Origin of the sequence: Larkinella humicola, assembly GCF_008727875.1 — a bacterium.
In the GTDB taxonomy this organism is placed as follows: Bacteria; Bacteroidota; Bacteroidia; order Cytophagales; family Spirosomataceae; genus Larkinella; species Larkinella humicola.
Window position 1 is genome coordinate 1 of the sequence record NZ_VTWS01000011.1, and the last position, 115,343, is coordinate 115,343.

General features: G+C 50.9%; 107 protein-coding genes and 1 tRNA gene (1 of these 108 running past the window's edge). 69 read left to right on the plus strand and 39 right to left on the minus strand.

What is annotated here, in order from left to right; genetic code table 11:
- Positions 1 to 175: 175 nt before the first annotated feature.
- The 5 genes from F0P93_RS28535 to F0P93_RS28560 form a co-directional block, all read right to left on the minus strand.
- On the minus strand, positions 176 to 1,831 hold the full coding sequence (locus tag F0P93_RS28535) for a sodium/sugar symporter (protein ID WP_150881223.1): 1,656 nt from the start codon (positions 1,829 to 1,831) through the stop codon (positions 176 to 178).
- A gap of 107 nt (positions 1,832 to 1,938) precedes the next feature.
- Complete coding sequence (locus tag F0P93_RS28540) at positions 1,939 to 2,637, minus strand: L-ribulose-5-phosphate 4-epimerase (protein WP_150881224.1); 699 nt, start codon at positions 2,635 to 2,637, stop codon at positions 1,939 to 1,941.
- Between the two features lie 63 nt (positions 2,638 to 2,700).
- Positions 2,701 to 4,356: a ribulokinase gene (locus tag F0P93_RS28545; RefSeq protein WP_150881225.1), complete on the minus strand. Its 1,656-nt coding sequence runs from the start codon at positions 4,354 to 4,356 to the stop codon at positions 2,701 to 2,703.
- 114 nt (positions 4,357 to 4,470) lie between these two features.
- Positions 4,471 to 5,970 (minus strand): L-arabinose isomerase, encoded by a 1,500-nt coding sequence (araA, locus tag F0P93_RS28555; RefSeq protein ID WP_150881227.1) that lies wholly within the window; start codon positions 5,968 to 5,970, stop codon positions 4,471 to 4,473.
- Between the two features lie 329 nt (positions 5,971 to 6,299).
- A complete protein-coding gene (locus F0P93_RS28560; protein WP_150881228.1) occupies positions 6,300 to 7,553 on the minus strand; it encodes a DEAD/DEAH box helicase in 1,254 nt (417 codons plus the stop codon).
- A gap of 198 nt (positions 7,554 to 7,751) precedes the next feature.
- Here F0P93_RS28560 and F0P93_RS28565 point away from each other — a divergent pair, with 198 nt between their 5' ends.
- From F0P93_RS28565 to F0P93_RS28580, 4 genes are all read left to right on the plus strand, one after another.
- Positions 7,752 to 8,909 carry a serine hydrolase domain-containing protein gene (locus tag F0P93_RS28565; RefSeq protein ID WP_225309689.1) on the plus strand — a complete coding sequence of 386 codons (1,158 nt, stop codon included), beginning with the start codon at positions 7,752 to 7,754 and terminating at the stop codon, positions 8,907 to 8,909.
- Between the two features lie 31 nt (positions 8,910 to 8,940).
- A complete protein-coding gene (locus F0P93_RS28570; RefSeq protein ID WP_150881229.1) occupies positions 8,941 to 9,468 on the plus strand; it encodes a DinB family protein in 528 nt (175 codons plus the stop codon).
- A 162-nt stretch (positions 9,469 to 9,630) separates the two neighbouring features.
- Positions 9,631 to 11,529, plus strand: a complete 1,899-nt coding sequence (locus tag F0P93_RS28575; protein WP_150881364.1) for a KUP/HAK/KT family potassium transporter — start codon at positions 9,631 to 9,633, stop codon at positions 11,527 to 11,529.
- A gap of 42 nt (positions 11,530 to 11,571) precedes the next feature.
- Positions 11,572 to 12,057 carry a VOC family protein gene (locus tag F0P93_RS28580; RefSeq protein ID WP_150881230.1) on the plus strand — a complete coding sequence of 162 codons (486 nt, stop codon included), beginning with the start codon at positions 11,572 to 11,574 and terminating at the stop codon, positions 12,055 to 12,057.
- 54 nt (positions 12,058 to 12,111) lie between these two features.
- Here F0P93_RS28580 and F0P93_RS28585 read toward each other — a convergent pair whose 3' ends face one another.
- The 3 genes from F0P93_RS28585 to F0P93_RS28595 all read right to left on the minus strand — a co-directional run bounded on the left by F0P93_RS28585 (position 12,112) and on the right by F0P93_RS28595 (position 15,568).
- Positions 12,112 to 13,176, minus strand: a complete 1,065-nt coding sequence (locus F0P93_RS28585) for an NADH:flavin oxidoreductase/NADH oxidase (protein WP_150881231.1) — start codon at positions 13,174 to 13,176, stop codon at positions 12,112 to 12,114.
- Positions 13,177 to 13,353: 177 nt separating this feature from the next.
- A complete protein-coding gene (locus F0P93_RS28590) occupies positions 13,354 to 13,689 on the minus strand; it encodes a hypothetical protein (protein WP_191908948.1) in 336 nt (111 codons plus the stop codon).
- Positions 13,690 to 14,098: 409 nt separating this feature from the next.
- Entirely contained in the window at positions 14,099 to 15,568 is a 1,470-nt protein-coding gene (locus F0P93_RS28595; protein WP_150881232.1) for a M48 family metalloprotease, read from the minus strand.
- Positions 15,569 to 15,813: 245 nt separating this feature from the next.
- Between F0P93_RS28595 and F0P93_RS28600 the strand changes: the two genes are divergently transcribed.
- The gene (locus F0P93_RS28600; protein WP_150881233.1) at positions 15,814 to 16,959 is read left to right on the plus strand and encodes a TlpA disulfide reductase family protein; all 1,146 of its coding nucleotides are present in this window, start codon (positions 15,814 to 15,816) and stop codon (positions 16,957 to 16,959) included.
- A gap of 98 nt (positions 16,960 to 17,057) precedes the next feature.
- Here F0P93_RS28600 and F0P93_RS28605 read toward each other — a convergent pair whose 3' ends face one another.
- Positions 17,058 to 19,478 (minus strand): PAS domain-containing protein, encoded by a 2,421-nt coding sequence (locus F0P93_RS28605; RefSeq protein ID WP_150881234.1) that lies wholly within the window; start codon positions 19,476 to 19,478, stop codon positions 17,058 to 17,060.
- A gap of 11 nt (positions 19,479 to 19,489) precedes the next feature.
- Positions 19,490 to 19,891, minus strand: coding sequence for a response regulator (locus F0P93_RS28610; RefSeq protein ID WP_138991565.1), 402 nt, complete (start codon positions 19,889 to 19,891; stop codon positions 19,490 to 19,492).
- A 169-nt stretch (positions 19,892 to 20,060) separates the two neighbouring features.
- Here F0P93_RS28610 and F0P93_RS28615 point away from each other — a divergent pair, with 169 nt between their 5' ends.
- Positions 20,061 to 21,767, plus strand: a complete 1,707-nt coding sequence (locus tag F0P93_RS28615; RefSeq protein WP_150881235.1) for an IlvD/Edd family dehydratase — start codon at positions 20,061 to 20,063, stop codon at positions 21,765 to 21,767.
- A 115-nt stretch (positions 21,768 to 21,882) separates the two neighbouring features.
- Here F0P93_RS28615 and F0P93_RS28620 read toward each other — a convergent pair whose 3' ends face one another.
- Positions 21,883 to 22,818, minus strand: coding sequence for a sugar phosphate isomerase/epimerase family protein (locus F0P93_RS28620; protein WP_150881236.1), 936 nt, complete (start codon positions 22,816 to 22,818; stop codon positions 21,883 to 21,885).
- A 201-nt stretch (positions 22,819 to 23,019) separates the two neighbouring features.
- Between F0P93_RS28620 and F0P93_RS28625 the strand changes: the two genes are divergently transcribed.
- Positions 23,020 to 23,589, plus strand: a complete 570-nt coding sequence (locus F0P93_RS28625) for a DUF4126 domain-containing protein (protein ID WP_150881237.1) — start codon at positions 23,020 to 23,022, stop codon at positions 23,587 to 23,589.
- Between the two features lie 10 nt (positions 23,590 to 23,599).
- Here F0P93_RS28625 and F0P93_RS28630 read toward each other — a convergent pair whose 3' ends face one another.
- Entirely contained in the window at positions 23,600 to 24,679 is a 1,080-nt protein-coding gene (locus tag F0P93_RS28630; RefSeq protein ID WP_150881238.1) for a dipeptidase, read from the minus strand.
- 57 nt (positions 24,680 to 24,736) lie between these two features.
- On the minus strand, positions 24,737 to 25,453 hold the full coding sequence (locus F0P93_RS28635; RefSeq protein WP_150881239.1) for a membrane or secreted protein: 717 nt from the start codon (positions 25,451 to 25,453) through the stop codon (positions 24,737 to 24,739).
- A 284-nt stretch (positions 25,454 to 25,737) separates the two neighbouring features.
- On the opposite strand from F0P93_RS28635, the gene F0P93_RS28640 reads away from it, so the two are divergent.
- Positions 25,738 to 26,046 carry a GNAT family N-acetyltransferase gene (locus tag F0P93_RS28640; RefSeq protein WP_150881240.1) on the plus strand — a complete coding sequence of 103 codons (309 nt, stop codon included), beginning with the start codon at positions 25,738 to 25,740 and terminating at the stop codon, positions 26,044 to 26,046.
- A 49-nt stretch (positions 26,047 to 26,095) separates the two neighbouring features.
- On the opposite strand, the gene F0P93_RS28645 is transcribed toward F0P93_RS28640, so the two are convergent.
- Positions 26,096 to 26,977 (minus strand): sterol desaturase family protein, encoded by an 882-nt coding sequence (locus F0P93_RS28645; protein ID WP_150881241.1) that lies wholly within the window; start codon positions 26,975 to 26,977, stop codon positions 26,096 to 26,098.
- Between the two features lie 235 nt (positions 26,978 to 27,212).
- Here F0P93_RS28645 and F0P93_RS28650 point away from each other — a divergent pair, with 235 nt between their 5' ends.
- The 3 genes from F0P93_RS28650 (at position 27,213) to F0P93_RS28660 (ending at position 30,619) form a co-directional block, all read left to right on the plus strand.
- Positions 27,213 to 27,770: an outer membrane beta-barrel protein gene (locus F0P93_RS28650; RefSeq protein ID WP_150881242.1), complete on the plus strand. Its 558-nt coding sequence runs from the start codon at positions 27,213 to 27,215 to the stop codon at positions 27,768 to 27,770.
- 123 nt (positions 27,771 to 27,893) lie between these two features.
- Positions 27,894 to 28,925 (plus strand): threonine aldolase family protein, encoded by a 1,032-nt coding sequence (locus F0P93_RS28655; RefSeq protein WP_150881243.1) that lies wholly within the window; start codon positions 27,894 to 27,896, stop codon positions 28,923 to 28,925.
- A gap of 98 nt (positions 28,926 to 29,023) precedes the next feature.
- On the plus strand, positions 29,024 to 30,619 hold the full coding sequence (locus F0P93_RS28660; RefSeq protein WP_150881244.1) for a bifunctional GNAT family N-acetyltransferase/carbon-nitrogen hydrolase family protein: 1,596 nt from the start codon (positions 29,024 to 29,026) through the stop codon (positions 30,617 to 30,619).
- 52 nt (positions 30,620 to 30,671) lie between these two features.
- On the opposite strand, the gene F0P93_RS28665 is transcribed toward F0P93_RS28660, so the two are convergent.
- Positions 30,672 to 31,538: a glycerophosphodiester phosphodiesterase family protein gene (locus tag F0P93_RS28665; RefSeq protein ID WP_150881245.1), complete on the minus strand. Its 867-nt coding sequence runs from the start codon at positions 31,536 to 31,538 to the stop codon at positions 30,672 to 30,674.
- Between the two features lie 109 nt (positions 31,539 to 31,647).
- Complete coding sequence (gene fumC, locus F0P93_RS28670) at positions 31,648 to 33,051, minus strand: class II fumarate hydratase (RefSeq protein ID WP_150881246.1); 1,404 nt, start codon at positions 33,049 to 33,051, stop codon at positions 31,648 to 31,650.
- A gap of 155 nt (positions 33,052 to 33,206) precedes the next feature.
- On the opposite strand from fumC, the gene F0P93_RS28675 reads away from it, so the two are divergent.
- Both F0P93_RS28675 and F0P93_RS28680 read left to right on the plus strand, forming a co-directional pair.
- Positions 33,207 to 33,407, plus strand: coding sequence for an MbcA/ParS/Xre antitoxin family protein (locus F0P93_RS28675; RefSeq protein ID WP_150881247.1), 201 nt, complete (start codon positions 33,207 to 33,209; stop codon positions 33,405 to 33,407).
- A 27-nt stretch (positions 33,408 to 33,434) separates the two neighbouring features.
- Positions 33,435 to 34,052, plus strand: a complete 618-nt coding sequence (locus tag F0P93_RS28680) for a 3'-5' exonuclease (protein ID WP_150881248.1) — start codon at positions 33,435 to 33,437, stop codon at positions 34,050 to 34,052.
- Here the strand turns inward: F0P93_RS28680 and F0P93_RS28685 are convergent.
- The 6 genes from F0P93_RS28685 to F0P93_RS28710 all read right to left on the minus strand — a co-directional run bounded on the left by F0P93_RS28685 (position 34,041) and on the right by F0P93_RS28710 (position 42,248).
- Complete coding sequence (locus F0P93_RS28685; RefSeq protein ID WP_150881249.1) at positions 34,041 to 35,006, minus strand: AAA family ATPase; 966 nt, start codon at positions 35,004 to 35,006, stop codon at positions 34,041 to 34,043. The genes F0P93_RS28680 and F0P93_RS28685 overlap by 12 nt on opposite strands.
- Positions 35,003 to 35,671 carry a nicotinamide riboside transporter PnuC gene (gene pnuC / locus F0P93_RS28690; RefSeq protein WP_150881250.1) on the minus strand — a complete coding sequence of 223 codons (669 nt, stop codon included), beginning with the start codon at positions 35,669 to 35,671 and terminating at the stop codon, positions 35,003 to 35,005. The genes F0P93_RS28685 and pnuC overlap by 4 nt, the downstream gene beginning before the upstream one ends.
- Positions 35,668 to 36,471, minus strand: a complete 804-nt coding sequence (locus F0P93_RS28695; protein ID WP_150881251.1) for an exodeoxyribonuclease III — start codon at positions 36,469 to 36,471, stop codon at positions 35,668 to 35,670. The genes pnuC and F0P93_RS28695 overlap by 4 nt, the downstream gene beginning before the upstream one ends.
- Positions 36,472 to 36,618: 147 nt before the next feature.
- A complete protein-coding gene (gene leuS, locus F0P93_RS28700) occupies positions 36,619 to 39,480 on the minus strand; it encodes a leucine--tRNA ligase (protein ID WP_150881252.1) in 2,862 nt (953 codons plus the stop codon).
- A 141-nt stretch (positions 39,481 to 39,621) separates the two neighbouring features.
- Positions 39,622 to 41,142, minus strand: coding sequence for a PQQ-dependent sugar dehydrogenase (locus F0P93_RS28705; RefSeq protein WP_225309690.1), 1,521 nt, complete (start codon positions 41,140 to 41,142; stop codon positions 39,622 to 39,624).
- A gap of 32 nt (positions 41,143 to 41,174) precedes the next feature.
- Complete coding sequence (locus F0P93_RS28710; protein ID WP_150881253.1) at positions 41,175 to 42,248, minus strand: plastocyanin/azurin family copper-binding protein; 1,074 nt, start codon at positions 42,246 to 42,248, stop codon at positions 41,175 to 41,177.
- A gap of 207 nt (positions 42,249 to 42,455) precedes the next feature.
- Here F0P93_RS28710 and F0P93_RS28715 point away from each other — a divergent pair, with 207 nt between their 5' ends.
- From F0P93_RS28715 to F0P93_RS28775, 13 genes are all read left to right on the plus strand, one after another.
- On the plus strand, positions 42,456 to 43,631 hold the full coding sequence (locus tag F0P93_RS28715) for a S8 family serine peptidase (RefSeq protein ID WP_150881254.1): 1,176 nt from the start codon (positions 42,456 to 42,458) through the stop codon (positions 43,629 to 43,631).
- Positions 43,632 to 43,762: 131 nt separating this feature from the next.
- A complete protein-coding gene (locus F0P93_RS28720; RefSeq protein ID WP_150881255.1) occupies positions 43,763 to 44,821 on the plus strand; it encodes a sulfite exporter TauE/SafE family protein in 1,059 nt (352 codons plus the stop codon).
- A gap of 93 nt (positions 44,822 to 44,914) precedes the next feature.
- The gene (locus F0P93_RS28725; protein WP_150881256.1) at positions 44,915 to 46,105 is read left to right on the plus strand and encodes a trans-sulfuration enzyme family protein; all 1,191 of its coding nucleotides are present in this window, start codon (positions 44,915 to 44,917) and stop codon (positions 46,103 to 46,105) included.
- 69 nt (positions 46,106 to 46,174) lie between these two features.
- Positions 46,175 to 46,390: a UPF0175 family protein gene (locus F0P93_RS28730; RefSeq protein WP_510186276.1), complete on the plus strand. Its 216-nt coding sequence runs from the start codon at positions 46,175 to 46,177 to the stop codon at positions 46,388 to 46,390.
- A gap of 204 nt (positions 46,391 to 46,594) precedes the next feature.
- On the plus strand, positions 46,595 to 47,659 hold the full coding sequence (locus F0P93_RS28735; protein ID WP_225309692.1) for a Gfo/Idh/MocA family protein: 1,065 nt from the start codon (positions 46,595 to 46,597) through the stop codon (positions 47,657 to 47,659).
- Positions 47,660 to 47,726: 67 nt separating this feature from the next.
- Positions 47,727 to 48,440, plus strand: a complete 714-nt coding sequence (locus tag F0P93_RS28740) for a phosphoadenylyl-sulfate reductase (RefSeq protein ID WP_150881258.1) — start codon at positions 47,727 to 47,729, stop codon at positions 48,438 to 48,440.
- A gap of 72 nt (positions 48,441 to 48,512) precedes the next feature.
- Complete coding sequence (gene cysD, locus F0P93_RS28745; protein WP_150881259.1) at positions 48,513 to 49,415, plus strand: sulfate adenylyltransferase subunit CysD; 903 nt, start codon at positions 48,513 to 48,515, stop codon at positions 49,413 to 49,415.
- A gap of 18 nt (positions 49,416 to 49,433) precedes the next feature.
- Entirely contained in the window at positions 49,434 to 49,721 is a 288-nt protein-coding gene (locus F0P93_RS28750) for a nucleotidyltransferase family protein (protein WP_150881260.1), read from the plus strand.
- Positions 49,708 to 50,151 carry a HepT-like ribonuclease domain-containing protein gene (locus F0P93_RS28755; protein ID WP_150881261.1) on the plus strand — a complete coding sequence of 148 codons (444 nt, stop codon included), beginning with the start codon at positions 49,708 to 49,710 and terminating at the stop codon, positions 50,149 to 50,151. The genes F0P93_RS28750 and F0P93_RS28755 overlap by 14 nt, the downstream gene beginning before the upstream one ends.
- Positions 50,152 to 50,153: 2 nt before the next feature.
- Positions 50,154 to 51,407 carry a sulfate adenylyltransferase subunit 1 gene (locus F0P93_RS28760; RefSeq protein WP_150881262.1) on the plus strand — a complete coding sequence of 418 codons (1,254 nt, stop codon included), beginning with the start codon at positions 50,154 to 50,156 and terminating at the stop codon, positions 51,405 to 51,407.
- A 214-nt stretch (positions 51,408 to 51,621) separates the two neighbouring features.
- A complete protein-coding gene (locus F0P93_RS28765; RefSeq protein WP_150881263.1) occupies positions 51,622 to 53,766 on the plus strand; it encodes a ferredoxin-like domain-containing protein in 2,145 nt (714 codons plus the stop codon).
- 94 nt (positions 53,767 to 53,860) lie between these two features.
- Positions 53,861 to 54,610 (plus strand): uroporphyrinogen-III C-methyltransferase, encoded by a 750-nt coding sequence (cobA, locus tag F0P93_RS28770; RefSeq protein ID WP_150881264.1) that lies wholly within the window; start codon positions 53,861 to 53,863, stop codon positions 54,608 to 54,610.
- A 129-nt stretch (positions 54,611 to 54,739) separates the two neighbouring features.
- Positions 54,740 to 55,309, plus strand: coding sequence for a precorrin-2 dehydrogenase/sirohydrochlorin ferrochelatase family protein (locus F0P93_RS28775; RefSeq protein WP_150881265.1), 570 nt, complete (start codon positions 54,740 to 54,742; stop codon positions 55,307 to 55,309).
- Here the strand turns inward: F0P93_RS28775 and F0P93_RS28780 are convergent.
- On the minus strand, positions 55,306 to 55,641 hold the full coding sequence (locus F0P93_RS28780) for a hypothetical protein (RefSeq protein WP_150881266.1): 336 nt from the start codon (positions 55,639 to 55,641) through the stop codon (positions 55,306 to 55,308). The two genes, F0P93_RS28775 and F0P93_RS28780, sit on opposite strands and share 4 nt — an antisense overlap.
- Before the next feature lie 90 nt (positions 55,642 to 55,731).
- Here F0P93_RS28780 and F0P93_RS28785 point away from each other — a divergent pair, with 90 nt between their 5' ends.
- Together F0P93_RS28785 and F0P93_RS28790 are read left to right on the plus strand one after the other, a co-directional pair.
- A complete protein-coding gene (locus F0P93_RS28785) occupies positions 55,732 to 56,193 on the plus strand; it encodes an OsmC family protein (protein WP_374756793.1) in 462 nt (153 codons plus the stop codon).
- Positions 56,194 to 56,354: 161 nt separating this feature from the next.
- On the plus strand, positions 56,355 to 57,149 hold the full coding sequence (locus F0P93_RS28790; protein ID WP_150881267.1) for a thymidylate synthase: 795 nt from the start codon (positions 56,355 to 56,357) through the stop codon (positions 57,147 to 57,149).
- A 4-nt stretch (positions 57,150 to 57,153) separates the two neighbouring features.
- Here F0P93_RS28790 and F0P93_RS28795 read toward each other — a convergent pair whose 3' ends face one another.
- Entirely contained in the window at positions 57,154 to 57,438 is a 285-nt protein-coding gene (locus tag F0P93_RS28795) for a 2TM domain-containing protein (RefSeq protein WP_114409509.1), read from the minus strand.
- 142 nt (positions 57,439 to 57,580) lie between these two features.
- Here F0P93_RS28795 and F0P93_RS28800 point away from each other — a divergent pair, with 142 nt between their 5' ends.
- The 19 genes from F0P93_RS28800 to F0P93_RS28890 all read left to right on the plus strand — a co-directional run bounded on the left by F0P93_RS28800 (position 57,581) and on the right by F0P93_RS28890 (position 81,777).
- Positions 57,581 to 59,275, plus strand: a complete 1,695-nt coding sequence (locus tag F0P93_RS28800; RefSeq protein WP_150881268.1) for a helix-hairpin-helix domain-containing protein — start codon at positions 57,581 to 57,583, stop codon at positions 59,273 to 59,275.
- A 114-nt stretch (positions 59,276 to 59,389) separates the two neighbouring features.
- Positions 59,390 to 61,792: a TonB-dependent receptor gene (locus F0P93_RS28805; RefSeq protein ID WP_150881269.1), complete on the plus strand. Its 2,403-nt coding sequence runs from the start codon at positions 59,390 to 59,392 to the stop codon at positions 61,790 to 61,792.
- Positions 61,793 to 61,798: 6 nt separating this feature from the next.
- Positions 61,799 to 62,893, plus strand: a complete 1,095-nt coding sequence (locus tag F0P93_RS28810) for a DUF4249 domain-containing protein (RefSeq protein WP_150881270.1) — start codon at positions 61,799 to 61,801, stop codon at positions 62,891 to 62,893.
- Positions 62,894 to 63,274: 381 nt separating this feature from the next.
- On the plus strand, positions 63,275 to 63,739 hold the full coding sequence (locus F0P93_RS28815; protein WP_191908949.1) for a transposase: 465 nt from the start codon (positions 63,275 to 63,277) through the stop codon (positions 63,737 to 63,739).
- A 162-nt stretch (positions 63,740 to 63,901) separates the two neighbouring features.
- Positions 63,902 to 64,924 (plus strand): glycosyltransferase family 9 protein, encoded by a 1,023-nt coding sequence (locus F0P93_RS28820; RefSeq protein WP_150881271.1) that lies wholly within the window; start codon positions 63,902 to 63,904, stop codon positions 64,922 to 64,924.
- Between the two features lie 17 nt (positions 64,925 to 64,941).
- A complete protein-coding gene (locus F0P93_RS28825; RefSeq protein ID WP_150881272.1) occupies positions 64,942 to 65,814 on the plus strand; it encodes a carbon-nitrogen hydrolase in 873 nt (290 codons plus the stop codon).
- Positions 65,815 to 65,822: 8 nt separating this feature from the next.
- A complete protein-coding gene (locus tag F0P93_RS28830) occupies positions 65,823 to 67,493 on the plus strand; it encodes a hypothetical protein (protein WP_225309693.1) in 1,671 nt (556 codons plus the stop codon).
- Between the two features lie 183 nt (positions 67,494 to 67,676).
- Positions 67,677 to 68,408, plus strand: coding sequence for a hypothetical protein (locus tag F0P93_RS28835; protein ID WP_150881273.1), 732 nt, complete (start codon positions 67,677 to 67,679; stop codon positions 68,406 to 68,408).
- Positions 68,409 to 68,438: 30 nt separating this feature from the next.
- A complete protein-coding gene (locus F0P93_RS28840; protein WP_150881274.1) occupies positions 68,439 to 69,464 on the plus strand; it encodes a hypothetical protein in 1,026 nt (341 codons plus the stop codon).
- 130 nt (positions 69,465 to 69,594) lie between these two features.
- Positions 69,595 to 70,629 carry an acetate and sugar kinases/Hsc70/actin family protein gene (locus tag F0P93_RS28845; RefSeq protein ID WP_150881275.1) on the plus strand — a complete coding sequence of 345 codons (1,035 nt, stop codon included), beginning with the start codon at positions 69,595 to 69,597 and terminating at the stop codon, positions 70,627 to 70,629.
- 114 nt (positions 70,630 to 70,743) lie between these two features.
- Positions 70,744 to 71,247, plus strand: coding sequence for a hypothetical protein (locus F0P93_RS28850; RefSeq protein WP_150881276.1), 504 nt, complete (start codon positions 70,744 to 70,746; stop codon positions 71,245 to 71,247).
- An 82-nt stretch (positions 71,248 to 71,329) separates the two neighbouring features.
- Positions 71,330 to 72,409, plus strand: coding sequence for an agmatine deiminase family protein (locus tag F0P93_RS28855; protein WP_150881277.1), 1,080 nt, complete (start codon positions 71,330 to 71,332; stop codon positions 72,407 to 72,409).
- On the plus strand, positions 72,409 to 72,747 hold the full coding sequence (locus tag F0P93_RS28860; RefSeq protein WP_150881278.1) for an avidin-fold protein: 339 nt from the start codon (positions 72,409 to 72,411) through the stop codon (positions 72,745 to 72,747). The genes F0P93_RS28855 and F0P93_RS28860 overlap by 1 nt, the downstream gene beginning before the upstream one ends.
- Before the next feature lie 10 nt (positions 72,748 to 72,757).
- The gene (locus tag F0P93_RS28865) at positions 72,758 to 73,438 is read left to right on the plus strand and encodes a hypothetical protein (protein ID WP_150881279.1); all 681 of its coding nucleotides are present in this window, start codon (positions 72,758 to 72,760) and stop codon (positions 73,436 to 73,438) included.
- 33 nt (positions 73,439 to 73,471) lie between these two features.
- Complete coding sequence (locus F0P93_RS28870; RefSeq protein ID WP_225309694.1) at positions 73,472 to 75,805, plus strand: peptidylprolyl isomerase; 2,334 nt, start codon at positions 73,472 to 73,474, stop codon at positions 75,803 to 75,805.
- Positions 75,806 to 75,905: 100 nt separating this feature from the next.
- Complete coding sequence (locus tag F0P93_RS28875) at positions 75,906 to 77,267, plus strand: peptidylprolyl isomerase (RefSeq protein WP_114409523.1); 1,362 nt, start codon at positions 75,906 to 75,908, stop codon at positions 77,265 to 77,267.
- Between the two features lie 75 nt (positions 77,268 to 77,342).
- Positions 77,343 to 78,308, plus strand: coding sequence for an AAA family ATPase (locus F0P93_RS28880; protein WP_114409524.1), 966 nt, complete (start codon positions 77,343 to 77,345; stop codon positions 78,306 to 78,308).
- Between the two features lie 200 nt (positions 78,309 to 78,508).
- Positions 78,509 to 79,288: a hypothetical protein gene (locus F0P93_RS28885; RefSeq protein WP_150881280.1), complete on the plus strand. Its 780-nt coding sequence runs from the start codon at positions 78,509 to 78,511 to the stop codon at positions 79,286 to 79,288.
- A gap of 38 nt (positions 79,289 to 79,326) precedes the next feature.
- Positions 79,327 to 81,777: a TonB-dependent receptor gene (locus tag F0P93_RS28890; RefSeq protein ID WP_150881281.1), complete on the plus strand. Its 2,451-nt coding sequence runs from the start codon at positions 79,327 to 79,329 to the stop codon at positions 81,775 to 81,777.
- Positions 81,778 to 81,814: 37 nt separating this feature from the next.
- Here F0P93_RS28890 and F0P93_RS28895 read toward each other — a convergent pair whose 3' ends face one another.
- From F0P93_RS28895 to purL, 6 genes are all read right to left on the minus strand, one after another.
- Entirely contained in the window at positions 81,815 to 82,387 is a 573-nt protein-coding gene (locus tag F0P93_RS28895) for a dihydrofolate reductase family protein (RefSeq protein WP_150881282.1), read from the minus strand.
- A gap of 112 nt (positions 82,388 to 82,499) precedes the next feature.
- The gene (locus F0P93_RS28900; RefSeq protein WP_150881283.1) at positions 82,500 to 83,090 is read right to left on the minus strand and encodes a nucleotidyltransferase family protein; all 591 of its coding nucleotides are present in this window, start codon (positions 83,088 to 83,090) and stop codon (positions 82,500 to 82,502) included.
- A 69-nt stretch (positions 83,091 to 83,159) separates the two neighbouring features.
- Positions 83,160 to 84,143 carry an XdhC family protein gene (locus F0P93_RS28905; protein WP_225309695.1) on the minus strand — a complete coding sequence of 328 codons (984 nt, stop codon included), beginning with the start codon at positions 84,141 to 84,143 and terminating at the stop codon, positions 83,160 to 83,162.
- 84 nt (positions 84,144 to 84,227) lie between these two features.
- On the minus strand, positions 84,228 to 84,998 hold the full coding sequence (gene truA, locus F0P93_RS28910; RefSeq protein WP_150881285.1) for a tRNA pseudouridine(38-40) synthase TruA: 771 nt from the start codon (positions 84,996 to 84,998) through the stop codon (positions 84,228 to 84,230).
- A 39-nt stretch (positions 84,999 to 85,037) separates the two neighbouring features.
- Positions 85,038 to 85,640 (minus strand): Uma2 family endonuclease, encoded by a 603-nt coding sequence (locus F0P93_RS28915; protein ID WP_150881286.1) that lies wholly within the window; start codon positions 85,638 to 85,640, stop codon positions 85,038 to 85,040.
- Between the two features lie 15 nt (positions 85,641 to 85,655).
- Positions 85,656 to 87,905 (minus strand): phosphoribosylformylglycinamidine synthase subunit PurL, encoded by a 2,250-nt coding sequence (gene purL, locus F0P93_RS28920; protein WP_150881287.1) that lies wholly within the window; start codon positions 87,903 to 87,905, stop codon positions 85,656 to 85,658.
- Between the two features lie 187 nt (positions 87,906 to 88,092).
- Here purL and F0P93_RS28925 point away from each other — a divergent pair, with 187 nt between their 5' ends.
- Both F0P93_RS28925 and F0P93_RS28930 read left to right on the plus strand, forming a co-directional pair.
- Positions 88,093 to 88,887, plus strand: a complete 795-nt coding sequence (locus tag F0P93_RS28925) for a HipA family kinase (RefSeq protein WP_150881288.1) — start codon at positions 88,093 to 88,095, stop codon at positions 88,885 to 88,887.
- On the plus strand, positions 88,868 to 89,251 hold the full coding sequence (locus F0P93_RS28930; RefSeq protein WP_150881289.1) for a DUF3037 domain-containing protein: 384 nt from the start codon (positions 88,868 to 88,870) through the stop codon (positions 89,249 to 89,251). Before F0P93_RS28925 ends, F0P93_RS28930 begins: the two co-directional genes overlap by 20 nt.
- 298 nt (positions 89,252 to 89,549) lie before the next feature.
- On the opposite strand, the gene F0P93_RS28935 is transcribed toward F0P93_RS28930, so the two are convergent.
- The 3 genes from F0P93_RS28935 to F0P93_RS28945 form a co-directional block, all read right to left on the minus strand.
- Positions 89,550 to 89,789: a hypothetical protein gene (locus F0P93_RS28935; protein ID WP_150881290.1), complete on the minus strand. Its 240-nt coding sequence runs from the start codon at positions 89,787 to 89,789 to the stop codon at positions 89,550 to 89,552.
- A gap of 122 nt (positions 89,790 to 89,911) precedes the next feature.
- Positions 89,912 to 89,985: transfer RNA gene (locus F0P93_RS28940), tRNA-Arg, on the minus strand.
- Between the two features lie 66 nt (positions 89,986 to 90,051).
- Positions 90,052 to 90,528, minus strand: coding sequence for a VOC family protein (locus tag F0P93_RS28945; protein ID WP_150881291.1), 477 nt, complete (start codon positions 90,526 to 90,528; stop codon positions 90,052 to 90,054).
- Between the two features lie 194 nt (positions 90,529 to 90,722).
- On the opposite strand from F0P93_RS28945, the gene F0P93_RS28950 reads away from it, so the two are divergent.
- The 3 genes from F0P93_RS28950 to F0P93_RS28960 all read left to right on the plus strand — a co-directional run bounded on the left by F0P93_RS28950 (position 90,723) and on the right by F0P93_RS28960 (position 96,480).
- Positions 90,723 to 90,962, plus strand: a complete 240-nt coding sequence (locus tag F0P93_RS28950; RefSeq protein ID WP_150881292.1) for a hypothetical protein — start codon at positions 90,723 to 90,725, stop codon at positions 90,960 to 90,962.
- A gap of 387 nt (positions 90,963 to 91,349) precedes the next feature.
- Positions 91,350 to 93,677 (plus strand): T9SS type A sorting domain-containing protein, encoded by a 2,328-nt coding sequence (locus tag F0P93_RS28955; RefSeq protein WP_150881293.1) that lies wholly within the window; start codon positions 91,350 to 91,352, stop codon positions 93,675 to 93,677.
- A gap of 361 nt (positions 93,678 to 94,038) precedes the next feature.
- Entirely contained in the window at positions 94,039 to 96,480 is a 2,442-nt protein-coding gene (locus F0P93_RS28960; protein ID WP_150881294.1) for an ABC transporter permease, read from the plus strand.
- 145 nt (positions 96,481 to 96,625) lie between these two features.
- Here the strand turns inward: F0P93_RS28960 and F0P93_RS28965 are convergent, their stop codons facing one another.
- A complete protein-coding gene (locus F0P93_RS28965) occupies positions 96,626 to 97,054 on the minus strand; it encodes an EthD family reductase (RefSeq protein ID WP_150881295.1) in 429 nt (142 codons plus the stop codon).
- Between the two features lie 124 nt (positions 97,055 to 97,178).
- Between F0P93_RS28965 and F0P93_RS28970 the strand changes: the two genes are divergently transcribed.
- Complete coding sequence (locus F0P93_RS28970; RefSeq protein ID WP_150881296.1) at positions 97,179 to 98,042, plus strand: LysR substrate-binding domain-containing protein; 864 nt, start codon at positions 97,179 to 97,181, stop codon at positions 98,040 to 98,042.
- Positions 98,043 to 98,077: 35 nt separating this feature from the next.
- Positions 98,078 to 98,221, plus strand: coding sequence for a hypothetical protein (locus F0P93_RS31625; RefSeq protein ID WP_191908950.1), 144 nt, complete (start codon positions 98,078 to 98,080; stop codon positions 98,219 to 98,221).
- A gap of 521 nt (positions 98,222 to 98,742) precedes the next feature.
- On the opposite strand, the gene F0P93_RS28975 is transcribed toward F0P93_RS31625, so the two are convergent.
- Positions 98,743 to 99,591 carry a DUF1206 domain-containing protein gene (locus F0P93_RS28975; protein ID WP_225309696.1) on the minus strand — a complete coding sequence of 283 codons (849 nt, stop codon included), beginning with the start codon at positions 99,589 to 99,591 and terminating at the stop codon, positions 98,743 to 98,745.
- Positions 99,592 to 100,075: 484 nt separating this feature from the next.
- Positions 100,076 to 100,552 carry a YybH family protein gene (locus F0P93_RS28980; RefSeq protein WP_150881297.1) on the minus strand — a complete coding sequence of 159 codons (477 nt, stop codon included), beginning with the start codon at positions 100,550 to 100,552 and terminating at the stop codon, positions 100,076 to 100,078.
- Between the two features lie 349 nt (positions 100,553 to 100,901).
- On the opposite strand from F0P93_RS28980, the gene F0P93_RS31630 reads away from it, so the two are divergent.
- From F0P93_RS31630 to F0P93_RS29005, 6 genes are all read left to right on the plus strand, one after another.
- Positions 100,902 to 101,075: a hypothetical protein gene (locus tag F0P93_RS31630; protein WP_191908951.1), complete on the plus strand. Its 174-nt coding sequence runs from the start codon at positions 100,902 to 100,904 to the stop codon at positions 101,073 to 101,075.
- 345 nt (positions 101,076 to 101,420) lie between these two features.
- The gene (locus F0P93_RS28985; RefSeq protein ID WP_150881298.1) at positions 101,421 to 101,999 is read left to right on the plus strand and encodes a Crp/Fnr family transcriptional regulator; all 579 of its coding nucleotides are present in this window, start codon (positions 101,421 to 101,423) and stop codon (positions 101,997 to 101,999) included.
- An 83-nt stretch (positions 102,000 to 102,082) separates the two neighbouring features.
- Entirely contained in the window at positions 102,083 to 102,703 is a 621-nt protein-coding gene (locus tag F0P93_RS28990; protein WP_150881299.1) for a hypothetical protein, read from the plus strand.
- A 248-nt stretch (positions 102,704 to 102,951) separates the two neighbouring features.
- A complete protein-coding gene (locus tag F0P93_RS28995; protein ID WP_150881300.1) occupies positions 102,952 to 103,323 on the plus strand; it encodes a DUF6567 family protein in 372 nt (123 codons plus the stop codon).
- Between the two features lie 139 nt (positions 103,324 to 103,462).
- Entirely contained in the window at positions 103,463 to 104,089 is a 627-nt protein-coding gene (locus F0P93_RS29000; RefSeq protein ID WP_150881301.1) for a hypothetical protein, read from the plus strand.
- Positions 104,090 to 104,359: 270 nt separating this feature from the next.
- Complete coding sequence (locus tag F0P93_RS29005; protein WP_150881302.1) at positions 104,360 to 106,876, plus strand: BT4734/BF3469 family protein; 2,517 nt, start codon at positions 104,360 to 104,362, stop codon at positions 106,874 to 106,876.
- Here F0P93_RS29005 and F0P93_RS29010 read toward each other — a convergent pair.
- Positions 106,873 to 107,055, minus strand: a complete 183-nt coding sequence (locus F0P93_RS29010) for a hypothetical protein (RefSeq protein ID WP_150881303.1) — start codon at positions 107,053 to 107,055, stop codon at positions 106,873 to 106,875. The two genes, F0P93_RS29005 and F0P93_RS29010, sit on opposite strands and share 4 nt — an antisense overlap.
- Before the next feature lie 320 nt (positions 107,056 to 107,375).
- On the opposite strand from F0P93_RS29010, the gene F0P93_RS29015 reads away from it, so the two are divergent.
- The 5 genes from F0P93_RS29015 to F0P93_RS29035 all read left to right on the plus strand — a co-directional run bounded on the left by F0P93_RS29015 (position 107,376) and on the right by F0P93_RS29035 (position 111,139).
- Positions 107,376 to 107,642, plus strand: a complete 267-nt coding sequence (locus F0P93_RS29015; RefSeq protein ID WP_150881304.1) for a hypothetical protein — start codon at positions 107,376 to 107,378, stop codon at positions 107,640 to 107,642.
- A 35-nt stretch (positions 107,643 to 107,677) separates the two neighbouring features.
- Positions 107,678 to 108,103, plus strand: coding sequence for a DUF3127 domain-containing protein (locus tag F0P93_RS29020; protein WP_150881305.1), 426 nt, complete (start codon positions 107,678 to 107,680; stop codon positions 108,101 to 108,103).
- A complete protein-coding gene (locus F0P93_RS29025; protein ID WP_150881306.1) occupies positions 108,103 to 108,534 on the plus strand; it encodes a hypothetical protein in 432 nt (143 codons plus the stop codon). The genes F0P93_RS29020 and F0P93_RS29025 overlap by 1 nt, the downstream gene beginning before the upstream one ends.
- Before the next feature lie 481 nt (positions 108,535 to 109,015).
- The gene (locus F0P93_RS29030; protein WP_150881307.1) at positions 109,016 to 109,906 is read left to right on the plus strand and encodes a hypothetical protein; all 891 of its coding nucleotides are present in this window, start codon (positions 109,016 to 109,018) and stop codon (positions 109,904 to 109,906) included.
- A 384-nt stretch (positions 109,907 to 110,290) separates the two neighbouring features.
- Positions 110,291 to 111,139, plus strand: a complete 849-nt coding sequence (locus F0P93_RS29035) for a hypothetical protein (protein WP_150881308.1) — start codon at positions 110,291 to 110,293, stop codon at positions 111,137 to 111,139.
- A 267-nt stretch (positions 111,140 to 111,406) separates the two neighbouring features.
- Here the strand turns inward: F0P93_RS29035 and F0P93_RS29040 are convergent, their stop codons facing one another.
- Positions 111,407 to 111,667: a hypothetical protein gene (locus F0P93_RS29040; RefSeq protein ID WP_150881309.1), complete on the minus strand. Its 261-nt coding sequence runs from the start codon at positions 111,665 to 111,667 to the stop codon at positions 111,407 to 111,409.
- A 95-nt stretch (positions 111,668 to 111,762) separates the two neighbouring features.
- Positions 111,763 to 111,972: a hypothetical protein gene (locus tag F0P93_RS29045; RefSeq protein ID WP_150881310.1), complete on the minus strand. Its 210-nt coding sequence runs from the start codon at positions 111,970 to 111,972 to the stop codon at positions 111,763 to 111,765.
- A gap of 277 nt (positions 111,973 to 112,249) precedes the next feature.
- Here F0P93_RS29045 and F0P93_RS29050 point away from each other — a divergent pair, with 277 nt between their 5' ends.
- The 4 genes from F0P93_RS29050 to F0P93_RS29065 all read left to right on the plus strand — a co-directional run.
- Positions 112,250 to 112,564, plus strand: a complete 315-nt coding sequence (locus F0P93_RS29050; protein WP_150881311.1) for a hypothetical protein — start codon at positions 112,250 to 112,252, stop codon at positions 112,562 to 112,564.
- 49 nt (positions 112,565 to 112,613) lie between these two features.
- Entirely contained in the window at positions 112,614 to 112,862 is a 249-nt protein-coding gene (locus tag F0P93_RS29055; RefSeq protein WP_150881312.1) for a hypothetical protein, read from the plus strand.
- Positions 112,859 to 113,719: a hypothetical protein gene (locus tag F0P93_RS29060; RefSeq protein WP_150881313.1), complete on the plus strand. Its 861-nt coding sequence runs from the start codon at positions 112,859 to 112,861 to the stop codon at positions 113,717 to 113,719. The genes F0P93_RS29055 and F0P93_RS29060 overlap by 4 nt, the downstream gene beginning before the upstream one ends.
- 442 nt (positions 113,720 to 114,161) lie before the next feature.
- A protein-coding gene (locus F0P93_RS29065; RefSeq protein WP_150881314.1) for a hypothetical protein crosses the window boundary here: on the plus strand, positions 114,162 to 115,343 show its 5' portion. 915 nt of this gene lie beyond the right edge of the window; only the first 1,182 of its 2,097 coding nucleotides appear in the window; its start codon is at positions 114,162 to 114,164; the stop codon falls past the right edge of the window.

Genomic DNA, 115,343 nt, shown 5'->3' on the forward strand with positions numbered 1-115,343 from the left:
TAGGGGAACGGGGCAGAAAGCGAAAGAGTGATAGAATTATCAGACGTAAGTCCTAACTATTTTATTATGAGTCAATTACGTACCATAGGTACGACATGTTTCCGGGTCGCCGGTGCGATAGTCTCATAGTTCGCATTACTATTAAGGATTTCACTGACTAAAGTCCGTGAGTACGTTAATAAAATACCGAGAATACAACAATCACCAGTCCGGTAATGACCGCAGCACCAATCAAAAACGATCTTGATACCCGGAACCAACTGGCTTCCACGGCAAAGGCTTTCGGCGAATCGTGGCCTTTCGATTCGGCCAGGCTGATCACGACCTGTAAGGCGACACACGCCCAGAAAACCAGCCCCATCCGGTTCAGGAATGGAATGTCGGTTGCATTGAATTTCAGGTAAGCCGACAGCGGAATGCTTAGCAACGCAGCCGCCAGCGCCCCGTTGGAGGTGGCTTTTCTCCAGAAAAAACCGAGCAGAAAAATCGCCAGAATCCCCGGCGAAATAAAACCGGTGTACTCCTGAATGTATTCGAAACCCTGCCCGAAGTTCTTCAAAAACGGACTGATTACCAAGGCAATGAGGAATGAAACCACGATGGCTATCCGCCCCCGCCACACGGTTTGTTTTTCGGTCAGGTTGGTGTTGAAAAACTTACGGTGAATATCGAGCATGTAAATCGTCGCGATGCTGTTGGCTTTCCCGGCCAATGACGCCACAATGGCTGCCGTCAAAGCTGCAAACGCCAGCCCTTTCAGACCCACCGGCAGCAGGTTGAGTAAAACCGGGTAGGAATTATCCGGTTTCACAATACCGCCTTCGGTAATGCCCCGAACAATCGCCGGTTCGGCGTTTTCCTGAAACAATACATAAGCGGCCAAACCGGGCAGAACCACAATCAGGGGCATCAGGATTTTGAGAAACGAAGCAAACAACAGACCGTTGCGGGCCGTGTTGAGGTCGGCCCCCAAAGCGCGTTGCGTAATGTATTGATTACAACCAAAATAGTTGAAATTGACGATCCATTGCCCGCCAATCACAAACATCATCAGACCGGGCAGTTGAGTGTAGGCATCCGTAAAACCGCCTTTTCCGTCGTGAACCTGATACTGCCCCTTGCTGAAAATCATGTGCAGATGGTGGTCTGCTTTTTCGCGAATCAGGCCTAATCCTTCAAAAATACCCGCGCCCGTTCCGACCCGGTCAGACAGCAGATCAAGAGCCAGATAGGTGGTGGCCAGTCCGCCCACGACCAGACAAACAACCTGAATGACGTCCGTATAGCCAATCACTTTCATGCCGCCCAGCGTGATGAAAACCGCAAAAACCGTCAGAAAAACGGCGCAGGCCATGAACCCGAAGCCGGTCATTTTTTCCAGACTCAAAGCTCCCAGGTAAATGATGGACGTCAGGTTGACGAGGATGTACAGCAGCAGCCAGAAAACCGCCATGATCGTTGCCAGCCGACCATCGTAGCGTTTTTGCAGAAACTGCGGCATGGTGTAAATCTTGTTTTTGATGTACATCGGCAGAAAATACACCGCAATGATGATGAGCGAAAAACCGCCCACCAGTTCATACACCGAAATTGCCAGACCAAGTTGAAAGGCCTGCCCGCTCATGCCGATGAATTGTTCTGCCGAGATGTTGGAAGCAATGATCGACGCGCCGATGGCCCACCACGTCAGGGAACCTTCGGCCAGAAAAAAGTCTTTCGAATCGGCGGTTTGCTTGCCTTTGTGGGTGTATACCCAGTATCCGTACACCGCGACGATGACGAAGTAAATGAGGAAGATGAAATAGTCAACCGATTCGAGTCCGAGGGTCATGATTGCAGGAAGGTTTAGGGGTAAACCCAGACAGCGGCCAACGGCCCTGTCTGCGGTTGAACTGGAGCTATCAAAACCGCAGACAGGGCTGTTGGCCGCTGTCTGGGTTACTGTCCGTAATAGGCATCTTTACCGTGTTTCCGGAAATAGTGTTTGTCAATCAGGCTTTGCTTGATGCGGGGCGTGTCGGGGTTGATGGTCAGCGTGAGGTAAGCCATTTTGGCTAGTTCTTCCAGAACCGTCGCATTGTAAACGGCTTTCGCCGGATTTTTCCCCCAGGCAAAGGGCCCATGACAGGCCACCAGCACCATCTCGACTTCGCTGACCGAAAGGTTATTTTCCCGGAACACATTCAGGATTTGGTTGCCGGTTTCGTGTTCGTAATCGCCCTGAATCATCGCGTCGGACATCACCTCCGTCACCGGAATGGAAGCCACCAGATGGTCGGCGTGGGTGGTGCCCAGGTTCGGAATTTCGCGCATGGCCTGCGCCCAGGCGACCGCATACGCCGAATGTGTGTGGCAAATACCGCCGATGGTTTCGAAATGGCGATACAGTAAGGTATGTGTTTTGGTATCGGACGATGGCCGCATTTTTCCTTCCACCAACTGGTTGTCCAGATCCACAATGACGATGTCGTCGGGCGTCAGTTCGTCGTACGGAATACCGCTCGGTTTGATGCCCACTACACCCGCTTGCCGGTCGATTCCGCTGACATTGCCGAAGGTGTAGATCGCCAGCTTCTGCCGGGGAATTTCCATATTGGCTTCGTAAACCGCTTCTTTCAGGGATTGATATAAACTCATAGTAAATCGTTTTTTGCCCCAACCCCCTGAAGGAGACTTAGGACAATTCTTTTTAAGCCCCCTTCAGGGGGTTGGGGGCATTTTTTTCTCAATAAATCCGCCCAAACTCAAATACCGCTCGTAAAGCACATCATACTCGGAGGCCCGTTCGGGACGGGGCGTATACACCGCATCGAAAGCGGAAGCCATGGCTTTTTGGGCCTCAGCGAAGGTTGGGTAAATTCCGGCAGCGACAGCGGCACACACGGCGGCTCCCCGGGCACAGCACTGGTCGGATTCGGCCACTTTGATGGGTACGTTCATGACGTCCGCCAGCGTTTGCATGACAAAAGCCGACTTCCGGGCCACCCCACCAATGGCAATGACCTGCTGAATTGGAACGCCTTCTTCCACAAACCGTTCAGCAATCCGGCGTGCGCCATAGGCTGTGGCCTCGACCAGCGATTTGAAAACGTGCGCGGCACTGCTGCCCAGATTTAACCCGGAAATAGCGCCTTTCAGCGTGTGATTGGCATCGGGCGTCCGACGGCCATTCAGCCAGTCGAGGGAGACGATGTCGGTTTCGCTGACGGGCAATTGGCTGGCCTGTTCGGCTAAATAGGGAAGCAAAGCGGTTTGAAGCGACGGAATCAAACTCGCCTGTCCTTGTTGCGTCAATACACCGGCGACCGGTTCCAGAATGAGCCTCGTAAACCAGGCGTAGAGGTCGCCAAACGCCGACTGCCCCGCTTCCATGCCGAGCATACCTGGCACAATGGAGCCGTCGACCTGTCCGCAAATGCCACGAATCAGCAAATGGCCGACGTCTTCGGAAGGCGCCATGAGCATGTCACAGGTGGAAGTTCCAATTACTTTCACCAGCGCGTAGGACTCAATATTGGCCCCAACCGCTCCCATGTGCGCATCAAAACCGCCGACACCAATGACCACCGTAGTCGGAACGCCCAGCTTTTCCGCCCATTCCGCCGAAATCGTACCCATCGGCTCGTCGGACGTGTAGGTGTGGCGAAAGAGACGGTCGCGCAGTCCCGCCAGCAGCGGATCGAGCGTGGTGAGAAATTCTTCGGACGGCAATCCGTCGAACTCGGCATGCCAGAGGGCTTTGTGACCAGCCGCCGTCCGGCTTCGTTTGAGTGTCAGTGGGTTGGTGTTGCCGGTCAAAACCGCCGAGATCCAGTCGCAGTGTTCGATCCAGGAAAAAGCCGCCGGTCGGATGGATTCATCGACCCGCAGGGTGCGCAGGATTTTCGACCAGAACCACTCGGACGAATAGATTCCGCCCACGTATTTCGTAAAATCCGTATTCCAGCGGTGCGCCAACTGGTTGATTTCCTCCGCTTCCTGGTTGGCCGTGTGGTCTTTCCAGAGAATGAACATGCCGTTCGGATTGTCGGCAAACGGGGGAAGCAACGCCAAAGGGGTTCCGTTTTCATCGACCGGGCCGGGGGTCGACCCCGTCGTATCGACCGAAATTCCCCGGATGTCGGCAATCACGTCCGGCGAAACCGCACGTAGCGCGCTCCGAACCGATTGCTCCAGCCCTTCCAGGTAATCGAGCGGGTGTTGCCGGAACTGCGAACGGGCGGGGTCACAATAGGCGCCGGTTTTCCACCGAACGTATTCATGAACACCGGAAGCCAATTCGTCACCGGTTTCGGCATTCACCAAAACCGCCCGCACCGAGTCCGTTCCAAAATCGACCCCAATTACGTATGGCATAATGAGTTATGAGTTATGAATGATGAGTTATGAATGATGAACGATGAATTGGCTGACGCACGCGAAACAAACGCGTCAGCCAATTCATCGTTCATCATTCATAACTCATCATTCTTAATGCTTTAAGTGATAATATGCTTCGTTCCAACGCAGTTCCTGTTTGAGGGCATGGATGCGGGTTTCTTCGTTGATCAGGACGTATTCGACGCCCGCGATTTCGGCAAAATCTTCCATGTATTCGGAGGAAATCGCTTTGCTGAAAACCGTGTGGTGTGCGCCCCCGGCCAGAATCCAGGCGGCTGCGGCTGTTTTCAAATTGGGTTTGGCATCCCACAACACGCGGGCAACCGGGAGTTTCGGCAATGGTTTTTCCGTCGGAACAACGTCCACTTCATTGACAATCAATCGAAACCGGTTTCCCATATCGACCACCGACGCATTGATGGCGGCTCCGGGGGCCACATTGAACACCAGCCGAACCGGATCAGCTTTCCCGCCAATCGACAGGGGATGAATTTCGCAGGACGGTTTTCCGTCGGCAATCGATTCATCGATTTCAAGCATGTGCGCCCCCAACACCCGCTGGCCGTTGGGCGACAGGTGGTAGGTGTAATCTTCCATGAACGAACTGCCGCCCGGAAGCCCCGCTCCCATCACTTTGATGGCCCGGCCCAGTGCCGCCGTTTTCCAGTCACCTTCGCCCCCGAAACTGTAGCCATCGGCCATGAGCCGTTGTACGGCTATTCCGGGCAGTTGATTCAGGCCGTGCAGGTCTTCGAAAGTATCCGTGAATCCTTTGATCTGGTGATCGTCCAGAAAACCGCGTAAACCAATTTCGATTTTGGCAGCATCGCGCAACGAATTGTGGCGTAACCCGGCTTTTTGTAGTTCGGCAACAATTTGGTACCGTTGTTCATATTCACTTACTAATGTATTGATTTCCTGGTCGGTTACCTGGTTGACGTACGCGACCAAATCCCCAATCCCGTAGCCGTAGACCGAATACCCAAACTTGATTTGAGCCTCTACTTTATCCCCTTCCGTGACGGCCACTTCACGCATGTTGTCACCAAACCGGGCAAACCGGGCACCCTGCAAATCGTGCCAACCGGCGGCTACCCGTGCCCACACATTCAGTCGTTCGTGTACTTCAGGGTCTTCCCAGTGTCCGACAACGACCTTCCGTTCCAGGCGCAAACGGGCGTTAATGAATCCGAACTCCCGGTCGCCATGCGCCGACTGGTTGAGGTTCATGAAATCCATGTCGATGGTTTCCCAGGGAATGTCACGGTTGAACTGGGTGTGCAGATGCAGCAGCGGCTTGCGCAGAATCTTCAAGCCGTTGATCCACATTTTGGCGGGCGAAAACGTGTGCATCCACGTCATCAAGCCAATGCAGTTGGCAGCGCTGTTGGCTTCCAGACACAGTTTATAGATTTCATCCGGGCCCGTCAGAACGGTTTTGAAAACAATTCTGACTGGAATGGCCGACGACTGGTTGAAGGCATCTACGATGGTCCGGGAATGTTCAGCAACCTGTTTGAGGGTGTCTTCACCGTATAAATGCTGGCTACCGGTAACAAACCAGGCTTCTAAATGGTCAAAAGAAATCATTGGTGAGTGGGGTGTTGAGGTGGCCTGTCAACGATCGATCAGGCTCTGGGGGCAAATATAAATAATAAATGTATTTTTTACGTTTATGAAAAGAGAAAATTTATACTGGAAATAATCCTGTTAGGACTTTCGCTTTTTGCCCCGTTCCCCTAAAGGACGGTCGGCCGCTGCCGGACTTGGACGCAGCTTAATCCAGATCCTATAAGTCCCCTTTAGGGGAACGGGGTAAAAAGCGACCGTGCAAAGAATTATCAGACGAAGTCCTAAATTCGGAAAGGCACAAAAAAAACAGGAATGCGATTCCTGTTCAGTAGTTTTTGTCTAATCCGTTAGGCGGGTCGTTCCGAGCGGCCCCCGCCCCCTTTCGGGCGGTTGGAAGGTCCTTTTCGGGGACCCGTTCGTTTTTTACGCTGTGGAAAAGCGGCACTTTTCGCCGGATTGTATTCCAGGGTTTCACCCAAATGCGCCGGCATCGATACCTTGGTCACGGGCATCCCGAGCAAGCGTTCAATGGCCGCGAATTTCCGCTGTTCGGTTTCGCTGATAAACGTGTAGGCAATCCCGGTGGTTTCGGCGCGGGCCGTGCGGCCAATCCGGTGTACATAATCTTCGCCGTCGTGGGGAACGTCATAGTTGATGACGAGGTCAATGTTGTCGATGTCGATTCCGCGCGACAGAATATCCGTTGCCACCAGAATTTTCAGTTTCCGGCTTCGGTAGGCCAGCAAAACCTGCTCCCGTTCATTCTGTTCGAGGTCGGAATGAATCGCTTCGGCGGCAAAACCGGCCTGTTTCAGTTCGCGGGCCAGTTGCTTGACGTTTTCTTTCCGGGAACAGAAAATGAGCACCGACGGAAAATTATGTTCTTTCAGCAAGTATTTGACCAGCGCAATTTTCTGTTTCTGGTACACCACAAAAGCCTCCTGCACAATCTTGGCCGGCGGTTTCGAGAGGGCCAGCGTAATTTCTTCGGGGTTGTGCAGGATTTTCCGCGCCAGTTCCCGAATCTTGGGAGGCATGGTGGCCGACAATAGCAAGCTCTGCCGTTTGGCGGGCAAAAACGAAATGATTTTCACAATATCGCCGTGGAAACCCATGTCCAACATGCGGTCGGCTTCATCCAGAATCAGGTATTGCAACTGATCGATTTTGGCATACCCCATGTTCAGGTGACTGATCATCCGCCCCGGCGTGCAAATCACAATGTCGGCACCACCCGCCAGGGCCTGCCGCTCCGTGCTGTAAGATGCTCCGTCGCCCCCGCCATAGACGGCGATCGAGCTGACCGAAGTAAAATAGGAAAACCCTTCGAGGTTCTGGGCAATCTGAATTGCCAGTTCGCGGGTAGGTACAATGACAAGGGCCTTGATCTGGTCATCGGGACCAGCCGACGTAATTTTGTGAAGAATGGGAAGCAGGTACGATGCGGTTTTGCCCGTGCCGGTTTGGGCCGAGACAATCAGATCTTTACCAGCCAATATAAGAGGGATAACTTGTTCCTGTACAAGCGTAGGCGTATCGTAATTCATGGCGTCGATACCTTCCATCAACCGATCATCGAAGCCAAAGTCTGAGAATTTCAAGCTAAAAAACTAGAGGTTAAGTGTAGATTTTGGTCAATATAACACTATTTCAGACACTAAAGCAAATTCCATGTGGATGTTATGGCCGATTTCGCTCCGCCCGGCCCTTCTTCTTTTCCTCTGATTCGCTTACATTGCCAAATAAACCGTTCATTCAGCTTCTCAAACTCATCGGGCCATTCGGTTGGCCCAAATCATATGATGCGTCTCAAACTTTCCGCTTTTGCCGTCCTGCTGGCATTTTCCACCTGCCAACGCCCTGCGCAACGAGCGGATGCCCAGGCATCTGCGTATTACCCGGCTCCCGGTGATGCGTGGGAACGGCGAAAACCGGAACAGGTGGGTCTGGATGCCGCTTTGTTGCAGCAGGCCGTAGCCTTTGCCCAACAGCAGGAAACGAAGCAAATGCCGCGCGATTTTTCGACTCAGGAAGAAATATTCGGCACCCTGCTGGGGCCCATTCCCTCGGATCGCGCCCAAACCAACGGTTTGATTCTCAAACACGGTTATATTGTAGCGGAATGGGGCGAAACCGGACGGCCTGATCCGACCTATAGTGTAGCCAAAAGTGTACTTTCCATCATTCTGGGCTTGACCATCGATCGGGGCCTGATCAAGGATGTTCATGATCCGGTGGCGAATTCCATTCAGGATGGCGGGTATGACTCCGAACAAAACCGCAAAGTGACCTGGGAACACCACCTCCGGCAAACCAGCGAGTGGGAAGGCGAGTTGTGGGGGAAGAAACACGATTTTGTCGGGACGGCTGCTTACGGGCGTGGGGAACGCAAACCGCGAACCTTGCAGGAACCCGGCGCGTTCTACGAATACAACGACGTCCGCGTGAACCGGCTGGCGCTTTCGCTGCTGCAATTATGGAAAAAACCGTTGCCCAACGTGCTGAAAGAGGAGATCATGGACCCGATTGGCGCGTCAAACACCTGGCAGTATGTGGGCTATCCGAACGCGCGGGTGAAAGTAGACGGAAAAATGATGTCGTCGGTCAGTGGCGGAACGCGCTGGGGCGGTGGTCTCTGGATCAACACCCGCGACGAAGCCCGGCTGGGGTATCTGGTATTGCGAAACGGTCGCTGGCGTGATCAGCAACTGGTTTCGGCCAACTGGTTGAAAGAATCGGTTAAAAAGGGGCCGACGGGTCAGGATTACGGTTATCTATGGTGGCTCAACACCGAAAAGAAAGCATGGCCTAACGCCCCGGCAACGAGTTTTGCCGCCATCGGCGCCGGATCCAACATCATCTGGATCGACCCGGAACACGATCTGGTGATCGTCTGGCGGTGGCATGACGGCAATCCCGACGAGTTATTCAAACGGGTTCTGGCAGCAGTAAAGTAAACTTCATCCACACACACTCAACAACGCAAGTATGTCAAATCCAAAGCCTGAAGTCTGGCAACGCGGCCCCGTCGCCGGAATTCCTGCCCTGCTGCAACCCGTCGCCCACGCCCTGTTGCAGGCGCGTGAAGAAGTCGATGCGCTGATGAAAAATTTCCCAAGCCGGTACCTCTGGCAAAAACCGGCCGGTGTGGCTTCGGTTGGTTTTCATTTACAGCACCTGACGGGTGTGCTGGACCGGCTCTTTACCTACGCCCGAAACGAGAGCTTATCTACCGCCCAACGCGAGTGGCTGGCCTCGGAGGGCAAGTCGTTTGAGTCCGAAAATCCGGTACAGGAGTTGATCAGCCGGTTTAACAGCCAAGTCGATCAGGCTCTTCAGCAGTTGGCCAATACCGATGAACAAACCCTGACTGATTTTCGGGGCATCGGCCGGGCGCAACTCCCCTCCACGGTTCTGGGCTTGTTGTTTCATTCCGCCGAACACACGCAGCGGCACGTCGGGCAACTTTTTGTGACCGTTCGGGTCTTGCTCACCTATCCAAACCCGGATCATTAATCAAGGGGATAAAATCGGAGTGATTTGTATGATCAAATTGGGCACTGGCATTGTAGGAAACCGCCCGGTTGCCTATCTTGGCCTGTTTTCCAACCATTTCTCCAAAATTTCTTTTTTGTGACCAACCATTCTTCGGCCATCGACCGGGTCAATTACGCCGGTATGCTGATTGCCATTGGCATTGTTTTTGGTGACATCGGCACCAGTCCGCTCTATACCTTCCGGGCCATCATCGAGGACCGGGCCGTTGATGAAATTCTGGCCCTGGGAGGAGTCTCGTGCATTTTCTGGACCCTGACGTTTCAGACCACCTTAAAATACGTTCTGATCACCTTAAAGGCTGACAACAAGGGAGAAGGGGGTATTTTTTCGCTCTATACCCTGATCCGACGGTATGCGCACTGGCTGCTGATCCCGGCGATTGCGGGCGGTAGTTTTCTCATTGCCGATAGCATCATTACCCCGCCCATTTCGGTTTCGTCGGCCATCGAAGGGTTAAAACCGTTATACCCGGATTTGCCGGTTATTCCGGTGGTATTGAGTATTCTATTTCTCCTTTTCGTGGTTCAGCAAGCCGGTACCAACCGCATCGGAGCCGCTTTCGGGCCAGTCATGATCGTCTGGTTTAGCATGATCGGTATTTTGGGGGCATCGCAACTGATGACCAACTGGTCAGTTCTGCGCGCGCTGAATCCCTACTATGCTTACCGCATGATCGCCGACTATCCCGAGGGTTTCTGGCTCCTGGGTGGCGTTTTTCTGTGTTCCACTGGGGCCGAAGCCCTTTATTCCGACATGGGGCATTGTGGCCGGCGCAACATTCAAGTCTCCTGGCTGTTTGTCAAAATCTGTCTGGTGCTGTGTTACTTGGGCCAGGCGGCCTGGCTGCTCAATCACGTCGGCCGACCTCTGGGCGACCAAAGTCCGTTTTTTGGACTGGTTCCCACCTGGTTTCTTTTACCCAGCATCGGTATTGCTACCCTGGCCACCATCATCGCCAGTCAGGCTCTGATCAGCGGCACCTTCACCCTGATTTCCGAAGCGTTCCGGCTGTCGCTTTTTCCGAAACTACGCATCGTTTTTCCTTCGAATTTGCGGGGGCAGGTCTACATCCCGGCGTTTAACTGGCTGCTGATGTTCGGCTGTTTTGCCGTCGTTCTCTATTTCAGGGAGTCCAAAAACATGGAAGCCGCTTTTGGTTTGTCAGTGGGCCTGACCATGTTGATGACCACCATCCTGCTGTCATTTTACCTGTATACGCGCCATGTCAATATCGTTCTGGTGGTCGGTTTGCTGCTGGTCTACCTAACGATCGAGAGTGCTTTTCTGGTCGCTAATCTGCGAAAATTTGCCCACGGCGGCTGGGTGACGCTGCTACTCGGCTTCATCCTGATGGGGATCATGCTGGTCTGGTACAACGGAAGCCGATTGAAACGACGACTTACTACGTATCTGGATTTGAAGGCGCATTTACCGATTTTGAAGGAACTCAGCAGCGATGTCGACGTTCCCAAATACGCGACCAACCTGGTTTTCCTGACGTCTTCCGATCACCCCGGCCTGGTTGAAGACCACATCATCAATTCGATTCTGGAGCGGCAACCCAAGCGGGCCGATGTCTATTGGCTGATTCACGTCGATCTGGTAGATGACCCCTATACGACCTCCTACCGCATTGATATTCTGGAACCGGAGGATGTCATCCGGATTACCTTTCAACTGGGCTTTCGGGTTCAGCCCCGTATGAATTTATTGTTCCGGAAAGTCGTGGAAGACATGGTCAAATTTCAGGAGGTGACGCTTGTGAGCCGCTACCATTCCCTCCGCCAGCATGATGTGGTGGGCGACTTTAAATTCATTGTCATCAACCGGTTTTTGTCTTACGAACACGAACTTGATACGCTGGACACCTTCCTGATGAACGGCTACTTCTTCCTGAAACGCCTGAGCTTGGCGGATGAAAAAGCGTATGGACTGGATTACCAGAATGTTGCAACTGAACAGGTCCCCCTGATTGTAGACCGATCGAAACCGATTGATCTGAAACGTCTTACCAAATAAATCCGTAAAAACCGGGCAGAAGCCCGTTACTCTGCAAACACGATGGCCTATACCATTCCCGACCATACCCGCATCGGACACGTTCATCTGAAGGTGGCGAACCTGGAGCGCGCTCTGAGTTTTTACTGCGATCTGCTGGGCTTTACGCTCGTAACGACGTATGGAAAAGATGCGGCATTTGTTTCGGCCGGCGGCTACCATCACCACATCGGGCTGAATACCTGGTACAGCAAAGATGCCCCACCTGCCCCGGTTCGCAGCACGGGCCTGTTCCACACGGCCATACTGTACCCAACCCGACGGGATTTATCGGTCGCCCTTCGGCGTCTGGTCGAAGCGAACTACGCCATTACCGGTGCTTCTGATCACGGCGTATCGGAAGCCATTTACCTGAATGACCCCGACCAGAATGGCGTTGAATTGTATTGGGATCGTCCGCACGACGCGTGGCCACGAAAACCCGACGGTTCGCTGGAAATGTATACCCGGCCATTGGATCTGGAAGCGCTGCTACGGGAGTCGTTGTGACCCCCTCAGCCCCGAAGCGTTGGACCGACGCTTCGGGGCTGAGGGGATCTTTCTTTACTTCGCCCGAACGTACTGCGATGGCCAGGGCGTTTCGGCCCCCAGCTTCTGGGCTGCATGGAGCGGAAAATACGGATCGCGCAGGAATTCGCGGGCCAGCAACACGAGGTCGGCCTGACCGCTTTCCACGATCTCATTGGCCTGTTCGGGCGTTGTGATTAACCCGACGGCCCCCGTCAGAATTCCACTTTCTTTTTTAACTTTCTCAGCAAACGGAACCTGGTAGCCGGGACTCAGCGGAATTTTGGCACCCGCCACATTGCCTCCCGTCGAGCAGTCGATCAGGTCGACACCTTTGTCTTTCAAAACCGTCGACAGAGCCACCGAATCGTCGGCGGTCCAGCCGCCCTCGGTCCAGTCGGTAGCCGAAATTCGGACGAACAAAGGGTAGTCTTCTGGCCAAACCGTCTGCACCCGTTCGATTAGTTCGAGCAAAAACCGGATGCGGTTTTCAAACGAACCGCCGTAGTGATCCGTCCGGTGGTTGCTGAGGGGCGACAGAAATTCGTGCACCAGATAACCATGGGCAGCGTGCAGTTCGATCACTTTAAAACCGGCTTCCAGTGCCCGGCGGCTTGCCGCCACAAAATCAGCAAATATTTTCTCAATGGCTTCGGCCGTTAGTTCCAGCGGAACCGGCTCGGCCGGAATAAATGGAATCGGGCTGGGCGCAACGGTTTCCCAGCCCCGTTCGGAATCAGGGGCGATGAACTTGCCGCCGTCCCAGGGTCGGTTGTGGCTCGCTTTTCGCCCGGCATGCGCCAGTTGCATGGCCGGTACCGCACCGTGGGCTTCAATAAAAGCCGCTATGCGTTTCAAATTGACCAGATGCTCGTCTTTCCAAATGCCCAGATCGTCGGGCGAAATCCGGCCTTCCGGCGAAACCGCCGTGGCTTCCGTCATCACCAAACCTGCCCCGCCCACGGCCCGGCTGCCCAGGTGAACGAGGTGCCAGTCGTTGGCGAAACCGTCTTCACTGGAATATTGACACATGGGCGAAACCGCAATCCGGTTTTTCAATTCAACACTTCGGATGGTTAACGGACTGAATAAGTTTGGCATGATGCTTTACGATTGTATGCTTTTTTAACCAACAGCCCCCTTCAGGAGTTCGAAAAACTACCGATTTTTCATGCGCCCTGTCACCTCGCTTTACCTGCCAGGTTTTCAAAACCGGGCAGGTGCTCTCGTCCAATTGCCCGGCTACGACCTTCTCCAACACCTGTCAGGTCTGGTCCATCAATCATGAATCAGAAAAAGGGGGCGCTGGAGGATGTCGGTCGGAAGCTGGGTTTCGCTGGGCACCCAGTGGTCGTCCCGGCTTCGCAGGTTCTGGGCAATGGCAATCATCTCATTTCCCACCTTGCCCTGCTCCTGTACGGTCAGTCGATCGAATCTTTGCTGCCGCACGGGCTCCCAGTAAAAAAGCTCGGTTTTATCGTCGTAAATGCCAAGGGGAATCTTCTTCTTCTTCGTGAACAGTTTCCGCAGTTCGGTGTCGGCTTCAGAATGGGTTTCACAGAGAATGTGGTGGTACTGTTTTTTAAAAAGATATAAAACTGAAAATCGTTTCATGCTGATGAAAGTTAGTGAAAAGTTATTCGGCTGATGGTCGAACCCAAAACCAATTGGGGATCATCAATAGCTTCCGGTTACTTGCTTTGTATGCTTTTGGGAAGTGGGTCAGCCGGTCATTTTCAGAAAATGCTGACAGGAGGCAAAATTTTGGATAAACAGAATATGGCAGCCTCGGTGCCGATGTAGAATGTAGTGTAAACGTAAAAACTAATTAGCAGACTAACAAGCAGTTCTTTGAAAGATTATAGTAAAAACATAAAAAATTTCAACAAACGATATATAACTATTTCAGGATACTATTTTTAATATACAGGGATTCTGAATTCATTGATAGCAACAGTAGAACTTCCGTCTGATGCCCCCGGTTTCCTATCGGAAAAAGGGTCATCAGACGGAAGCGGCAGGATTAGCGTCCGATAATTTTGACGAGGGTGCCCTGAGCCACTTTGTCGTCGGGACGCAGACTGTTGAGCACGCCCAGTTCCTCAACGCGGCTGGCCGGCATTCCCAGCGACCCCATCACCTCGCGGAACGACCCCTCGCGGGAAACTGTCCGAACCTGCACCCGTTCGGGCTTGCGGTTGATCTTCTCCTGATCGGTCAAAGCCCGAAAGTTTTCGGCCACCGGACGGAAAGAACGGTAGGCCTTTTCAAAATCTCCGGCCGCCGACAGGCCGTGCAGCGCATAAACGGCATTGTTGTACTGAATCAACCAGGTTCCAATTTGCAGGACGGTTTTCGGGTCCTGCTGTTGCTGAGGCTGTCCCTGTTGCTGCTGCGGTTGTTGCTGCGAAATGAGTACATAAGCCGGGTTGCCGTTGATGGTGGTGCGATTGCTTTCGAGCACTTTCAGACCGAGGTCGTTCACCAGCGTCTGGGAGGCTTCTTCCAGCGAATTCCCTTTGGCCAGCATCAGAATCATGGCTGATTTACCGTCTTTGGGAGCCATCTGAAATTGAGCCGGCGAATTCTGGTGCTGCCAACCGCGGGGTACCGGAAACTGAAACCGCAACTCCGGGTGGTAGAAGATGTCGTTTTCCACAAACCCCTGTTTGGGATCTTCCCCATACAGAATGCCGTCGATCATTTGCAAATACCGGTTGCGTTCTACCTGATAATTCGCTTTGTTCTGGGCCTGATAAGCCGTTGCCATTTCCTTCACTTTCCGGTTGCGATCCGCCGGATCAGGGTGCGTCGATAGAAACGTGGGTACCTGCTGGCCCGAGTTGTCGGAGATGCGCTTGATAGTACTGAAGAAATTAGCCATCTGCTTGGCATCGTACCCGATTTTACTCGAATATTCCACGCCAATTTTATCCGATTCCGACTCGTGATCCCGGCTGTATTTCATCAAAAACATGCCCAATCCCTGTTGCAGGGCTTCCAGGTTCTGGCCCAGTTGCGGCACCAGAATGGCTCCGCCAATCATGCCGATGGTTCCCAGCAACTGCGTAGTTTGCTGCCGGGCCGAATGACGGGCTGTAATGTGCCCGATTTCGTGTCCCAACACCCCGGCAAACTCCGCTTCATTGTTGAAGTGGGCCATGATACCGCGTGTAAAGTACACGTAACCGCCCGGTACGGCGAAGGCGTTGACGACCGGCGAATCGACGATGTAGAATTGGTAAGGCAAGTCAGGCCGGTGCGAAATTTTGGCCATCTCTTTCCCTTTCAGGTTGATGAAATCGGTCAATTTTTTATCGTCGTAGAGCCCCATCGTGGAAACCACCGAGGGGTGCGATTCCTTGCCAATGGCGATTTCCTGTTCGGTCGACATCAACGACAATTCACGTTTTCCGGTGACCGGGTTCCGGGAGCAGGCAAAAAATCCAAACAGTGTACTGAGGAGTACGAGATGGGAAAATGTCTTGTTCATACCGCTTGAGATGGTTTCTTTTCTTATTTTTGACTTTTTAGGGCTTAATTGATTCGTTAATCACCCTGAATCAGAGGGTATTTCAACATGAACTAGCAACGCCCCCCCTTTTGTTTTAGGATAGAGCCAATCTATTTTGAAAGTTAAATTTTCCGCATAATTAACATATTAACATAAATTTTGCGGACACGACGTATACGGATGCCTGCTTCTGCCTGCGTCGTTCGCTTAAAAACACCTGAATCATGAAAGTCCTGTTCGCTAATCTGATTTTATGTCTTCTTTTTGTTGACAGTATTGCGCAACCGAAATCCGGCAAAAAACCGGCTCAGCAAGCTGTATCGGACGGTTATACGATTACCGGCAGCTTAAAAAATGCCGCCAATCGGAAAATCATTCTGACCGAAAACTCCTTTTACAAGACCAGGCAGCAGTCCGACACCACCACGGCGAACGCGAAAGGGCAATTCTCCTTCAGGGGCAAACTCGATGAGGCCACGTTTTTCAGCCTCAGTGTTGCGGGCAAAACCAGCCCTCAATACTTTTTTTTAGAGAACTCTCCCATCACCATCACCGGCAATGCCGATTCACTCTGGGCGGTCAAAATAAGCGGATCGAATGAAGAGAACATCCGGCAGAAAATCCAGCCAATGATGATGGACACCGCCATTGGTAACCGCTACAAACGTGCCGAACTCAAATACACCAACGCCCGGGCGGTGAATGATGTATCGGCAATGAAAGCCGCCATCAAGGATCGGGAGCAAGCCGTTGCACAGGAACTGGTGCGGGTTAAAAACATCATTTCTACCTATTCGTCGTCCGCCGTTGGCGTCAATGTTCTTAGCGTGCTGATGAGTTTGGGCGATCTGTCCGGAGCCGATAGTCTATTGACCCTCATGGAGTCGAAGGAAATCGGTAAGACCGCCCAGGCAAAGTATTTCCGGCAGCAGATCGACGTCATGAGCCGGCTGAACATCGGCAAAGTGGCCCCGGAATTCGCCCAAACCGATACGCTGGGCCATGTCATCAAACTCTCTTCTTTCAAAGGCAAATACGTGCTGGTCGACTTTTGGGCAAGCTGGTGCGGCCCCTGTCGGGAAGAGAACCCCAACCTGGTGGCCACTTACCAAGCGTTCAAGGACAAAAACTTCACGATCTTTTCCGTTTCCCTCGACAACAACCGCCAGAACTGGCTGAATGCCATTCGGAAAGACAACTTGACCTGGTCGCACGTGAGTGATCTGAAGGGCTGGAAAAATGAAGTGGCGCAGCAGTACGGCATCAACAGCGTCCCGGCCAACCTTTTGGTCGACCCTACCGGAAAAATCGTGGCCCGAAATCTACGGGGTGAAGACCTGAATAAAAAAATTAAGGAGTTGATTCAGTGACGGTTTTCAGTTCACGGTTCACGGTTTTCAGTTTACGGTGGCTGACGCATTCTTGTCGAATGCACGCGTCAGCCACCGAAAACCGAAAACCGTATAAATCACCGCTTCACCGGCAGGTAGACGTGAAATGTTGTGCCTCTCTCCAGCTCGCTTTCGGCCCGGATGAGTCCGCCGTGGTTCTCCACGATTTTGCGGCACAGCGCCAAGCCGATGCCGGTGCCGCTGTAAGCCTTGCGGTGGTTCAGCCGTTGAAAAATTGTAAAAACCCGCTCGGAATATTCCTGCTCGAAGCCAATTCCATTGTCCGTAAACTGAATATGGACGTAGTTAAAACCCGGATCTAACCCGCTTAGCTGGGCCAGATCGGTTGGTCGAAGGGTTTTTGAAGCGATGGCGATGTGGGGGTCATTCACGGAGAATTTAAGGGAGTTGCCCATCAAATTTGAAAAAAGCTGGTTCAACTGCATCGGTATTCCTTCAATCACCGGTAGCCTGTCGCGCTGAATCGTAGCCCGTTTCTGTTGAATCAGCAACTCGAAATCGGTTTCGACATTTTCCAGAATCTGGTTGAGGTCGGTTTCGACAAAGGAGTCGGCGGTGGTCGACAAGCGGGAATAATTGAGGACGGATTTGATCAATTCGGCCATGCGCTTCGCCGACGTATTGATTTTATTCAGGTATTGGCCCGCGGCTTCTTCGTTGTTCAGATTAGCCTGGAGTAGTTCCGAAAAGGATTGAATTTTGCGCAATGGCTCCTGCAAATCATGGCTGGCAATGTAGGCAAACTGTTCCAGTTCATGATTGGTTTTGATCAATTCCTGATTACTCCGGTTCAGTTCCTCCGTACGCTGCTGCACCATTTGCTCTAGCTTGTCCGCCATCTTTTTCTGGTCGTCGATGTCGGTGCTGGTGCCAATCCACCACTGAATCCGGCCTTCTTCGTCCCGCATGGGCACGGCGCGGCTGAGTTGCCAGCGGTACTCCCCATCGTATCGTTGAAACCGGTGCTGAAAGTCGAAATCCTCGCCCGTCTCCATCGATTTTAACCAACGGTCCAGGTTGGCCTGCCGATCGTCGGGATGCACAATGCGAACCCAGCCATGATCGGCCACCTCCGCGCTGGTCAGGCCGGAATAATCATACACCGCCTGATTGAAATAGTTCAGCATTCCGGACGAATCGGAAGCCCAAACAAACTGTGGCATGAAATCCGCCAGCAAGCGGAACCGCTCCCTGCTTTCTTCCAGGGCCTTTTGCACCGCCAGTTCAGGACGCAGATCCCGCATAACCGCCCCGATCGCCAGGGGCAGGCCCGTGTTCCGGTCGTCGACCCGCAGGCAATTGTTATACAGCGGAATGGTCTCCCCGGTTTTCACATTCCGGGCGGCAAACCGACCCGACCAGCGGCCCGTTCCCATCACGGATGGGATAATTTCGGCGGCAACAAATTCAAATTGTTCCGGCGTATGCAGATCCGAGATCGGAATCAGCGAAACATCCTGATCGCAGTCGATGCCCAGCAGTTCTTTCCCGGCTTTGTTGATGTATGAATTGGTACCATCCAGTTCCAGAATCGACATCAGATCGACACTATTTTCAACCAGCGTCAACAATTTATGCTGTTCTGCCCGGCCCCGAACCTCCTCCGTGATGTCCTGTAAGGTTCCGTTAAACCGATAGGCTTTTCCTGTCTCATCAAAAAATGCCTTGCCTTTCGCCTTGACAAACCGTTCCCGTTTATCAAGAAGGTTCACAATGGTATACTCGAGGTCATATTGTCCTGGCGAACCCGGTTTCAGAGCTGCCTGAATGGCTTCGGCGACTTTCTGCCGGTCTTTGTCAGCGATGATATCCAGAGCCATCGACAAATCGATTTCGACATCGGGAGCCAGCCCAAACCACGATTTTAGCCGGTCATTTCCGGTAAAGCGGTTTGTGGACGGGTTCAGGTCCCAGGTTCCTAATTCAGCCGCATCGATGGCAAACTGCAACTGATCCTTACTTTCTTCAATTTTTTTAAGAGTCAGAATTTTCTCCGTCGTTTCCGTACAGGTGACGAACACCCCGCCCACGGCACCCGATTCCACATTGACCGGGCTGTAGCTGAAAGTCCAGTATACCTCCTCGATGTTGCCATTCCGGTAAATCGGAAGCAGTTGATCTTCGCTCCAGATGGCTTCACCACCCCGCACCACCTGATCAATCAGCGGTTGGATCGTCGACCAGATTTCCGGCCAGATTTCGGCGCCTTGTTGTCCCAAAGCCGAAGGATGTTTGCCGTTAACACCCAGACTGGGCCGAAAGGCGTCGTTGTAAAAACCGATCAGATCAGTTCCCCAAAACAGAAACATCGGGAATTTGGAATGCAGAACAATGCTCAGCGTGGTCCGCAGGCTTTGCGGCCAGCTTTCGATGGCGCCTAATGGGCTTTCCGACCAGTCGAACGCATCGATCAACTGGCCCATTTCGCCCCCGCGGGCGAGGAATTGAGCAGAATTGGTCCGGGTTTGGTGTTCCATGAAAAGCTCCTTCAAGCCATCGGCTGATTGAATAACAGCTTAGCCAATCGGGTGGTCAGGGTTGAAATGAGGGGCGGCTTGGTCAAAAAATCGGTTGCTCCCAAGGCTTTGGTTTCGTGAATATCTTTGGGTTCCGACGATGTAGTATAAATGATGATGGGTATGTGTTCGATGCGGGCAATTTTCTTCAACTCCATCAAACACTGCTTTCCATGCATCCGGGGCATATTCAAATCCAGAAAAATAAACTGGGGCATGAACGCATCTTCCTCACGGAGCTTCTGGATGGCCTCTCCACAATCGTCAGCCACCACACACGTCAGCGTCGGGTCCACTTTTTTTAAAGCCAGCGTAAACAATTCCTGATCGTCTTCGTCATCGTCGATCAGAAAGCAAGTGACGGGTGAGTTCATTCAATGAAACGATTGAGTAATCTTGCGAAGATATTAAACTTATTGATGAAAAGTGCAAAGGCTTTCATTTACCAAAAACTTTCTAACTTACCGCCCAAAATCATTCGACGACTCAAATTTCAGTTCCTAAAGTCAGTAAATCCTTCACTCACTAACCTCCAATTCAACAATGCACCTTCGTTCCCAAGAATGGTTTGGCCGCACCGGCAAAGACGGTTTCATTTACCGGGCCTGGATGAAAAATCAGGGTTTCCCACACCATTTGTTTGAAAACAAGCCCGTTATCGGCATCTGCAATACGTTTTCAGAATTAACGCCCTGCAACGCCCACTTCCGCGACCTGGCCGAAGCCGTCAAACGGGGCGTGTGGGAAGCGGGCGGTTTTCCGCTCGAATTCCCCGTCATGTCGCTCGGTGAGTGCCAGATGAAACCGACCACCATGCTGTTCCGAAACCTCGCCAGCATGGATGTGGAAGAGTCGATTCGCGGCAACTCGATGGACGCCGTGGTACTGCTGTGCGGTTGTGACAAAACCACACCCTCGCTGGTGATGGGCGCTTGCAGCGTCGACATTCCCACCCTCGTGGTGTCTGGTGGGCCGATGCTGGCGGGCAAATACAAAGGCCGCAACATTGGTACATCCGACCTCTGGCGGTTTGCCGAAGCCAACAAAAAAGGCGAAATGTCGCAGGAAGAATTTGTGGCCGCCGAAGCCTGTATGGCGCGAAGCCAGGGGCACTGCGCTGTGATGGGAACAGCCTCCACAATGGCCGCGATGGTCGAGTCGCTGGGGCTGGCCTTGCCCGACAATGCCACCATTCCGGCGGCTGATTCGCGCCGGAAAGTGCTGGCCCACATGGCCGGGATGCGGGCCGTCGAATTGGTGAAACAAAACGTTCGTCCGTCCGATATTCTCACCCGCCAGGCCTTCGAAAACGCCATTATGGTCAATGCCGCTCTGGGCGGATCCACCAATTTCATCATCCACCTGACGGCCATCGCCGGGCGAATGGGCGTGCCCCTATCGATCGATGATTTTGACAAACTATCGGCAAAAATCCCGTTGTTAGCCAATTTGCAGCCTTCCGGTGAGCATTTTGTGGAGGATTTGTTTTACGCCGGTGGCCTGCCCGCCATCATCAAGGAGTTGCGGCAGTTTCTACACAACGACGCCATGACCATTAATGGCCGGACGCTGGGTGAGAACAGCCTTGCGGCCGAATGTTACAACCGGGAGGTGATCGCGTCGGTGGCCGAACCGTTCAAACCGGAATCGGGCGTGGCCATTCTGAAAGGCAATCTGTGTCCGAATGGGGCGGTTTTGAAACCCTCGGCGGCTTCGCCCGAACTGATGCAACACACGGGCCGGGCGGTGGTTTTCGAGAACATCGACGACTACAAAAAGCGCATCGACGACCCGGAACTGGACGTCGATCCGTCGTGCGTTTTGGTACTGAAAAACGTGGGTCCGAAAGGCTATCCCGGTATGCCCGAAGTGGGCAATATGCAGCTACCCGCCAAAATTCTGGCACTGGGTGTTCACGACATGGTGCGGATTTCGGATGGGCGAATGAGCGGCACCGGTTTTGGCACGGTGGTTCTGCACGTTTCGCCGGAAGCAGCCATCGGCGGCAATCTGGCACTGGTTCAGGATGGCGACCTGATTACGCTCGACGTCGAAAACCGCCTGCTGAATCTCCACGTCGATAACGAAGAGCTGGCCCGGCGGCTGACTCATTTCAAACCCATCGACCTGGGTTACGAACGCGGCTATACCCGAATGTACATCCACCACGTTTTACAGGCCCACGAAGGCGCCGACTTCGACTTCCTGCAAGGCGGTTCCGGCCCGGTGGTGAAGCGAGACTCGCACTAAGAGAATTATTTCGCGGAGTTGAGCGGAGGAAAAAGGGAGTTAAGCGGAGATTTTTTTTAAAACTCTGCTTAACTCCCTTTTTCCTCCGCTCAACTCCGCGATACAACTCAATTTTTTAAATCCCCTCCGCCACTTTTTTCATTTTCTCCAGCCCGGTTTTTGCCACCAGCAGCGCGTCCTGCGCGTAGTAGGTTTTGTTGAACAGTTCGAGTGACAACACGATTGTTTTGCCGGGTGTTTTCAGTTGTTTCAGCGTGTCACGAACCGGTCCGATGCCGTCGCCCGGATACACGCGGTCGGCATCGACGATGGTTTCGCGGGGTGGATTCGCGGGGTAATCGTTCAGGTGGAAAACCTCAATGCCGGGTTTGCCCACCAACGGCAGGCTGGCAGGACTCGAACCGCCTTTATACAAATGGTAAATGTCCAGTAGCACCCGCGCCGACGGGTGCCCGCTCTCGACGGCAATGAACATCACCTCGCTCAGTTTATTCAGGTTTTTAGAACCGCCCCACAGTTCCAGTTGCGGGACCACGCCCGTTTTATCTCCCAGTTCCAGAATTGTCCGGTAGCGTTCGGCGGCTTTTCGCAGATCCAGACCGGGCTGCTGGGTTGCTCCCATCGGCGGTGCTGCGGTGCGTTTGCAGCCAATCTGCGCCAGCAGTTCCATTTCCTGCTTTAGTTGTTCCACGCCCTTGGTTCGGGTGGTTTCATCATCCACAATCCACTGCGCAAACCCGATGGCGTTTTCAACTTTGATTCCCAGATCACCCAGCAGTTTGCGAACATCGGCAACGGTGTGGGTTTTCAGGTATTCCTGAAAGGAGTTCATCCAGATTTCGACCGAGCGAAAACCGGCTTTTGAAGCGACTTCCAGTTCTTTCACAAAACCGAGATTTTGCCCCCGGATGGTGCTCATATTCAGAGCAAACGTAAACGGCGGAGGGTCTTTTACCACTTCGGGTGCGGAATGGGCTAATAACGTTGAGGGCGACATAACGGCTCCACCAGTCGTGGCGGCTAAGGCAGCAAGGGTCTGACGACGGTTCATGAAAGGTTTGGGAATAAGAACGTTTTGGAGCGAAAAATACGGAATTCCTGAGACTATACGACCCTCGACGTCAAGATTTCGGGCTTGATTTGTACTTTTCTGATTTTGGAGGGGAAGCAATCGCCCGGGATTTTCGGTTTTCCGGCTTGTCTATTGCCTTCCATCGCCTATCTTTCATCCCGGATTACAACCCACGCTTATATGGAATGGATACTCAGTTTTTGCCTCGGGATTGCGCTAAGTGCCTGCTGCGGTTTTCGGATTTTTGTACCCATGCTTGTCGCCAGCCTGGCCGTCAAGGTGGGCTGGATTGCCGTAACGCCCGGTTTTGAATGGCTGAGTTCGTGGACCGCCTTCTTTTTGCTGGCAACGGCTACTCTCATTGAAATCGGGGCGTATTACATTCCGTGGCTCGACAATGCGCTGGATACGGTGGCAACGCCGGTTGCGTTCGTGGCCGGAGCCATCCTGACAACCTCATTTGTTGCCATCGACGAACCGGTTTTGAAATGGGGATTGGGCATCATTGCAGGCGGTGGAACAGCAGGACTGATTCAGGCCGGAACCAGTTTGCTGCGAATCGGCTCGACGGCCACGACCGGCGGTTTGGGCAATCCGGTGGTCGCCAGTGCCGAGAACGTCGCGTCTTTTGGACTTTCACTCCTTGCGGTCTTTCTTCCGCTGCTGGCTGCTTTTGTGGTGTTGGCTATTTTCGTGTTCATCATCCGGCTCATGGTGACCCGAAAACGGCAACCCCATCAGCCGACCTAATGCGACCCGGTCAACGCCAGGCTTTCTGCAAAAACCGCAACCAGTTCTTGTAAAAGATGTTTTCGATATCGGCCTGAGCATACCCCCGCGCAGCCAGTAATCCGGTCAACTTCTGCAGATCGGCAATGGTGTCCAGGTCGGTGGGCGACTGTTCGGTGCCATACGTTCCGTCCAGATCACTGCCGATGGCAATGTGCTGGCTGCTGCCGGTGAGCTGGCAAATGTGGTCATAATGCTCGATGATGGTTTCGATGGTGATGCCAAAATCAGCCGGATTGCTGATTCGCTGCGTAAAACCGGGTTTCATCATCCAGGCATCGAAGCACCCGCCGATCACCCCACCGCGTTCGGCCAACTGAAGAATCTGGTCGTCGGAAAGCTGACGCTGGTGCGGCACGAGCGTCCGGCAATTGTGGTGGCTCGCCCAAACCGGGCCTTTGTAAAGGGAAAGAGCTTCCGAAAACCCCTCGTCGGTCAGGTGTGTGGCATCCAGAATGATCCCCAGCCGATCCATTTCCACCACCAGTTCCCGGCCCAGGGGCGTTAGCGGACCGCTCAATCCGGTGCCGGGGGCATAGCGACCGGTGCTGTAATGCGCCGGTCCCAACGCTCTCAAGCCGTACGCATAGGCTTTTTCCAGGTACGATAAATTCACCAGCGAATCAGCTCCTTCCAAACTCAGGATATACCCCACCGGTTTTTTCTCGTTCGGAATCGATGCATCGAGCCAGAGGGCAACGTGCTGATCAAGACCGGCGCGGTCGCGAATCTGGATCATCTCACCGGCGTCCTGCATGGCTTCATACCACGCCCGCTGCGCCTGGGTCATGGCCCAGGCCTGGTGGGGCGAATTCCAGCCTGCGCCGGGCAGGTTGCCGTTACTCTGATTAAACCGGGCGATTTGCGTAGCGACCACAAGGCCAATGTCACCCCGGCGAAGATCGGGCAATGAAACCGTGCCTCTGGCCCGGTCAATTTTATCGGTCATTCCCGCTTCCACGTCCCGGATTTCGTGGGCCGACAGCCGGTAATCGCGGTTCCATTCAATCGCATTCAGGGAAATATCCAGGTGGGCATCAATCAAAAACATGGCAGGTACTTTTCAGTAAAAAAGGGGCTAAAACGGTTTTTCAGCCCCAAGGTAAGCTTATTTTTCGCGGCTCCAAACTTCACTAACCTTTCCGCCAGTCGAGTTTTGCCCCCGGTGATACCAGTCGGTTCCCTTCAGTTCGGCATCGAATGGCAGGGAGCGGCCCACGCGGTTGTTGTCGCGGGAGAAAAATTCCAGTTTCTCGGTGTATTTGCCGTTTACATAGGTATACGTGCCACCGCCCGTTCCCATAAACTGTTTGGTTTCCGGGTTAATGGCAGCCCACTGAAACCGATTGCCAGTCAGGAGTTTCAGGGTTTTCCGGGCGGTTCGCGGGCGCGTTTTCACCTGTCCACTGTCGTCAATGTTGCCCGTTATTCGCCATAAACCGGCCATTTGTGTTTGGGCCGTCGGGGTGTCGGTGCGTTCGTAGGTATCGGTTCCGTCATCGCTTTTCACAACCAGGCGATTGTTTTTAAATGAATCGATGGTCAGTGTTTGGGTGGTTCCAACTTGCAGGCTGTCTTCGGTATTGAATTCGTACGTAATTTTCAGTTGCTTACCATCGGTTTGATACGTTCCTCCCTGCGCCCCCAGAAACCGGCCGTTTTCGTGAAAGGCCCCCATTATATAGCTCTCTGAAAGAACAAATTCGACTGATGCTCCACCGCTATCGGTTAACCGCCAGGAACCGGCGAGCGAAGGTACGGCTTGGCGGGTAGCTGTGGCCATCCATAGCACCAGCAAAAGGGGAAAGATGGTTTTGATTCTCATGATTTGACGTGGTTAGGGTTGATTGACGCTTTTAAACGGAACGCGAATTCAGCGGATTGCACCGATCAAAACTGATTTTAATCGGTGCAAATCCGTTCAATCTGCTGAATCCGCGTTCCGTTTAAAAGCGTCAATTTCAGGAAAACCGTCGATTATGACAAGCGTTTTTTCAACGCCTGGGGCATTATTCGACCAACGAGAGCGTTTTCCTCATAAATTACCATCGAATCGTAACATATTATCCATTCAATGGTTACCTAGGTAAACCCTTATTACCCCTCATCATGAAAACTCAGGAACGAGCGGTTTCCATCAATCGGGCGGAAAATCGCTTTGAACTCGAAAATTATGGACAGCTCTCTTTTATCGCCTACACCCCGAAAGACGAAAAAACGCTGGTGCTGACGCATACGGAAGTACCTTCAAGGCAGGAAGGTTCTGGTTTAGGTTCTCAATTGGTGGAAGGCACTCTGAAATACATTGAGAAATACAATTTAAAAATCATCCCATCCTGCTCATTTGTAGCAGCTTACATCAAAAATCATCCGGAATATAACCGGTTGATTAGTCAGGAGTACCGGAAGAAAGTGTGACTGTGCCGTGCCCCCGGTTGACCCGGTGCATGTTGTTTCGTGCTATTTCTCAATCCCGCTTTTTCCGAGCCAAAGCCTCATCACGCAACTGCCGGGTGGTTTTGCGGGAACCGTCGTGACTCCAGCCCGGCGGACCGAACACATACTGAATAGCCCGTCGAAACGAACCGGATTGGGCCACATCCCGGCTGATGTCCAGCCATTCGTGAAACGCAATCCGGATCGGGTTGTGAGTCTCAAGGTTCCTGGTTAGCCCGTATGTGGGCCGTTCTTCTTCCTGTTGAAATGTACCGAAAAACCGATCCCAGATGATCAACACCCCGGCATGGTTTTTATCCAGGTATTTCAGATCCGAACCGTGGTGGACCCGGTGGTGCGAAGGCGTATTGAAAACCGCTTCGATAATGGATGGAAACCGCTTGATGTATTCGGTATGAATCCAGAACTGGTATAACAAGCTGATTGACTGCATGGTCAGAATGGCGGCTGGATGAAACCCGAGCAGCGGCAGCCAGATCCAGAAAACAAACGCCCCACTCAGATTGCCCGTCCAGGTTTGCCGCAGGGCTGTTCCCAAATTGTATTTCTGCGACGAGTGATGCACCACGTGGGACGCCCAGAAATACCGGCTGCTGTGGCTGATCCGGTGAAACCAGTAGTAACTGAAATCGTCGGCCAAAAACAACGCAGCCCACGCCCACCACCGGGTCATATCGATGGTAAAGAGCCGGTATTCATACACCAGCGCATAGGCTCCGTACACAATAATCTTGCCCAGCAATCCGATGATGACATTGCCAATGCCCATCGACAGACTGCTCAGGGTATCCCGGGTTTCGTAATAGTCTTTCTGCTGAACCGCCGTGACCACGACTTCCGTCAGCAGCAGCAGGACAAACCCCGGAATGGCGTAATGAATCAGATCATTCATGCCTGTTGCTTAAAACTTAAAAAGACCGATTCGGCTCTGCTCTAATCCTTTCTACAAATCCGGTGCCGGATTTACTGCAACGAAACCGGTAACACTCACCCTCCCAACCACCCGCATATCGCGTTTTTGTGCCGTTCGAACCGTTTTTTTTCGAAAAATGTAACTTTTAAAAATTTCTACGTCTCAACGTAAACCCTTCGAAAAAAGGGCATCATCTTACAACCAGACACAAGAAATGAAAAAAGTAGTAATGAGTTTGCTGGTTTGCGCCCTGAGCGTAGCCGGCGTTTATGCGCAGAAAAATACGGTATTGGTGTATGGGTCGATCAAAGCCGAATCGCAAAAGACCAGCGAGAGTAATAAGGTCAATACCTTCAGTTTTTCACCGGCGGTGGGATACCAGTTTACCGATAACTGGACGGCCGGCTTGTCGCTTTCGACCGAAAGCTGGAAAACCACCACAAACGCTGTCGAGTCGAAGACCTCGGCTTTTGCCGTTGGCCCCTTTATCCGGTATGCCGTTCCCCTTTCGGACATTTTCGCCCTCTACGGCCAGTTTAACGCCGATTTTCTCTCAGGCAAGACCGGGGGCGTATCGGCAAATGGCTTTCGCGGCACTTTCTTCCCGGCAATTGGTGTTAATATGAAAAACGGGTTTGCGTTGAACTTTAGCTTCGGCGGGTTGAGCTACGCATCCCTCAAACCCAAGGGCGCTTCTGAAAGCACGACGAATTTTAAATTTGATTTTGGCAGTGGGGCGTCTTTCGGAATTTCGAAAAACTTTGGTTTATAACGATAAAAGTGAGAGTAGAGTAGTATTTGTTGTTACTGTTTTAGAAAGCCGTCTCCTTTTTAGGGGACGGCTTTTTTGTTTTCTTTGTAAGTTGTGAACAACCGAAATTTTCCCTGTCAGGCTATGCCTATCGATTTACGAAGTGATACCGTTACCAAACCCAGCCCGGCCATGCTGGAAGCGATGTTCACGGCCGAAGTGGGCGACGATGTGTTAGGCGACGACCCCACCGTGCTGACCCTGGAGGCAAAAGCCGCCCGGTTGTTCGGGATGGAAGCGGCCCTTTTCTGCACGTCCGGCACGATGACCAACCAATTGGCGATTCGCACCCACACCCGCCCGGGCGACGATGTGATCTGTGACCAGCTTTCACACGTTCACCTCTACGAAGGCGGGGGCATCGCCGTCAATGCGCTGGCGTCGCTCAGTCTGGCCCAAGGCGAACGCGGAAAACTGACGCCCGAGCTGGTGCGCGACCATATTCAGCCCGACGATCTGCACAAGCCGATTACACGGCTGGTTTGTCTGGAAAATACCGTCAACAAAGGCGGGGGCTGTTATTACACCATTCCCGAAATTGCCGCCATCCGGCAGGTTTGCGACGAACACGGGTTGAAACTGCACCTCGACGGCGCGCGCTTGTTCAATGCGCTGGTCGAAACCGGGGAAAGCCCGGAAGCGTATGGTCAGCTCTTCGATTCGATCAGCATTTGCCTGTCCAAAGGATTGGGTTGCCCGGTGGGGTCGCTGTTGCTGGGGAAAACGGATGTGATCAAGCAGGCCCGGCGCTACCGGAAACTGATGGGGGGTGGCTGGCGTCAGGCCGGTTATCTGGCCGCTGCGGGCATCTACGCCCTCGACCACCACATCAACCGCCTGAAACTCGACCACGCCCGCGCCCGGAAAATCGGTCAGATGCTGCTGCTGTTGCCGGAAGTGGAAGAAATTTACCCCATCGACACCAATATTGTCATTTTCCGGCTGAACCAGAACATCTTAGCCGCCGATTACGTTGACGAGTTAGCCCGCAAAGGAATTTTAGCCGTTACCTTCGGAAAACACCTGGTCCGGTTCGTGACACACCTGGACTTTACGGATGAGCACCTTTTGAGTTTAGAAGAGAAAATTAAAGAAGGCGTTGTTTCGCAGGGTTGAGCGGAGAAGGCAGAGTTAAGCAGAGAAAAATAAAAAAAGATCTCCGCTTAACTCCCTTAACTCTGCTCAACTCCGCAAAACAACCCCTGTTACAAAACATGCATATTCAAACCAGAACACTACAGAAATCCGATTACGCCGACCTGAAAGAGTCCATGATCGAAGTCTACAGCGGCATCGGTGGAGATTATTGGGAAAAGAACCTCATCGATAAACTGCTGAAAATTTTTCCGGAAGGGCAGTTCTGCGTGGAGGTCGATGGCAAGGTTGTGGCCTGTTCGCTGGCGATCCGGGTGAAGTACAGCGATTTTGGCGACAACCATACCTACGAGGAAATAACCGGTAATTACAGTTTCGATACGCACAATCCGAAAGGCAACTGGCTGTATGGCATCGAGTTATTCGTCCACCCCGAGTACCGGGATTTGCGACTGGGTCGACGGCTGTACGACGCCCGCAAGGAACTCTGTGAGTCGCTGAACCTGAAAGGCATTATGGCCGGAGGGCGGATTCCGAACTACGTCCGCTATGCCGGTGAAATGTCGCCCCGGGAGTTTATTGCCAAAGTGAAGCAGAAGGAAATCTACGACCCCACGCTGACCTTCCAACTTTCCAATGATTTCCACGTCAAGAAGGTGCTGCGCGGGTATTTGCCCGGCGACAGTGAATCGCTGGAATACGCAACGTTGCTGGAGTGGAACAACATCTATTACGTCGATGAAAAGAAGAAAAAGCCGCATACCAACGACATCATCCGGTTGGGAGTAGTGCAGTGGCAGATGCGGCTGTTTCCGAACATGCAGGCGCTGCTGGAGCAGGTCGAGTTTTTCGCCGATTCCGTCAGTGACTACAAAGCCGACTTTCTGGTTCTCCCAGAATTCTTCAATACGCCCCTGATGGCCGACTACAACGATTTGCCCGGCCCGGTTGCCATTCGCAAACTGGCCGAGGTGACCCACGAGGTACGTCAGCGGTTGTCAGAGTTAGCGATTTCGTATAATGTCAACATCGTCGGGGGCAGTATGCCCCTCATCGACGAAGGCAAACTGTATAATGTGGCCTACCTCTACCGACGGGACGGCTCGTTTGAAGAATACCGGAAAATTCACATTACACCCAACGAAGTACGACATTACGGCATGGTGGGCGGCAACGAAATCCGGACGTTCGATACCGACTGCGGAAAGATTGGTTTGCTGATTTGCTATGACGTCGAATTCCCGGAACTGAGCCGGATTCTGGCCGATCAGGGGATGCAGATTCTGTTTGTACCCTTCCTGACCGATACCCAGAATGGGTATAACCGGGTGCGGCATTGTGCGATGGCGCGGGCGATTGAAAACGAGTGCTACGTCGCCATTTCGGGCTGCGTCGGCAACCTCCCCCGCGTGGCCAACATGGACATCCACTATGCCCAGTCGGCCGTGTTCACCCCTTCCGATTTTCAGTTTCCGAATAACGCCATCAAAGCCGAGTCGACACCCAACACTGAAATGGTGCTGATCACCGACGTCGATCTGTCGCTGCTGACGGAATTACACGAGCAAGGCTCGGTTCAAATCCTAAAAGACCGCCGAACGGATTTGTACGACATTACGATGAAACGGCAGGCGCGTCATAAACCGGAAAAGAAAAAGGAATTGTCGGCTGAAGAGGAACTGAAAGTGCTGCCGCCAGTGATTGTAGTGCAGTAATGAAACGCGACAAAAAATGCCCGTCAGAACTTGAAGACCTGACGGGCATTTTTTATTTCACCGCCTGATAGACCTCCAACGGCCGATCCGTCGACATCACGTCCGCGCCGTTTTTAGCAAACGTTTTATACACCTGATCGCCTTTGGCAACGGCCTGTTTGTCGAGGTTACCGAGGGTTCCCAGGATGCACGAAATCCCTTTCGCGTGCAAAAACCGGTATAATTCGGGGCGGGGTTCGGAAATACCGACAAACGCCACCATGTTGCGATCGGGAATGCCGAGGTCGTGGAGTCGCTGGTAGTCTTCTTCTTTCAGAATCGTCACCGACAACATCAGATTCGGATCAAGCCGGTAAACCTCAGCGGCTTGCGTGGCGCTGTAGGTGATCACCACTGAATAATCAGCCGCACCCGTCCGCCGAACCATCTCGACGACTTTGGCAAACGGCACGTTTTTCTTGACATCCAGCGTGTAAATGACCTTGTCTTTTCCCCACCGCAACACCTGCTCCAGCGTCGGAATTTTGAAGTTCGTCACATTGCCAAAATTGTCTTCCAGGCGGTATTGCTGCGTTTCTTCGTAGGTTTTGCCGATGAGTTTACCGGTTCCGGTGGTCGTTCGGTCAAGGGTTTGGTCGTGCATCATCACCAGCACACTGTCGCGGGTCAGATCGATATCGCATTCGATGATAACGGGCAGTTTTCCAGCCGCATACGCAAACGATTCGATGCAGTTTTCGGGGTAGCCCTTGATGTCACCTCCACCCCGGTGGAAGCTGACCATCGGTGTTCTCCCGGGTACGTACTTGAAAAACGTGGATAACCCGCCTGCCGGAACCCGGTAGGTGTTGAGGACGGTTTTGGGCGCACAACCGGTTAGTAAACCGATCGTAAAACCAAGCCATAAAATTCGTTTCATGTGGTGAAGTGGGCATACACCGGTCAGTTTTTGAAAACCTAACCGGTGTATTGATTAATCTATCGTGCCAAAACTGGTTAAGTTCTGAAAACCTAACCGGTGGTTATTTCTACACATCGATGGAACCCACCATGTCTTCGGGTTTCACCCATTCATCAAATTCCGCTTCCGTCAGGTAACCCAGTTTAACGGCGGTTTCCTTCAACGTACTGCCTTCGCGGTGGGCGGTTTGGGCAATTTCGGCGGCTTTGTAATAGCCAATTTTGGTGTTCAGCGCCGTCACCAGCATCAGCGAGTTGTTGACGTGTTTCCGGATATTTTCCTCAATCGGACGAATGCCGACGGCGCATTTGTCGTTGAACGACACACACACATCCCCGATCAGCCGCGCCGAGTGCAGGAAATTATAAATCATCACCGGTTTGAAAACATTCAGTTCGAAGTGGCCCATCGCACCGCCGATGTTGATGGCAACGTCGTTGCCAAACACCTGAGCCGCCACCATCGTCATGGCTTCGCACTGCGTGGGGTTCACTTTCCCCGGCATGATCGATGATCCCGGTTCGTTGTCGGGAATGAAGATTTCGCCAATGCCGGCGCGCGGTCCCGACGACAGCATCCGCACGTCGTTCCCGATTTTCATCAGGCTGGCGGCCACGGTTTTCAAGGCACCGTGGGCTTCCACAATGGCGTCGTGGGCGGCCAGGGCTTCGAACTTGTTTTCGGCCGTAACGAACGGCAAACCCGTCAGGTCCGCGATGTGTTTGGCGACGTTTTCGGAATAATTCGGGGGCGTGTTGATGCCCGTCCCGACGGCGGTTCCGCCCAGAGCCAGTTCGCTGAGATGGGCCAGCGTGTTTTTGATGGCCCGTAAACCGTGCGTCAACTGGGAAACGTAACCCGAAAACTCCTGCCCCACCGTCAGCGGTGTGGCATCCATGAAGTGCGTCCGGCCAATTTTGACGACATTTTTAAACTCTTTCGCCTTGGCATCCAGCGTATCCCGCAGTTTTTCAATTCCGGGAATCGTCACTTCAATCAGAATCTTGTAAGCCGCAATGTGCATCGCCGTCGGAAACGTATCGTTCGATGATTGCGACTTGTTGACGTCGTCGTTCGGATGCAGTGCTTTCTTTTCGTCGGTCAACTGGCCGCCCTGCAACACGTGGGCGCGGTAGGCAACGACTTCGTTGACGTTCATATTCGACTGCGTACCGGAACCGGTTTGCCAGACTACCAACGGGAACTGATCGTCCAGTTTACCGTCCAGAATTTCATCGCAGGCCCGCCCAATGAGATCACATTTTTCCTGCGACAACACGCCCGCGTCGAGGTTGGTCAGGGCTGCGGCTTTTTTCAGATAGGCAAACGCCCGGACGATTTCGCGGGGCATTTTATTGATGTCTTGCGCAATTTTGAAGTTTTCAATCGAACGCTGGGTTTGTGCGCCCCAATACACGTTGGCCGGTACCTGCACCTGGCCCATCGTGTCTTTTTCAATCCGGTATTCCATTTTGAGACAATAGACGTTAGACTTGAGACAAAAGATGCCGGCGGGTTTGCCCGGCGCTTCCGGTGGCAAAGGTAGAACACAAGCCAGTATAGTGTGTAAGGAAATACTATATTTGTCTGATTGGTTTCAATGGAAAGCCGGTTATTTCATCAATTATGCAAAAGTCTCATTCACTTTCGGAAGTACATGCCAAAGGAATTGAAGTTTTTGAAAACCAGGAGGATTTCGAAGTATGGCTTCATGCAAAAATACCAGCTTTACTGAATCAGAAACCGCTCGATTTAGTAGACTCTGAAATGGGTCGGAAGCAGGTTTTGAATATTTTGAACGCAATTTTACACGGGATTCACACCTAAAATATCCCCGATTAAAATAATACCGCCATGCCTTTTTTAGTGCTTGACCTTGAAATGACCGGCCCGGAGCCGGATTGGAACGAAATTATTCAGGTGGGTGCCGTGCTTTTCGACGATCATTGGGTCGAAAAAGGGCAGTATCTGACCAATGTGTATCCCGAAAACGAAGACGCATTTTCGAGTTCGTCCGAGAAAATTCACAACCTGTCGCTGGCCGATCTGGAAGATGCGCCGATGATTTATGACGTGTTGCCGGAGCTGGAAGAGTGGATTATCACCCAGTTGGGCATCCGGAAAACCCAGACGACGACGGACAACAATCCGTACCTGCGTGATGTCATCATCTGTGGTCAGAGCGTGATCAACGACATCAATTTCCTGAAAGAAGCCTACCGCCTGGAGAAACTCAAATGGCCGTATTCCCGGACGTTAATCGACCTGCACACGCTGAGTTATTTCTCATTTCGGATTCTGAAAAAGAACAACAAACCGGTTCCGCAACGGCTGAGTCTGAAAGACATTGCCGGTCATTTTGGCTTCGAACGCGAGTCCGACATTCACAACGCCCTCGAAGATGCGGTTTTAACAGCGAAGTGTTTGAAGGAGGTCTTTAAACTCGCGGACCACCTGAAGCTAGGCGAGTAACCGATCAATCTCCCCCGTTACAATCGCCCAGCGCGTGGCCCAATCGCCCGACACATCGACGTAATCGATGTTGCGTTGGGCCAGGGCGGTTTTGAAGCGGTTATACATTTCTTCCCGGCGATGACCCAGGTCGCGCAAACCGTCGGCCACCCAGGGTACGTCGATGTTCAGCAGAAAATAGCGGTCGTAGGTAACCTGTTTTTCCAGTTCGAAGAGAACCGGAGGAACTTCCTGTAAATAATGATCAGCGTATAATTCGGTCGTAATCAGATCCGTATCACAAATCAGCAGCTTGTTCGCTCTTTGGGTGGCCTCCAGCACCGCCTTCGTCTGGGCATGGCCGATCGTCACGTAATCGTCAAGCGTCAGGTCGTTGGACGTAATCAGATCGCGGGCCACTTCCTGTACAAATACCGTCTGGTAATGCGCAGCCAGTTGCTCTGCCAGCGTGGTTTTTCCAACGCTTTCAGAACCGTACAGGCAGATTTTCTTCACAAAATACGGCCGGACCACGTCAGGAATAAAATCCCAGTACCGGGCCGGGTGCTGCCGGATTTGCGTGGCCGAAACCGGCACTTGCTTCCGTTCAGAATCGAATTTGATGCAGGGCAATCCGAGGTGTTGCGACAACGGCACCCCGTACGGTTCGGAGCAGAAAAAACCCTCGATGTCCGGAAACCGCTGTTTGATAAAATCGCTCCACAAGCGGGTGGCTTCCCACAACGGCCGATCATCGTCCGAAAAATCATCCAGCACCGACACCAATTCGATGTTCCTGCGATGGCCGAACAAAGCCCGCAGCCACGCCATCCGTTGTTCAGGATCAATCGGATCGGTGGGCGTGCAGTTCATGGACACAATCAGGTGGTCGCATTGGGCGGCCGCAAATTCAATCAGCGCGATATGGCCCCGATGAACCGGCATGAACTTCCCGAAAATCAGCCCCTTTTTCATGCCGTGGTTGTGGGATAACTGCGGTATTCGCGCGTCCAGTGCCAGGCGCCAACAAACGCGATCAGGCAATAAAAACCATATTCAATACCCAGCACTTTCACACCTTTGGTGAAGTACATGTAGGTACTGATCAGATCGACCAGCAGCCAGACGTACCAGCATTCCAGTTTCTTGCGAATCAGGAGAAAAGTCGCCACTATGCTCATGACCGTCGTGAACGAATCGAGGTACGGGAACGCGCTGGGCTGGCTGAACAGGACCGGAAACCAGGCGTGCAGGTTCTGCGCAATGGTGCCTAAAACCCCCGTTGCCAACACCCCCACGCCCAGCAAGAGGGCAAAGTTTTTCGTCGATAAGGGCGTAATTTTCAACTCATTCCGACGGTCTTCTTCACCAGCTTTCGGGTGCGTCCACTCCCACCACCCCACGACGTTGGTAATGAAAAAGAACACCTGCAAAAACATATCGGGATAGAGTTGAATCTGGTAAAAAAGAAAGAGAAAGAGGATCACACTCACCATGCCCACCGGCCAGCTCCAGAGGTGAGCCCGCGCCGACAGCAGCGTTGCGACCGCCCCCGTAACGGTTCCAAAAAATTCGAGGTAGCTCATCGGATAGCCGAGAACCGTAAAGAAGATCGACTCAATATCGAATAATTCTTTCATCGCGTGACTTCGAGCCAGACCGGGCCGTGGTCGGAATGAACGGCGTCGGGAAGGTGCCCGGCGGCCACGATGCGATCTTTGTAGGGCTCGCTGACGGAAATGTAGTCGATCCGCCAGCCCTTGTTGCTGCTGCGCGCACCGGCCCGGTAACTCCACCAACTGTATTCGATTTTGTCCGGATTTTTGTAGCGGTAGGAATCGATAAAACCGCTATCGAACCACTTCGATAGCCACGCCCGTTCTTCCGGCAAAAAACCCGACGACGTTTTGTTCCGAACCGGATCATGAATATCGATGGCGGTGTGCGCGATGTTGTAGTCGCCGACGACAATGACATTCGGTCGGGATTGGCGCAACTCCTGAACGTAGTCGAAAAAATCATCCAGAAACTGCATCTTGACGGTTTGCCGAATTTCGCCGGTTGTTCCCGACGGGAAATAGCAGTTCAGCAAGGTCAGGTCGCCAAAATCGGTGCGCAGAATCCGGCCTTCACAATCGTAAACCGACATACCGCAGCCCAAAACGACCTGATCCGGTGGCAGCTTCGAAAACGTGGCCACCCCGCTGTAACCTTTTTTCTCTGCCGCATGCCAGTGATACTGATAACCCAGCGCTTCAAACGGCAGCAAATCGACCACGTCGTGGGTAGCTTTCACTTCCTGAAAGCACAGGATATCGAACGAATTTTGAGCAAGCCATTCGACCAGTCCCTTGCTCAGCGCCGACCGGATGCCGTTGAGGTTGTACGTCAGAATTCGGACGGTTTCGCCGGGGTGGTTGGTTGTGTCGGTATTGGTCATTTGACAACGTAAGTTTATAAGAATTCGCTTCGTCCTGCGCCTTTGCCCCCGACCCCTAAAGGGGCGCGGACGTCGCTTTATCCGGATGGCTCGGCGTCCGTGCCCCTTTAGGGGTCGGGGGCAAAGGCCGGATTTAGTGACAAGTTGTTAAATCACCACGTTCACAATCCGCTTTGGCACCACCACCACTTTTTTCGGTGTTTTTCCTTCCAGCCACTTCAAAACCACCTCATTCGCCAGGACTTCTTTCTCAATGTCCGACGTAGCGGTATCGACCGAAAACACCAGGGTCGTTCGGACTTTCCCGTTGATTTGCACCGGGTATTCGATGGTGTGTTCCACCAGATAAGCCGGATTGAAAACCGGGAATTCGGCGTAGCTCAGCGTACCGGCTTCGTTGCCCAAAGCCGCCCAGAGTTCTTCCGTGATGTGGGGCGCAAACGGAGCCAGCACCACGACCAATTCCTGTAAAACCGCCTTTTTGTTACACTTCAAGGCCGATAACTCATTGACACACACCATGAACGCGCTCACCGAGGTGTTGAACGACAGGTGTTCAATGTCCTCCGCCACTTTCCGGATGGTTTTGTGCAGCACTTTCAGTTCGGCGGGCGTCGGTTTTTCGTCGATCACCAGCCAGCGGCCGGGGCGCGTTTCCGTCGGTTCTTCGTAAAACAACCGCCAGAACTTTTTCAAAAACCGGTACACACCGTCGATGCCGTTCGTATTCCAGGGTTTGGCGTCGGTCAGCGGGCCGAGGAACATTTCGTAGAGCCGCAGCGTGTCAGCCCCATATCGTTCCACAATTGTGTCGGGATTGACGACGTTGAACTTCGATTTCGACATCTTCTCAATTTCGACCCCGCAGATGTATTTGCCGTCCTCCAGAATAAATTCCGCATTTTCGGCAAAATCCGGACGTGTTTTTATAAAAGTCTCGACATCCAGCACATCGTTTTCAACGATATTGACATCGACATGCAAGGGTGTTACGTCATATTGACCCTTTAAACCGTTGGAAACAAAAACCGGTATTTTGCCTTCACCAACCGATTCTTTCAACCGATACACAAAATTCGACCTGCCCAGAATCATGCCCTGATTCACCAGTTTCTTAAACGGCTCTTCTTCCGGCACAAAGCCCCGGTCTTTCAGGAACTTATTCCAGAATCGGCTGTAGAGTAAGTGCCCCGTTGCGTGTTCGGAACCGCCCACGTACAAATCCACATCGCGCCAGTAGTCGATGGCTTTTGGATCGGCAAATGCCTGGTCGTTCTGCGGGTCCATGTAGCGGTACCAGTACCAGCTTGAACCCGCCCAACCGGGCATGGTGCTTAATTCATACTCATATCCAGCCGACCCGTCTGCAAAGTCCCCTTTAGGGCCGGGGTCGCGAACGACTTTAGGGGCATATTTCCACCCTTCAGCACGCGCCAACGGCGGTTCTCCGGTTTCGGTGGGAAGGTATTTATCGACCGGCGGTAATTCCAGCGGCAAATCCTGTTCGTCCAATAAATAAGGAAGACCGTCTTTGAAATAAACCGGAACGGGTTCACCCCAATACCGCTGGCGACTGAAAACCGCATCGCGCATCCGGAAATTGATTTTGGCTTTCCCGATGCCGTGTTCTTCCAGAAATTGAACCAAAACCGGCACGGCTTCCTGATAGGTCAAACCGTCGATGATTCCGGAATTGATGTAGCGACCTTCTTTGGTGTTATCCGCCTGTTTGTCAATGTCTTTCTGAGCATCCAGAATCGGGATGATCGGTAAATCGAAGTGTTTGGCAAACGCCCAGTCGCGCTGATCGCCCGAGGGAACGGCCATCACGGCCCCGGTTCCGTAGCCCGCCAGCACGTAATCCGCCAGATAAATGGGTACACGCTCGCCGTTGAACGGATTGATGCAATAGCTTCCCGTAAACACACCCGAAACGGTTTTGGCATCGGCCATCCGGTCGCGCTCGGAGCGCATTTTGGCGGCAGTAACGTACGCATCAACAGCCGGTTTTTGCGCCAGCGTGGTCAATTCAGCCACCAGTTCATGCTCCGGTGCCAGCACCATAAACGACACGCCAAAGATGGTGTCCAGCCGCGTCGTGAAAACTTTGATGTGTTCAACGCGCTGTTCAATCTGAAAACTCACCTCCGCTCCCGTCGATTTGCCAATCCAGTTGCGTTGTTGTTCTTTCAGCGAATCCGACCAATCGACGGTGTCCAGGCCGCGCAATAATCGGTCGGCATATGCCGTAATCCGCATCATCCACTGGCGCATCAGTTTCTGCTCCACCGGATAACCGCCCCGCTCTGACACCCCGTCCTTCACTTCGTCATTAGCCAGAACCGTCCCCAAAGCCGCACACCAGTTGACGACGGCATCAGCCACGTACGTCAGGCGGTATTTCAGCGTGATTTCGTATTGCTCGCGTTCCGATTTGGCGTTCCATTCTTCGGCGGTGAAATGGGGCACATCGTCGTCGGACACGGTCTGAATTCCGTAGGTACCCGACGTTTCAAACCTGGCAATCAGTGTTTCTATCGGCTCGGCCTGGTCGGTTTCCTTGTTATACCAACTGCGGAATAGCTCCATAAAAATCCACTGCGTCCATTTGTAAAATTTCGGGTCGGACGTGCGAACTTCGCGGCTCCAGTCGAAACTGAAGCCAATATTTTTCAATTGCTCAATGTAGCGGGTCGCATTCTCTTCGGTCGTAATCGCCGGATGCTGACCAGTTTGGATGGCGTATTGCTCAGCGGGCAGACCAAACGAGTCGAACCCCATCGGGTGCAGCACGTTGAATCCTTTCAGCCGTTTGTAACGCGTAACGATATCAGACGCAATGTAACCCAGCGGATGGCCGACGTGCAAACCGGCGCCCGACGGATAGGGAAACATGTCGAGAATGTAATATTTCGGTTTTGAAGGGTCGTTTTCGGTGCGAAAGGTGTGGTTTTTCTCCCAGAACGCCCGCCAGTTTTCTTCAATCTTTTTGTGGTTGTATTCAGACATATAAACTTCTTTTTATGCGCTTTAAAGTTGTTTCGCAGAGTTAAGCGGAGGAAATCAGAGTTTATCAGAGTTTTCTCTGCTGAACTCCTTTTTACTCTGATAAACTCTGCGAAACAACTCACTCGCAAAAGTAGGATTTTCTTATGGATTCGCCTGCGTATTTCTCTGAAGTCGGTTGAGGGTGTAGCAAACCAGGTGATTCAGAAGGTTTTGCTGGGTTGTGGAGCGAAGTTTACCCAGTTCGAGTTCGTAGATGTATCCGGCCTTGAGTTCCGACAGTTTCAGCGTCACGGTTTTCCCATCGGCCGAAAGTTCTGCCTTCGAAACCGCCACGGGCTGCACGTCGAACTGTTTGGAGCCGTAGGCTTCGTGGTATTCGTAATAATAGCGTTTGAACTGAAAATTAGCCACTTGTTTCGCCGTAACAGCATCGAGTGGCTGCGTGAACGTCAGCGCAAAACCGGTCGGCGTCAGTTTCATGTCGGCCAGTTCGAGCGGTACTTTCCCCTTCCAGCGAACGTGCTGAATGCCCCGATCGCCCGCCCAGCCGTGGTCGGTTTGGCCAATCCAGAGACTTCCATCGGCCGCAAAAGCCAGCCGGTTATTTCCTTTTCGCAAACCACTTCCGACCAGAAACGGCGCACAGGCGCCCTGAATATGCCCATCGACGGTTTCGAGCATCAGCCGAACCAGGTACGGATGGTTCATCTCGCCAACCAGCATTTTTCCCGCAAACGGCCCAAACTTGCCACCGGTATTGTCCAGCACCGGCTGCGTCGGAGAATCCGCGATCCGGCTATGGGGAAACGCCACGCTCTCGATTGTCCTGAGACTATCCAGCATTTTGACCGGCAATTTGATGGGCGTAAGATGCGGAAACCCTTCCTTCCACAACAGGCTCGCCGGATGGCCGTAGTGTTTCCCTTCCTGAACGTGATACAATTTGCTCGTTCCCAACCAATCGCCCTGATTATCAGAAGCAAACAGATTTCCATTGGCATCAAACCCGATGCTATTGGGCGACCGAAAACCGCTGGCATAGGGATGCAGTTTTCCGTCGGGGGTCAGTTTCATGATCCAGCCCCGGTATGGTACTGCTGAATACATCCGGCCCGGTCGGCCCAGGGTGTCCAGCTTCCCGCGTACTTCCGGAAAAATTCCGGCTCCGTTCGACGCACAATTCAGGGCAATGAACAGATTTCCCTGTTTGTCTTTTACGGGGCCAAAGGCAAATTCGTGGTAATTGCCGGACAGCCCAAAGTCATCGGTCACGGTAAGGTATTCATCCGCAACGCCGTCGCCGTTGGTATCTTTGATGCGGGTCAGTTCCGGGCGTTGCATTACCAGAATTTCGCTGTTGCTGACCGCCATAATCCCCAGCGGATCGTGAATCCCTTCGGCAAACAGCTTCCAGGTTTTCGTTTTGGGGTTATACATCATGATTTCCCCCCGGTGAAACCCCGCGACAATCCGGCCATCGGGCATAATCGCCAGACCATCCGTTTCTGCCGTCAGCCCTTTGGGCATCTGAATGGTTTCAACCTCGTAATAATCCGTAATCGTATCGGCGGGGAAGTTTTTTGATGAGAACGCAGATGATACAGATAGAACGGATAAAAACAGATAAATTAAAATCCGTTTGATCCGTCCAATCCGTGTCATCCGTGTTCCTATCAAACTCGTAGTTGTCGTTTTCATTCCGCAGTCATCGTTATCGTGAAGTTCCTCGTTCCGACCGGCAGCCGCACCAAGCCGTCCTGAATTTTGCCGACCGACGGACGGTATTTGACGCCATCGCCGGATTTACAGGCAAAATAAACCGGTCCGGAAACCGCCCCCAGGCTGAAATGCCGCACCAGCCCCCGCCCCGTCGGCAACGGTTTGATCATCTCCCGAACTTCGATTCCATTCACGGTATACCTGAATTCCGGGTAGCGGTTGATAAGTTTGTAGCCTTTGAAATGGACTTCCGGCAGCCGGTCGGCGGTACCAAAGCGGATCGGAAAACCGCCCTGATCCCGAAAATAGACGTCGCCGACCACGTGCGTCGGTTTTTTACCGTTCCCATCCCAGTGGTCGCTTTGGTCGATGAATCCCCCTGTCCAGGCGTAGCGCAACCGGCAAGCTCCGGCATCCCAGCAATACGCCTGTTTGGGCGTCAGTCCGACCGCAATGGAGGCCGGGCCGGAGTCGGGCATAAAGGTTCGATACACCGTCGGGTATTTCAGTTCATACGGATGGTCGGGCATGTGTCCGGCATGATCAGCCATATCGTCTTTGCGGTTGGCCGCAACGTTGGGATCTTTGTCCAGCGGGGGAAGCGTTGCGGGCCGTCGGGTAACGTAAATGACGCCATACATCACAAAACCGTGCCCGGGATACGTGCAGACGTAGGAGTAAATCCCTTCCTGCGACAACACAAAGCTGATTTTTTCCGATTTGCCCGGATCGACCGTCGCTGTATGGGCCACTACGTCCGGGGTGCGGGGAACATAATTGAGTTTGACAGCCTGATCTCCGAGCGCCAGCGACGTGTTGACCACCCGCAACCGCGAATTGGGCAGCGTAACCACCAGATTGTGAGCCATATCGTCGTAATTATCGAGGGTCAGATGGACCCGGGTGCCGGGGCGCACCACAAAACGCGGAACATCGTACTTCAGGCCTTCGATGGCCCGAATCGTCAAGGTTGTATCCTGAGCAAGGGCTATCGGAATTTTTAGGCCGCAAAGTGCAACGAAAAGCACTACAACTGCGTATTTTCTCATGAGGGAAAAGTATAGGAAAAAAAGCACATTAACGGCTTTTTCTACTAATCTGGTTTCATTTCTGCAAAATCGCAACCGCATGAAACCGGGTACAATTTTCGATTTTTCCATTCGTTAATTAATGAGGTCTTTTCACTGTAACTACATGAATCTTATCGATCTACCGCTACTTTTTTCATTTCCCGGCTTTCTTAGAAATCAATTCGTATGCGGTGGACATTTTTATCGACTTGTGCTGTCAATGTCGCAATTCTCTCTCTATTAATCGGGTGTCAGTCTGATCAGGACGCCATTGGGCCTGCGGGCGACTGCCTGGTTCAGTCATCCATCACCAACGGACAAGCCATTGCCGGTTCGTACATTGTAACGTACAAATCCACGGAGAGCTTACCGGTCGTACCGAATGCACGGGTTGGTGCCGCCGTTCAGCAACTTTTAACCCGCCACGGTTTGAACGACCCGAATGCACAGGTGCTTTTTTCCGGCGAATCGACCGGTTTTCTGGCGCACGTGAGTGCCGCCGAAGCGGAAACGCTGAAAGCCGACCCATCCATTGAACTCGTCGAACCCGACCGGGTTATCTCCATTTGCAGTTGCGTCGATGTGGCCGTCACCTCCACCCTGACCTGGAATGTGAAGCAGACCGGCTACGGACGGGGCGATCTGAATCCCGACAAAACCGCCTGGATTCTCGACACGGGTATCGATCTGGATCACCCCGACCTGAACGTCGATACGGGCCGGAGCCAGTCGTTTCTGACCGGCAAAACCGCCGATGACGAAAATGGCCACGGAACCCACATCGCCGGCATTATCGGTGCGTTAAACAACAACATTGGGGTAACCGGTGTTGCTTCGGGCGCCACGCTGGTGGCCCTGCGGGTGCTGGACAATGAAGGCGAAGGCAAACTGTCGGCACTGGTGCAGGCGGTTTCTTACGTCAATACCAACGGCAAAGCGGGCGATGTCGTCAACATCAGCATCGGTGGCGAAGGTACGTCGGCGAGTCTTGAACGGGTCATCAAACAGGCCGCCGACAAAGGAATCCTATTTGCGATTGCCGCCGGGAACGAAGGAGAATCCGCCGAGAAATACGCGCCGGCCAATGTTAATCACGCCAATGTGTTTACGGTTTCGGCGATGGACCAAAGCGGCAATTTTGCTTCGTTTTCCAACTATGGACCAACGGTCGACATCTGTGCCTATGGCGTCCGGATCACATCGACGTATCTGAATGGGCGGTATGCTTCTTTGTCGGGCACCTCGATGGCGTCTCCGCACGTGGCCGGTTTGCTGCTCATCCGGGGGCGCGCCATTCCCACCAACGGCTACGTCAAAAACGATCCGGACGGTACAGCAGACCCCATTGCGGGTGGCGAATAATCAAGCACGTTTCTTGCTTTAATCCAACCTATTGCCCACCTTTGCATTCAAATTCGATCAACCCGGCGGCATTTCCAAATGCCGTTTTTCATGATAAGAATTCTCTACTAACTATATATAGCTAATTACTTATGCAACCGATCTCAGCCTCCGACTCTTCGCCAGAAGCATCCACTCCCGTCGGGCTGAACCTGAATGGATTGAAAATAACCGTTCAGGGTGAATCGGCCGCAGAGCAGGTGAAAGCCTTGCGAAAGGCGTTTCCTGAATCCGAAATTGACCTGCTTTCCGACGCTCCACCACGGTCCATTTTGCTTCGCCGGCGCAACCGAACCGAAATTGCCATTTACATTTCTTCGGCGTTGGCCCTGATGATTGTCGGGCATTTGCTGTTCAGTTACCTCACACTCGACCGGCTGACACTGGTCATGACGTCGCTGGAACTGAACAGTGATTTCTGGTATTATGTAGCGGGCGGTTTTGTGGCCCAGATGATCGACGGGGCGCTGGGGATGGCTTATGGCGTGACGGCTTCGACGCTCCTGCTGACCGTGGGCGTGAGTCCGGCGGCTGTCAGTGCCAGTGTTCACAGTTCCGAAATATTTACCAGCGGAGTGTCGGGTTACATGCACCTGCGGTTCGGGAATGTCAACAGCAAACTCTTCAAAGCCGTCCTGATTCCCGGTGTCATTGGGGCCTGCATGGGCGCCTATGTGCTGGTGTCACTGGAACAATATTCGGTGTATATCAAACCCATCGTGGCGGTCTATACGGCCATTCTGGGGGTTTTGATCATTCAGAAAGCCCTGGCCAAACGGGTTAAGAAAAAGCCGATCAAAAAAATTGGCTTGCTGGCCTGGTTTGGCGGAACGATGGACGCCATCGGTGGTGGAGGCTGGGGGCCGATCGTGTCTTCCACGCTGATTGCCAGCGGGCGGCATCCGCGTTACACCATCGGCTCGGTCAACCTGGCCGAATTTTTCATTTCCCTATCCAGTTCCCTGACGTTTGTTACCCTCATCGGCCTGACGCACTGGCAAATCATCATCGGTTTGGTTCTGGGCGGTATGATTGCCGCCCCCATTGCCGCCATCCTTTCGACCCGCTTGCCGATAAAAGCCATGATGATTATGGTCGGCGTTGTCGTAATAATCGTAAGTTTGCGGAATATTATAACAGTTTTATTTTGAGAAAAAAGAGGGTAGACAAGAGAGAAAAGACGCAAATCAACGGCTGCCACTTTCTTTATTCTCTTGTCTCATCTCTCTTGTCAATTTCCATTCATGAAAAGACAAACGAAAGCCATTCGGATCCAGACGAAGAAATCGCAGTACCGCGAACATTCGACGCCTTTGTTTTTGACTTCCAGTTTCACGTTTGAAAGCGCGGAGCAGGGAAAAGCCCTGTTTGAGGAAACCGAAGAAGGGAACATTTACTCCCGCTTCTCCAACCCGAACGTGACGGAATTTGTCGACAAGGTGTCCATGCTTGAGAACGCCGAAGCCGGCATTGCGACGGCAACCGGTATGGCTGCGGTTTTTGCGAGTATGGCGGCTTTGCTGAAATCGGGGGATCACATCGTAGCCTGCCGGGCGTTGTTCGGGTCGGCGCACCAGATCATTTCGCAAATTCTGGTGAAGTGGGGCATCACGTATACCTACGTAGACGCCGACGCGTCGGAAGCGGACTGGGAAGCGGCCATCCAACCCAACACCAAAATGGTGTACCTGGAAACGCCCTCGAACCCCGGTCTGGAACTCGTCGATCTGGAAATGCTGGTTCGTTTGAAAAAGAAATACGGTTTTATCCTGAACGTCGACAACTGTTTTGCCACGCCGATTCTGCAAACACCGCTTGATCTCGGTGCCGACCTCTCGGTTCATTCCGCCACGAAGTACATGGATGGCCAGGGACGTGTGCTGGGTGGCGTTATCGTCGGCTCGGAAGAGTTGATGGCACCGATCCGGTTTTTTGCGCGGCATACCGGCCCGTCGATGTCCCCATTCAACGCCTGGACGCTGTCGAAAAGCCTGGAAACGCTGGAACTTCGCATGGATCGTCATTGTGCCAACGCCCTGAAACTGGCACAGGCCCTAGAGCAACACGCGGATGTCCACGCCGTAAAATATCCGTTCCTGCCCTCCCATCCGCAGTATGAACTGGCGAAACGGCAGATGGAAGCCGGTGGTGCCATTGTTACCTTTGAGGTAGAAGGCGGTTTCGAGCGCGTTAAAGCCCTGTTTGAATCTTTGAAAATTGCCTCACTTTCTTCTAACTTAGGGGATACGCGGACGATTGTGACGAATCCGTTTACGACGACGCATTCCAAACTAAAACCGGACGAGAAAGCCGCTTTGGGCATCACGGAAGGGTTAATTCGGGTATCGGTTGGACTGGAAGACGCGGATGATCTGGTTGAAGATTTTGAACAGGCGGTTCGGAAGTCGGCGGAGGTGCTGCAATCGGCATCCTAGTGAATTTTTGCAGTTGGGTTTCGAGCTATACGTTTAAATAACTGAACGATAAAAACGCTAACGATTAATCTGCCTGATAGTCTTGATATAGAAGAATTTGAAGCCAAAATGCTTTTTGCCGGTCAATTGTACGAAAAAGGCAAGGTATCGCTCGGGCAAGCGGCTGACATTGTTGGCATCAGCAAGCGATCCTTTATAGAGATTATGAGACGGTTTGGGTTTAGGGTATTTAATTATTCCGTTGAAGAAGTAGAACATGACATTAGAGTTGCCCTTGGATATTGATGTAGCAATATCAGATACGTCATGTTTTATTTTACTGGATAAAATAGATGCTTTAGGTCTGCGTTAAGCCATTCATTGAAAAAATCAGAACAACGAATTTTCATCTGAGCGAATCTTTACACACCCGTATTTTAAACAGCGTCGGAGAATAGCATGGGATATCTAACCCGAACATTTTATGTCGCTCTTCTACTCATACCGATTATGAGTACCAAGGTTTCTGCTCAAACCACTAAAAAACCGCTCCGCGTTGGGGTGGTCGGTCTGGTGCATTCGCATGTCGGCTGGATTCTGAACCGGGCGAAAAAAACCGGCGACCCGGATATCGAAGTCGTTGGTATTGCCGAACCCAACCGGGAAGTGGCGGAGCGGTATATGCAACGCTACGGTTTACCGATGAGCCTGGTCTATCCGACGGTGGAAGAAATGCTGGACAAAACTAAACCGGATGCGGTAACGGCCTTCAATGAGATCAGCAACCACATCAACGTCGTAAAGCTCTGTGCGCCCCGCGGCATTCACGTCATGGTGGAAAAACCGCTGGCGGTCAGCATCGATCAGGCCCGGCAGATGGAAGCCTTAGCCAAAAAGCACAAAATCCACTTGTTGACCAACTACGAAACCACCTGGTACAGCAGCAACCACAAAGCCTACCAGCTTGCCGTAAAAGAGGGTGGTATTGGCCCGATCCGACGGATTGTCGTCCACGACGGCCACGATGGCCCCAGCCGGATGAACAAGGAATTTGTGGCCTGGCTCACCGATCCGGTTACGAACGGCGCCGGGGCCTTGTTCGATTTTGGATGCTACGGAGCCAATCTGGCAACCTGGCTGCTGAAAGGGGAACGACCAACGACCGTCAGCGCGGTTACATTGCAGATCAAACCGGAGGTGTATCCAAAGGTAGACGACGATGCAACCATCGTACTGACCTATCCCAAAACCCAAGTTGTTATTCAGGCATCGTGGAACTGGCCGTTCAGTCGCAAGGACATGGAAGTGTACGGCGAAACCGGGTATGTGTTTACGCTCGACGGTACGCGAATGCGAATTCGGTTGAAGGAAGACAAAACCGAACAAACGGCGGAAGCGGCCAAAACCGATGCGCCGGTTACCGACCCGTTCGACTATCTGGCCCAAGTGGTGCGCGGTGAAACTAAATCCGTCGATGATTTGTCATCGTTGCAAGTGAACATGATTGTGATGGAAATTCTGGATGCGGCCCGTCGTTCGGCCAAAGACGGAGGCAAACCCATCGCTTTGAAGTAGGATAACTATAGCTTACTATAAATTTTGCGGACCAAACGGGGTGACCCGCGCAATCCGTCGGTAAAATATGATCGCGGAACCTTCCTATACAATCGACAGCCTGGCGGAACGCCTGGCGGGCAAGAGCGAAGTTGAAAGCCTGCAAACGCTGGCCGAATTATTTCCAGGCCAGGTGGTTTTTTCATCCAGCCTGGGCTACGAAGACCAGGTGATTACGGACATGATCCTGGCCAACAACCTGCCCATCCGGATTTTTTCGCTGGATACCGGCCGAATGTTCAATGAAACGTATCAGGTTTGGCAGAAAACCAACAGCCGGTACGATACCAAAATTGAAGCTTACTTCCCGAAAGGCGAATCGGTGGAGAAACTGCTGAACGAAAAAGGCCCGTTCAGTTTCTATGAATCGGTCGAAAACCGGAAAGAATGCTGTTTTATCCGGAAGGTCGAACCGCTGAACCGGGCACTGAAAGGCAACAAAATCTGGGTGACCGGTATTCGCGCCGAACAGTCGCAAAACCGCCAGACCATGACGCAACTGGAAGCGGATGATGCGCATCAGTTGATCAAATTTCATCCGCTGATGAACTGGTCGTTTGACGAAGTGAAAGCCTATGTACGCCAGCACAATGTGCCGTACAACCCGCTTCACGACCGCGGTTTCGTGTCGATCGGTTGCCAGCCCTGCACCCGGGCCATTCAGGAAGGCGAAGACTTCCGGGCCGGTCGCTGGTGGTGGGAAGATAATTCGAAAAAGGAATGTGGTTTACATGCTAAATGAGTGATTGAGTGATTGAGTGAATTAGCGAAATGCCTTCACTCAATCGCCCATTCGCTCAATCACTCAATTGAAATGAAATTAGATTATCTCGATCAACTCGAATCGGAAGCGATTCAGATTATGCGCGAAGTGGCCGGCCAGTTTGAACGGCCCGCGCTGTTGTTCTCAGGTGGAAAAGATTCCATCACGCTGGTGCATCTGGCGCTGAAGGCTTTTCGCCCCGGCAAATTCCCGTTTCCGCTGGTTCACATCGACACCGGTCACAACTTTCAGGAAGCCCTCGATTTCCGGGACTGGCTGGCCGAAAGCCTGGGCGAAAAGTTAATTGTCCGGTATGTAGAAGATACCATCCGGGAAAAGAAACTGAAAGAACCGACGGGCCGCAACGCCAGCCGGAACGCGCTGCAAACGTTTACCCTGCTCGACACCATCGAAGAATTTGAGTTCGATGCCTGCATCGGTGGCGCCCGGCGCGACGAAGAAAAAGCCCGCGCCAAAGAACGCGTCTTTTCGGTCCGTGACGAATTTGGTTCCTGGGACCCCAAACTTCAGCGCCCGGAATTGTGGAACATCTACAACGGCAAGATTCACAAAGGCGAAAACGTCCGGGTGTTCCCGATCTCGAATTGGACTGAACTCGACGTCTGGAACTACATCAAGCGCGAAAACATCGACCTGCCCAGCATTTATTTTGCCCACGAACGCGAGTTGATTCTGCGTGACGGCAAATTACTGGCAACGGCCAAAGGCGTGATTCAACCCGAGGAAAGCGATCAGATTGTGACCCGGCGGGTTCGTTTCCGGACCGTTGGCGACATTTCCTGCACCGCTGCCGTTGAATCGGATGCCGATACGCTCGAAGCCGCCATTGCCGAAATTCAGGCCACCCGCATCAGCGAACGGGGCGAAACCCGGATCGACGATCAGGTGTCGGAAGCCGCCATGGAAGACCGGAAAAAGGGTGGGTATTTTTAAGGGATAAAAAACAATACCATGCAACCATTTGACTTTCAGTCATTTCAAATGTATTTGCGTAACAATCAAATTTTTGACCGGTTTGGTTTGGGTCGGATTGGTGTTTTTGGCTCATTCGCCCGAGGAGAGAGTTTTCAGGATATTGATGTAATGGTCGAGGATGACATTCCCTATCAACAATTGATTCAGTTAAAAAATACCTTGCAGCATGATCTACATATTCCTGTTGATGTCATGCTAAAGCGATATGCTGAGCCCATTATCCTCCATAGGGCAATGAAAGACGTAAAATATGCGACCCGGTAGTAACAACGATCTGGTCTATTGCCTTCGAATCTTGGAAGCCATCGGAAAAATCAAACTTTACTCCAGTGGGTATACAGACCCGTTTGATTTCTTTGAAGCCGATGACCAGAAAGATTTTAACGCCAGCCTGCTTCAACTACTCCACATCGGCGAACAGGCTAACCGGTTCAGTGAAGAGACGAAGCAAATATATGATGCGGTTCCTTGGCAACGAATCAAAGCATTTCGCAACATTGTCGCACATGATTACATTGGGGTTGACAAACTGATTGTTTTTGAGACGATCCAGGTTCGATTGCCACAATTAAAGCAACAGATCGAACAAATAATACGGGACCTGCTGCTAAAAAAGGTATTCGATCCGGCTGAATACCAACTTTCAAAGGAAAGCCGCTATTACAAACACATTGATTTCGATACAATTGTCTAAAAATGGACTTACTCCGATTTATTACCGCAGGTAGTGTCGACGACGGCAAAAGCACGCTGATCGGCCGCTTGTTATACGATTCAAAATCCATTCTGGCCGACCAGATGGAAGCCATCGAACGCGCCAGCAAAAGCCGGGATGACGGTGAAATTGACCTGGCTTTACTGACCGACGGTTTGCGCTCGGAACGGGAACAGGGCATCACCATCGATGTGGCTTACCGGTATTTCCAGACCACGAAACGCAAGTTCATCATCGTCGATGCGCCGGGGCATATTCAGTATACCCGCAACATGGTGACGGGGGCTTCCAACTGCCAACTGGCGGTGGTCCTGGTCGATGCCCGTCACGGCGTCGTGGAACAGACACGCCGGCACTCGCTCATTGCGTCCATGCTCGGCATTCCGCACCTAGTGGTGGCCATCAACAAAATGGATCTGGTCGGATATTCCCAGGATGTCTTCTCCAATATCTGCATTCACTACAACGAACTGGCCCAAAAACTGAATGTTGGCGAAGTGACTTACATTCCGCTGAGTGCCTTAAATGGTGATAATGTGGTCGATAAGTCGGTCAACATGCCGTGGTACGAAGGCGAACCGTTGCTGAGCCACCTCGAAACCGTCGTGCTTGATCAGGATGAAAACCTGACGGATGCCCGTTTCCCCGTTCAGTATGTGATCCGTCCCCAGACCGCCGAATTGCACGATTACCGCGGGTACGCCGGAAAAATTACCAGCGGTATTTTCCGCAAAGGCGATGCCGTAACGGTTTTGCCGACCGGCGAAACGTCGACCATCGACGCTATCGAAATTGCCGAAACTCATTACGACGAAGCCTTTGCCCCCATGTCGGTCGTTCTGCATCTGGCCGACGATGTGGATGTGAGCCGCGGCAATCTCATCGTGAAGTCGGACAACTTGCCGATTGTGAGTCAGAATGTCGAAGCCCTCCTGTGCTGGATGGATGCCAAACCGCTGAAGGTCGGTAGTAAATACACGCTCCAGCACGGTACGTTCCGGACCCGCTGCGCCGTGCGTGATATTGTGTATCAGTTGAACGTCAACACCTACGAAGAATTTACGGATGCCGAGAGCCTGAAGTTGAACGACATCGCCCGCGTTATTTTGAAAACGGCGAAACCCGTTAGTTTTGACCCATACGGCAAAAACCGGGTCAACGGCGGAGCCATCCTGATCGATGAAACCTCGAATGTAACCGTGGGCGCGCTGATGCTGCAGGGAGAAGTGGAATAAGCGATGCGTAAACTGTTAATGGGGTGATCGGTTTGTGTATAACCGCAGGTAATGACCAATAATAAAAAGTAGGTCTGTTTACGCCGGGACAGGAACTCATAAATGAGTACATTTGTATGTAAACCATACCCAAAAGTGCCGGAATACCTTCCGGCCTTTTATTCAGAATACTAGTCTTTTAATTCTATCGACTATCTCACTAAAGCAATACACCATGTCCGTTCAATTCACCGATAACGTCAGCGCAGCCGCTAAACGCGATATTCTGGTTCTACAGGAAAAAATTGGCAGTTTTGCTTCCGGCGACATGGCCGAAGAAAACTTCCGCAAATTTCGTCTGGGACGCGGGGTATATGGCCAGCGCCAACCGGGTGTGCAAATGATCCGGATCAAATTGCCCTACGGACGCATTACGGCGGATCAGTTGATTCGAATTGCCGATATTTCCGACAAATACGCTACCGGAAACCTGCACGCTACCACCCGTCAGGATATTCAGTTGCACTTTGTCAAACTGGCCGACACGCCCCAACTCTGGTCGGACCTCGAAGATGCTAAAATTACGCTACGGGAAGCCTGTGGGAATACCGTCCGGAACGTGACCGGTTCGGCCAAAGCAGGCATCGATCCGGAAGAACCGTTTGATATTACACCCTACGCCTACTCCATTTTCGACTATTTGCTCCGCAACCCGATTTGCCAGGAAATGGGTCGGAAATTCAAGATTGCCCTGTCATCGAGCGAGAAAGATGCCGCCTATGGCTACATGCACGACGTCGGTCTGGTTCCTCGCATCAATGAAGAAGGCAAACGGGGCTTTAAGGTGATGGTCGGTGGCGGTTTGGGCGCGCAGCCTTACATGGCCGAAACCGCATTTGAATTCCTGGAAGAAGATAAAATTATACCCTTTATTGAAGGCTGTATCCGTGTTTTCGACCGCTACGGCGAACGGACCCGTCGGCACAAAGCCCGGATGAAATTCCTGTTACAGGACATTGGCCTGGAAGAATTTCTACGCCGGGTGGAAGAAGAACGGCTGGCGTTGAAAAACAAAACGTATTCGATCAATACCGATCTGGGTTTTACGTTCACCCCGGGCGAACCGTCATCCCAGATCAATCCGGCAGAATTATCAACCGACGCACCGTACCAGGCCTGGTTGAAAACCAACGTGTTCGAGCAGAAACAAAAAGGCTGGTATGCCGTTCAGTTGCGCGTTTTGCTGGGGGACATGCATTCCGACAAAGCCCGGGCCCTGGCGTCGCTGGTGAAACAATACGCCGGTGACGACATCCGCGTGACCGTCAATCAGGGGTATCTGCTGCGGTTTGTGAGTCCGGAAAACCTGCGCGCACTCTACGCCGGGCTCGACACGCTCGGACTGGCAGCACCCGGTTTTGACTCGACGGCCGACATCACCACCTGCCCCGGGACCGATACCTGCAACCTCGCCATTTCGAGCAGCTACGGCATTACGCGGGTACTCGAAAAAATGATGACCGCCGAGTTTCCCGATCTGATTTACAACAGCGACATCAAAATCAAGATTTCGGGTTGTATGAACGGTTGTGGGCAGCATTCGGTCGCCAACATCGGTTTTCACAGCAGTTCGGTCAAAAACGGCGCTTACGTCATTCCGGCTTTGCAGGTGTTGCTCGGCGGTGGTTTCAACGGCAAGGGTGAAGGGCTGTTTGGCGATAAAGTCGTCAAAATTCCAACCAAACGCGGGCCCGACGGACTCCGGATTTTGCTGAACGATTACGAAACCAACGGGTTCGAAGGCGAATACTACAGCGACTATTACGCTCGTCAGGGGAAAAACTATTTTTACACCCTCTTGAAACCGCTGGCTGACCTGAAAACCCTGTCGCAGGAAGACTATACGGACTGGGATCACACCGAACAGTTTGTAACCGAAATCGGAATTGGCGAGTGCGCGAGCGTCATGATCGACCTTGTGGCCACCACCCTGACCGAAGCCGCCGAAAAGCTGGGCTGGGCCAACGAAGCCTTCCGGGAAAGCCGCTGGGCCGACGCCATCTACCACGCCTACAACGTGTTCATTACCGGGGCCAAAGGCAGTTTGATGACAAAAGACATCAACACCAATACCCAGCACGGTGTCGTAAGCGATTTCGACAAAAACTTCATCGGCGAACCCGGATTCCATACCGAAGAAGGTGGCTTTAAAGCCCTGGTGTTCAGCATCAACAAAAACGAACCGACGGAAGAATTCGCGCAATCGTTTATTGCCCAGGCCGAATCTTTCATCGAGAGCGTAAAAGCGTACCGCGAACGCCAAATCGAACAGGATGGCCTGCCGGAATTGCGTGAACTGGTCATTGCGAAAGACAGCTAAGAATGATGAGTTAAGAGTTAAGAGTTAAGAGTTGTCTTTCTGCTTGCGTTAGCCAACTCTTAATTCTTCACTCTTCACTCTTAACTTATTTCTAATGAAATTAACGTTGGTAGGTGCGGGTCCCGGTGATCCGGATTTGATAACTTTAAAGGGAGTGAAGGCATTGCAACAGGCCGATGTGGTCATGTATGATGCGCTGGTACATCCCGATTTACTGGACTATTGCAAACCGGATGCGCTGAAAGTGTACGTCGGTAAACGTTTGAACGAATACTCTTGTACGCAGGAAGAAATCAACCCGCTGATCGTGCATTATGCCCAGAATTACGGCCATGTTGTTCGGCTGAAAGGGGGTGATTCGTTCATTTTTGGACGCGGGTACGAAGAGATGGAATACGCCCGGCAATTTGGGATTGAAACCGAAGTCATACCGGGTCTATCGAGCAGTTATGCCGTGCCGGCACTGGCGGGCATTCCGCTCACCACGCGGGGTGTCAGCGAGAGTTTCTGGGTGGTTACCGGCACTACCAAAACCGGGCAACTCTCTCAGGATCTGCACCTTGCCGCTCAGTCGACAGCGACTGTCGTCATTCTGATGGGCATGCACAAGCTGGCCGAAATCATGACGGTTTTTGGCGCCTTTGGCAAAGCCGGGTTGCCGGTTGCCATCATTCAAAACGGTTCGCTTACGGAGGAACAGGTGGTTACCGGAACGGTTTCGACCATTCTGGAGCAAGTAGCTACCTCAAATATTAGCTCTCCGGCCATCATCGTCGTTGGCGAAGTTGCCCGGCTGCGGGAGTTGCAGTTGGCTGATTTACAGCAGGCTATTGCCAGCAACTAATCCAATTACTTTTACATTTAGTATTTAACATTTTACGTTTTAAATTATCTTTTAATATTAAATGTAAAATGATAAATATTAAATGTAAAAGTGGGTTGTGATGGTATTTTTTGCTTTCTTTCCTCATCCATGAACACCCTCTTCCCTATTTTCGTAAAAATTGAAAATCTGCAAACGTTGGTGGTGGGTGGCGGTTATGTTGGGCTGGAAAAAGTAACGGCGCTCCTCTCCAACGCGCCCAACGCACCGGTTACATTGGTTTCGCCCGAAATCCGGCAGGAAATTGTGGTTCTCGCGGAACAACACGCCAATCTCCACCTGATCTACGATTCCTATGCCATCAAGTATCTGGACAACAACGATTTAGTCATCGTAGCGACAAACGATAAAGCCGTTAATGTTCAAATACAAACCGACTGCAAAACCCGCCGGATTCTCGTCAATGTAGCCGATACGCCCGATCTGTGCGATTTTTACCTGAGTTCGGTTGTCAAGAAAGGGGATTTAAAAATTGCTATTTCGACCAACGGAAAATCGCCGACGTTTGCCAAGCGGTTTCGGGAAGTGCTGGAGGACATATTGCCGGACTCCTTGCAGGAAACCCTCGACAACCTGCAAGCGATTCGCAACCGCCTGAAAGGTGATTTTCAGCACAAAATGGAGCGATTGAACGAGATTACGAAGGTAATGAAATCCTAAAACCGGGGCAGTAGTCCTGCCAGGTTGAGCGGTTCTTTCCTCAGAATGAAAACGTAGATCAACCCGGCCAGAACCAGGTACATCACAATCAGCCACTTCTTTTTCTGCTCAAATTCAGCGGGATGATGGTAGTAATCGTAGTACATCGATGCCGATAGTGCCAACACCATCAGAAAGAAAGAGAACACCGCACAATCCGTCCGATACGCCACCAGATCGTGCATGAAACGGGCCCCCATCAAAATGTAAAGCAGCCAAAAACCGAACCCGGCGCGGTATAAGTAAACGCTGAACCGCCGGTCGTTTTTTAAATCAAAGAGTCGGTCCGACATGATTGTCAGGAATTTATTCGAGTGAAATTACGTAATTTATGAGAAACAAGCAATTTTGTAACGAGTCCGTATACCACTAACGAAAAAACCATGCTAAGTGAGCAATCCAATACCGTTTCTCCGAAAGTAAAAACCATGAAAGTGGAGCTGAATCGCGTCGACGACGCTTTCCACTTCGAAGCAACCGGGGTTTCCGACGTTCCCATCCACATCGATGGTGCTGTCGACATTGGCGGTCACAACGCCGGTGCACGGCCCATGGAAATGCTGCTGATGGGGCTGGCCGGTTGTAGCGCCATCGACGTCATTCTAATTCTGAAAAAACAGCGCCAGGTGATCGAAGACTTCCGCATCACCGTCGAAGGACAACGACCCGCCGATGTCACGCCCGCTCCTTTTCAGTCCATTCATTTGCACTACATTTTGAAAGGCGATCTGGACGATGACAAGGCACGCCGGGCCATCGACCTGTCCATGGACAAATACTGTTCGGCTACGGCCCAGCTTCGTCCGACGGCCAGCATCACGTATTCGCTGACCATTGAAAAATAAAAATAGACCAGAGAGGAGAGACAAGAGAAGGTAGACAAGCTGTTCGTTCTCTGACCACTAGCTTTCCAGATTCTTTTTTCTCCTGTCTATTCTCTCTTGTCATAAATCTTTTATCTTCCGAAAGGCTTTTTAACCCGAAAGCCTTTTTTTATTTTGGCAGTATGAAACAGTATCACGACCTGCTCCAACATATTCTGGCCAACGGCACCCGTAAAACCGACCGAACCGGAACGGGCACACTCAGCGTTTTTGGACACCAGATGCGGTTTGATTTACAGGAAGGCTTTCCGCTCGTTACGACGAAAAAAATACATCTGAAGTCGGTTATTCACGAATTACTGTGGTTCATTAAGGGCGATACGAACATTGGATACCTGACCGAACACGGGGTGAAGATCTGGGACGAATGGGCCGACGAAAATGGCGAACTGGGTCCGGTGTACGGCAAACAATGGCGAAGCTGGGAAGCGCCGAACGGTCAGCTCATCGATCAGTTACAGGATGTTCTGAAGCAACTGAAATACCGCCCCGACTCGCGCCGGATGATCGTCTCGGCCTGGAATCCGGCCGACGTTCCCAACATGGCGTTGCCGCCCTGCCATGCGTTGTTTCAGTTCTATGTGGCTGAAAATCAACTTTCCTGCCAGTTGTACCAGCGTAGTGCCGACGTCTTTCTGGGCGTTCCGTTTAACATTGCTTCCTATGCACTACTCACCATGATGATCGCGCAGGAATGCGGCTATGAAGCACACGAGTTTATCTGGACGGGCGGTGATACGCACCTGTATCTCAACCACCTGGATCAGGTAAAGGTGCAACTTTCCCGCGAACCACGTGAGTTACCGGTGATGAAGCTGAATCCGGCGGTGAAGTCGATCTTCGATTTCAAATACGAAGACTTCAAGCTGCAGAACTACGATCCGTATCCGGCCATCAAAGCACCGGTAGCGGTTTAACGGACTACAGACCGTGGGTCCGTTTGAGTTTTTCATATTCGCGTTCCGCCAGGCTTTTTTCATTAAAACCGTGGTAAACGCTGAAATAATGAGAGATTAAGCCGATTCCCCAGCCCAGTGTTGTCCAGAGAGGCCACGGGTAGGTGCCCCATTTCTCCTGAAAAACCAAAAAGATAACCAGCCAGATCAGCCAAAGAACAACGTTGACAAACAGATAAGTCCGCAGATGCATTTTAAAGCCGGCACGGGCTTTAGCCTGCTTCCAAAGATGAGGGTCGCGTGTGTCCATGAAGGGGTCTACGAGTGTTGGGAGAATTAAGTTAATGAGATTCGAACCATAATCCATATGTTACGCCAACTTTCTTTTGCAGCGGGACTGTAAGAAACCGTACTTAAAAGATTGGTAACAAAAACCGCCCTTTCCCGATACCATGACCAACACCGAAATTATCGATATTCTGGAACTGACGGCCAAGCTCATGGAGCTTCACGATGTGGATGCGTTCAAAACCCGGTCGTTTCAGGCGGCCGCTTTCAACCTCGACAAAATCAGTGAAGACCTCACCAAAATGTCATTTCCGGAACTGCTCAAGTTGCCGGGCGTTGGTAAATCCGTAGCCGGAAAAGTGTTGCAGATTATCGAAACCGGACGGCTTCAGGACCTCGATGATTTGCTGGCCCAAACCCCCGAAGGTGTGCTGGAAATGTTTCGGATCAAAGGCATCGGTGCCAAAAAAATCCGGGTCATCTGGCGCGACTTCGGAATCGATACAATCCGGGATTTGCGGCTGGCCTGTGAGAGTGGTGAAATCGCCAAAATCAAAGGGTTCGGCGAAAAAACGCAGCAGGCCATTCTCGAATCACTGGCCTTTCTGGAAAACCAGTCCGGCAAACTCCGCATGGACAAAGCCGAAGCCTTGTCGAATATGCTGTTGGACGTGTTTGAAAAGGAGTTCAGCCGCGTGGAAGTGGCCGGGCAAATCCGCCGAAAGAGCGAGGAGGTCGATACCATTCAATATGTTGCCAGTACTTCCGATCCGATCGCTGCCTTTGAATTTCTGAACTCCCTCTCCTACCTAGAACAGAACGAAATTGACTCCTCGCCTTTCATCTGGCGGGGACAGGCCAGCGGATACGACGTTCAGGTCGAGATCATTACCACGCCGGCCGATCGGTTTGAAAGCCAGTTATTCACGCATTCGGCGGCCGAAAAACACCTGACGACAACCGGCGCATCGGGCCGAACATTATTACAAACCAGCCGGGCGTTTCCGTCCGAAGCCGAAGAAGCGGTGTATAAACGAGCCGGACTGCCCTTCATCGTACCGGAAATGCGCGAAGGTGGTTTTGAGTTCGACTGGGCGCAAACCCACTCCCCCGATGATCTGGTGACCTGGGACGCACTGCGCGGCATTCTGCACAACCACAGTACCTATTCCGACGGAAAGCACACGCTTGAACAGATGGCGACCTACTGCCGGGATCTGGGTTTTACCTATTTCGGTATCGCCGATCACTCCCAATCGGCCACGTATGCCAAAGGGCTGGAACCATACCGTGTGCAGCAACAGCACGAAGAAATCGACCGGCTAAATACTCAGTTTGGCGGTTCGTTCAAGATTCTGAGAGGAATCGAATCTGACATTCTGGGCGATGGTTCGCTGGATTACAGCGACGACCTGCTGGCCACCTTCGATTACGTCGTGGCATCGGTGCATTCCAACCTGTCGATGACCAGCGAAAAAGCAACGGCCCGGCTGATCAACGCCATTCAGAATCCCTACACGACCATTTTAGGACACCCGACGGGTCGTTTGTTGCTGGCCCGGGCGGGCTATCCCATCGATTACAAGGCCGTGATCGATGCCTGTGCCCAACACGGCGTTGTGATCGAAATCAACGCCAGCCCCTGGCGGCTCGATCTCGACTGGCGCTGGATTCAATATGCCGTGAATCAGGGCGTTATGCTGAGTATCAATCCCGATGCGCACGAAATGCCCGGTTTTCACGACATGCACTATGGCGTGGCGGTTGCCCGCAAAGGCGGTTTGACTAAAAGCATGACGTTTAATGCCCTCAGTTTAAATGAAATAGAAGCGCATTTACAAAAAAGAAGGCGTCAGTAGCCGGTTTCGGTATCGATCAAATAACGAATGTAATTTTAATCCTAAGTTTATTCGTTATTTACTATTCAATATTTGATCTTTACAACACGAAACCAATTTTACAACCTGACCTACATGCGATTTTTCTACTTCACCATTGTGTGCAGTTGGCTTATCTTTTCTGTTGCGGCAGCCCAGCCCAAAAGCGACCAATCCAATCATTCCCTCACGGGCTACATTCGCGACGCAATCACCAAAAAACCCATTCAGGGCGTAACGGTTTTTATTACCGAAAACCGCCGGGGCGTTAACACGAGTCGCGACGGTTTTTTTGTCATTCCCCTCCCCGACGGCACCTATAACGTCAAATTTACCCACATCGGTTTTCGGCCGCAAACGCATTCCATTGTCCTGAACAAAACGGTTTTGACAGAAATTTTGCTGGAAGACGATTCCAAGGATCTGGAAGAAGTGACCGTCACGACCGAAGCACCCGACCGGAATGTAAAGAAAGTGGAACTGGGCGTCACGCAGATGTCCATCAAAACCATCAGGCGCATTCCGGCTTTTATGGGGGAAGCCGACGTGGTGCGGAGTCTGCTGCTGCTGCCGGGCGTTACCACCGTGGGCGAAGGCGCTCCCGGCATCAATGTTCGGGGGGGCAGCACCGACCAGAATCTGGTGCTGATGGACGACGCGCCTATTTTCAATTCGAGCCATTTGATGGGCTTTTTCTCGGTTTTTAATCCGGATATTGTCCGCGACGTTACGCTCAACCGGGGCGGTATTGCGCCGAGTATGGGCGGAAGGGCGGCATCCGTGCTCGACATTCGGGTGAAAGAACCGGAGATCGACAAACTCAGGGTAAATGGCGGGATCGGAATCGTCGCCAGTCGATTGGGCCTTGAGGGGCCTTTATTCAATAAAAAACTCTCGTTTCTGCTGGCCGGGCGGGCGTCGTTCAATGATTTTCTGTTTAAACTCATGCCCCGCAGTATTCGGGAAACGAAAGCGAATTTCTACGACCTGACGACTAAATTAAAATTCCAACCCAGTGAAAAACATACCGTTACGTTCACGGGGTACACGAGTCACGACGAATTTAAACTGGCATCCGATTCACTTTCGACCGTAGAAGTCAATGCCTCTTCCACGGTTTTTGAATACCGAACCGTCAATGGTACGCTGAAATGGAACTATTTCATCAACGATCGTTTCAATCTGACTACCACCGCCATATACAGCCAGTACCGCCCCGAAACCTCCGCGCCCGACCCGGCCAATGCGTTCCGGCTCACCTCGGAAATTTTGCACCGCCAACTGAAAGCCGACCTGAGTTATGCCGCAACGAGTAACCACCAGTTGCAGGGTGGCATCAGCCTGATCGATTATTACCTCCAGCCCAATAAGCTCGTCCCCGGTTTTCAATCGAACGTGCTGCCGAAAGCGATGCCCATCGAACGGGCGTATGAACTGGCGGTGTATGCTCAGGATGAATGGAAAGTGAATGAAGCCTTTTCCATTCTGGGTGGGATTCGCTATTCCCAACTGCTGAACCGGGGACCGGCCAGCGTTCCGATTTATCAGGAAGGCGTTCCCCGCGAACCCGAAACGACATCCTCTTCCACCGCCCACACCAAAGGACAGATTTACCACCAGGCAGGCGGTATCGAACCACGTCTGGCGTTGCGCTGGACTGTGGCCGAAGGTCAGTCCATCAAGGCGGGTTACAACCGCCTGCGGCAATACATTCACCTGATTACCAACACAACTGCCGCGCTGCCCGTCTCGCGCTGGAAGCTGAGCGATTCGTTCGTGAAGCCCCAGATTGCTGATCAATGGTCGGTGGGCTATTTCAAAAATACCGCCGGAAATGCGTTTGAAGCGTCGGCGGAAGTGTACTATAAAACGTTGCAAAATGCCATTGATTTCAAGGATGGGGCGGAATTGGTGCTCAATCCGACCCCCGAAACCGAGTTGTTGCAGGGAACCGGCCGGGCCTACGGACTGGAAACCCAGCTCCGCAAAAATAAAGGCCATTGGATCGGCTGGGTCAGTTACACCTACTCCCGGTCATTCTATACCATCAACGGCCCTTTCCGGGAAGAAAAGGTGAATAATGGCATCGAATATCCGACCAACTTCGACAAACCGCACACGCTGAATGCCATGACAACCTTTCGGCCCAACAGCCGGGTGAATGTGTCGTTCAATTTCACATACAGCACCGGCCGCCCCGTGACCCAGCCCTACGCCCGGGCCCGCGTCAACGGCATCGTCGTCCCCATTTATGTAAACCGGAACCAGCAGCGGATTCCCGATTACCACCGGCTGGATTTTGCCGTCGAGTTCAATCAGAATCCAGCCCAAAAAAGGCAGTGGGAACGGAGCTGGGTCTTTTCGATCTACAATGTATACGCCCGGAAGAATGCCTATTCAGTGTTCTTCAAGGTCAATTCGGCATCGTTGTCCGATGGCTACAAACTGTCGGTGTTTGGATCGGCCTTCCCATCACTGACCTACAATTTCAAGTTTTGATTCGTTATGAAAAGCCTGATTCCTACCGGTTTTCCTTTGCTGTTTTTTCGCCCGAGACTGGCCTTTCTGCTGATTTTGGGTCTGGTCAGCTCGTGCATCAGCCCCTATCAGCCGGATACACAATCCATCGGGCGGGCTCTGGTCGTGGAAGGATTGATCACCGACCAGCCAGGGCCCTATGCTGTCAACCTCACGCAAACCGCCGACTACACGTATTCGGGTTTGAACCTGCTGGTCAGTGGTGCCACGGTAACGCTATCCGACAATGCCGGGAATCAGGAGGTGCTTCGGGAAGCCAGTCCGGGCTATTACCAAACTGCGGCAACCGGCATCCGGGGCACTGTAGGCCGCTCGTATAAAATCGCCATCCGAACCACCGACGGGAAACAATATGAATCGTCTCTGGAAGTATTAAAAACCGCCCCGCCGATTAGCCAACTGAGTTACGAATACCAGTATAATACGGCATCCTTCGAAAACGACAAACGGAACACCTGGGCCGTTTATCTGGACACCAAAGACCCGGAAACGCCCGGCGATTATTACCGGTGGGTGTGGAAGAATTACGAGTTTACGGCAGCCTGTCAGTTGAGCCCCAATATCAATTCGGAGGGATACTACATGGGGTTACCTTGCTGCACGGATTGCTGGGATATTAACCAGTGCTACAGCAACTGCATCAACATCAGCTCCGACGCGGCCATCAACGGAAAAGCCATTAGCCGTCAATATATTATGAGCGTACCGTTTACGTCGCGCGGCATGTATTACGTGGAAGTGGAGCAGCAATCGATCAGTCCGGGTGCCTACCAGTTTTTCAACAGTGTCAAAAAACTGGTCAACAACACGGGCGGTTTATTTGATGCCGCTCCGGCGGCCGTTGGCGGAAATATCAAGTGTACCAGCAATCCGGGCGAGGTCGTTTACGGGTATTTTGGGGCCGCCGGGGTTAGCGTAATGGCTTTAAAAGTCGATCGGTCGAAAGAGGCCGTCGGCATTCCAAACGGCAAGAATATCCTGCTCGATAACCTGGCGCCCTGCCTTGCCTGCGAAAACAGCATCTACCGAACACCCAACAAACCCCGATTCTGGGATCAGTAGCTTCCCACCCCGTCAGCGGTCGCAGACCCTGACAGCGGTGGGAAGCCACTGATCCCAGAATCGTCCAAATAAACCGCTAATAGGGTCCCAAATAACACCTTCCAAGGTCATCCAATCAGGATCCGCACCCCGTCAGGGTCTTCGACCGCTGACGGGGTGCGGATCCTGATTGGATGACTTTTAGTACCGGTTTTCGTCAAAACCTAAAACGAAAAACCGATGGAAGAAATTGAGCCCCTCGAGCCAGGGCGGTATTACCACATTTACAACCGTGGAATCAATGGAACAGCCCTTTTTTCCACCGCCCACCATTATCGTTTCTTCTTAATACAATATGCCAACTACCTAACTCCGGTTGTTGACACGTTTGCATATTGCCTCATGAAAAACCACTTTCATCTGATGGTTCGGGTAAAAGAAGTGCATGAATTTGATCAGGAGAAACTTTTAAGCGAACGGGGCTGGTTGAAAGTCCCCAATGCCAGCCGACAATTTTCCAATCTCTTCAACAGTTATGCGCAAGATTTCAATGCCAATACCCAACGAACCGGCAGTTTGTTCGAACGCCCTTTTCACCGGAAAGTGGTTACGGATGACTCTTACTTTACCCGGCTTATTTTCTACATTCACAATAACCCCGTTAAACACGGCGTAACCGGAGATTTGACAACGTATTTGTCTTCTTCCTACCAGAGTCACCTATCGGCTAAGCCTACTTTATTGATGCGGGAAGCGGTTTTGACGTGGTTTGGCGGGAGAAAAGAATACATTCATTTCCACCAGGACATGAGCAACGAGGACTTTGGCGACCTATTCACCCACCCCGTCAGCGGTCGCAGACCCTGACAGGGTTGAAATCCGGGCCCTACTTGATTGTGATACCCTACCGCTGTCAGGGTCTGCGACCACTGACGGGGTGGGGTATCACAATCAAGTAGGGTCACCATTCGCACAGGTTTTACACCTTTCCTTCAAATATCTCCCGGCCATATCGTAAATTTGGCGGCAATGCATACCACCCCTGCCAAGTTTCTGATTATCCGGTTTTCGTCCATCGGCGACATCGTGCTGACGACGCCGGTTATACGTTGCCTGAAACAACAGGTTCCGGGTGCCGAAATCCATTATTGCACCAAGCGATCCTTTCAGTCCCTCATCGAATCCAATCCCTATGTCGACAAGGGAATTTATCTGGATGGAAACCTGAACGACCTCATTCGCCAGCTCCGAACCGAGCGGTATGATTTCATCATCGACCTGCACAATAACCTCCGTACCCGCATCATCAAGCTGCGGCTGGCCGTTCCGTCGCGTAGTTTTGATAAGCTCAACTGGGAGAAATGGCTCTATGTTCAGTTCAAAGTGAACACCATGCCCCCCCTCCACATTGTCGACCGATACTTGAAAACGACGGAATCATTTGGGGTGGTCAACGATGGAAAAGGGCTGGATTACTTCATTCCGTACAAGGACATTGTGGAACCCGAATGGTTTCCCATCACCCACCGCCGGGGATTTGTCGCCTACGCCATTGGCGGTCAGCACAATACCAAAAAACTCCCCGTAGCGCGCATGATTGAATTGTGCCGAAAAATCAATTATCCGGTAGTGCTGCTGGGGGGCAAAGAAGACGCTGTTGCCGGCGACGAAGTGCTTCAGGCATTGGGTGACAAACTGATTTACAACGCCTGCGGAAAATACAACCTGAACCAGTCGGCTTCGATTCTCCAGCAGTCGGCGCTGGTTTTTAGCCACGATACGGGGCTGATGCACATTGCGGCTGCCTTCCGGAAAAAAACCTACGCGATCTGGGGCAACACCACGCCACAACTGGGCATGTACCCCTACAAAACCAATTTTGTTTCGCTCGAAAACAAACTGTTGCCCTGTCGTCCTTGTTCTAAAATAGGCTATGACCAGTGTCCGAAGGGTCATTTCAACTGCATGAATGAACTGCGGTTTGATTTTGACCTGAAAGAACTGAAACGGGGCCCCGGGCCTTCCACGCACAGAACCGGCCCGGAACGTTAATCCCTTTGAAAGATCACATGTCAAAAAAAGTAAACATTGGCCTGGTGCAGATGTCCTGCTCGGCCGACCTGGACGCTAATCTCGAAAAAGCCATTGCCGGGATTCGGGAAGCTGCCGCCAAAGGCGCCCAAATTGTGTGTTTGCAGGAATTGTTCCGCTCGCTGTATTTCTGCGACGTGGAAGATCACCACAATTTCAGTCTGGCCGAAGCCATCCCCGGCCCCACCACCGAACGGCTGGGGGAAATTGCACGGGAAACCAATACCGTTGTCATTGCGTCGTTATTTGAAAAACGGGCCGCCGGTTTGTACCACAACACGACCGCCGTTCTGGATGCCGATGGCGCGTATCTGGGCAAATACCGCAAGATGCACATTCCCGACGACCCCGGTTATTACGAAAAGTTTTACTTCACCCCCGGCGATCTGGGCTACAAGGTGTTTGAAACGAAATATGCCAAAATCGGTGTCCTGATTTGCTGGGATCAATGGTATCCCGAACCGGCCCGCATTACGTCTCTGATGGGTGCCGAAATCCTGTTTTACCCCACTGCCATCGGCTGGGATACGGAAGAAACCGATCCCAACGTGGATGAAGAACAATACAGCGCCTGGCAAACCATTCAGCGCAGCCACGCCATAGCCAACGGCGTTCATGTGGTTTCGGTGAACCGGGTCGGGCAGGAAAGGGGCCAGAAATTCTGGGGCGGGTCCTTTGTAGCCAATCCCCACGGCACCCTGCTGTACCTGGCTCCACACGAAGGAGAAGTCACTCACGTTCAGGAAATTGATTTAAGTTTAACCGACAAATACCGTACGACCTGGCCTTATTTTCGTGACCGCCGAATCGATTCGTACCAACCCATCACGAAACGCTATTTGGACGAATGACCAACCGTATGAAGCTTTTTCTGATTTCTTTAGTTGTTGCTCTGGCCGGGTTCGGTTTATGGTACAATCGTTCAATCAGTGGACCTGAGCCGGTCATCGTACCCCATCAGGGTGCTTTACCTGCCCAAACCGCCCTGACCCCAACACCCCGGCAATCCTTTACCCCTACTACCCGCAAAGGCTACTGGAATCCGGATGTTGTCGGGGATTTTACTCTCCCCGCCACCAAATCCGTGACGTTCAGCGGTGCCGGGCGCAACCTGCACGTCGATCAGGATTGGTCAAAGCTGTTCCGCCGGGGCTTTTCGTCTGTCGACAAAACCCGGATGTCGCCCGACGAATACCGCAGTGAATGGAATCCCAAGCCGCCAGGCTGGACCAGTCGGCTAAAACCGTCTCAGCGGGCGTTGACCATTGGCCAGGGCTACATGGCCGGTGCGCCTTTTAACATCGAATGGGCGCGGTCGGGCGACAAAGCACCGGAAACCTGGTACAAGCGTCCGTGGGGTGACCAGAGATTTAAAAACAGTGTGTATACCGCCATGCAGGAACTCAACGGAGAATGCGAAAATTTTGGCGATTGTAACCCGAACAACAAATTAAATACCTACGGAAAAATCTTTTTCGACATTGAAAATGAAGGCGTTGGCAACGTTCTGAACCGGCAGGAACAGGTCAATCTCTATGTTTTTATGATGAAGTCGCTTCAGGAGTGGATCAGTCCCTATACTGAAATTGGCTCCATTGCTCCCGTTCCGCTCAACGGTTATGGGTATTCCCGCGCCCGCGAGTACAAGGGCTCCCCGGAATGGCTCTGGGCCATGCCCGCCCGGCACACAGCCACCTCGCGCCAACGCGGGATGCCCGACGAAATTGTTGGCAAGACCTTCGCCGACTACATTGATTTTCAGATGCCGGGCACGTATTACATGTTCCCGGATTTCGATTATTCCATCCCGCACAGCGACGACGGTGCCCGCCACTGGCTCGGCGCTTTGTTACACGAACAGGAGGTAAACGCCCGGCTTTCGCCCAAGAAACGCATTGCCTGGCAGTGGCTTTTCAACACCCAAAGCAGTGAATTCCCCAATAGTGAGAAAGCGAAAAACGCGGCTCCCCCAGCCGTGGCCGAAGGAATTGCGGTTTTTTACTGGTTTACGGGTGCCTACGGAGTCATGTTCTGGGATGACGCGACGGAATTGAAACCCGATCAGCCAACTCCAGCCGATGTAAATCAGCAGGGCCTGGGCAACGACCGGGTGTATGCCTGTTACGAACACTACATCCATGGTCTCTGGCGGTTGTTCAAACACCACGGTGACCTATTCAATGGGCGAGAAAAATACCTGAACGACCAAACCGAATGCTCGGTCGACGGCGGAAAAACCTGGTATAAATACACCGCCAATCAGCTAAAAACCAACAACGTGCCGTTTGTCAGAGCCATCGTAAACGGGAATCAGATTCTGGTAGCAGCAACCCAACCCTACGGAAAACCCGACCAGCGCGAACAGGTACTGGTGCGATACGTTCAGGATGGGTACCAGTTTTATACGACTATCAACCTGAAAGGTGACGAAATATTTCTGGGCCGGGCAACGATGCAGGGTGAGGCCGGAAGCCGGAAGAAGGCCGCCGGAAGTCCAAAGAAAACGACTGTAAATCGAAAGAAGGCCTGATTCTATTCTGCCTTACGACTAAAACCCTAAAACCGGGTCGATACATGAAGTTCGGCCCGGTTTTTATCCTTACAGGCCATCAGTAAACCGTTTGGCTTAAAACGGTTATTTTATCATCTTGCACCCATCTAATATTGTTCCGTCTTTCATCGGCAAGAACGATACGTTTTAACCTAACACAAGATGGCAGAACAAGAAACGAGTTCCGGGCTGGAGGGCTTCGGAAAAAAACTCCTGAATCTCTTTATCAAAGACGAACCGACGACGGGTAAGCCGATAACGGCCTTTCCACAAAACCCGCCCAATCCGGTTTCCGTGCCGACAACACCGGCTGGCCCGGTTCCTGCAGCAGCGGTGCGTGAACCTACTGCTTCGTCAGCGGTGCCCGAGGGTGCTGTCGATACGAAGTTTGTCGATCATTTCGCGGCTGTGCTGTCGAAAGCCAACCAGCCCGGCCCCGATTATTTCGAGTTTCGGGAAACGCTGAAAAACCTGTCGAATCTCAATCTGAGTGAAGACCAGCAGTATCAGGCGGCCTGGGCCAGTTTCAAGGCAATGGGCGGTTCGGCGAATGTGGCCGGTTTGGTCAGTTCGGCCAACCAGTATCTGACGGCCCTGAACAACGACCAGCAGGCGTTTTCGAAAACCGTTGAAGAAGCCCTGACCGAAAAAGTCGGCGGGTTGTCCAACGAACAGAAACAACTGCAATCGGAGAACGAGCAACTGGCCAAACAGATGCTGGAAATTCAGCGAAAAATGGACGCCAACAACGAACGGCTTTCCAAAATTGGCGGAGAGTTAAACGACCAACGGCAGAAAATCACCCAGAACCAAAGCAATTACGAAGCGACACTGGCCGTCTTCGTCGGTCAGATCAAGCGGGATTTGCTCAAACTGGGAGAGTATATTAAATGACGATTTAAACCATAAACCTTACACATAACAATGGCATCAACTCCTGATTTTTCACAAGTGGGTGGCCGAACCGAGGACGGCGACAAGCGTTCGTTCTGGAGTCGCCCGGAAGGCATCGCGGGGCTGTTTTTTCTGGCCGCCATCGGTGCCATGGGATTGGTATACTTCAACCGGATTGTTGAATTTCTGATCAAGGTTACCGAAAATACGCTGTATCTGGCGGGTTTGCTGGCGGTTCTGGGCTTCCTGATCTTCCTGTTTACGAGCAAGGATGTGCGGACGGCGGTTTTCTTCCTGTATAAAACGCTGATGCGGAAATTGACAGGTCTCGTGATTCAGCTCGATCCGATTGCGATCATGAAGATTTACGTCAACGATCTGAAAGACAAACGACGCAGCATGCAGGGACAGATTGACACGCTGGCGGGACAACTGGTGAAACTGAACCGGAAAATTACCGAGAACAACGAGGTGATCAAACAGAAGTTTGCCGAAGCCAACAAAGCCAATGCCATGACCGACCGGCCCGGTATGCGGGAAGCCGCCCAACTCGCCACCATTGAAGGCGCCGGTTTGCAGGAAATGAACGAGAAACTGCAGCCGCTTCAGCGCAACATGCGGACGGTGCTGGAATTCATGGAGAAAGTGAATAAAAGCGCCGACTACATCATCAAAGAAACTGAGATCAAGGTCAAACTGAAAGAAGCGGAATACCAGATTGTAAAGGAAAGCTCCAACGCTTTGCGGACGGCCATTAGCATCTTCAAAGGCGATCCCGACAAGAAGTTTTACTTCGACGAGTCGATGGAGTATATCCAGGACGACATGAGCAAAAAGCTCGGCGAAATGAAGCGGGCCATGGATATGTCGATGGACTTCATCAACTCGGTCGACATCCAGAACGGGATTCTTTCGGACAAAGGCCAGGCTTTGCTGGAAGCCTACAACCACGGTGAATTCAAAATCATCAAGCTGGACGAAGCCCCCCCGGCCACACCCGCCAGTCGGCAGGTCAACCCGCCGAAGGACACTGGTTACCGGAGTCTCCTGGATTAATGAGTGAGTTGTGATTGAGCGATTGAGTGAAAGTATGTTCATTGATTTTCACGCAACCGCTCAATCACAACTCACTTAACAACCAATTCACACAATCGCTCAATCACTAATTCACACAATTGATCAAACCATGCAACGCTTAACCGTAGCCGGAAGGCTTCTCATCACGGCCCTGATCCTGGCCGCTATCTACTTTGGTTTTAAATACATCGGTGGAGTCGATTTACTGAAAAAATTAGCTCCGAAAGAAACCGCACAACAAACCTCCGACTCGCCATCGATGCCGTCGACCTCTTCGGATGCGACGTCTGAAGAAAGTGCCAAACCCGCCGACACGGAAGCGACCGACGAAGCCGGTTCGCGCCCCACGTTCAACTACACCCCACCGGCCCCGCAAAACGGCAAACTGAAAGGTGTCGTAGAATTGGGGGCCAGCGGTTTTAACTCGTTCATCATTACGGTTGACGCGCAGAAAGCCTGGAAACTGGAGAAATCCGAATTTGGGAATAGCCTGGTGCTGGAAAATATGGCCACCGACCAGGACGTTCGCGAAGGGTTGAAAAAATACATTTCCCAGATGCTGAACTTCGGGGTAGCTGGCCGTGACATTCACTTTGTCGTCAGCTCGGGAGCGGTGAAAGCCGACAATACCCAGAAAATCATCAAGGCGTTAAAGTCACTCAACTACGTGGTCAATACCGTAACCGCCGAACAGGAAGGTCGTCTGGCGTTGCGGTCGGTTTTGCCGAAAGATTTTGAAAGCAACGGTTTTGTGGTGGACATTGGCTCCGGAAACACCAAGATTTCGTGGAAAGACGGTGGCAAAACCGCTGCGCTGGAAAGCTACGGTGCCAAATATTTCCAGAATGGCGACGATGATACCAAAGTGTACAACGCGGTGAAAGCGGAGGCCGAGAAAATTCCGGCGGCCAACCGCAAGACCTGCTTCATCATTGGCGGGGTGCCTTTCGAACTGGCCAAGCAGGTCCGGAACGGCAAGGAGCGTTATACGGTTTTGAACGCTCCATCGGCGTATACATCCGGTGAAGCCAAAACCAAAGCCGGTGTCAACATCTACAAAGCCATCGCCGACGGTACCAACTGCGACCAGTTCGTCTTCGACTGGGATGCGAACTTTACGATTGGTTATCTGCTGACGTTGTAACAAGAGTTGTTTCGCGGAGATGAGCGGAGAAAAAAGGGAGCTAAGCGGAGAGAATTAATAACTCCGTTTAACTCCTTCTTTCTCCGCTCAACTCCGCGAAATAATTTTATAATCATGACACTACAGGATTTCTTCGACGCCGTTTCTGCCAACCCAGCCCTTCTGACGGTTTTTCTGCTGGCCATTCCGGCACTGGCATTTGTCGTCAATATGTGGTCGGGCGAGAAGGCGGAGGAGATTTGGCGGTGGCGGTTTGTGTACGCAACACTGGTGTACCTGGCCTGCATTCCCGGTATTTTTGCCTTTACATTAAACGTCTATCTGTTCCTCTTCGAACGGCAAAGCATCTGGCGGATGAACCTGGTCACGCAGGTGTTGCCGGTGCTGACGATGGTGGCCACGCTGATGCTCATAAAACGCAAACTGCCTTTCGCCTACATCCCCGGTTTTGGCAAACTGTCGGGCTTCATGACGCTCATTGCGGCCCTCATCGGCATTCTCTGGATCATCGACCGAACCCGCATCTACGCCGTCACTTATATTCCCTTTACCTACATTCTGGTTGGATTCGTCGGACTGCTGCTGCTCGTTCGTTTCGCCTGGAGCAAGCTGTTTTAGCTCAGTCCAGTTTCGGAAGGTGTTCATTCATGAGTTGAGTCATCCATAATTTTGTATTTTTGTGGTGTGATCGAAAAATTGCATGAATAGACAAACCCAACATCATACGCCCAATTCTCCTTTCATTCCGGCTCAGAACGGTTTTTTCTTCCCGGCCGAATGGCATCCGCACGTCGCAACCTGGCTCAGTTGGCCGCATACCGAAGCCTCATGGTCGAACGAGCGGCAGGAACTCATGTTTCCGGCTTACCTGGAGTTTATCCGGGCCATCAGCGAAAGCGAGCAGGTGTGCATCAACGCCCACAACGAAACCGTTATACAGACAGCCAAAATGCGGCTCTTGATGGCGGGGATCGATCTGGAAAAAGTAACACTTCTGCCCCACCCGACCAACGATTCCTGGTGCCGCGACCACGGCCCGGCATTTCTGATCAATCCCGCTTCGAAGGAAAAAATTATTGTCAACTGGGAATACAACGCCTGGGGTGGAAAGTATCCGCCGTACGAACGGGACGGGCTCATTCCGGTCGAAATTGCACATTACCGGCACTTGCCCTATGTCAATCCGGGCATTGTCATGGAAGGGGGCGCGGTCGAGTTCAATGGCAAAGGCACGGTTCTGACCAGCCGGGCGTGTCTGCTGAATCAAAACCGGAATTCGCACCTGACCCAGGCCCAGATCGAACAGTATCTGTGTGATTATTACGGGGTTCAGCAAGTGCTGTGGGTGGAAGAAGGCATTGTCGGCGATGATACGGACGGACACATCGACGATACCGTCCGGTTTGTCAATGAAGATACGGTGGTGGTGGCAACCGAAAACAACCCCAACGATGAGAACTTTCCGTTCCTGCAGGAAATTCAGCAGGAGGTGAAAGCCATGCGTTTGCTCAACGGCAAGCAACTGAACATCATTGAGTTGCCCATGCCTGACCCAGTCCTGAGCGAAGGCCAGCGCTTACCGGCTTCCTACGCCAATTTTTACATTTCCAACGGCTCCGTCATCGTTCCAACCTTCCGGTGCGACAAAGACCAGACGGCCCTCGATATTCTTACCACCTGCTTCCCAACCCGGAAAGTGGTGGGCATCGACGCAACCGAAATCGTCTGGGGCTTAGGCACTTTTCATTGCCTGAGCCAGCAGGAACCGACCCTGGACTGATGCAGTACGACAGGAAAATATTTGGCTCGGTTGCCAATACCGACAACGGGGAAGTAAGTGCCGCAACAACGTTCTGGTATCACCAGGAGGGCGAGGTGGTCTGGGCCGAATACCGGGGCGGTACGGTAGTCAAAGGGTTTCTCGTCGCGAAAGTGCTGACCGACGGGGAACTAGACATGGTGTATCAGCATTTGAATACGGACGGTGACTTCCGAACCGGTGTCTGCCGTTCCACACCCGAAGTGCTGCCCGACGGTCGCATTCGGCTGCACGAACGCTGGCGATGGACCAACGGCGACGGCTCGGAAGGCGCGTCGGTGATTGAAGAAATTGCCTGATCAACCTCGTATGAAATTTCTCTATTTATTTGGTATTCTGTTTGTTACCGCTTGTTCCAGTCAAAAGCCGCTCACGGCGGAAATGAAACTCAGCCAGCTCAAAGCGGTTAATCTGGAAGAGACACTGACCCGGAAAGACGAGCTGATGATGACGTGGTCGCTCACGGCATTCGATAGTAAAAACCGCCTGGTGGGGGTTGCTTCCAGCGCCTGGGGTGTAGAAAAGGTTCAGAAAGGGGCGGTTTTATCCTTTGAAAATCAAGCTCCTGTGCAGGTGTCCATGCCGAAAGGCGGTAAGGTTGTTGCGTCCCTGTTGCTGATTGAAGTCGATGACTACAGCCAGGCCCAGCAATGGATCAAACGCGTTCGCGACATCAACGGCTGGATTCAGGTGCCGGTCGGCTTTTTCGAGATTGGCTCCGAACTGCTGACACCCCTGAAATACGTTACCACCGCCCTGGCAGCCGCCGGAATGGGCGTTCAGTTGACCGACCGGCTGGACAAAGACGATATTCTGGGACAAAGCAGCGTCGAGTTGCGGGACAGCAGCAACGACCGCCAAAAGAAGGAGACGGCGATGCACGTACCGGCCCGGTTTTCAGGACGACACCTGCGCGATTCGTTTGAATACCAGGTCGACTATGACATTCGGCTAAAAAGAATAAAAATAAAGCCCGCTTCCAGTCGTTAAAAAGTAGATAACCGATTCTAATTCATATCCGTTTTGACTTCAAACCGTATTTCACAAAAAGTGCCCGGTATCGTGTTGCTTTGTCTGCTGGCAGGCTGCAAATCCTCGGCACCCGTCGTTACCAAAGCACCCGAACCGGTTATTCTGAAACTGGGCAACAAGTCATTCACCACCGACGAGTTCTTTCAGTCGTTCACCAAAAATCAAATTAATGGCGATTCGGCCCGCCGGACGGATCTGCGCGAATACATCGATTTATTTACCAACCTGAAACTGAAAGTGATGGCCGCCGAGCAGGAAGGGCGCGACACCACGGAAGGTTTCCGGGAAGAAATTTCCACCTACCGGAAGCAACTGGCGCAATCGTATCTCAATGATAAAGAAGTCATTGAACACCTGACGGCGGAAGCCTACCAGCATTTAAAGGAAGAAGTCAACATTTCGCACATCCTGTTTGCCGTGGCCGAAGATGCGACCCCGACCGACACCCTGGCTGCTTATAATCAGGCCCTCGATGTTCGGAAACAGCTACTGGCCGGCACCGATTTTTCAACGGCGGCCCGGCAATACTCCAAAGATCCCACAGCCGCGATGAACGGTGGCAACCTGGGGTATCTGACGGCATTTCAAGTGGTTTATCCACTCGAACTGGCGGCCTACGCCACGCCCGTTGGCAGCGTTTCGGCACCGGTGCGGTCGCGGTCGGGTTATCACCTCGTGAAAGTGCTGGACAAGCGGGCCAACCGGGGCAAGATTCACGTCGCGCACATCCTGGTGCGGATCAGCCCCAGCGCGACCACATCCGGCGGGGGTGACGAAGGCCAGCGGGCCGCCAAAGCCCGCATCGACGAAGCCTACAACCGGCTGGAAAAAGGCGAACCGTTCGACATGTTGGTGAAAGAATTTTCCGACGACCGCGAATCCCGCAACACCGGCGGTGTTTTACCCGTCTTTGGTGTTGGCCAGATGGTGCAGCCGTTCGAGGAAGCGGCCTATGGGTTGTCGCAACCCGGCAGTTATTCCAAACCGTTCCAAACCAACTACGGCTGGCACATTGTGCGGTTGATTGAACGGCAACCCTTGGAATCGTTTGAATCGATGGCGGGGGCCTTGCGGCAGAAAGTGGTAACCGACACCCGGGCTGAAGTGGTGCGTCAGGCGCTGGTGCAACGGCTTCGAAAAACGTATTCGGTGACTGAATCGCCTGACGTGCTGGCCAAAACCCTCGCCATGGCCGACAGCAGTTTGCTGACGGGCAAATGGAAACTACCGGCAACGCTGGACGCGGCCATAAAAAAAAAACCGATTGTGCTGGTCAACAAACAACCCTATACCGCGAATGAATTTCTGGAAACCGTGGTGCGCCGTCAGCAGCCCCGCAAGGACCCGAGTTCTTCGGCGCGGGTGCAGATGGAGCGGTTGTTCCGGCGGTTTGTCGATGATAAAGTGATCGAACAGGAAGAGGCCGCTCTGGAAAAGAAGTACCCCGAATTCCGCTCGCTGATGAACGACATCCGCGATGGCGTGCTGCTTTCGCAGGTAATGGAAATCAACGTCTGGGAAAAATCACTGGTCGATTCGGTTGGCCAACGGGCTTATTACGACGCTCACAAGGAAAAATACCGCTACGACCAGCGGGCTGCGGCCACAATTCTGGAGGTTCCAAACGACGACGTGCTCAAACAGGCGTCGGAAATGCTGGCGAAGAGTCCCTACCAGCTTCGGCGGTCGGTCGAAGAACTGAACTACGGCGTCAATCAAAGTGCGCTGACTACCAAGCAGCGGGAAACGCTGTTTGATTTATTGGTGTTGATGATAAAAAACTCCGACTACCTCGTGGAGGTTTCCGGATCCGCCGATGCCACGGAGCGGGATACGGTTTCGGCCAGCCGGATTCGGACCGTGGTGAATTTCCTGACGGCCAACCGCATCCCGATTGTCCGGATCATGGAAAAGGACTACGGAAAATTCCGGCCCGGCCCCACCACCGGACCGGGTAAAAATGAGAAGGCCCGGCGCGTGACCTTTCAGTTGTTTTCGACGTCTAAAAAAGATGTGGAGAAGATTCTGAATGCCAAACAACCGGGCGCTGTTAAACTGACGGAAGGGATTTTTGCCAAAGGAGCCAACCCTTTTCTCGACGCCGTTGCCTGGCAACCGGGAACGACAACCATCCGGCGCGACGGAAAAGTGGCGCTTGTCAAGATCGATCAGATCGACCCGCCCCGGTTGAAAACCTTCGATGAAGCGCGGGGAGCGGTGATCAACGACTACCAGGCGGTTCTGGAAAAGCAGTGGCTCGACCGGCTCAAGCAACAGTATCCGGTGCAAATGAACGAAGAAGAGGTACGCAAGCTGGCCAAATAGGCTATTTCTTAACATCATTTAACAGATTCGACGTTTCGGCATATCAATAAATCCTGCCGAAATCCGTAATATTGAGTAATAAACCTGAATGAAGTTCTTAATGAAATCAATCCTTCTCTCCTCCTTTATTCTGACGGCGCTACTGGTTTCCGTATCGTCTCCCTCCTATTCGCAGGGGAAAGGAGTCAGTTTAAACAAGATCATTGCGAAAATCGATAATTACTACGTGCTTAAGTCGGATCTGGAACAGGCCCGTCAGTCCTACGCACAACAGAATCAGAAGGCCCCGGCCGATTGCCAGCTTCTGGAAAGTCTGGTCGTTCAGAAAGTTCTTCTGGCCAAAGCCGAAATTGACTCCGTTACGGTCGACGACAAGCTGATCGAAAACCAGATGGATGGCCGGATGTCGTACATGATTCAGCAATTCGGTTCGGAAAAAAACCTGGTTGAAGCCTACGGCAAAAGCATCGAAGCGCTGAAAAGTGAACTCCGGACGGAAGTGAAAGAACAGATGCTGGGGCAACGGATGCAGACCAAAATCACCGACGATGTGAAGGTGAGTCCCAACGAGGTCCGCAAGTTTTTCAACGGTATTCCGAAAGACAGCCTGCCCTATATCCCGGCCGAAGTCGAAATCGGTCACATTGTGCGTCTGGCCAAAGTGACCAAAGAACAGACTGAAGAATTGAAAAAACGGCTGCTGGCCCTGCGGGAACGCGTTGAAAAAGGCGAAGATTTTGCCAAACTAGCCACCGAATTTTCCGAAGACGTCGGTTCTGCCCAGAAAGGCGGCAGCCTGGGATTTGCCAAACGCGGGGCGATGGTTGCCGAATTCGAGGGAGCGGCCATGAAACTGAAACCCAACGAAATGTCGGACATTGTCCAGTCGGAATTTGGTCTTCACCTGATTCAGCTTATTGAAGTGCGCGGGGCTGAATACCACGCCCGTCACATCCTGCTCCGGCCCGACTACAACCGGCTCGACCTGACAGAACCCCGCCGGTTTCTAGACAGCCTGCGGACATTGATCGTCGCCGACAGTATCAAATTCGAAAAAGCCGCCAAGGACTTTTCCGAGGATAAAATGACGGCCGATGCCGGTGGTGTCATTCGTGATCAACAATCGAACAGCACCTTGATGCCGCATGATCAGAATATGGATTACACCCTGTTCATGACACTGGATACGATGAAAGTCGGCAGTGTCAGCCCGCCGATGGATTACCGGCTGGAAGATGGAAAAAGTGCCGTACGGCTGCTCTATTACAAGCGGAAGGTGGCCCCGCACACGGCCAGTTTGAAAGACGATTTTGAGAAGATCGCTAACATTGTGATGGTGAACAAAAAGAACACCGCCATCGATGCCTGGTTCCGAAAAGCCGTCAGCGACGTCTACATCAATGTGGACCCGGAATACCGAAGCTGCAATATTTTGGGTGCCCAAAAAACCGAAGGACCTTAGAAGAGTTAAGAGTTAAAAATTAACTTCCAACTCTTAACTTCCAACTCTTAACTTCCAACTCTTAACTCCTATCCTGTGGTACAATATAATTCTGACGTTGAGGCTGCTGAAGCGCTGAATGAAGCGTATAAACGATTGAAAAGTGAGATTTCGAAAGTAGTCATCGGTCAGGAAGAAACCGTGCGGCTGTTATTAACCGCCATTTTTTGCCAGGGACACTGTCTTCTGGTGGGCGTACCGGGTCTCGCCAAAACGTTGCTCATTCAGACCATCGCCGGGGCACTCGACCTGAGTTTCAACCGGATTCAGTTTACCCCGGATTTGATGCCGTCGGACATTCTGGGTTCCGAAACGCTCGATCAGGAACGGCGGTTTAAATTCATCAAAGGGCCGGTTTTTGCCAACATCATTCTGGCAGATGAAATCAACCGGACTCCGCCCAAAACGCAGTCGGCCCTGCTGGAAGCCATGCAGGAATATTCGGTGACCATTGCCGGACAGAAATACCCGCTTGAACGACCGTTCTTCGTGCTGGCTACCCAGAATCCGATCGAACAGGAAGGAACCTATCCGCTGCCGGAAGCGCAATTGGACCGGTTTATGTTCAACGTTTTCCTGGACTATCCTTCGTACCAATCGGAGTTGGACATTGTGAAGTCGACAACCAACGACGCGAAATACCAGGTACAAAAAGTCTTATCGGGCGACGAACTGCTGGCCTTCCAACACCTGGTGCGCCGGGTTCCGGTGGTCGATAATGTGGTCGAATACGCCGTCAAACTGGTGCATAAAACTCGCCCGAATACCGAAATGGGTTCACCCGATGCCAATACGTATCTGGAATGGGGTGCCGGACCACGGGCGTCGCAGGCGCTTATTCTGGCGGCCAAATGCAACGCCCTGCTCAACGGCAAGTATTCGCCGGACATCGAAGACGTTCGCGCCGTTGCCTACCCAATCATCCGTCACCGCATTGTCCGGAACTTCAAAGCCGAAGCCGAGGGTATTACGGTTGACCAACTCATCAAACGGCTTTTGTAAGAAGTACGATTTTCGATACTGACTGCGATGCGGTTTTCCTGACGGGAAACCGCATCTTTTTTTTGACCGATTAGTAAATTGTCATCTTTGGGCCGGGATCGTAACGAAATAATTATAAACTTGATCGTCGGATTGTGCATTCTCCGTCATCAACCTTTTCGGTTGATGACGGAGAATCTAACCGCGCAACCCGATCCCCTATGACCCTAAACTCCCTGGCATTTTTCGCCAGCCGACATCCGAAAGTGGCCGCAGGGCTGATTATCCTGTCGGAATGTACGAACGCCGTTCTGGGTCTGCTCCTGGGCAGTTCGCTTCTGGCCGACCAGCCGGGCTGGTACCTGTCGTTCCTGCTTGGCGGGCTGGTTTTAGTGCGGTTTCAATTCGGCCGATACATCGCCCTCCGCTTGCCGGAGCTGGTTTCGAGGGAACGGTTCTGGTTTCAGAAACACAGCTACGCGGTTTTGTTTCTGATCAACTTCCTGGCGTACGGCATAGCGGGTGGCATCAGTGGCCGGACCATAATTCACCCGGAACCATCGGTCAGCGTGGCCAGTGAACGTTCCAGTTCATTTTCCGTATCGAGCGAAAAAGACACCCTGGCTGCGGTTTCGTCCACCCAGCCCACCAGCCAAACGGCGGTGTCTCCTTCTACGGAAAAGCCGCATACCGGAACCAAAATTGCGTATGTTCTTCTGTTTTTGGCCAGCATCCCCCTTTTCATTCTATCCAGTCGGCTGGCCTGTTCGCTGGCTTGTTCTAATCAGGGCTTTGCTGCGGTTTTTGTTATCTTACTTGGGCTGGGCGTGCTGGCAGGTGGTTTTTATTTCCTGGGCCGTGCCCTCGACAAAACTATGAAACCGTATAAGCAAATGACCGCGTCAGATCGCAAGCGGGAAGGTCGACGTTTCGGCAGAACCTTGTTGGGAACGGTTTTGGGGTTACTTATTTTCGCGTTGTTGCCATCACTCCTCCGGTGACCCTTTTTATCTTTTGTGTTGAAAGACCCAATTATTCTATGAAATACATTTTTTATCTGCTTTTCTATTTTGGTTCATATACATTATTCGCTCAATCTGCACTCACCCAAACCGTCCGGGGCCGAATTTCCGACAAGGAATCCAAATACCCCTTATCCGACGTTACCATTCAGATTCTGACTACGAATTCTACCGGGATCACGGCCGGAGCCCTCACGGATTCATCCGGGCACTACCGCATCCCGAATGTGCAGGTTGGCCGCCGAACCATTCGAATTACCCGAATTGGGTATAAAGAGGCTCTGCTAAACAACATCATTGTCGATGCGGGGCGTGAGACCATTCTGGACGTCGATCTGGAAGAAGCTATTACGGAACTGGCAGGCGTCACCGTCAAGGCGCAGCGAACCGGCGACGCCCGCAACGAAATGGCGGTGGTTTCGGCCCGGCAATTTACGGTCGATGAAGCCGACCGCTACGCCGGAAGCCGGGGCGAACCTGCCCGGATGGCGTCCAATTTCGCCGGGGTGCAGGGGGCTGATGATTCGCGCAATGACATTGTTATCCGGGGAAACTCACCGGGCGGAGTTCTCTGGCGAGTCGAGGGCGTCAGCATTCCGAACCCGAACCACTTTGCGGTTTCGGGAACCACGGGCGGACCGGTGAGCATCATCAGCAACAAAATGCTGGCCAATTCCGACTTTTTTACGGGTGCCTTTCCGGCTGAATTCGGCAACGGGATTGCCGGGGTTTTCGACCTTCGCCTGCGCAATGGCAACAACGAAAAACACCAGCGGACACTCCAGTTTGGTTTTCTCGGTACCGAAGCCGCGCTGGAAGGGCCGCTTTCCAAAAAAACCGGCTCGTCCTATTTTGTAACCTACCGCTACGCCAACCTCTGGCTGTTTAATAAGGCGGGTATCGACATTGGAACTCAGGCCGTTCCGACCTACCAGGATGCCTCGTTCCGGTTTAATTTCCCGCTGAAAAACAACGCCCGGCTGGCTTTCTGGGGGTTCGGCGGCACCAGCACCATCGACGTGCTGATCAGTGAACAGAAAGTCTCGGACCGAAATATTTACGGCCAAAACGACCGCGATCAGTATTACACCTCCCGCATGGGCGTTGTGGGCATGACCTACGAAAAACCGCTCAATCACCGGACGTTTCTCCGCGCCACGCTCGCCCAATCGGGTTATGTGCAGTTTACGCACCACAACTACCTGTTCTTTCAGAACGACGCCAACGGTCGGCCGGTAGTCGAAAACGACCGGTACAAAATAACGAGCCAGGCCAAGGTACTGGAATACCGGTTTGCTGACACCAAAACCGCTTTAGCTGCGTCGGTTAACCACAAATTCAGTCCGCGCAGCACGTTGAAAGCCGGTTTGAACGCCGATCTGTATCGCTTCAACTTTGTCGATAGCGCCCGGACCGTCACGATATTACCCAATCTGCCGACCCAGTTAGAGCCCTGGCAAACCCGCTGGAATTCACAGCAGTCGGCCCTGCTGGTGCAGCCTTACGTGCAATGGCGCGTCAATCTGGCCGACCGGCTGACATTGAGCGCCGGTTTAACCAGTCTCTATTTTTCACTCAACCAAAACAGTTTTTCACCCCTCGAACCCCGCGCCGGACTGGCCTGGGACTTACCAAACCGCCAAAAACTCAGCGTTGCGGTGGGGCTGCACAGCCAGATTCAGCCTACTTACATCTATTTTTATCGATTCTATCAACAGAGTACTCCTCCGGGCGGGCAATTCAGCCGGGATCTGGGGCTAACCAAAAGCTGGCACTACGTGACTTCGTACGACTGGCTTCCGGGTCGGAACCTGCGGTTAAAAGTCGAAGCGTATTACCAGAAACTGTTCAACGTACCGGTGGAAGTGCAGAGCAGTTCGTTTTCGATTTTGAATACCGGCGCGAGTTTCTCGCGGGTTTTTCCGGGCCGGATGGTGAATAAAGGCACTGGCCGCAACTACGGGGCGGAATTGACGCTGGAGAAGTTTTTCAGCGACGGCTACTATTTTCTGGTAACGGGTTCGCTGTTCGATGCCAAATACAAAGGTTCCGACGGCGTATTGCGGAATACGGACTTCAACGGAAAGTATGCCTACAACGCGGTTTTTGCGAAGGAGTTTACGCTCGGCCGAAACACGTTGAGTGTGGGAGCCAAATTCACGGCCATCGGCGGACGCTGGTATGGCCCGGTTGATGATGCCAAATCGAAAGCGGCTCAGGACATCATTTACCAGACTGCCAATCGCAACACGCTCCAGTTCCCGGACTACCGCCGGTTCGACGTGAAAGTCGATTACAAACTAAACCGCACCCGGTTGACACACACCATTGCAGTCGATTTCGTCAATGTGCTGGGCATTCAGAACATCCTGAGCCTGAGTTACGCCCCCCAACCCGACGGTACATTCATCAAGCGGGAATACCAGCTAGGCTTCCTGCCGGTTTTTTATTACCGGGTTGATTTTTAAGAGACTAGACAAAAGCACAGAGAAAAAAGGTGCCTGTCTAGCTGCGTTTGGGTTCGTAGTGAAGGACAACAATTCCGCAGTCGAAAGCGGTGGATTTGACCAGTTTCAGATTTTGCCGGCCGTCAACTTCTTTGAAAATCGACATTCCGTTTCCAATGGCCGCGGGATTGATGAACAAATGGTATTCGTCAATTAAATCGTGTTTGATAAGTGCCGATACAAAAGTTGCCCCACCGTAGGCAATGATGTCCTGACCGTCCTGTTTTTTTAACGTGTTGATCGCGTCAACCAGGTCGTTTTTGGCTAACACCGTATTTTCCCATTCAGACTTTTCGAGGGTTTGGGTGAACACGACTTTGGGGGTTTGGGTAAATTTTATCCCGGCCGAAACCTGCGGATCGTCCGGGTTTACGGCCACAGATCCCCAGTACGGAATGAATCCTTCTGCCAGTTTGCGTCCCAGCACGATGCAATCGATTGGATCGGTTATGGCACCCACATACGTTTTCAGTTCTTCATCCCAGTCGAACGTCAACCAGTCCATTTCGCCCTTTGGTCCCGCGATGAAACCATCGACGGTCATTTGCACCTGAAGTTTTAGTTTTCTCATCTTTTTGTAAGGTTATTCACAAAAATACAGCGTGCAACTAAAAGTGAAGGGTTGTTGGTGCGGCTTTAAACGGGGGCGATTGCGACAAAGGCGGTTTTCTTCTCAGGTTGCCTCACAATCCCAAAAACCGCTCGACATCCTGGCTCGTATCCAGATCGATGCTTCCCGGTTCAAAGGGGACTTCGGCACAGTCGTCGGGGTGGTTTTTGATGATCCATTTCGCGCCCCGATCTCCTTCCAGACTGAGCAGTTCACTGATGTATTTCCGGTCGAAAAGTGCCGGAACGCCGAGGCTGTTGGCGTAGCCGGACGCCACGATGCCTTTCCCGGACTCTTCATAAACCTGCACCAGTTGCAACAATAAACCCCGGTCGACGTGAGGCTGATCGGTGAGCAGAAACACCACGGCGTCGATCTCTTTCTGGGTCAGATACACGGCCGCCAGACCGGTTTTTACCGACGACGACAATCCCTGCTGCCAGTGTTGATTGTCGATAATGGTCACGGGCAACCCTTCCAGTTCGGGTGCGATGCGGTTTTTATTCGCCCCGACGACCACCACGACGGGCCGAAACGTTGTTGCCAGGGCGGTATCGACCACTCGCCGGAGCAGCGTACGCCCCTCCCACTCAATCAGTTGCTTGGGCTGGTGATTCAGCCGGGAGGAGGTTCCGGCAGCTAATATGATGATGGCAATGTTCATAAGGAAATGCCCCAACCCCTAAAGGGGCTTTTGCCGATACTTAAAGCCCCTTTAGGGATCGGAATAAAATTAAGTGAGATCTACCGAAGTGCTGATGGACTGCACTGGCTGGTGGATGGGCGCATTCTTAAATTTCAGCGGTTGCGCGGAAGATTTGCGGAAAACCGCCTGAATCTCAGCCAAAATAGACAGCGCAATTTCCTGCGGATTGTCGGCACCGACGTCCAGCCCCACGGGCCAAAAAAGTCGCCGTTCATCCGTCGGCGCTACAAAATCACGAACGTCATCCAACAAGGCATCGCCCCGTTTTTTGGGACCCAGCAGACCAATGTAGGGAATCTCGGTTTGCAGCAATTCCTGTAAAACCGCCTTGTCGTATTTAAAGTTATGAGAAATTAACACCGCTGCGGAGTACGCGTCGATCGGAATCTGTTGCCGGATCTCATGCCGCTGAACGGCCAGCATGTCGTCGGCTTCGCCAAACCGCCGGGGTTGCAGGTGCGCCACGCAGTCGTCGGTGATCACCACGCGCCAGCCAATCTGTTTCGCCAGTTTTACGAGAGGAACGGCATCGTACCCGCCCCCAAAAACCAGCAACTGAATGTCCGGTTTGAGCTCTTCCACAAAAACACCCGCTCCGTCCGGCAAGGCGGTTTCGAAGATTAAGGGCCGCCGGTCCTGCATGACGCGGTCGAGAGTTTCGAGCGGATTTTTCGAATCGTTCGGGTCGATGGACTGAATCAGGACGTCCAGCACCCCGTTGCAGCCCAGCCCGATGCCGAAATTTTCACCCTCGGGGTCGGACGTGTCGTAGGTTACCAGACGGGCTTGCCGGGTCTGCATCACCTCACGGGCTTTCCGCAGGGCGTCGCCCTCCAGACAGCCGCCACTGATGGCCCCGATCCACTGCCCATCGTCGGTGATGTACATGCGGGCACCCGGCCGGCGATAGCCCGAACCGCTCAGCCCCACAACAGTCGCCAGGGCGGCTTTACGCTGGCTGAAGTCGGTTTTTCGGTAGGCCCGGATAATTTGTTGAAATTCGTTGATCACGTTCTTAAATGATGATGACCGGGTCGCCGGTGCGATGATGAACGATGGATGATGAATTAAGGCTAATTTAGAAACATTCATCGTTCATCGTTCATCATTCATCATTTTCTTACTAAATACTTCCGACGGATAGCCCACTTCGACCAGAAACAGCCCGCTGGCCGGGGCCGAACGACCAGCTTTCCGGCGGTCGTTCGCCAGCAGAATCTCTTTAAATTCGGCAACCGTCATCCGCCCCTGCCCCACTTCCAGCATGGTTCCGACCAGCGTCCGGACCATGCCGTAGAGAAACCGGTTGGCCTTGATGTGAAACACCAGTTGATCGTGTTCTACGACCCACTCTGCCCGGTAAATCACGCAGCGGAAATGCGAAACATTCGTTCGCACCTTGCTGAAGCTCTCAAAATCAGTATGTTGCAAAACAAGTCGGGCAGCTTCGTTCATCAGGTCAATGTTCAGCTCCGGGCGAAAAACATAGACGAGAAAATCCAGAAATGGGCTTTTTTGCTTCCGAATGCGGTATTGATAATAGCGGGTCGTGGCCGAAAACCGGGCGTGAGACGCCGGATCGACCGGAAAAATAGACTGAATCGCAATGTCGGACGGTAACATGCAGTTGAGGGCATGGATCATCAAATCCGTCAGGGCAATGGGTTTTTCGATGTCAAAATGCGCAAACTGCTGTTCGGCGTGCACCCCGGCATCCGTCCGACCGCTCCCCACAATGGCAATGCGCTCTTTCAGAATCAGGCTCAGCTTCTGCTCCAGAACCTCCTGAACACTAATGCCGTTGGGTTGAAATTGCCAGCCGTGGTAGGCCGTTCCGCGGTAGGAAAGTTGAATAAAGTAGCGCATAAAATGCAAAAATAACGCTCCAATGCGCAAAACCGTCTTTTAAGACCGAACAGGTTCTTCGTCGATCGCTGTAAAATCGATGCCTTCGTAGATGGCCCCGACAGATAATTCAAAATTAAAGCGCGGAAAGACCACGAGATCTTCCGGTTGGACATACCGCTGGTAAGTCCACTGATCCGTATTCTCCACCCGGGCATATAACTCAACTCCCAGCTTATACTGGTTAATCAATAGGTAATATAATAGGGATGGCATTTTCTGATATTCCTCCCATTTATAATCCCGATCGGTAGCCACCGATGATTTGGATAAAACTTCAACGATCAGGCTCGGCTGTCGGATGATATACTGGCTTTGTAAATCGAAAGGATGACAGGTCAGAACAATGTCAGGATACGGATAGTACTCATTTTTGACTACTTCTACTTTGACGGTTTCGGAATAAACCCGACATCCTTTTGGGCGAAAATGACTTTTCAATAAATCTTTTACGCTATCAACCAGCAAGTTATGGCGAAGTGTGCTCCCCGCCATATCATAGATTTGTCCTTTGTAAAACTCATGACGAATTTCACTGGCTTCTTCCAGCTTGAAATATTCTTCTGCCGTTAAAATCGGTTTTCCTACCGGAAGAGTATCCATATTGTCAAAGGTTCTTTATTGCATCTTCTTACCCAACGCATTGTCATACAACTCCTTCGCTTCGACAACTGACAAAATCGTCTCACCGTCGATTACAAAACCGCCTTCCGAAACCGTTCCTAATCGCGTAATGGAGACACCCGATTTTTCCAGTGATCCTTCGAATTGAGCCTGTTTGTCCGGCGAAACCGACACCACCACCCGGCTCTGGCTCTCACCAAACAGGAAGGCATCTTTCCGGAAACTGCCGTTGGTCTGGATCGTAAAACCGGTTTCACCCGCCATCGCCGATTCCGCCAGCGTGACGAACAAACCGCCGTCTGAAATGTCGTGCGCGGACACAATCAGTTTTTCAAGAATAATCCCTTTTACAACCGCTTGCAGGGTGAATTCTTCCTCCAGATCGAAAACCGGGGCCGGAGACCCTTTTACATTCCGGTACGAATACAGGTATTCCGAAGAACCGACGTCATTTTTCGACTCACCCAGCAGGTAAATCAGATCACCGGGTTTCTGGAATCCGAGCGTCATGCGATTGTCCGGGCTTTCCATCAGACCCAGCATGCCGATCGTCGGCGTTGGGAAAACCGGGCCTTCGTCGGAGCTTTGGTTATAGAAACTGACGTTACCGCCCGTGACCGGCGTGTTGAACCGCTCGCAGGCCTTTTTCATGCCTTTGATAGCGCCCACAAATTGCCAGTAAACTTCCGGCACGTAGGGATTCCCAAAGTTCAGGCAGTTCGTGATGGCCAGCGGCTCACCTCCCGAGCAAACAATGTTGCGGGCGGCTTCGGCCACGGCAATGGCGCAACCCTCTTCGGGGTCGGCGTTTACGTAGCGGCTGTTGCAATCGACCGTAATGACGATGGATTTATCGGTGCCTTTGACGCTGACGACAGCGGCATCCGAGGGCGCGTTCGTGCTGCGGTTGGCGGTTCCCACCATCGAGTCGTATTGCTCATACACCCACCGGCGCGAACAAATATTGGGGTGCGAAAGCAGGTGTCCGGCAACCGTCCGAATCTCACCGGTTTCCACATCCGGAATGCTATCGATGGAGAACTTTTTAAACTCCTGGAAATAAGCCGGTTCGCGGTATTCGCGTTCGTATTGTGGCGCACCACCACCCAGCACCAGGTCATCGGCAGGCACATCGGCAACCAGTTGGCCGTAGCGGTGAAAATGCAAACGACCGGTATCGGTAACGACGCCAATCTGTTCACAATTCAAATCCCATTTATCAAAAATCTGACGAATGACGTCTTCTTTTCCTTTTTCGATGACCACCAGCATCCGCTCCTGCGACTCCGACAGCAAAATTTCGAACGGTTCCATGTTGAGCTGGCGCGTGGGGACTTTGTCCAGGTCGATGTACATGCCGTGTTCGCCTTTGGCACTCATTTCGGAGGTCGAGCAGATGATACCGGCTGCTCCCATATCCTGAATACCAACGACATAGCCCGTTGCAATGATCTCCAGCGTGGCTTCGAGCAGCAGTTTTTCCATGAACGGATCGCCGACCTGCACCGCCGGGAGTTTTTCGGTCGATTTATCCGAAATATCTTCCGATGCAAAGGTGGCTCCGTGAATACCGTCTTTACCCGTGGCCGAACCGACGATAAACACCGGGTTCCCGACACCATACGAAGTCGCCTTGGCCACTTTATCGGTTTCGACAATCCCGGCCGAAAACGCGTTTACGAGCGGATTGACATTATAACAGTCGTCGAAATACACTTCCCCGCCTACCGTCGGAATACCGAACGCATTGCCGTAATCGCCGATGCCTTTGACAACCCCTTTCAGCAAACGCCGGGTTTTGGGCAGCGATAGGTTACCAAACCGCAGGGAGTTCAACTGGGCAATGGGCCGGGCGCCCATCGTGAAAATATCGCGGTTGATGCCACCCACACCTGTTGCCGCGCCCTGGTAGGGTTCAATGGCCGACGGGTGGTTGTGCGACTCGATCTTGAAACTACAGGCCAGCCCGTCGCCAATGTCGACCAGTCCGGCGTTTTCTTCACCCGCTTTGGCCAGCATCCGGCTCGGCGCATCGCCCGTCGTGTCGCGGGGCAGGGTTTTGAGCCAGATGATCGAGTTTTTATACGAGCAGTGCTCCGACCACATGACGGAGAAGATACTCAACTCTGTAAAATTGGGTTTACGGCCCAAAATGGCAATAATACGGTCGTATTCGTCGGGAAGCAGACCCAGTTTGCGGGCCGTTTCGAGGGTTGGTAATTGATCGGTCGTTTCGGCAGACATGCGGATTGAGCAGAATGTTCGTTCCGGCAAAGGTAAGGCTTTTCGGCCATCCTGCCGAAGTCCACACCAAACGAATCGGGAATTCGACCCGGTTTTCTCAAAAAATTGGCCTAAATTTCCCGCAAACTCGCACTGAACACCGGAATCGACCGGTTCTGTCGGGTAAACCCGTTTATGAACGATGCTTATGAACAACCGCGAACCTGAACTCCGAACCGTCCAGGTAACCCGGTATGTAACGCCCCTGCGTGAAGGTGGTTCGCTGCCCGCCATTGTGGAAGCCGACGATGATTTTCTATACGTGTTGAAGTTTCGGGGGGCCGGTCAGGGTGTGAAAGCACTGATTGCCGAACTGATCGCTGGTGAAATCGCCCGCGCCCTCGGTTTCCGGATTCCCGAAATTGTCTTCGCCATTCTGGACCCGGTAATGGCCCGCACCGAACCGGATGAGGAAATTCAGGATTTGCTGCGGGCAAGTGGAGGGCTGAATCTGGGTCTTCACTACCTGTCCCGCGCCATCACCTTCGATGCCATTGTGAACGACGTCGACGCCCGGTTGGCTTCCCAAATTGTCTGGCTCGACTGCTTCATTACCAACGTAGACCGCACCGCCCGCAACACCAATATGCTGATCTGGCACAAAGAACTGTGGCTGATCGACCACGGTGCCGCGCTCTATTTTCACCATTCGGGGCAGAACTGGGCCGAACAGGCCGTCAAACCGTTCGGGGCCGTGAAAGACCACGTGCTGCTGTCGAAGGCGACTGAACTCGAAACGGTCGATGCCGAATTTCGCCGGATCTTAACGCGCGAACGCATCGCGTCCATCGTGGCGCTCGTTCCCGATGCGTGGCTGGTTCAGGAAGGCTCTACCGATTCGGCAGAGGAGCAGCGGCTCGTTTACACCCGGTTTTTAGAAACCCGGCTTGCCCATTCAGAAATTTTTGTCAAGGAAGCGCAACATGCCAAAACACTTGTTTGAGTACGCCGTCATCCGGGTCGTACCGCGCGTCGAACGGGAAGAATTTCTCAACGTCGGCGTCATTCTGTATTGCCCGGCGCAGGGCTTTTTGAAAACCGTATTTGAGCTGAATGTCGCACGGCTGAGTGCATTTTGCCGCGAGATCGACCTGCCGGAACTCCACGAACGGCTGCGTGCTTTTGAGCGAATCTGCGCCGGTCGCCGGGAAGGCGGAGCCATCGGACAATTACCCATTGCCTCCCGGTTTCGGTGGCTCACCGCCAACCGCAGCACCATCGTCCAAACCTCGCCGACGCATACCGGTTTGTGTGACGATGCCGGAGAGACTTTATCCCGGCTTTTTGAGCAACTAGTGCAACAATAATCCATTAACAACCCGTCAGTCAACCCACTGTAGAAGTTGGTAAAAAACCGCTTTTAACAGAGATTTAATAGACATTAATATTTAGTTAATTCACTAATTATCAAGTACTAATGACAAAGTTATGGTTAATTTTGTATATCAATCTTACATCATACCTTGAACGATTACCCTATGCTTCAACGTAATTCTACGGAGAAAGAAACCACTTTATGGGCGCTTCTGGTTTTAATGGCTTTAATCGGAGTTGCCGGTATCGTGGTCAATTTTATATAGTCCCGGTCGCACTGGAATGACGAGGTTAAGCATGCGGTTTGGGCTCGTCGGCGGAATCATGTTTTCCCTCGTATACTTCCTTTAGGAACAAACCGGTTGAGCCCGAAAACGACATGATGGCGTACTGGGTAGCGGTATAGCCCTGCTTCCCTTTCACCTTTGCCAGATCCAGCATAGCCTCCCGCTTCAACTCCAGGTGCTCATTCAACCAGGCAATCATCTGATTGAAGGCTATCGTATACTCCAGTTCTTCCTCGGGTGTCATTACTCAATCAATTCAGCTCTATAACCAGGATTGGGTGGAAATGGGACCAGTGCGGTATCGACCGGGGTGCGAAAGAAAATAGCCACCCTTCCAAAAGAGCGGCTAAGTGACTTGAAATCCGGTGATCCCGTTTGGATTCGAACCAAAGACCGTCTGATTAGAAATCAGATGCTCTATCCAACTGAGCTACGGGACCGAAATCGAGCCCAAAAGTACAGGATTAGCCGCAATTCCACAAGAAAACACCGGTTCAATGTCTAATTTATGAAACGTACAGGCCCCCTGCGGCTTGCAGCAGGGTAGCAATATCAATCTTCTCCATCGTCATCAGGGCCTGCATCACCCGCTGGGACTTAGCGGGGTCTTTATCGTATAAAAGCTCCCCTAAAATGGTGGGAACAATCTGCCACGACAACCCGAATTGGTCTTTCAGCCAACCGCACCGCGATGTTGAGCCTCCTTTGGAAAGTTTTTCCCAGAATTCATCCACTTCGTCCTGCGTGTCGCAGTTGACAAAAAACGATACGGCTTCATTAAATTTGAAGTGCGGCCCGGCATTTAACGTCATAAACTTTTGTCCTTCGAGCTGAAAGCTTCCGCTCATTACCGGCCCATCGGCACCCATGCGGTTCAGACTTAGAATCGCCGAATTTTTAAAGATGGAAACGTAAAAATTCATGGCCTCTTCGGCCTGGTTGTCGAACCACAGGAACGGGGTAACTTTTGGCTGGAATGTCATCGTAGTCGGAGAAAAAAGTAATTCTTTTCAACAAATGTATCACGATTATCGCTGGAAAGACGGGGGTAAACACGACAATCTAACGGGGCAATTACGCCATCAGAACCGGGTTCAGTAGTAATTACGACACCAAATATTCTTTGGAAAATTGTCAGGTTTTTTTTAAAAGTGAAGAATTCATCTTGTCCTAAACCATGGATAACTTCGACGAATGGAATGACGCAGCCAGTGACTCCCCGGATGATCAACAATCCGGAAGCCTGAGAGAATCTCTGATCCGGTTCATCAGCCGGATTGACCCAACCATTGACTGGTCGAAAGTTCACTGGGACCAGCAGGAAGGGGACGGTTTTGGCTCCTGCTCCTCAGACGATCAGGAGACGACCCGGAAGCTCGAAGCAGCTTTTTATGCCTTACAGCGTAAAAACGAATAGCTCTTGGCCCAGTGGCATCAATCCGGTATTTCGGCAGTGTATTGCCACAGCAAAATTAACGTCAATTTTAACGTCTTAAACAACATCTGAACAAACGTTAAATTATCCAAATTAGCACACCATTTTATTCACGCTGACCTCCCCAACTATTCTGGTTTAAGGTAATTTAATGGCTTTCCAAGCCCTCTAAACTTGAAAAATCTTATATGTTCGATAGTGCTATCGATCAATACGGTTTATAGCGTTAATGCGTCAGTTTATGTCTACACACAAAATTAATATTAACATAGTTGTATTCTTTTTTAACTTTAAGCCGCATACAGCTCCTAATTGTGCAAGAGCTGGCTGTTTAAACAAGTTTACATCCCTATTCCCCTTTCATTTCGTATGAAAAACAACTACCGTTTAACCCTGACACGCCAGGGGTTATTACTTTTCGTCGCGCTGTGGGGAAGTATTTCCTCCCTGCTGGCCCAGTCCCCTGTTCCACCGGTCTACTGGCAAACGGTTTTCGATAAAACCAATACGCCGGATTTTAGCCGGGGCGACCTTTTTAGTTCCGTAGAAATAGCACGCACGCCTGACGGGGGTAGTGTCATCATGGCAAGCCCCTTTTTCTTCAATGCGAGTACACCGTTCGTTACCAAACTGGATCCAAGCGGCAAAGTCGCCTGGACAACCGCTCTGCCTAACTTTTTTTTCCCCACCGGAATCCAAACCCAGCCAAATGGGAACATTGTGGTAGCGGGAAATTTTTCATCAAATTTTGCTCCGATCAGTATTGGCTTTATTCGTCTTAACCCGGCTGGTTACATAAATTATAACAGCGCCCTTGACCTGCCCAATAAATTCACCATACAGCGTAATCTGGGCGATATGGTTCCCGCTCCGGATGGTGGTTTTCTGTTGATTGGTTATGATACCCCTCTGAATAGCCCTACCCAGCGTCTGGACATTGTGTTAGCGAAAGTTGACCAAAACCTTACTTTAAGCTGGTATAAAACGATAGGCGGAAGCGGAGTAACGTTTTTATTTAAAGCGATTCGGGCCTCTGAGGGCGGAGGTTATCTGATTCATGCTACGTCCAGTGATCCTGCGATCACTGGCAATCCGGATATGACCTATGGGCTTTCATTCGATTTTAAAATTGATGAAACCGGCACGATTGTCTGGCAAAGTGTAGGCCGCCAGAACGGCGTCCTGCGCGCGCTTTCTTCGCGGAAAGGCGGTTATTTTGCCATCGGAAATTACGGCTGGATTGCATCCAGGGCGGTGTTTAAACTCGACGAACAACTCAATATCATTCAAGGCGTTCCATTGCCTGATTCGGAAGAAAATAACAGTCAACATTCAATTTCAGTAGCCACAACACCCGATGGAGGGTGTATTGCCGTTGATAAATCCACAGACAGCTATCCCAATGGACCACATTCGAACTACCGGATCACGAAGTACTCTCCCAATTTGGACATCGAATGGCAGGAACAAGGGGGAGGCCCTGGAAATGATGAAGCCCGGCGCGTCATTGTTAATCCCGACGGAACCTACCTGATAGCGGGTACTACGGCATCACCCCGGACATTTGGCGGGATCGATGACGGGGGGAAAGTGGCCGTTTGGGTCCGTCGACAGGCGGCTTCAGGTAATGCTTTGCAGCTCAAGACGCCGACCTATAATTGTGCCACCGGGGCTATTACGTTCAACACGACAGGCGGAGATGGCTCCCCCGTTTCTTTTTCAGCGCCGGGTATCGCCCGGTCCAGTGCCACGAGCCATACAGGAACAGTGGAAGACGGTTTGCGGTTTGACCCCAAGCCCATCCCCATCCAGGCCACCCAAAGTGGCGTAACGGTAAGCCTTGCATTTGACCTCAAAGCGTACTGCAACGGCGGGCAGCCTTCTCCGGGGGGAGGTAGCCTGTTGCTGACGCAGCCCACCTACGATTGCAATACCGGGGCCATTACGTTCAACACGACAGGCGGAGATGGCTCCCCCGTTTCTTTTTCAGCGCCGGGTATCGCCCGGTCCAGTGCCACGAGCCATACAGGAACAGTGGAAGACGGTTTGCGGTTTGACCCCAAGCCCATCCCCATCCAGGCCACCCAAAGTGGCGTAACGGTAAGCCTTGCATTTGACCTCAAAGCGTACTGCAACGGCGGGCAGCCTTCTCCGGGGGGAAGTGACCTGTCGTTTACCCAGCCCACGTACGATTGCAATACCGGGGCCATTACGTTCAACACGACGGGCGGAGATGGCTCCCCCATTTCTTTTTCGGCGCCGGGAATCGCCCGGTCCAGTGCCACGAGCCAAACGGGAACGGTGGAAGCCGGTTTACGGTTTGACCCCAAACCCATCCCCATTCAGGCCACCCAAAGCGGTAAAACCATAAATTATCTTTTTGATTTACCCGCTTATTGTAGCCCCAATCGGAACGCCCGTCTTGGAGAAAGCGACAATCACGAAAAACTGACGGTTCGAATCCTGGAAAACCCCGTACGTCACCAACTCCGTGTTCAACTGGCAGGGTCCGCTCAGGCACCAATCCAGTTGCGGATTACCGATTTACAAGGCCATGTCCTCCAAACCCGGACCATCAATCCCGACCAACGAAAAGACAATCAGGTGTTTGGGGTTGATCCGTTGCCAGCCGGACTCTTCATTCTGCAGGCTACGACGGGTGAACAGGGCCAAAGCATTAAGTTCCTGAAAAAATAACCTGTTTTTATCAGAACCGGCTCCACATCATCAAGCCATGGCCTTATTCGCCGGAGGGCAGAGTGACGTGGAGCCGGTTTTTTGATCGATGTTGAGCGTACGCAACGGGTGGATTTGAATCCCTTTTGTGAAGCATTCGTCCCATTTTCAGCCCTCTTCACCCCACTTTTTCATTCGGAATGTGCTAGCCCGGTATTCTTGCAAAAAGTTACCGTTACATCCGAAACGAACACATTGAGCGGAACGTACAATTCATCGGGCTGCGTCGCGCCAAGCGGTTCTCCGGTATCATGCCCTCAGGTTCTTCTGAAGGTGTGTGGAATTCAGAACAGGAGTTGTCAACCTTTTCACCAACTGGATCATGATTGGAAGTTACATCAAGACATCGGGACGGAACCTGATGCGCAACAAGCTCTTCTCGTTTATCAATATTGCTGGTCTTGCCATCGGCATGTCGGTCGGATTATTGCTCATCGCATTCATCTTCGACCTTCGTTCGTATGACCGGTTTCATGAGCATGGTGGACGGATCTATCGCATTACCAGTGTATTGACTAAAAACCGTGAGCAAAGCGGCAAGTTTGCAACCACCTCGGTAAAAACCGGAAAGCTCATTCGGGAGAAAGTGACCGGCATTGAAGACGTAGCCATTTTGCACAACGACTTTTCGCAGGATGCGAAGGTTGGCGACCATATTCTTCCCATCAAGGGATTCTGGGCCGATCCATCACTATTCAGAATTTTTACATTCCCGATGCTGGAAGGCAATCCCGATACGGCGCTGAAAGAGCCTTTCTCGATTGTTCTTACGGAGACAGCAGCGAAAAAGCTATTTGGCAACCAATCTGCACTGGGCAAGTCAATCAACTTCAATGCGCTTTATTACCGGGTGACCGGTGTTGTGAAGGACGTTCCCTTCTTTTCGCACCTTACTTTTGAAGCGCTGGTATCCCTTTCAACGGCCGAGCAGCTCAACAGGAGTAACCATAATTTCGACACCTGGACAAACCTGTCGTCAAGCTACGTGTACCTCCGGCTGCCTCCATCTGCCGACAGGACCGCAATTCAGTCACAACTCGATGCCATTGCCAGGACCGAAAATCTCGCTGAAGAAAACACGAAGATCCAACTCGAACTTCTTCCTTTGTACCAGATCGTGGTCGGCGAAAACCATCGCCCTTCCGAAGGTGGTTCTGGCTCCGTGGGTCCTCACCTGCCTCCGGTTGTACTTTGGATACTCGGTGGTCTTGCATTCGTTGTGATCGTGTCTGCGTGTTTCAATTATACCAATCTTTCGATCGCACGGGCCCTGCGACGCTTTAAGGAAGTAGGTCTTCGCAAAGCGATCGGTGCCGGAAAGAGTCAGGTTCAGCAACAGTTTCTGGTGGAAGCCATCCTGATCTCGCTGGCATCCCTTCTCCTTTCATTCTGTATCTTTCTCGTATTAAGACCATTGCTGATCAATCTGGCTCCGGAGATGCAGCGCATGGTAAAGCTCGAGCTCACGCCGTCCCGGATCGCAGCCTTTATCGTCTTCGCCGTGATCGTCGGTGTGATTGCCGGTTTGATGCCGGCCCTGTTCTTTTCGAAAGTAAGCGCGATCAATGCGCTTCGCAATGGGTCCGCCCCGGCGCACCGGTCGCTAAAAGGATTTAAATACCTTACCCTCCGACGCGCCCTGATGGTGGTTCAATATACGCTCACTCTGATTTTTATAACAACCACCGCCATCGGCTATGTGCAGTATAAAAACATCCTGGCCTTCGATCTGGGATTCAACACCGAGAACATCCTGAACATCCCGATGCAGGGTAATCAACCGGACGCTCTTCTTAAGGCTCTACGCGAGATGCCGGAAGTAACGGGCCTGTCCCGGTCGTTAATCGTCACCAGCATTGGGAATGCGTGGGGCGGTTTTATGAAATACAAAGATTCGCGGGACTCCGCGCTGGTCTTGACCAATAACGTCGATGAAACTTACTTGCCCCTGCATGAATACCAGCTTATTGCCGGAGGAAATTTCAGGGCACGACCCACTACCGCCAGCGCTGCCACCGAAGTGATCGTCAACCAGCAATTCCTGAAACGGTTCAACATCAGGGCCAACGATCCAGCTAAAGCCATCGGGGAACAGATCACATTCAGTAATTTTCGCACCAATGGCCGCAAGATGACCATTGTTGGTGTTATGAAAGACTTTCACTATGGCAAAGTCGAGAATCGTATCGGGCCGGTAGCCTTGATGTTCTGGACTCCCGAAGACCAGGCCACCCTAAATGTTAAAATTAAGAGTACGGATCTGCGGGCGACCCTGGCCAGGATCGAGTCGGCCTGGAAGGCGATCGATCGTGTTCATCCCTTTCAGGCCCAATTTTTTGATGAAGCAATTGAAGAAGCCTACAGCGAATTTTCCATCCTGATCAAGATCATTGGTTTTCTTTCGATCCTCGCCATTTCGATCGCATCGATGGGGCTGTTCGGCATGGTGTCGTTTACGACCGAAACCAGGCTGAAGGAGATTAGCATCCGCAAAGTGATGGGTGCAAGTGCCTCCAACCTGGTCTACTTATTGAGCCGCGGTTTTCTCGTTCTGCTATCGATATCGGCCCTCATCGCGCTGCCCGTCACGTACCTGTTCATCGAAAAGGTTGTTCTCACGAATTTTCCGTATCACACCCCCGTGCAAATTGCCGAGTTGTTCGCCGGCTTGCTGGTAGTCTTGCTGATCGCCGTTCTGATGATCGGTTCGCAGACAATGAAGGCGGCAAAGAGCAATCCGGCGGAAGTCCTGAAGAATGACTAGTGTCCCCGGACGGTCCGCATCCGGGGTAATGGGTAGTAGGTCTTCTTTTCGTATTCAATCCTGGAAAGCCTGCCTCTTTCCGAAGACGAATTTACAACGCAAGCGATCCAACATTCAGTTACACCTGTTTGCCAAGATGTTCGGTTTACTTTACCACCTCACTCACCAGAATGACAGGACTGATATTGGTATAATTTGGAAAATCCGCACGAATGGCATCCCTGTTTGGTCCGATAGACGCTTGATAGTCACTTAAGCTTTTCACATAAAATGTGCCAATAGCCATAAAAGGCAGAGGTTGGTTAGGAATTCCACTGGCAAGGCCTTTTTCAATGGTGTATTTAACCAAATTCGATCCTAAATACCCTGCTACCATAGGCATGTGCCTGGTCTCATAGTACTCCATGTTAAATGTTTTACCTTCGGCATAAGGGTACATAATGGATACTTTAACCAAGGCTTTTTCAACTACAGCCGTGTTTTTCCCTGTAGATTTTCGAGATTCCTTTTCCTGGCTAAACGCAGTAAAACCAGCGGTTAAAAGAAAAAATGATACGATCAGTTTACATTTCATACGTAATCTATTTAAGAGGTAAAATGCTCAATTTGAACCCATACTCCGCAAATATCTAAACTGTACTTATCTTTACAAAACGCTATTTTTCGATGAAATCAATCGATAAAACCGATTTGGAAATATGGAATTGAGACAGCTCAACTATTTCTTAAAAGCCAAAGAATTATTAAATTTTACGGAAGCTGCCAAGGCTTTGAATATCAGCCAAAGCACGCTCTCTCAGCAAATTAAGCAACTGGAAGACGAATTAACGATTCCGTTATTTAACCGTATCGGAAAACGGATTACAGTTACTGAAGCTGGTTACCTGTTTGGTGAGTATGCTTTGCAGTGCATAAATAAAGCTCATGAAGGGTTATTGCTTTTGCAAGATTTGAAAAACCTGATTACGGGAAAAATCACCATCGGTGTGATTTACTCCATGCGGATTCCTTTTGCCAAAACATTGATTCAGTTTGCAACATACTATCCGAATATTAAAATCCAGGTTGTATTTGGCACCACAAAAGACCTCCTCGAAAGACTTAATCTGCATCAATTTGACTTTGTGTTGATATTCCATGAAAAGTCTGAAGAAGCACACCTGAACTATCAACCTCTTTTAAGCTCGAATATGGTGCTGGTAACAGCTAAAAAATCATCGCTGGCCCAAAGAAGCACGATTTCACTTCATGAAGTGGCTGAGCTCCCATTGGCTTTGCCTTTTAGCGGTTACAGCACGATACAGTTTTTTGAGGAATCATTCCGCCGAAAAAATCTGGACCCGAATATTTGTATGGAGATAAATGATATACCTACTTTATTTGAAATTGTAAAAACAGGGCATTGGCACACGATATTAAGTGATATCAGTATAAACGATCCTGATGTAGTGGCCATCCCCATCAAAGGAAAAAACATGAGACGAACCATTATGATCGTTTCTCTCAAAGAAGCCTATGAAAAGAATGCGGTGAAAAAATTCTATGAGATGCTGAAAAATTAAGTTAAAGCATGAAGGGGTACTCTTGTCGACTTACGATGACCTTAGGTACCGACGACAACATTCTGGACAAGGTTGTTGCCAGCGGAACGTGCGGGAATCTGCGCCAGCACACCCGGCGTTCGCCATTCGGTCGGAAACCCGGACCTGAACAAAACCGACGAATCCCTGACCGGCGCTGATCAAGAAGCTGCTTTCTGACGTTCTAATGCACAATGTTGAACCTGCCCGATGGTTTGCTGCTGCCATCTTATCCTCTCAATGAAAACGGCCGGTGATCAGAAAACCGTACTGCACCTGGCAAACAGCATCGTGTTGCGGCTGGTCAACTCGACCCCAATGTAAACAGAAATTAGAGTGCCATACGCTCAAGAGTCATAAGTTGATCGAACGACCTGTAGCCCTGGACTTAAATCGAGTTCACTGAGGCTACTCTATTTCAATTTTCCACGAGTGTACCACCCTTTATGATTGTCTTCCCGGCTAAAAAATGCCGGTAGTTGGCGAACAGATCATGATCGAACGAGATCAAATCGTCAGGCGATCACACGGTTTCTTTCATCGGGCAACAACGAACTCCACGTTGGTTCTGACCCATTCGGTTTTCCGGGTGTGATGAAGAGCACGGTTGAAAGCTACAAATTGGCCAATTTATAAAATTCTTTGCGAGACCCGGTCCGGCTAACCTGCTCGTCCGGGCGACTTAACTATTCGTGTTGATCACTTCGTACCGGGCGCGTACAAACATGAATATACCGTAGCAGAACAACCCCAAGGCTACCGCGCCAAGCAGAAACGAGCCGTAACTGGCTTTCTCCAGAAAAGCAAAAGCACTGCTACTCCCTCCGGCTTCGCTGGCATTAGACTCCATGGCCGCTTTTATAAATAAATACCCGATCAGGCCCCAGACGATGCCCCGCGCGATGTATCCAATTTTCCCGGATCGGATGATCATCTCCTTCAGTTCCGGTTTGATGGATGAGGTCTGGACATTTTTCAGGTATTTACCAGACATAGCCCGGTAGATCTGGTATAACCCGATTCCAATGATACACAGGCCAATCAGGCCGACGAGCCATTGGCCATACGGTTTCTGCAAAATTTCACGAACGAGGGTCTGGCGCGAATGCCCCCCCCCCTGATTACCCCGGCTACCCAATACCATCCGGAAAGAACCATACGCCAGGAATCCATAAACCAACCCGCTGAAGGCATACCCTAACCGACGACCGATGCCTTTGGCGTCGGTCCCTTTGTGCTCGTTATCGAGAAAAGCCTGCGTTAGCCGCCAGAGGGCATAGCAGACCAGACCTGCGGCCACCAGTGCCAGCAAAATCTGCCCAAACGGTTGAGCCAGTATAAATCGAAAGACTCCCTGTTTGTTAAGATTACGTTCCGTACTGCCGCCGATTTCAAAAGCAGCCATAAACGCCAGTATACCCACCAGGCAGTAAACGACTCCTTTGGCCATCAGGCCAAACTTGGCAAAACGCTTCACCCATTCAGGCTGGGTCGAGGGGATGTGGGAGGAGATGCCGGATAAATTCATCATCAAAATCGTTTTGTGTAAGTTGCTTTCAGCCCAATCGGTCTTCTTTAAATAACATAAGTGATTTAAATACTAAATGTTTTATGGTTCGCTGCAGAACAAGCCATCGACGATTGTAGCCGGGCCTCCATCGCGTACTACAATCTGCTTTCCAACAACGCCTTCAAGGGACGTGTAGGACAGCGACAAATCTGACGAGCTGCCCCTGTATAAACACAGCAAGAGCATTCTGACCGCCCTGATCGAAATTGCCAAATGGCGCGTATTCGGCAACTTCAATCAGATTTGTAAACAGAATGTCCAGACGTTCTGGAGTTTCCTGCGGAATTACAGTATAAAGATCATACGCAAAACCGAGCGGATGGCAAGGATATGGAGGATTTTAAAACAGAAGCCGAGTGAGAAATTTGTATTATTTTATAACTCGTTAGACACCATTTATGGTGATAAATAAAGCGTCACGTGCATTTAATTCACTTGGTAAATCTTAGTTTATCCCTTCATTAAGCTTAGCATTTTGGCCTGCTACTATGCGCCAACTGCCCTCTTTGTTGGTTAAGAGGATCGTTCGTCGAAACCGGAAGGTCTGGCCCGGATAGCGTTCATCGCCACTTAGGTCCGTACGGACATGAACCAGTGCCATATCCGGTTTGAGGAAGGTTATATCCTCAATGGAACGGGTGGTAAACTGAGTCGATTTAAAATAGGTCGTGTGGGTTGTTTGGTAGTGTTTCTCAATCTCAGCCCGGCCCTTGTAATAGGCACCAAACCAGTTGACCCAAGTGGCATCCGTATGGTATTGCTCGGCTAATGCTTTAGCATCGTGGCGGTTCCAAGCCTGTTCATAGTTGGTAATAACTGATTTAATGGCTTCTTGGCTTGTTGTCCGGTTGTCCGGCTGGGCACTTGTTGAGTGTGCGAATACGCTTGAAAGGGCAATTAGGGCCAGTACTATCTTTTTCATGATGAAGTGAAAGTATATTTTTCTTATGTGAGGTAAATGAGGTCAAGTCACTCGTCTACACTACTGTCCTCTTTTTATTCAAGGGGGCAGGTTAGTTGACCTGTTTTTTAATAGATAGGGACTGTTGTATCATCAGCAATTATTTAATCAATGACCCAATTTAAGAAAGATTGGATGACTTTTTTGCAATTACTCTTTTAATCCTGTCCTGTCGCATCGCCCTCAAATACCCCATTTTCGCCGGAAATTAGCTGAATCACGATGCTTTCCGGCGACTTTCCCTCTTGTATGGACTCCTGGGCTCCGGCCCATCCAGTTTGGGCGAGAGCCGGGCTATCGGGATTGCTCGGTGAGCCGCAACAACGAAGCCTCCCGCCGGATTGCGGCCGCTATTCTATTTTCGCGCCGGAAAGTGCCGGTGGTCCAAAAGCAGTACAGCTGCATCCTGACACAACAGCACCAGGGTGCGGCTGATCAACTCAGCCCGCTTCCGGTAGCGGGGAAGGACGGCGGAAACGGTTAATGGGTGGTTGCCCAATTGCCGGAACGGGCGGCTGGGGCGTGATACCCCCTCTCTCCATTTACCTTTTCGAAGAGTATTAACCTTCGTCTGGATTCGTCTCACAAACTCAGGCGAGGTCTAAAAAATAAAACATTACAGCAGAAGATAATGATTTGAGAGCCATTTTCACTTATATTGAAAAGGGTTTGGTAGTAGGCCAGGTGTCGGGGTAAACGGGCGTTTGGTGCGATGACCAACCAGGCTTACTCTACGACAACACAAAGTACGCATTGCGATTTTGTGTTGAGCGTGCGTCAATCGGCGAGTTGGTAGCAAGTGTACAAAAAGCAATAATATACAAAAACAATGCAAGACACACTATTTGACTTTATATCTAACTACATTTCTCTGACAGAAGATGAGAAGAACGCACTACTTTCGTTAGACCTGTTTCACTCGGTAAAGAAAGGGACAACTTTACTCAAAGAGGGACAAAAATCACAAGATTTCTATTTTGTTTTAAAAGGATGCATACGGAAATATTACATCATAGATGGTGAAGAAAAAACTACCGCTTTTTACACCGAAATGGACGCCTTAACACCTCATTGTGTTTTAACTAATACTCCTTCCGAATATTTCATTAGTTGTGTCGAAGACAGCATTCTTTTGATCTCAAATTCTGATGTAAGCGCAGAGATAAACAATAAATTTCCAAAGTTTGACATAATGTGTAGAATATTGTCGGAAGAATTGTTAGCCAAACAACAGATCAATTTTGACGAGTTTAAGACGTCTTCGCCTGAACTACGATACCTGAACTTATTGCAAAATAGACCAGACCTTATTCAACGTGTCCCACAACACCAATTAGCGAGCTATTTAGGTATAAAACCTCAATCATTAAGCAGACTAAGAGCAAGAATTCTTGAAAAGAAGAGCTAAGATGCATTTCTTAACTTAAGTGAACGAATTATGGCAACTCGCCAATTTACTTTTGCCGTATCGTTTCACACAAAGAAAAGGAAATGCAAAAGAAATCTTTATGGATTGGACTTGTCTTAATGTTGGCAGGCAGTCTACAAGTGAATGCACAATATGACAAACAAGATAGCACCTACAAAAGGTGGTTCGTTGGGAGTACATTCTTGTTGTTAGGAAATTTTGATAAAGTAAACAATCCTGAGTTTATACAATTAAATATTGGATATAGAATAACCCCTAATGATGTTGTTTCCTTTGAATTTAAAAGATCCATTTATTCTTGGCCATTAGGTATCCCTTGGGGAAAATCATTTGATGCGCCGGGAGAAAACTATCCTGGACATGCACGCATACTTGCCCCTACCTTAGCATACCAGCGTTTTTGGTGGAAGGGAGTCTATACATCCGTTCATGCACTGAACGCTTTTGAAAAATACATGCATGCGGATAATAAAAAAATTGGAAATGGATACACGCTATATTTAACCTACCGTTTGGGTTACCAGCTTAAGTTTTTTAAAAACCGTTTCTTTTTTGAACCATCTATAGGTTTTACTCATTGGCCTGTAAGGACTAAGGTACCACAATCTTTTGAATTAAAAGAAAGTAAATGGCCTAAATACTTTGGCTATGAACCCGGGTTTCATTTTGGGTATAACTTTTAGTATCCTTATCGAGAAATTAACCGAATACCTTTCAACATAATCCCCCCAACCGCTTCCCCGTTTAAGAATAGGTTTTTTTATAAAACCTTCCATTGTGGCCATGTCCTGTCCTGTGAGCACCAACATGCCGGAAATTTTTAAAGGACAAGACAACAAGTGGAAAAAGCACTTCATCGGTGACCCGGACCTGCATTTCGCATTTAAAGTTTAATACATTCCTAACAATAAATAAATAAATAAATACTACAATGAAAAAGACCGGCATTTATTCCGTATTGATATTGCTCACAGCATTTCTTAGTTCATGCGGGATTGGTACCGCCCTTGTTACCAACCACAATCAAAACGCCACGGAGGTACACTTAAGTGGGAACAACTTCAAAGTAATTGATCAGGTAAGCGGAAGTTCGGAGGTATCATATGTATTGGCAATTGGAGGTATGAGAAAAAGGCAATTGTACGAAAATGCGTATTCAACGATGATGAAAAAAGCCAACCTGTTGAATGGTTCCAAAGCCATAATCAACGTGATGACAGAGGAACACGTCAGTGGTTTTGCTCCTTTCTATGTCAGAAGAACGATAACTGTGAGTGCTCAAGTCGTTGAATTTACGAGGTAAGTAAAAGATGTATCATCAAGCCGGTTAAGAAAAAGAAGCCTTAAAGAAAGAGCTAAAATGTATTTCTTAACTTAAGTGAACGAGTTATGGCAACTCGTCAATCTACTTTTGCAATATCGTTTTACATAAAGAAAAGGAAATGCAAAAGAAAATTTTATTCATTGGTTTTGTCTTGATGATGACAAGCACGCTCCAACTCAGTGCACAATATGCTAAGACAGACAGCACTTACAAACGGTGGTTCGTTGGTAGCACTGTATTTTTATTAGGTAATTTGGCTTCCACAAACCCTCCCGACTTCGCTCAACTCAATTTTGGCTATCGCATTACAGGAAAAGATGTCATTACATTAGAACCAAAAACCTGGAAATATGCCTGGCCAAATGGTATTCACCCATTTTTAAACAAAGCGTACGGAAAGAAGGAAGAAAAATTTCCGGGGTACATTCGTGAGTATGGCTTATCAGTGGCATACCAACGATTTTTTGGGGAAAGTTTATATGCCGAACTTAATGTAATGCCTTCTTATCAAGATTTTGTAAACGACAAAGGCAAAAAAATTGACAACGGGTTTCAGATTTTTAATACCTACCGCATTGGTTATCACATCAAACTATTTAAGGATAGATTTTTTATTCAACCATCAATTGCAATTACCCACCGTGCTTATCACACAAAAATGCCTGATGAATTTAAACAACTAGACGACAAATGGTCGAAATTTGTCTTCGGAGAACCGGGGTTTCATTTTGGGTTTAATTTTTAGTTTATTAATTATGAATACACAAAAAACGCCACAAAATACACGGAAAGACATCAAAGTTAATTTGTAACTGAAGCTCGTTACGCTATGGATTAGTTTTATATCTCTCTATGTCTGTGTTGGTTATTTCCACATCTATATGGAGCACCAGATAGAAAAAAGTCTGAGACGGTAAAGTAACTCATTTCCTGTTGCAGTGGTATAGTCTGCTGGCGGATCTGATCCTGCTGGCGCTGGGCATCTGTTGCCCGCGCCTGTGGATCTGGCTGATGGATGAACCCAAAAAGAAACGCAAGCGATGATCGAGCGCCTTCAGAACTATTCATTTTCCTTTTTCCAGGGGTAATCGACCGAAAAAAGCCCACCGCCACCCTCACCCTGGCGGATGCCGTCCAGATGATTTCGGACGGTACCTACCGGGCGAAAGTGGAACAACTCCGAACGTTTCCGGACCCCAAAGCCCGTAAACCGCCCAAGGACAGCCTGGACTACCTGACGCTTTCGGGCCGGTTTGAACCCTCCCGCCTGGCTAAAAATCTCAAACAGCATTCGGGGCTGATGGCCATTGACTTCGATGACATTGCCCACTTTACCGAAACCCGCCTGCAACTTCAGGCCGATCCGTACATCCTGGTCCTGTTCGAATCCCCTTCCGGTAACCGGCTCAAGGCCGTTGTCGAAACCGACCCGAACCGGCATGCCGATGCCTTTGCGGATCTGGCCTTCTACTTCCGACAGACCTATCAACTGGAGATCGATGCCAGTGGCTCCGATGTGTGCCGCCCCTGCTTCGTCGGTTACGACCCCAACCTCTACGTTAATCCGTTGGCGGAGCCGTATCCCATCAAAGGCCTGGCGAAACGGAAGGAAAAGCCAAAAACTGACATCCAGATCAGGAAGGATGCGACGGAGGTTTTCCGCCACGTGGCGGCCGTGGTCGAGCGGATTGTTGCCGCCCGTGTCGATATCACCGGCAACTACTCCCATGAATGGCTTCTGATTGCTTTTTGCATGGCCACCCTCAGCGAAGATGGCCGGGCCTTATTCCACCAGGTTAGTCAGTTCAACCCGAACTACATGGTGGAAGATGCCGATGAGAAATTTACCAATGCCATCCAGACCACCCGGTTTACGCACCCCTGGAAATTCTTTCAGATTGCTAAAGATTACAACATCGACGTGTCCAAACCCCGCCGGGAAAAGAAGGAAACGGCACCCGAAGAAAGCAAACCGCAGCCCGATCCGGAAGCCAAACCCGTTGACAAACCCAAGAAGGCCGAACGGATTCTATCACAGAACGTCGATTACCGCGACGGCGGGATCTGGATCTGGGTCACCAAGAACTGGATCTGCGTGGCCGAAAATTTTCAGATTTACGTCAAGTACTGCACCGAAGACGAAAACGAGGAAAAGTCCTGGATTCTGGAGATTCTGCGCATCGGCATCGCCAAACCGCTCTACATTGAAATTTCCCACGAGGAATTTTGTTCGGCGACCAAACTCAAAAACAAGCTGGCCAGCCACCGACTGGCGCTTAAGATCACCGACACCTACCTGGGTGAACTCTGGCAGCACCTGTTCCGGATGAATTTTCCGAACGCCGTCAAAGTCACCCGGCTGGGTTACCATCCGGAGAGCCGCGTGTTTTTCTTTTCCAACAAAGCCATCAGCGTCGATTCGGCCGATGCGGTGCTGGAACCCGATGAGTTCGGCATCGTGGCGGTCAATCCGCCGGACGGCCAGCCTCCCCTGTGCCTGTCCATGCCGGTGGTCAAGAAAAAACGGGCGCACCTGTTTCAGTTAGCCCCCGGCAACTTGACGTTCAATGAGTGGTTTGGCTTGCTGGTGCAGGTGCACAAATACGAGAATGCGATCATTCCGGCGACTTTCTACCTGATGGCGCTGTTCCGCGACCTGGTGGTCAAACACACCAACGCCAGTCCGATCCTGTATTTGAAGGGCGGAGCCAGCAGCGGAAAAAGCTCCATTGCCCGGTCGCTTTGCCGACTCTACAACCTGCACGAAGCGGTAGCCAACCTCAAAAACAAGAACACCGAAGCGGGGCTGGTCCGGGTGATGTCGCACACCTCCAACGGGATGATCTGGATGGACGAGTACCACAATGATTTTCCGTTTGAAGGCTTGCTGCAGTCGGCTTACGACGACAATGGCTACATCCGGGCCGAAGAAAACAGCCGCGACGGCACCGACACCATCGACATTTACAGCGCCCTGGTGCTGACCTCCAACTACATTCCGGAAAACCCGATTTTCTTCAGCCTCTGTCTGTTTGTGCCCATCACCGAACAGCAGAAAACCGACGAGCAGGTGGAAGCCTTCGCGCGGTTTAAAGACATCGAGCAGGACGGTTTGTCGTTTGTGACGCTGGAAATGCTGAAACACCGGGCGCTGGTGGAAGCCAATCTCAAACAGGCTTACGATGATCTGTATACGCCCCTGAAGGAAGCGACCCGGCACGAAAAACCGGTGGAACGGCTGATCTCCAACATGGCCCGCGTGCTGTCGGTGGCCTACATCCTCCAGATTTTCGGCAAGATCAACCTGCAGTTCGAGGTGACCAGCGACGACGACATTCTGGATGAGTTCGTCGCCATCGGAACGCGCGGGATTCTGCGCCAGCACACCATTCAGACCGAGAAAACGGCGCTGTCGGAATTCTTCGAGATCATCCAGAACCAGTACGAGAACGGCTTTATCCAGGAAGACATTCATTTCCGGTTTGAGGGCAGCCTGCTGCACCTGCGGTTTCCTTCGCTTTATACCATTTAAGCCCAGAAATACCGGCAGACGTTTTGGAAGTCACCGGCCGAGCGCGACACGTTGCGCGACGAAATGCTGGCCTTCGAGTCGCCGGCGAACCCCGACAAATTTTTCCGCAACATCCGGTTTATGACCGACGAGAGCGAAACGGCTCCGGGCGGATCTCGCTCGGTCAGCGGCTCATGCACAATGACTTATAGCAAGATTACCGACAAGTTCGGGGTGGATCTGAGGGGTAGGAAGATCGAAAAAGGCTTAACCTAAACTCAAAAAAAAACCGGCTTTTTGCTACCACGCTACCACAGCAGCAGTAAAGCCCCTGATAATCAGTACTCAATCTGTAATAAAGTTGTGGTAATTCTGTGGTAAAGGTGTGGTAGTGTGGTATTTGTAATATGGGCTACCACAAAAATAATACAGCAAAAGGCACTCAATTCATTAGTATTTAATGCTTTAACTTTTTGTAGTAGTGTGGTAGAAATACAACCGTGAAAAATCAGCAAAAAACATGGAAGCAAACGAAGTCGAAACCGAAAAAGTACAAAAAGCCGAACCGGTGATTGCCCGCTTCAGCCGCTGGCGGGATGGGCAGGGACAACTGTTTCTGGTGCTCTACAAAGTGGGAGGTTTCGATGTCGGCGGCACCTGGCGCGTGAAGCAGATCGGCTTTCTGAATATCGATGAAGAACAACCCCGCGAAGTGCCGCTCCGGGAGTTTCAGGACTGGATTGAGGCCGGGATTCTGACCCGCTTTACGGGGGTCATCGGGCTATAGCAACTCAATTTTTAACTTTATAAAACCAAAATCCCATGCAAGACTCCCAAGTCATTACCGGCAAGTTTTTCGGGGCCGGTGCCATCAAATACGTTGGCGAGAACAATTACGCCGTCCGGTCTTTCTGGATCGACATCACCACCAATCCGGATTTTCCCAATACGCCAGAGTTTCAGTTGAAGGGCGACAAAGTGAACCTGGTCAACGAGCTGCGGAAAGGGCAGTCCGTGGTGATCAAGTACAACCTGGATGGCCGGAAATACGACAAGACGGCGGAAGGCGGGCGGAAAGGGGTGATTACGAACCTGAACGCCTGGCGCATCGAGGTAGTGCAAATGCAGTTGGCGGCAACGGTGGCCACGGCTCCCCAGGCGGCTCCCGCCCTGCGACCGGCGGGATTGCCGCAGCCCGCGCCGACCAGCCCCTCTTTTCAGGAAGAAGATAACGATCTGCGGTTCTGATGCCCGTCGATTACAAACGCTATCATCCGAAGTGGAGCCTGATCAGTCGCCTGATCCGGTTCCACCGAGCAAAAGGCCGGTGTGAATGCTGTGGCGTGCGGAACTATGCAGTCGGTCATTGGGAGAAGGGCCAGTGGATTCCGATTGGGGGCAATGCCGAAGCGGATCATCTAGGGGCGGGGTATGGCACCTATAAGGAAGCGGCCGCCTACCGGGACCTCCACAACCATCTGCTGGCCGGGGACGGAACGCCCAGATTGTCGGTGGTGCTAACGGTGGCTCATCTGGATCACGATATCACCCACAACCGGTTCGATAACCTCCAGGCGCGGTGCCAGCTCTGCCATTTGTCGCACGACCGGCGGGACAATGCCGAACGCCGGATGTACGGGCGGACGGGGAGGTTTTACAATCAACTTCGACTTTTATGAATGGGGAAGAGAATAATCTAACAAGGTTCTAACTTTCTCTAATCAATTCATTGCACATGAATCTCTGGTCAATAAATCCCGGTCAATAAACTGACGTTTTTCGTATGTTGATTGTTGGACCGAGTTAAATAGCTGAATAATGATAATGGATTGATATCGAGTTATTGGATAAAATATCCACATTTTAAGGACTTAATCTAATCTCACTCAATGTTTTGATTGGCACAGAAAAAAAAATGTTATTTTGTGAAATGGTAATTTGTGCCATTTACATGAAACCGAGAACTGTCACGTGGCAGGATACGGCCCCGGTTCGTTAAAATGGCCTGTCGCGAGACACAAATTTTGGGGTCAAAACGGAGTTGTGATTTTTAGACCAATTTAATCGGTTGTTCTTTAAAAGCGGGTAAAGCGACATTGCAGATTTGACCAATGCAGACACTAACCTAAATTATTTGGTTTGACTATAATTTTTAACATAATGATACGAGCAACGAAGGCTTTTCTTATTTTACTTTTTTGTATACAACTCTCCAATGCAAATACGCCCACAGACTCTTTAAAAGCTCAAATGGTGAAATTAAGTGGAGTCTTTAAAAAACAGGGAGAACTATTGAAAAAGCAAAACGACTCTTTGCAACGTGAAATCTTATATTATAAAGTAAAGGAAGATTTTTATACCGAATCATTGGGAGGACAAACGGCTATATTTTCCTTTATAACTGGCACCCTGCTTACTTTAGCTGCCTTTATATCCTGGAAATTTATTTCAGATCGAATTTCAACGGTTAAAAGAGATCTTTCTAATGAAATAGATTCTGTAGAAAAAAAATTAGAAGAGAAACAAGAAAATGATATTATAGTTAGGTATCAGACACTTAAAAATGGCTTTGATCTTGGACATACAATGTTAAGTTCAATGACGGAAAGTAAAATAGGTTCAGAAATAGGTGAAATAGATTTTGGAATCGGTGTTTTTATGGGAATAACATTGATGGTCCAAGCTAATCAAGCAATTAAAGTTCATCCTAAACGCTTGATAAATAGTTCCAGATTCAATGAGGATCCACAACAGTTTATTAATACATTTAATAACTTATCTCTTTTTGTTAGAGGTAGGCTATTATCAATTATCGATATATTAGATAACTCAAATATAGAAACTTTGGAATTTATGATGAAAATGTATACACCAATGTGTGAATATAATTTAATCCAATTAATAGAAGATATATTTGAAGGTGGCAGAAGAAGTGATATTATAGAAATAAAATTTTTGTATTCAAATTTAATCAAAGAAATAACCAAAATATCTAGTGATATGAAAAATAAAACATCAGTAATAGATATTGAAAGCGAAGAGGAAAAATAAAATAACGCTTCGACTATTTCGCTATTCTAAAAATATATGTTCGATTGAGCACTTCCATGTGAGCAATTATAGGCTTTAATTCTTTAAAAAACCACCTAAATAATGGCCGAAGCTATCACCATCGTTTCGGTTCAATATTCTATATACTGATTAACGAAAACCACATTCTCCGGACAACTGCAAGGATTGTCTTAGGCAGTTGGAAATGCATCATCTCGAAAAGTTACCCCAACCAGTCAAAAATCGTCCGATTCATTACTCACTTATTTTGCGGACTTAGGTAAATACGTTGGTTTTATTAAATTGGGTAACCTACTGTTTAATGATTCCAAAAATGGTTTTCGGCGTAAATCCGAACTTTTTCATCAGTAATCAATTCATGGAATGAATGTAAAAAACCTCAGTCGAGTTTACCTCATACTCGTCCCTTTTGTGGTGGCAATACTTGGTTTTGCCTTAGGGCATAGTCATTACAAGCTGTATATTCCCATTTGGCTCATTCACGCCGGTTTAATGAGCTGGGCAACATGGACCCTGAGTAAAGAGTCCATCCACAATCAGCATCAGCGAAAAAGTCATCTCCTCATTGGCATTTTGTTTCTGATAGCTCCCTGGCTATTTATCGCCATTTTTGCCGGTATGGGTCCACCACCCACCACGGCAAAAGCCTGGGTAGCTACCGCTACTGAACAACAAGTGCGCTACTGTATTCTGGTGATTAGCGGGGTATTGATCACCATTGGATTTACCTTCTTAAGCCATCAATTAAAACAAGCGGGTGAAGAGGTTTATTCGTTGCTCGGGTTAGTAGCCTTTTTTTTGGCAATGCCCTTGTTCATACTTAATATGACGTACTGGGGTAGCTTTTTAACCGAATCTTTCCGGATTTTTGTAGCCTCTGGTTCGACTAAAAGACCTGACTGGTACTTACCTTTGCGAGACCTATTTGCCTGGATAAGCGGAATTGAAGTAGGGTTGACCTACTTGGCCAGTGCTGCTTTTGGGGCCTCGCTGAAAACGACTCGTTGGTTCAAGCCACGAGCTTGCTGGAGCTACATCCTGATTAGTTTACTAGGCTTTTTACTGAGCGTCTTACCAGACTTCTCCTTGATGCCCCTTACGGTCGGCTCTTATTTGGTTTCTATTCCAGCAATTCCGTTTATAATACCCTACTTAATGGCGGTTAATCTGCTGAGTCGTTCTGGCACGATTCAACCAGTTCAAGAAATTTAATTATTTCTACAAAGCAGGCATCTTACCATTTTGAAACCTATCTAACGAATTACCTACCTAATCTAACGTGAGTTATACAGGCCCATTAAGGGAAAGGAAATTTCTTCCAAGTTTCCTTATTGGTATTTAGTTAATAAAACGTCCCAAAAATAAAACCCGACACTGTGCCGGGCTGTGTATGGAGGTACATCAAGATCACTTATTTATTTCACAATTATCAAACCATCTATTATGGACACAAGCCTGATTCCGGAGCGGAAAGAAGGATTAGTCTTCTTGCTTATTAAATGCCATCTGATAGCCATCAGCTACAAACAAAGGAGCGTGCTTAGTATGTACAATAATAACATCGGTGGGGCCACGCTGCAGGATACTGTAATCTTTTCCACTCCGTTGGGTCAGGCTGTTGGCTCGACCAGACGCTTCAGCAAGATTAGCACAAGTCCTGATTTTGGGCTTTTCAGTCCAGATTTCAGTAACCGATTTGGTAAAAAACCATGAGGCAATGCGCTGAAGAATTTTTGTCATTAGTAGAAGTTTGATTACAGAGTACAATAATTGATCCAACTAAAGTCAAGTAAAGAAAACCTCCGATATGGAAAGAAAGCATTTTTGCAATCACATTAGAGGCTATTCATCCTTTTGTTCATAAACCGAAATCCAAGGAGCGTGTAGAGAGCAAGGGCCGAAGTTTCATAAAAAGCTTCAAAGTGCTCGCGCTGATAAACCCCGGTTTGGTAATCAGTTACCCAATCAAAAATCGCATAGCAATATGCCGCGAAGCAAACTAAAACCCCTGCCACCAAAAGGATGGCGACTAACTGACCTTTCATAGTGCATTTAGAAATGCACTATATAACAAACCAAAGAGCATAACGTAGACAATATACGGCAATTATTGAGGGAATGGCCCTTCGATGTTAATACTCAAGTCAAGAAACTCTACTTTGAAAAATAGGGGCATAGATTTTCAAAAATGCCATATAATCAATTAAATATTTGAATCGTCCTGTAACTGACCCAATTACGACTGTCGAATTTGGTCCATCATTCGTCCGAAAAAACAAACCCGGACTATATAATGAGCCGGGTTGTAAAAAAACTCTATCCATGCGTGCACCATTTGCGTTAAGTTGGCTCACCAGCCAGAGCAGCCTGCAGACCTGCCAGGACGAGCGCACCGCCCTGCTGCGGGAGAACTCCCGCCGGCAGGCCCTCTTCGACAGCATTCAGTACGCCGGTCAACTGGCCCACGGTCAGCAAATCATTTCCACCCAACAACAACGCATTCATGACTTGCAGGAAAAAATGGTGCGCGACAGTCTGCAGCATCTGTCTGAGCTGGACGCTCTAGGGGCAATCGTCGATTACGTCACGCCAAAAAATACCGTGGGGTCCCGGAGGGACTCCCGCCGACAGCGTTAGCCTCATTCGCGAAGCCATCCGCAAGGCCCCGGCGGTACTCGATTCACTGGTGCGCTACGAGTTTTTAAAACAGCGTACCGGCTACCTCAGGGCCGATGTGCAGCACTGCCAGGCCGAGCGGCTGAGCCTTACCCTTTCAATGATCAAACTGCGGGCCGAACGGGATTCCCTGAAAAAGGTGGTCACCCACCGGGACCCGCTGCGCCCCCGGCTGCAACGCGCCCGGCTCGAAAACTGGAGCTGGCGGGGACTGGCCGCCCTGGGGGTTTACCTTCAACTGCGTAGCTGGATTCGATGAAAACCGTTTGGCTCAACGCCCATTCCTACCCGGTGCCGCAGGCCTGGCACGAATGCACCAGCCGCCAGATCGTGGCGCTCTTGCCGCTGACACTGGTTCCGCTGGAATTACTGGAGCCCCAGGAACGGACGGTACTAAAAGCCCGCGCCTTGGCGGAGCTCATGCCGATTCCGAAAAAAACCGCCCAACAACTGACCGTCGAGCAGCGGTACCGGTTGGGCCAGCTCACGCTCTGGATCTGGAAAGAGAGATTGCAACACAAGCCCCTGGACTGGTTTGAAGTCGACGGCGTTCGCTACCACCTGCCCGATCCGCACTACAGCAACACCTCGGCTATTGAAATTGCGATGGCCAATATGCACTACCTGGCCTACACCCGCCCCGAAAACCCCAATTCGATGGCGGTGTATGCGCTGATCGCCACGCTGTGCCGCCCGGTGCGCAAAGACGCCGAGACGTTCCGCCAGTCGGCCGACTGGAACGGTGATCTGCGCGAAGAATTCAATTCAGTGCTGGCCGACGAACGCGCCCGCAAGTTTCAGAAGCTGTCCATCGGGCAGGTCATGGCGGTGCTGAAATATTTCGAATGGATGAACAACCGGTTTTTTGAGAGCTACCAGGATGTCTACGACAGCGACGAGTCGGACGAACCGCCCCTGTACAAAAACGGCGAAGGCATCCTGACCTCGCTGATGGACATTGCCAAACTGGGCGTTTTCGGCAACTTCGATCAGGTCTGCAAACAGAACGTGCACACGGTCTGGATTTTTCTGCGGGACAACAACCTAAAGATTAAACGGGAAACTAAACTGATGGAAAAGGAAATAGAAAGTTATCGAGATTCGCAAAGTTGTTAGAGACCATGTTAAATTATTTGAGAGAATCTAACATTTGGTAGGATTTCGTATATACCCAAATTATCGAGTTCCCCTCCATGACTTTTTATTTCAATAGATAAACTGGTAATGTTCCATGGAAAATGAGATTAGGCCAGGATGAAAAATAGTAACTCACTAGAATAAATATATTATTGAGCTTAGAGACAATTATAATTTATTATACCTATCTAGTAAACGACACCAGTTGGAAATAAAAGGAAGATCAATAAAGAAAACATTAAAAAGCCGATAATATTCTCAGCTCAATATTAAACTATAATCTAAGTGCGAACCCATTGCAAAGAATATGAAAAGAAGTGCTCTATTAAAAATACGGGAAATTTCCCATTGCGAGGAATTAAGAAAAACACTTATTTAAAGGTTTCAAATTATTATGTAAAAACATCCCCTTAACTTCAAAATGGTATTAATGCTTAACCTCGCTGAAATAATTTCCACTGCTTTCATAAGCCTTGTCGGAATACTTTTATTTTCCTTCGTTATCATATCCGTAGAGCTAAGAAGAGTATACAACAAATATGAAAAAGCGAAGACTAACAATGAATTACATATAATTCATGCACCAATTTATAATTTTTTTATAAATATTATTGCTTTCTGGAAAAAGGGGACACCAAAAACAATCAGAAAAATCCTAAACGACTTAGACAATGTAAAAAATGACAATATTTCACACCCTAGAGTTATGTTCGCTTTATATTCCATAGTTGATTTAATATTTTTCTTAACTACTGCAAGAATTATATTTTACTTCGACCATCACTTACTTCATAAATATGATAAAGACCCATTCTATACTTTAGTTGAGCATATTGATGCAGCCGGAATACTAAATGGAATACTTGGTGTTGGTATCGCATGTATCATTGCATTAATTATCTACAAAGATGATCTAACAGAAAGAGAAAAATTAAAAAATGTAACAACCGACTTACAAGATAAAGTTCAATATTTATTAACAAATTATACTGCATTAAGACTAGTAAACACATTTGATGGGAGACTTGAATCATTTGAGCACATTTTAAAAATCCAACAAGATAATATAAAAACTAATGAATTTTACATGATGAATTATTCAGCAGATTTTGGATATTTAAGATGCAATAATTTAGATATATTACTGTCATCTATTAAAGAAGAAAAGGATTTTGCTTCTGAAATGTTTGGGGCACATGAAAATTATAAAAAAGAAATTATAGATTTAAGGCAAAAACTAATAGAGTTATGCAGAAAAAATCCCAATAGTACTAACATATCTTTTTTAGATACTTCATCAGAAAATAGCCAAGAAGGAAAATCAAGATATCACCGATACCTTTCGCGAGTATTTGATTATGCAACGATAATACCATGGAAAAGAATAAAGAACATTCAGACAAGGAAAGAATTGGATACTCTATTAATTAATGATCAAGTCACAAATAGAATGGTAACATATATATATTTTGAATTGAGCTCAGAAATGCAAAATATATCCAAAAAAATAGTAAAGGAAAGGTTTATAAAATTTTTAATACAAAAAAACAACGAAAATATTGAAGAATTCAATAGGATTCCGGGGTTTTCTGTTGACAGGATT

Coding starts and splice junctions, on each gene's coding strand:
- F0P93_RS28535 (WP_150881223.1), bottom strand. CDS start 1,831: ATGACCCTCGGACTCGAATCGGTTGACTATTTCATCTTCCTCATTTAC.
- F0P93_RS28540 (WP_150881224.1), bottom strand. CDS start 2,637: ATGAGTTTATATCAATCCCTGAAAGAAGCGGTTTACGAAGCCAATATG.
- F0P93_RS28545 (WP_150881225.1), bottom strand. CDS start 4,356: ATGCCATACGTAATTGGGGTCGATTTTGGAACGGACTCGGTGCGGGCG.
- araA (WP_150881227.1), bottom strand. CDS start 5,970: ATGATTTCTTTTGACCATTTAGAAGCCTGGTTTGTTACCGGTAGCCAG.
- F0P93_RS28565 (WP_225309689.1), top strand. CDS start 7,752: ATGATGCGTCTCAAACTTTCCGCTTTTGCCGTCCTGCTGGCATTTTCC.
- F0P93_RS28570 (WP_150881229.1), top strand. CDS start 8,941: ATGTCAAATCCAAAGCCTGAAGTCTGGCAACGCGGCCCCGTCGCCGGA.
- F0P93_RS28575 (WP_150881364.1), top strand. CDS start 9,631: ATGCTGATTGCCATTGGCATTGTTTTTGGTGACATCGGCACCAGTCCG.
- F0P93_RS28580 (WP_150881230.1), top strand. CDS start 11,572: ATGGCCTATACCATTCCCGACCATACCCGCATCGGACACGTTCATCTG.
- F0P93_RS28585 (WP_150881231.1), bottom strand. CDS start 13,176: ATGCCAAACTTATTCAGTCCGTTAACCATCCGAAGTGTTGAATTGAAA.
- F0P93_RS28590 (WP_191908948.1), bottom strand. CDS start 13,689: ATGAAACGATTTTCAGTTTTATATCTTTTTAAAAAACAGTACCACCAC.
- F0P93_RS28595 (WP_150881232.1), bottom strand. CDS start 15,568: ATGAACAAGACATTTTCCCATCTCGTACTCCTCAGTACACTGTTTGGA.
- F0P93_RS28600 (WP_150881233.1), top strand. CDS start 15,814: ATGAAAGTCCTGTTCGCTAATCTGATTTTATGTCTTCTTTTTGTTGAC.
- F0P93_RS28605 (WP_150881234.1), bottom strand. CDS start 19,478: ATGGAACACCAAACCCGGACCAATTCTGCTCAATTCCTCGCCCGCGGG.
- F0P93_RS28610 (WP_138991565.1), bottom strand. CDS start 19,891: ATGAACTCACCCGTCACTTGCTTTCTGATCGACGATGACGAAGACGAT.
- F0P93_RS28615 (WP_150881235.1), top strand. CDS start 20,061: ATGCACCTTCGTTCCCAAGAATGGTTTGGCCGCACCGGCAAAGACGGT.
- F0P93_RS28620 (WP_150881236.1), bottom strand. CDS start 22,818: ATGAACCGTCGTCAGACCCTTGCTGCCTTAGCCGCCACGACTGGTGGA.
- F0P93_RS28625 (WP_150881237.1), top strand. CDS start 23,020: ATGGAATGGATACTCAGTTTTTGCCTCGGGATTGCGCTAAGTGCCTGC.
- F0P93_RS28630 (WP_150881238.1), bottom strand. CDS start 24,679: ATGTTTTTGATTGATGCCCACCTGGATATTTCCCTGAATGCGATTGAA.
- F0P93_RS28635 (WP_150881239.1), bottom strand. CDS start 25,453: ATGAGAATCAAAACCATCTTTCCCCTTTTGCTGGTGCTATGGATGGCC.
- F0P93_RS28640 (WP_150881240.1), top strand. CDS start 25,738: ATGAAAACTCAGGAACGAGCGGTTTCCATCAATCGGGCGGAAAATCGC.
- F0P93_RS28645 (WP_150881241.1), bottom strand. CDS start 26,977: ATGAATGATCTGATTCATTACGCCATTCCGGGGTTTGTCCTGCTGCTG.
- F0P93_RS28650 (WP_150881242.1), top strand. CDS start 27,213: ATGAAAAAAGTAGTAATGAGTTTGCTGGTTTGCGCCCTGAGCGTAGCC.
- F0P93_RS28655 (WP_150881243.1), top strand. CDS start 27,894: ATGCCTATCGATTTACGAAGTGATACCGTTACCAAACCCAGCCCGGCC.
- F0P93_RS28660 (WP_150881244.1), top strand. CDS start 29,024: ATGCATATTCAAACCAGAACACTACAGAAATCCGATTACGCCGACCTG.
- F0P93_RS28665 (WP_150881245.1), bottom strand. CDS start 31,538: ATGAAACGAATTTTATGGCTTGGTTTTACGATCGGTTTACTAACCGGT.
- fumC (WP_150881246.1), bottom strand. CDS start 33,051: ATGGAATACCGGATTGAAAAAGACACGATGGGCCAGGTGCAGGTACCG.
- F0P93_RS28675 (WP_150881247.1), top strand. CDS start 33,207: ATGCAAAAGTCTCATTCACTTTCGGAAGTACATGCCAAAGGAATTGAA.
- F0P93_RS28680 (WP_150881248.1), top strand. CDS start 33,435: ATGCCTTTTTTAGTGCTTGACCTTGAAATGACCGGCCCGGAGCCGGAT.
- F0P93_RS28685 (WP_150881249.1), bottom strand. CDS start 35,006: ATGAAAAAGGGGCTGATTTTCGGGAAGTTCATGCCGGTTCATCGGGGC.
- pnuC (WP_150881250.1), bottom strand. CDS start 35,671: ATGAAAGAATTATTCGATATTGAGTCGATCTTCTTTACGGTTCTCGGC.
- F0P93_RS28695 (WP_150881251.1), bottom strand. CDS start 36,471: ATGACCAATACCGACACAACCAACCACCCCGGCGAAACCGTCCGAATT.
- leuS (WP_150881252.1), bottom strand. CDS start 39,480: ATGTCTGAATACAACCACAAAAAGATTGAAGAAAACTGGCGGGCGTTC.
- F0P93_RS28705 (WP_225309690.1), bottom strand. CDS start 41,142: ATGACACGGATTGGACGGATCAAACGGATTTTAATTTATCTGTTTTTA.
- F0P93_RS28710 (WP_150881253.1), bottom strand. CDS start 42,248: ATGAGAAAATACGCAGTTGTAGTGCTTTTCGTTGCACTTTGCGGCCTA.
- F0P93_RS28715 (WP_150881254.1), top strand. CDS start 42,456: ATGCGGTGGACATTTTTATCGACTTGTGCTGTCAATGTCGCAATTCTC.
- F0P93_RS28720 (WP_150881255.1), top strand. CDS start 43,763: ATGCAACCGATCTCAGCCTCCGACTCTTCGCCAGAAGCATCCACTCCC.
- F0P93_RS28725 (WP_150881256.1), top strand. CDS start 44,915: ATGAAAAGACAAACGAAAGCCATTCGGATCCAGACGAAGAAATCGCAG.
- F0P93_RS28735 (WP_225309692.1), top strand. CDS start 46,595: ATGAGTACCAAGGTTTCTGCTCAAACCACTAAAAAACCGCTCCGCGTT.
- F0P93_RS28740 (WP_150881258.1), top strand. CDS start 47,727: ATGATCGCGGAACCTTCCTATACAATCGACAGCCTGGCGGAACGCCTG.
- cysD (WP_150881259.1), top strand. CDS start 48,513: ATGAAATTAGATTATCTCGATCAACTCGAATCGGAAGCGATTCAGATT.
- F0P93_RS28750 (WP_150881260.1), top strand. CDS start 49,434: ATGCAACCATTTGACTTTCAGTCATTTCAAATGTATTTGCGTAACAAT.
- F0P93_RS28755 (WP_150881261.1), top strand. CDS start 49,708: ATGCGACCCGGTAGTAACAACGATCTGGTCTATTGCCTTCGAATCTTG.
- F0P93_RS28760 (WP_150881262.1), top strand. CDS start 50,154: ATGGACTTACTCCGATTTATTACCGCAGGTAGTGTCGACGACGGCAAA.
- F0P93_RS28765 (WP_150881263.1), top strand. CDS start 51,622: ATGTCCGTTCAATTCACCGATAACGTCAGCGCAGCCGCTAAACGCGAT.
- cobA (WP_150881264.1), top strand. CDS start 53,861: ATGAAATTAACGTTGGTAGGTGCGGGTCCCGGTGATCCGGATTTGATA.
- F0P93_RS28775 (WP_150881265.1), top strand. CDS start 54,740: ATGAACACCCTCTTCCCTATTTTCGTAAAAATTGAAAATCTGCAAACG.
- F0P93_RS28780 (WP_150881266.1), bottom strand. CDS start 55,641: ATGTCGGACCGACTCTTTGATTTAAAAAACGACCGGCGGTTCAGCGTT.
- F0P93_RS28785 (WP_374756793.1), top strand. CDS start 55,732: ATGCTAAGTGAGCAATCCAATACCGTTTCTCCGAAAGTAAAAACCATG.
- F0P93_RS28790 (WP_150881267.1), top strand. CDS start 56,355: ATGAAACAGTATCACGACCTGCTCCAACATATTCTGGCCAACGGCACC.
- F0P93_RS28795 (WP_114409509.1), bottom strand. CDS start 57,438: ATGGACACACGCGACCCTCATCTTTGGAAGCAGGCTAAAGCCCGTGCC.
- F0P93_RS28800 (WP_150881268.1), top strand. CDS start 57,581: ATGACCAACACCGAAATTATCGATATTCTGGAACTGACGGCCAAGCTC.
- F0P93_RS28805 (WP_150881269.1), top strand. CDS start 59,390: ATGCGATTTTTCTACTTCACCATTGTGTGCAGTTGGCTTATCTTTTCT.
- F0P93_RS28810 (WP_150881270.1), top strand. CDS start 61,799: ATGAAAAGCCTGATTCCTACCGGTTTTCCTTTGCTGTTTTTTCGCCCG.
- F0P93_RS28815 (WP_191908949.1), top strand. CDS start 63,275: ATGAAAAACCACTTTCATCTGATGGTTCGGGTAAAAGAAGTGCATGAA.
- F0P93_RS28820 (WP_150881271.1), top strand. CDS start 63,902: ATGCATACCACCCCTGCCAAGTTTCTGATTATCCGGTTTTCGTCCATC.
- F0P93_RS28825 (WP_150881272.1), top strand. CDS start 64,942: ATGTCAAAAAAAGTAAACATTGGCCTGGTGCAGATGTCCTGCTCGGCC.
- F0P93_RS28830 (WP_225309693.1), top strand. CDS start 65,823: ATGAAGCTTTTTCTGATTTCTTTAGTTGTTGCTCTGGCCGGGTTCGGT.
- F0P93_RS28835 (WP_150881273.1), top strand. CDS start 67,677: ATGGCAGAACAAGAAACGAGTTCCGGGCTGGAGGGCTTCGGAAAAAAA.
- F0P93_RS28840 (WP_150881274.1), top strand. CDS start 68,439: ATGGCATCAACTCCTGATTTTTCACAAGTGGGTGGCCGAACCGAGGAC.
- F0P93_RS28845 (WP_150881275.1), top strand. CDS start 69,595: ATGCAACGCTTAACCGTAGCCGGAAGGCTTCTCATCACGGCCCTGATC.
- F0P93_RS28850 (WP_150881276.1), top strand. CDS start 70,744: ATGACACTACAGGATTTCTTCGACGCCGTTTCTGCCAACCCAGCCCTT.
- F0P93_RS28855 (WP_150881277.1), top strand. CDS start 71,330: ATGAATAGACAAACCCAACATCATACGCCCAATTCTCCTTTCATTCCG.
- F0P93_RS28860 (WP_150881278.1), top strand. CDS start 72,409: ATGCAGTACGACAGGAAAATATTTGGCTCGGTTGCCAATACCGACAAC.
- F0P93_RS28865 (WP_150881279.1), top strand. CDS start 72,758: ATGAAATTTCTCTATTTATTTGGTATTCTGTTTGTTACCGCTTGTTCC.
- F0P93_RS28875 (WP_114409523.1), top strand. CDS start 75,906: ATGAAATCAATCCTTCTCTCCTCCTTTATTCTGACGGCGCTACTGGTT.
- F0P93_RS28885 (WP_150881280.1), top strand. CDS start 78,509: ATGACCCTAAACTCCCTGGCATTTTTCGCCAGCCGACATCCGAAAGTG.
- F0P93_RS28890 (WP_150881281.1), top strand. CDS start 79,327: ATGAAATACATTTTTTATCTGCTTTTCTATTTTGGTTCATATACATTA.
- F0P93_RS28895 (WP_150881282.1), bottom strand. CDS start 82,387: ATGAGAAAACTAAAACTTCAGGTGCAAATGACCGTCGATGGTTTCATC.
- F0P93_RS28900 (WP_150881283.1), bottom strand. CDS start 83,090: ATGAACATTGCCATCATCATATTAGCTGCCGGAACCTCCTCCCGGCTG.
- truA (WP_150881285.1), bottom strand. CDS start 84,998: ATGCGCTACTTTATTCAACTTTCCTACCGCGGAACGGCCTACCACGGC.
- F0P93_RS28915 (WP_150881286.1), bottom strand. CDS start 85,640: ATGGATACTCTTCCGGTAGGAAAACCGATTTTAACGGCAGAAGAATAT.
- purL (WP_150881287.1), bottom strand. CDS start 87,905: ATGTCTGCCGAAACGACCGATCAATTACCAACCCTCGAAACGGCCCGC.
- F0P93_RS28925 (WP_150881288.1), top strand. CDS start 88,093: ATGAACAACCGCGAACCTGAACTCCGAACCGTCCAGGTAACCCGGTAT.
- F0P93_RS28930 (WP_150881289.1), top strand. CDS start 88,868: ATGCCAAAACACTTGTTTGAGTACGCCGTCATCCGGGTCGTACCGCGC.
- F0P93_RS28935 (WP_150881290.1), bottom strand. CDS start 89,789: ATGACACCCGAGGAAGAACTGGAGTATACGATAGCCTTCAATCAGATG.
- F0P93_RS28945 (WP_150881291.1), bottom strand. CDS start 90,528: ATGACATTCCAGCCAAAAGTTACCCCGTTCCTGTGGTTCGACAACCAG.
- F0P93_RS28950 (WP_150881292.1), top strand. CDS start 90,723: ATGGATAACTTCGACGAATGGAATGACGCAGCCAGTGACTCCCCGGAT.
- F0P93_RS28955 (WP_150881293.1), top strand. CDS start 91,350: ATGAAAAACAACTACCGTTTAACCCTGACACGCCAGGGGTTATTACTT.
- F0P93_RS28960 (WP_150881294.1), top strand. CDS start 94,039: ATGATTGGAAGTTACATCAAGACATCGGGACGGAACCTGATGCGCAAC.
- F0P93_RS28965 (WP_150881295.1), bottom strand. CDS start 97,054: ATGAAATGTAAACTGATCGTATCATTTTTTCTTTTAACCGCTGGTTTT.
- F0P93_RS28970 (WP_150881296.1), top strand. CDS start 97,179: ATGGAATTGAGACAGCTCAACTATTTCTTAAAAGCCAAAGAATTATTA.
- F0P93_RS31625 (WP_191908950.1), top strand. CDS start 98,078: ATGACCTTAGGTACCGACGACAACATTCTGGACAAGGTTGTTGCCAGC.
- F0P93_RS28975 (WP_225309696.1), bottom strand. CDS start 99,591: ATGATGAATTTATCCGGCATCTCCTCCCACATCCCCTCGACCCAGCCT.
- F0P93_RS28980 (WP_150881297.1), bottom strand. CDS start 100,552: ATGAAAAAGATAGTACTGGCCCTAATTGCCCTTTCAAGCGTATTCGCA.
- F0P93_RS28985 (WP_150881298.1), top strand. CDS start 101,421: ATGCAAGACACACTATTTGACTTTATATCTAACTACATTTCTCTGACA.
- F0P93_RS28990 (WP_150881299.1), top strand. CDS start 102,083: ATGCAAAAGAAATCTTTATGGATTGGACTTGTCTTAATGTTGGCAGGC.
- F0P93_RS28995 (WP_150881300.1), top strand. CDS start 102,952: ATGAAAAAGACCGGCATTTATTCCGTATTGATATTGCTCACAGCATTT.
- F0P93_RS29000 (WP_150881301.1), top strand. CDS start 103,463: ATGCAAAAGAAAATTTTATTCATTGGTTTTGTCTTGATGATGACAAGC.
- F0P93_RS29005 (WP_150881302.1), top strand. CDS start 104,360: ATGAACCCAAAAAGAAACGCAAGCGATGATCGAGCGCCTTCAGAACTA.
- F0P93_RS29015 (WP_150881304.1), top strand. CDS start 107,376: ATGGAAGCAAACGAAGTCGAAACCGAAAAAGTACAAAAAGCCGAACCG.
- F0P93_RS29020 (WP_150881305.1), top strand. CDS start 107,678: ATGCAAGACTCCCAAGTCATTACCGGCAAGTTTTTCGGGGCCGGTGCC.
- F0P93_RS29025 (WP_150881306.1), top strand. CDS start 108,103: ATGCCCGTCGATTACAAACGCTATCATCCGAAGTGGAGCCTGATCAGT.
- F0P93_RS29030 (WP_150881307.1), top strand. CDS start 109,016: ATGATACGAGCAACGAAGGCTTTTCTTATTTTACTTTTTTGTATACAA.
- F0P93_RS29035 (WP_150881308.1), top strand. CDS start 110,291: ATGAATGTAAAAAACCTCAGTCGAGTTTACCTCATACTCGTCCCTTTT.
- F0P93_RS29040 (WP_150881309.1), bottom strand. CDS start 111,667: ATGACAAAAATTCTTCAGCGCATTGCCTCATGGTTTTTTACCAAATCG.
- F0P93_RS29045 (WP_150881310.1), bottom strand. CDS start 111,972: ATGAAAGGTCAGTTAGTCGCCATCCTTTTGGTGGCAGGGGTTTTAGTT.
- F0P93_RS29050 (WP_150881311.1), top strand. CDS start 112,250: ATGCGTGCACCATTTGCGTTAAGTTGGCTCACCAGCCAGAGCAGCCTG.
- F0P93_RS29060 (WP_150881313.1), top strand. CDS start 112,859: ATGAAAACCGTTTGGCTCAACGCCCATTCCTACCCGGTGCCGCAGGCC.